Source organism: Actinoplanes xinjiangensis (genome assembly GCF_003148685.1).
Lineage (GTDB): Bacteria > Actinomycetota > Actinomycetes > Mycobacteriales > Micromonosporaceae > Actinoplanes > Actinoplanes xinjiangensis.
The window spans coordinates 57,672-171,335 of the sequence record NZ_QGGR01000008.1 but is presented as its reverse complement, the minus strand read 5'-3'; the positions used below and the strand labels follow the sequence as shown (position 1 = coordinate 171,335).

Below are 113,664 nucleotides of genomic sequence, written 5' to 3'. Positions count from 1 at the left end.
ACGCGGAACTCGAACAGCGAGTAGCCGTACGGCGTACCCCGGGAAGTGCCGTTGACCCTGAGGTGCCGCCCGCTCCCGGCGAGGGTGAGCGTGTCGGTGCCGCCGTCCCCGTTGGTCACCGTCGCGGCGGTGGTCCAGGTGCTGCCGTCGGTCGAGGTCTGGATGGTGTACGCGCTACCGAAGGCCGCCTCCCAGACCAGTTCCGCCCGGCTGAGCGTCTGTACGGAGCCGAGGTCCACCTGGAGCCACTGCGGGTCGGCGAACGCGCTCGACCAGCGGGTGGCCGCGTTGCCGTCGACCGCGTGGGACGCCGGGAAGTCGGCGCCCTCGGTGGTCGACGCGGTGGCGGTGCGGCCCTGGGAGAGCAGCGGCGCGGTGGTGCAGCCGGGGGAGGGCGACGTCGGGGTGCTGGGTGACGGGCTGACGACTCCGCCGCCGTTGGCGCTGCCGCCGCTCCATGTCAGGCCGCCGACGGTGGCGGTCCGGCCGGCGGCGACGCTCATCGTGCGCCCGTCGGAGAACGTCACGGTCAGCGTGCTGTTGGTGATGTTGGAGGCCACGTACGTCCTGACGCCGTTCTTGGTGAACACCTTGGCCAGCGGATGGTTCGCGGTGACGGTCCTGTCGACCGTGCCGAGTGCCGCGAGGTTGCGGATCCAGTGGAAGGTGTGCGCCTTGCTCTCACCTTCTTCGGAGGTGTAGTTGCCGCCGCCGGCCCGGAACTTCGACAGTGCCGCGTCGCCGTCGCCGAGGGCCAGGAACTGCCAGTGCATGTCGCGCCACTGCTGTGGTTCGCCGCCGTTGTTGCGTACCAGTTCGGCGTAGGTGTTGCGGACCGACTCCGGGTGGTCGCCGAGGTAGAGCTGTCCACCGGTCATCGGCAGCATGTTGATGCCCACGACCAGTGCGTGTTCACCGCTGAACCAGGTGGCGTACGCCCCGCCGGAACCCCAGACGATGGCCGCGTAGTTGTGTCCCCACTGGCTGGGGAAGTTCTCGCCGGTGACGTCGAACCAGTACTCGTTGATCGCCGCGGCCTGTGTGGTGTGCAGCCAGATCCCGGCGTCGCGGATCGTGCTGTTGCCGGTGGCCTGGCCCCACTGGATGAGCGCGTTGGAGAAGTTCTGCCCCTCCGACGACGACTCCTGGTTGTTGCCCGCGCCGAACGCGCCGTGCCCGGAGGCCCAGTCGTGACCGGCATAGATGTCGAAATCGCGGAGGTACGGGAACCGCGTGTCACCGCGATCGTAGTTGTTGGCGTCACGGATCAGCAGGTCGACCATGCCGCCGTACTGGCCGGTGGTGGCCCAGTTCGGGTCGAATTTGGCCAGGGTCGCCGCCGCGGCCACGAAGTAGCCGTAGTGGAAGTGGTGGTCGTTGAGGTCCTCGTCGGAGGCGTACGAGGCCGGGTAGCCGATCAGGGTGCCCCAGTTGCGGTCGTAGTAGAACAGGCGCGCGGCCTTGCCGGGCGACGCCGTGAACCAGTCGGTGATCCGCGTCTTGATGACGTTCAGGGCGGCGTTGCGCACGGTGGTGAGGCCGAGCTGGTCGGCGATCTCGGCGATCCGGGCGGCGCGGCCGAGGCCCTTGCCGGTCCAGTAGGTGTCGTCGCCGCGGAAGTCGGCCGGGTTGTTCAGTTCGGCGTTGAGGTAGCCGGTGATCGTGGTGAGGTCGGCGCCGCTGCTGTCGGCGACGGCCGGGATCTCCGGCAGCACACCGGTGTACTTCATCGACGTGCGGAACTGGGTGCCGGTCGTGATCTTCATGCGGCCGCGCGGGGAGACGTACGTCTGGGCCGCCGGGGTCGAGCCGGTGAGGTGGCGCCACTGGTGCGGGTAGAGCGCGATGACCGTGCCCGTGCCGCCGCCCTCACGTGCGGTGGTGGTGAACCCGTAGGTCGTGTCCACTGTGCCGGTCGCCTGGTTGTAGCTATAGGAGACCCGGGTGCCGGTGACGTGGTTGTGCGCGTACTGGTTCCACGAGTCGGCCAGCGCGACCTTCTCGGCGGTGCTGTTCGCGGTCGTGGTCGGCAGCACGCCGACGGTGAAGTAGCCCTTGCCGGCCAGCGTGGAGCGGAACGTGTTGCCGCTCGCCGTCCAGGTCGAGCCGGCCGGGCCCCATGCCACGTAGTCCTGGCCGGCGATCGAGAAGCCGAGCCGGTTGCCGCTGTTGGACCAGGCGGTCGGCGGGCCGGTCACGGTGATCAGCGCGTCGCCGCCGGTGGCCTGGAAGTAGGTCAGCGGCAGCCCGTGGCCGATGGTCGCCTTCAGCGTGCGGGTCCCGTCGCTCCACGACGGCGTCACGGTCCAGTCGGTCCAGCCGTCGACGAGCGCCTTCGGCGCGTTCAGGCCGGCGACCCCGACGACCAGCTTCTGCGCGTACGGGTAGTGGTACTCGCCCAGGCCGGTGGGGCTGCCGCTGATCGCGGGCGTCTGTTCGTAGGAGAACCCGAGCCCACCCGCCACCGGCCGGTAGGCCAGCGGGTGGGCGTAGAGCGGCTGGGAGAACGCGCAGTCGTCGCCCTTCTTGAACAGCAGCGACGACCACCAGTCGTTGGTCGGTACGGCGCCCTCGGGCGCGTTCGCGGTGACGTTCTCCCGCGGGTTGGTCGACACCGATCCGCAGCCGGCGGGCAGTTTCGCCCCGGCGGGGAGGGTCTCGGTGTAGCTGCCGGCCCCGATGGTGGCAGCGTCGGCGCTGCCGGACAGGGAGACGGCCAGGATGCCCGAACCGACCGCGACCACCAACGCGGCCGCCGAACGTGCCAATCGCATGGGAACAAGCCTCCGAGGGGGACGGGGATGTGTGAGAGCGCTCTCTCAGTGCTGACGCTAACTGTGAACAGTTGGTTCGGTCAATGTTTCCAAGTGGTTACCGACGCCGAAGGGCTTGGCTTGCGGATCAGCGCGCCGATAATGGGCAGGTGAGTGGATCGCTGAGCACCGGCTCGATCCCGTCGGCGGCCGACGTCGCCGCCGTACCACGGCCTGCCCGGTCCGCCGCCGCGATCGCCGCCGAGATCCAGTCCCTGGAGTTCCGCTTCGGCATCGACAGTGACCACGTGCGGATCCGTGCCGCCGAGCTGGCCGACGAGGCCCGCGCCGCCGGCGAACACCCGCTGTACCTGTGGGCACGTCTGCTGGAGGCCAACATGCGCCGCCGCTCCGGCGAGCTGGCGCCGGCCGCGGCGATCTGCTCGGAGGTCAACGCGTGGGCCCAGCAGCACCGGCACCGGCCGCTGCTGGCCCGCAGCCACCAGCAGCTGTCGATCGTCCACGACAACCTCGGTGACATCGCCGCCGGCCTGGAGCACGCGGTGCGGGCCGTGGAGGCGCTCGACGACGACACGTCGCCCCGGGCCCGCGGCGCCATCCTGCTGCGCCTGGCCGACGTTCTCGCCTCGGGCGGTTCCATCGAGGCCGCCCGCACCCGTTACGGCCACGCCGAGCAGGTCGGGATCACCGCCGCGGACGTCGACCTGCATCGGGTGGTGCTCAACAATCTGGCATACGCCGAGCACCTGGCCGGCGACCACGAGCGGGCCTGGACGGCGATCCAGCGCCTGCGCACGGTGACCGAGGCGGCCGGTGGCACGCTGTCCGCGGACGCCCTGGACACGATGGCGATGATCCAGATCGGTCGCGGCCGGTTCGCCGAGGCGGCCCGGATCGCCCTGACCAACGTCGAGGCCTACGAGATCTCCGGGGCGGACGACGCCGACGGCCTCGCCGAGTACCTGCTGACCCTGGCGATCGCCCAGCGGCACCTCGGCGACACCGGAGCCGCGCAGCGCAGTCTGGACCGCTGCACCGCCCTCTGCCGGGAGCGGGAACTCGCCGGCGTCGGCGTCCGGGGCCTCCAGGAGCAGGCCGAACTGCACGCGGCGTGCGGCGACACCGGCCGGGCGTTCACCGTCTACAAACAGTTCCACGAGGCCGAACGCACGCTGCACTCCCAGCAGCGCGACGCCCAGGCCCGAGCCCGGCACGCCGTCTTCGAGACCGCCGAGGCCCGCCGTGAGGCCGAGCGCTTCCGCGAACAGGCCCGCCGCGACCCGCTGACCGGCCTGCCGAACCGCCGCTACGTCGACGAGACCCTGCCCGGCCTGCTGGCCGCGGCCCCGGCGACCGTCGCGTTGCTCGACCTGGACCACTTCAAACGGGTCAACGACATCTGCTCCCACGAGATCGGCGACCGCGTCCTGGTCGTCCTGGCCGACCTGCTCACCGCGGCGGCCCGCTCGTGGCCGTCCGGCTTCGCCGCCCGGCTCGGTGGTGAGGAGTTCCTGCTCGTCCTGCCCGGCTGCGGCACCGCCGAGGCCCTACCGGTGCTGGAGCGCCTCCGGTTGTCCGTGCAGGACCATCCGTGGCAGCCGCTGACCGGCAACCTGCCGGTGACGGTCAGCGTCGGCGCCACCGGGTCCGGCCCCGGCGACACCCAGAGGCGCATCCTCGGCGCCGCCGACAAACTGCTCTACGAGGCGAAACGCTCCGGCCGCAACCGGTGCGCCGTCGATGCGCTTGTGCCGGGAGGGCATGATCGGCCGGGTGAGCCCTGATGGCGACGACTGGCAGCTTGCGCACCGCATCGAGGAACCGTGGGGTGACGCCCGGACGGTCTGGGAGCTGCAGCCGCTGACGGTGACACGGCCCGGCACGGGGGAGACCACCACCCGGTTCCTCTGCGCCACGTGCGACGAGCCGGTCGACTGCGTGGTCGTCAGCGCCGACACGCAGAGCCGGCTGGCCAGGCGACGCGGGCGCGCCCGGGTGACGACCGTCGTCGCGGTCACCACCGGGCTGGTGCTGGCCGTCAGTACGGTCGGCGCTCTGGTGGGCGTGGTGGTGATGGTGCGGAACGGGGCGTGGGCGGTGGCGGTGGCCGCTGCGGCGATGAGTGGCCTCTACGGGTGGCTGGCCGCCAAGTCGTTCTCCTACGCCCGTCCGTGGGCGACGATCCCGGCCGGTGACGCGGGCGTGCGCCTGGCGTCCCCGTCCCGGGCGCACGAACTCAGGCCGCCGGCGCCGCGGCCCGCGATCCCGGCGCCCGACCGGCCGGCCTGAGGTCCGTCACCCCGCCCCGAGGGCTACTCGGCGCGGACGTTGTCGATGTCGACGGTGCCCGGGTTGACGTAGATCCACAGGATCCGGACGTCGGCCAGGGCGGTGCTGTCGCAGGACATCGCCGACAGCAGGTCGATGGTGGCCGTGGTGGTGGTGTCCTGGTTGATCCAGGTGAAGTTGGACTGGCACCAGGCGAGGCCGGAACCGGTCTGCACCGCGATCGCCGCGTTGGTGCCGGCCGTCGCCGCGGTGCGCAGGTCGTACTTGAGGGCACTGCGGGTGGACAGGTCGATCGGCTCGGTGAAGGTGACACCGAACCAGCCGCCGTCCGCCGCGTCGACCCGCAGGCCGTGCGAGCCGTGCGTGGCGAATCCGGTGGTCTGTTCGACGGTGCCGCCGTTGGTCTGCCACGAGGCCGATGCCCAGCCCTCGGTGCCGGTCTCGAACGAGGCGAGCACCGCGACCGCCGCCGGGTCCGGTTTCACGGTGACCGTCACGGTCGCCGGGTTCGACAGTCGCCCGGCCTGGTCGCGGACCGTGTAGGAGAGGGTGGCGCGGCCGGTGGATCCGTTGGTGGGAGTGAAGGTCAGGGCTCCCGCGGCGGTCACCGTGAAGACGCCGCCGGCGACGGTTAGCGTGCGCTGCCGCCCCGCCGCGACCGGATCGAGGTCGACGGTGGCCGGCTGGATCCGGCTGCGGTAGCCGATGTCGTTGGCGGTCGGCTGCAGCGTCACGGCGGTGTCGAACGCGGTCACCGCGGTGTCGTGGTCGGCCACCGGCGGCAGGGACCGCTGTCCGGACGCGATCTCGTTGCTCGCGTTGGTGATGGTGGTGCACACCGGGCTCGGGCAGTAGACGGTGAAGCCGTCATAGTCCGGATACAGCGTCCCGTCGTCCTGGGATCCGGAGAGGATCCAATACAGGAAACCATTTCCTCCGGTACGGGTGAACGCGTTCAGCCATTGCTGGTAGACGGGGTTACGCGTGTTCTTGTTCCGCCACCCGAACTCACCCAGCATCACCGCCTTGCCCAGTCTCCTCGCCGCCTTGTTGTGCCGGGTGATGTAGTCGGCACCCCACTGGGCGGTGCGGTCACCCCAGCCGTCCGGGTAGAGGTGGTACGACATCACGTCGATGGCCGGCAGCCCGGCCAGGGCGATGCTGTCGACGCCCTCACCGCAGTTGTCGATCCAGTCCGGTGCGTCCGGCCCGTCACAGAAGAAGCCCTCGTCACCTACGCTGACCAGGTGTCTCGAGTCCACCGACTTGATGTGCCGGGACATCTCGTCGGCCCATCCGGTGAGCGTGGCGGTGGTGCAGGCGGAGCTCTGCGGGTAGACGCCCGAGCCCTTGCAGCGGGGCTCGTTGCCCAGCTCCCACGTCATGATCGTCGGGTCGTCCTTGTACTTGACCCCGGTGATCGTGTTGGTCCGGTTCAGCACGTGGTCGATCCAGTCCCGGTACCAGCCCCGGATCACCGGGTCGGTGTAGAACTCGTCGTGGTGTACGCCGCCGCGCCACCGTACGTATTGATCGATGCCGCCGAAGTCGGACCAGTTGTTGGTCAGCGGCAGCACCAGTTTCTGGCCGTGCCGCCGCGCCGAGTCGATGACGTAGTCGAGGCGTTCCAGGCCGTTCGGGCCGTCGTTGAAGGCGGGCTTCTCGCCGTCCCAGTACTGGAAGTACACCCCGTCGGGGGCGGGGGCCACCGAGTTGCTGCCGTCGGCGTTGCCGATCAGGCCGAACGCCCAGGTGCGCATCACCGTGAAGTCGGCGGCCCGCGCATCGGCGAACACGTCGTCGACCATCGCCCGGCTCTTGTAGAACAGGTAGTAGTTGTTGGTCCCGCCGAAGCGGAACGTACTGCCGTCCAGGGTCAGCCAGTGGCCGTCCCGGACGACGAACCCGTCCGGTGGTGGCGCCGCCGTGGCCGGTGCGATCGCGGCCAGGGCGGCGACCAGCGCGGCCAGCAGAACGACGATGCGGCTCCGCATGGGGGACTCCAACCTGTATCGACTGTGGCCGATGTCACGGTAAGGCCCTGTGGAGAGCCGGTCAACGCCCGTACGGGAAGAAATTCAAGGCATTTATGTAAGGGGTTGCGCGTGCTTGCCGAAAACGTTTTCGGCGCGCATCTTGATTGACATGCCTCGATCACATGCTCGACGGACCGGTAGCCTGCTGGCGGTTGCCGGCGTGGCCGTCCTCGCTGCCACGACGGTCGTCGCGGCACAGGAGGCCGGCGCGGCGGCGGCCGGCTGCCAGGTGTCCTACACGATCAGTTCACAGTGGCAGGGCGGTTTCGGCGCCGGTGTCGCCGTGACCAATCTCGGCGACCCGGTCAGCGGCTGGACCCTGCGCTGGTCCTACGGCGCCGGGCAGACCGTCACCCAGGCGTGGAGCGCCACCGTGACCCAGAGCGGCACGGCGGTGACCGCCGTCAACACCGCCTGGAACGGGACGCTCGCCACCGGTGGCAGCGTCTCGTTCGGCTTCAACGGCTCGTGGACCGGCGCCAACCCGGCGCCCACGGCGTTCACCCTCAACGGCGTCGCCTGCACCGGCGGCGTCACCCCGAGCAGTCCCACTCCGAGCAGTCCGGCGCCCAGCGGACCGGTCCCCAGTAGTCCCACGCCGGGCCCCTCCGGCAGTGCGGCCCCGAAGACCGTCCGGGTCTTCTGGCTCAAACCCACCGACGTCGCCCACGACCAGCGCTACCCCGACGGCATCGCCGCGGTCATGCGCGAGGCGCAGAGCTACTACCGGCAGGAACTCGGGCGGACGTTCACGCTCAACAACACCGTGGTCGAGGTGGTCGCCGGCGAGCACGACCGGAACTGGTACATCACCAACAACTGCACCGGCGACCGTTACTGGTGCGTGGTCAGCAACATGCATCAGGAGCTGATGCGCCGCTTCGGCATCCGCAACCCGGACAGTCGATGGCTGTGCGTGGGCCTGATCAGCGCCGAGGAGACGAATCAGTCCGGCGGCGGTGCCAGCCCCGGCTGGGTGGTGCTCAGTGGACACGACGCGGACGGTGCGGCCGGCGTCAACGGGCCGATGAACCGCTGGTACGGCGGCATGGTCCATGAACTCGGCCACGCCTTCGGACTGCCCGACTCCACGTCGACCGACGGCACCCCGATGTCCGCGTCGTTCTACTCCTATCCGAACACCCACTTCAGTCAGGCGCAGAAGAACGCGATCCTGGCCGGCCCGTACGGAAGCCTCCTCTCCTGACGTCGTCGCCCCTGCGGGCCGGGATCCGGCGGTCACCGGGGTGGCGGTGACGACCGGCGGGGCGGCACCCTGAATCCGGCGGCACCCGCCGGCGCGTGGTGCCGCCGGGCACGGCTCCGGCCGTGCGGGGGATCCGCCCTACGGGAGGAACTGATGAGCGGCAGTGGCGGTGGGGTGCGCCGATACGGGCGGCCTCTGGTGGCGGCGCTGGCCGTCCTCGCGGTCGGGCTCTACGTCTGGGGCCGCGACCATACGCCGGCGGCGTTCACCGGCCGGGCCGCACTGCCCGGCTGCGGCACGGTGGAGCAGGCCGCGATCGGCGCCGCCCCGGTCACCGCGGCGGAACAGTGCCTGGTCGCCGCGATGCGTAGCGGCGGCGGCGCGGAACTGGTCGTCGTCGGGATGACCGATGAGGGCGCCCGCGTGGTGACCTACCTGCGGGCCGTACCCGGGAAGCCCGGCCTGGAGATCTTCGATGACCGCACGCGGGACCGATTCAGCACCGAGGAGTGGGGCTACCGCACGTGCCCCGCCGCGACCGGGCCGGCCACGCTCGGCGACTGCGGAGGCGGCTGAATAGTCCTGGTTGTCCTTTCGGGCGAAGAATAGTGCTGATCATGCCGGATTACTGGTTAAGTGTCGCCCGGTAGCAGACAGTGAGGGAGTGAACCCGGCCGGCCTCCTGGGAGTGGTCAGATGACGCACGACCCTCCTCGGCGACGCCGCCCCGTCCGGGCCGTCAGGCGCATCTCACCGGTGAAGGTGTCGCTGGCGGTGCTGATCTCGGCCGGGGCGATGGTCGTCCTGTTCGCCGCGGGGATCGTCGCCGAACGGTACAGCCGTGGACTGCCGGCCGCGGGCACGACCGCCGTCGCCGGGCCGCCGGTGGCGGTCGTCCCGGCGGGCCCGGCCCCCGGTGAGGCGGTGCGCGACGGGAAGTTCGAGTTCGCCGTCACCCGGGTCGACTGCTCCCGCACGACCGTCGTCCTGGAACGCCTCAAGACCACCGCGGACGGGAAGTTCTGCGTGGTCGGCCTGACCGTGCGCAACGTCGGTGACGGCGCGAAGTACTTCGTCGGCCAGGCCCAGAAGGCGTACGACGCGGCCGGCGCCGAGTACGGCAGCGACGAACTGGCCGGCCTGTACGCCAACCGTGGCGTCGAGGCCTTCGTGCGCCGAATCGGCCCCGGCGAGACGGCCACCGGCAAGCTCGTCTTCGACGTCCCGAAGGAGGCCGTACTGGTCACCCTCGAACTGCACGACTCACCGCTGTCGGGCGGGGTGCGGGCCCCGCTCGGCTGAGCCCCGGGTCCGCCGGCGGAGTGGTTCCCATGGATTTCCGGGTCGGGGCCGGTACGGGCTGGCTAGGGTCACGGCGACCCCACCGGCGAGAGGACGTGCAACGGTGTCGTTCCCGGTCACGATCGTCACCCCAGCGGAGGGCCCGGCCGGAGCCCGCCGGCCACTGGAGATGCTCGAGGCCGCCCTCGTGCGGGCCGGGCTGGAGGTCAGACGGCTGGGCGACGGCGGCCGCGACACCGACCGCCGGGGGATGCTGGCGCAGGTGGCCCGGTCGAGTTCGGCCGTCGTCTACACGCTGCACCTGGAGGAACCCCACGATCCCGCGGCCGTCGCCGCGGCAGCCGGGTTCGTGCTGGCCGTCCGGGGCCACAACGACCGGGTCCCGATCCTGCTCTTCGGTGAGCAGCTGACGGCCCGGCTGATCCCGCAGCCGGTGCTGGCGCGGATCGACGGTGTCGTCAACGCGTACGAGGACACCCCCGACTTCCTGGCCCGCAAGATCCACCGGGAGGTGACCCACTACCTGAGCCGGCTGGCTCCGCCGTTCTTCGCCGCGCTGATGCGGTACGCGAACGACGGCGCCTACTCCTGGCACTGCCCCGGCCACTCCGGCGGCACCGCGTTCCTCAAGAGCCCGGTCGGCACCCAGTTCCACGAGTTCTTCGGCGAGAACCTGCTGCGCGCCGACGTGTGCAACGCCGTGGAGGACCTGGGGCAGCTGCTCGACCACACCGGCCCGATCGCCGACAGCGAACGGATCGCGGCCCGGACGTTCCGCGCCGACCACCTGTTCTTCGTCACCAACGGCACCTCCACCTCCAACAAGATCGTGTGGAACTCGCTGGTCGGGCCGGGCGACATCGTGGCGGTGGACCGCAACTGCCACAAGTCGGTCCTGCACGCGATCATCCTGACCGGGGCCGTACCGATCTATCTGATGCCGACCCGCAACAAGGCCGGTGTCATCGGGCCCATCCCGCGGAGCGAGTTCACCGCGGCGGCGTTGCAGGAGAAGATCGAGGCCAGCGCGCTGATCACCGACAAGAGCAGGCCGATCCGCCTGCTGACGCTCACCCAGTCGACCTACGACGGGATCATCTACCGCGCCGACGAGCTGAAGCAGAGCCTCGACGGGGTCGTCGACGCGGTCCACTTCGACGAGGCGTGGCTGCCGCACGCCGGCTTCCACCCGCTGTACGAGGGCATGCACGGCGTCGCCAACCACCGGGACCGCACCGCCCGGACCGTCGTCTACGCCACCCAGTCCACCCACAAGATGCTCGCCGGCCTGTCGCAGGCTTCGCAGATCCTGGTCCAGGACACCGCGACGGGTCACTTCGACGAGCGGGTGTTCGCCCAGGCGTACCGCATGCACACCTCCACCAGCCCCCAGTACGCGATCATCGCCAGCTGCGACGTGTCCGCCGAGATGATGGCCGGCAAGCGGGGTCCCGCCCTGGTGGAGGAGACCATCACCGAGGCGATGGAGTTCCGGCGCACCATCATCCGGGTCGGCGCGGAGTACGCCGGGTCGGGGGACTGGTGGTTCGGCGTGTGGGGCCCGGACACCCCGCCCCGGACCGGGCTGCCCGACCGCCCCGAGTGGGAGCTGACCGCCGGCGCCACCTGGCACGGTTTCGACCGGGTCGACGACGGGTTCACCATGCTCGACCCGATCAAGGTCACCCTCACCACACCCGGCCTGACCGTGCACGGCGAGTTCAGCGTGCCCGGCGCACCGAGCATCCCAGGGGTGGTGCTGGCCCGTTACCTCGCCGAGCACGGGGTGGTCGTGGAGAAGACCGGCCTGTACTCGCTGTTCGTGCTCTTCACCATCGGCATCACCAAGGGCCGGTGGAACTCGCTGGTCGCCGAACTGCACCGGTTCAAGAGCGCCTACGACGGCAACGCCGCGATCGAACGGCTGATGCCGGCGTTCGCCGCAGCCCACCCCGCCTACGCCGGGCTCGGCCTGCGGGATCTCTGCCAGGCCCTGCACACCACCTACCGCGACGCCGACCTCGCCGAGTTGACCACGGCGATCTACACCGAGCCGGTCGAGCAGGTGACGCTGCCCGCCGACGCGTGGACCGCCATGGCGGCCGGACGGGTCGAGCACGTGCCGGTGGAGAAGCTGGCCGGCCGCACCACGGCGGTGCTGCTCACGCCGTACCCGCCGGGGATTCCGCTGTTGGTCCCCGGCGAGCGCATCAGCGCGTCGATCGTGCGGTTCCTGCGGCACGAGCAGATCCTCGCGCACCGGTGGCCCGGCTTCACCGGCATCACCCACGGCGTGGTGGAGGAGGACGGCGGGCACCGTACGGTCGCCTGCCTGCCCTGATCGACACGTCGACGATAGACACGTGACGGGGTGCCGTCGTCCCTCCCGGGAGCTACTGATCGCGTAGTACTCGTGAGTGACGACACCCGGTCCGGCGCTTCCTACATTCGTCGCCATGGCCGAGGAACTGACCGCACGACACGTCTGCGATCTGTATGCCGAATATCAGGACGACCTCCGCACGGTACGGAAGGAACAGCGCGAACTACGCACCACGTCGCCCACGATGAGAACCCAGCTGGACGACCTCGAAGCCGAGATCACCTACCTGCTGATCCGCGCCGGGCGCCCGGCGACCGTCGTCGAGATCGGATCGCTGCACGGCTGGTCCACCACGTGGATCCTGCGGGCGCTGCGCGACAACGGGGCCGGCGCACTCGTCACCCACGACCTGATCGGTGACGCCCGCACCAACGTGCCCGCCGACCTCGCCGACGGGCGGTGGACGTTCATCCCCGGCGACGCCCGCCGCACGCTGCACGACCACCGGCACCACATCGATCACCTGTACATCGACGCCGCGCACACCGCGTCGTTCGCCCGCTGGTTCGTCCGCGATCTGTTCCCGACCGTCCGGCCCGGGACCACGGTCAGCGTCCACGACGTCTTCCACGGGCGCCGGCCGTGGCCGGTCAGCGAGGGCCGGGTGCTGCTGAACTGGCTGGCCGCCCACGGCACCGGGCACTTCACCGCGTCGCGCCGCGCCGCCCCGGCGGTCAACCGGCGGCTCAGGGACGTGAAGGAGCGGCTCGGTCTGCTGACCCCGGTCCACGACGGCCGTGACGACCCGATGCTGTTCTTCCGGATGCCGTGAGTTCGTGCCCGGGTGGTTACATGGGCGGGTGGCGCCCTCTCTCCACAGGCTCGTCGACCTGTCCGCGCGCCCGGTGCGCGTTGCCGCGGCCCGGCCCACATTGCGGCGGGGCCTGCGGCTGATCGGGGTGTCGCTGCTCGCTCTGTACACCGTGGCCGTCGGGATCGGGGTGCTCGTCGACACCCTGCCGCGGAGCCTGCCGGCCCTCGCCGCGGTGGCGGTGGTGCAGGCGGTCCCGGTGGTCCTGGTCATCCACCGGCCGATCGCCGCGTGGTGGCTGTCGCTGCTGACCGCCCTGCCGTACCTGATCCTGCTGGGCTCGTCGGCCGAACCCGGCGCCGGTGCGGCGTTCTGGCCGTGGAGCCCCGCCGGGATCGTCGCGCAGCTGTTCGTCGGGCTGGTCGTCGCCTACCAGGTGCCGCCACCGGTCTACCTGACCCAGTGGCTGCTCACCGGGGCGGTCGCCGTGATCGCGGAGGCGGTCTTCACCGGGCGGGCGCAGATCAACAACGGGCTGGTGCTCTCCGGCTTCCACGCCGCCGGGCTGGCCGGCGTCGCGATCGCCCGCTGGCTGCGCGACGTGCGCCGCGAACTGCGCCACCAGGTCGGCCTCACCGAGCAGGAACGCCTCCAGCGGACCGCCCTGGAGGAACGCACCCGGATCGCCCGGGAGCTGCACGACGTGGTCGCCCACCACATGTCGGTGATCGCGGTGCAGGCCGAGGCGGCGCCCTTCCGGGCACCCGGCCTCGACGCGGCCGCGACCGAGAGTTTCGCCTCGATCCGGACCAATGCGCTGGCCGCGATGACCGAGATGCGGCAGATTCTCGGCATGCTGAGGTCCGATCAGGACGCCATCCGGTACGAGCCACAACCGACCCTGGCCGATCTCGAGGCTCTTCTCGACAACTGCCGCAGCGCGGGGCTCACCCTGCACACCGAGGTCCGGGGCGACGTGCGGGTGCTGCCGGAGCAGGTCGAGCTGATCGCCTACCGGGTCCTCCAGGAGGCCCTGAGCAATGTGATCCGGCACGCGCCCGGCGCTGACGTCGAGGTCGTCGTGTCGTACGGCCGGGACGCTCTTGATCTGCGGGTCTCCAACAGCCCGCACGCCGGCCGTCCGGTCCTGGCGGGTGCCGGCCACGGGCTGACCGGCATGCGGGAACGCGCGGCGGTCCTCGGCGCGAGCTTGCGGGCCGGGCACCGGGCCGACGGCTGGTATGAGGTGACCATGTCGCTGGCCGTGGGGCCGGGGTGAGCGCGATCCGGGTGCTGGTCGTCGACGACCAGCGGATGCTGCGGGAGAGCTTCGCCGTCCTGCTCGGGGTGCAGCCCGACATCGACGTCGTCGGGGAGGCCGCCGACGGGGAACAGGCCGTCCGGCAGGCCCGCGACCTGCACCCGGACGTGGTCCTGATGGACGTGCGGATGCCGGTGCTCGACGGCCTGGAGGCGACCCGGCGGATCCTGGCACACGCGCCCGCCACCCGGGTGCTGGTGCTGACCACCTTCGACGAGGACGAGTACGTGCACGAGGCGATCCGTGCCGGGGCGAAGGGATTCCTGCTCAAGGACTCGTCGGCGCACCAGCTCGCGGACGCCGTCCGGACCACGATGTCCGGCGGCGCCGTGCTGGCCCCGTCGGTGACGAGCCGGCTGATGGCGGACCTGTCGCGCCGGGCGGTTCCGCTCGCGGCGCCGTCCGGTCGCCTGGCGGCACTGACCAATCAGGAGATCAGGGTTCTGGAGCTGGTCGCGCGGGGCATGTCGAACGCGGAGATCGCCGTGCACCTGGGCGTGGCCGAGCAGACCGTCAAGACCCACGTGAGCCGCATCCTGATGAAACTGAACCTCCGCGACCGTACCCAGGCCGCCGTCCTGGCCTACGAGACCGGCCTGGTCGTCCCGGGCCGATAGCCCGTCGGGGGCGTGTCACGCCCGTGGACTCGCTGAACCGTGTTTACGCTGCTGGTGGGCTTGATCAACTACCGACGGGGATGATGGCGATGCGGCGTCCGGCGAGTGTTCTGGCGGTGGCCGGCGTACTCCTGCTCACCGTCACCGGCCCGGTCCGGGCCGGTGACGTCCATCGCGGCGACCCGGTCTCGGCCGCCTTTCCCGACGTCGACGTGCCGGTGGGCGGCACCGCCATCGACCCGCTGGGCCCGAGCCTCTGGTCCACGATCGGCCCGACGACACTGACCGGCGTGCGGGTCGCCTATGCGCTCAGCGGCGTGGCCGGCGTCCGGATCACCCCGAGCGGTCAGGGCGGTGGCGACTGTACGACGCCGTCCGCGACCCGGGTCGTCTGCACCGATCCGCGCGGGTTGTCGTTCGAAGGCGAGACGGTCGAGATGTACCTGCCCGTGGTGGTACGGGCCACCGGATCCGCCGAACCCGGTACCACCGGGAAGGTGACCGTCACCGTCTCCGCCGACGGACTGGCCCCGATCACCGGCACCAGCCGGGTCCACGTCGTCGACCGCCGCGTCAACCTGCCGGTCACCGGTCCCTCCGCCGCGTGGATCGGCGGGCTCATGCTGGTCCTGGGCGTGATCACCGTGGTGGCCACCCGCCGCCGCCCGGTTCAGCCGCCGAAGGGCAGCCGCACCGCGGCCGACACCGGGGTGCCGGTCTCCTCGGGGAAGAAGTCCTCGCCGTTGCGTGTCTTCTGACGTTCCACCCGGTCCTTGGCGGCCGCGGTCTGCTGGGCGTCGAACGCGTACACCCGCCCCGCCCGGGTGGTCCCGACGGTGACGGCGTCCCCCGGGATCGTGACGAGGAACGGGTCGTCGCCGCCCTGCAGCGCGAACCGCGGGTAGTAGTCGGTGTTGCCGCCGTCCCAGGTCACCGCGAGGACGAACCAGTAGGTCAGCCCGTTGCGGGCCGCGCCGGTGGAGGTGGGGGTCACCTCGACGGTCCGGGCGTCGACCTTCTCGGCGGCGAGGGTGAACCGCAGCGGACCGGTGGAGACCGGCGGTGACGGCGACGGTGGCGGTGACGGCGACGGCGAGGATGGCGCGGATGACGGGGACGGGGACGGCGAGGAGGCCGGGGGCAGGGCGCCCCCCTTCCGTTCGATCTCGTCGCCGCGGAAGGAGGCGTAGGCGATGACCGCACCGACGATGGCGACCACGAGCCCGGCGATCCCGACCAGAGCCCCGACGTGGGGAGCACTTACCGACTTTCGCCAGCCCGACGGTTCGGGCGAAGTGGTGGTGGCGATGACGAACACCTCCGCACGTCAAGGTAGACGTTCTGCCTACCAGGGTCGTGCGGGTGCGAAAAGGGACGGCGAGCTCGTTCCGGTCGTCCGTTCAGGCAGCCGGCACGGTGACCCGGCGCGGCCGCGTCTCGGCGGGCGGCCTCGGCCCGCTACATCGCACCGTCCGCCCGTCCCCCGGAGCGGTGCGCGACAAGTGATCTGTCCCACTCGATGCCGTGTGGTTCGACGGCAATACACCTGCTACCTTGGTGGAGTTGCAGTTTTGATTTCCGTAGACGTTTTCTGGCGCCTGATGGGTTATCTAAAACCCAGTCAGGCGCTTTTCGTTTTTGTGTCGTTTCGACGCAGGTAATCAACGCGGCGGCGTAGGAGTCCGCGCAGTGCGGCCTCCAACAGCCTGCTTAGGAGCAGACATGGTTACAGGTACCGTGAAGTGGTTCAACGCTGACAAGGGCTTCGGCTTCATCGCCCCCGATGACGGCGGCGCCGACGTCTTCGCCCACTTCTCCGCCATCTCGACGAGCGGCTACCGCAGCCTCGACGAGAACCAGAAGGTGGAGTTCGACGTCACCCAGGGCCAGAAGGGCCCGCAGGCGGAGAACATCCGCCCGCTCTGATCCACACTCCGCGAACGGCGGCCCGACTGATTCAGCGGGCCGTCGTTCGGCGTTTCCCGCGCCATCGTGCGCTTGCCACGGCATCGTGAGGACCCCCTCCGACGTATACCCAGAGCACATCCGTGAGGTGTGGCCCTGTCGGCCATCACTGCCACGTCACCGCCATGGGTGCTGCTTTCGTCTGAGTTCGACTCCGGCCGCGGCCGCCTTTCACCGGTGACGGGCCGCAACTCCCGGCGCCGCCGCACCGCGCGCTGAGCATGTACGTGCGGTCGCGGTTCCAGGTCAAGCACGGCAGCACGCCCTCGCGCTCCGGCGAAGACCCCGCAGCCGGAACCCCCGCTACACCGCGCGCCACCCGAAAGGACTTGACTATGACGACAACCTACTCAGGCCCCGCGAAGCTGACCTTGGTCGACGGCGCATGCATCACCGGCATGGTCTCCCTCAGCACCAACCAGCGCGGAGGACTCAACGGCTGGAGCGGCACGTTCCGCCCGGACGAGATCACGACGGACCTGCGCAACGCCGGAGAAGGGCTGCAGTTGGAACTGCCCTACGACCGAGTGGGGACAGTGGACGTCACCGGCATGCGCAAGCTCCTCGCCACCCAGTTGCTGATCTCGTTGACCGGCCGCAGCCCCGCACCGTTCTGAGGCGTACTCATGCCGGGCCAGCGGCGTCCGCCGGCCCGACATGAGCGATCGTCACCCGGTGTGGGCGGCGAGGCTGCGGGTCAGCGCGGGGATCATCACCGCTGCGGGCACCAGGTGCAGCGCCAGCAGGGCTGTGGTGGTGCCGGTGTCGGCGCCGGCGAGCAGCACCGGGGCGAACGAGAGCACGGTCAGGGTCAGGGCGGTCCGGAGGAACACCGGGGCGGGCCGGGCGCTCCACCGCAGGAGTGCGGCGGCGATGACCACGCCGATGATCGAGAAGAAGCCGGTGACCACCGCGAAGCCGGGCAGCGGGATCGTCTCGCCGCCGTCCGGGATCGCGAAGTCGGCGCCGGCGGCCCCGGCGAGGGCGGCGGCGAGAGTGGTGGCGACCACCGCCGCGAGTGTGGCGAGCAGGCCGGTCCCGGCGAGCCCGCGGAAACGGTGGGTGCGGGTGAGCACGGCGGTGGCATGGGTGCTGGTCATGGTCGTTCCTCCAGTCGTCGGGGTGATGATGCGTATCCGTGCCGTGCGGCGGCCGGGATTGCGCAGGGCGCGGACACCGGTGCCACGCAGCCAGAAGCCGGCGTCGCGTCCGAGGACGGGGCCGGGTTCGCCGTCGCGCAGTTCCAGCTGCACGCGCCCGCGGGTGACGACGGCGAACGCGTCGCGCCACTGGGCGGCGACCACCGTCACCCGCGCGCCCCGGGGCAGCGCGAGCGTCCGCACCGTGACTACTCCGTGCCGTCCGCCGGCAGGCTGCCGGGCAGATCGAGCCCCTGGAAACGGTCGTCGTGGAACGTGAGGATCTCGGTGATCTTCCCGCCGGTGATGCGCAGGACGTCGAGGGTCAGCGGCAGATACGCGCCCTCCTGCCCGTTCCAGTGGTAGAAGGCGACGGCGGGCTGCCGGTTCACGGTGGTGGCGATGCCACGCAGCCCGGTCATCTGCTCGAAGCCGCTCTCCTTCCAGTACGTCACGACCGCGTCCCGGCCGACGAACAGGCCCGGGGTGGGCGGCATCGAGGAGCGGACGTCGTCGCGCAGCATGGCGGCGAGCGCCGGGATGTCGGTGACCACGCAGGCGTCGGTGAAGCGGCGGACCAGCTCCCGGGTGGCGGCGTCCTCCTCGCCGCCGGTCCAGTCCTGCCGCTCGGTAGGCAGGTGTTCGCGCATGCCGGCGCGGGCGCGCTGCAGGGCGCTGTTGACGGAGTTGACCGAGTCCCCGAGGAGCTCGGCGACCTCCTTGGCGGGCCAGCCGAGCACGTCGCGCAGGATCAGGACGGCCCGCGGGCGCGGCGCGAGGTGCTGGACCGCCGCGAGGTACGCCAGTTCGATCGTCTCGCGGGCGACGGCGAGTGTCTCCGGCTCGTCGGCGTCACCGGCGGGCAGTTCGTCGAGCAGCCGGTCCGGGTACGGCTGCAGCCACCGCACCTCGCCGCCGCTCGCCGGTTCCGGGCGGCACCTGGCGAGCAGGTCCAGGCAGGCGTTGGTGGCGATCCGGTACAGCCAGGCCCGGAACGTGGACCGTCCCTGGAAGGTCTCCCGCCGCCGCCAGGCCCGCAGGAACGTCTCCTGCACGGTGTCCTCGGCGTCCTCGAACGACCCGAGCATCCGGTAGCAGTGCACGTGCAGTTCCCGCCGGTGCCGTTCGGCCATCCCGGTGAACGCCGGCTCGTCGACCTCGCCCAGCCCGCTCACGTCCCGCTCCTCCAGCCGTGCGTCCGCACCCATCACGTCATCCTTCCGCGTCGTCGTGTTCCGTCGTAGGTGAGACCGGCGTGGCCGCGGAAACTCATCACCACGTGTCCCGCCGCCCCCACGGCCGGGGTGGTGTGGACGAAGCGGCGGGCCACCGATCCGGTCGGGCGGGCACGGTGACCGAACGCGCGAACCCGACCCGGTGGATGGTGGTCCACCCGGGTGAGTTCGCGGTCCGGCTCCGGCATCCGCGGACGTCCGGCTGGGAACCTTCTCCCGCTTGGCTGATGTGTCACCACTCGAGAAGGAGTCCCCATGCGTAGGACGTTGCGCCACCTCGCCGTCGTGCCGGTCGTCATCGCCGCGGTGGTCGCCGCCCTGCTTCCCGGCGCGCCGGCGTCGGCGGCGTTACCACCGGCGGTGGCGTCGTGGCGGGTCACGGTCAGCGGCACGGTGTCGGGCAGCCCGTTCACCGTCGGCGGCACGGTCACGCTGCACCGCACCGTCACCCGGGCCGGCACGGCCAACGGCCTCAACGCCGGCGACGTCTGCCTCAAGGCCGGCTTCCCGGCCGGGCTGCCGACGGCCGGTGCCATCTGGTACGGCACCAACAGCGCCTGCTTCGGAGTCGCGCGGGCGAACGTCGATCTGGCGTACGTCACCGTCACCAGGAATCAGATCACCGCCAAGCCGGACGGCCGTCTCCGGGCGCTCATGGCGAACACGTGGGCGAAGCGTTCCGCGGCGACCACGTGCCCGTACGCACCGGCCGGCGGCACCGCCGTCTACCGGGTCGACGACAACGGCAGCCTGTCCGGCACGCTGCGGTTGCAGGGCCAGGGCGGTGCCTATTGCGGTCCGAGCGGCTACCACGCCACGGTGACCGGCGTACGCGTCTCCTGACCGGTCAGGTGCGGGCCGCGTCGAGGCGGGCGGCGAGGGCGTTGACCGCGTCCCGCCCGGCGCGGTTGGCCCCGACGGTGGACTGGGACGGGCCGAAACCGATCAGGTGTACGCGTGGCTCGTCCGCCACCTGGGTGCCGTTCATCCGGATGCCGCCGAGTTCGTTGCGCAGCCCGAGCGGGTCGAGGTGGCCCAGTGCCGCCTTGAAGCCGGTCGCCCACAGGATCGCGTCGACCGATGTGAACGAGCCGTCGGCCTCGCGGACGCCGTACGGTTCGACGGCTGTGAACATCGGCCGCCGTTGCAGGACGCCGCGCTGCCGGGCGGCCAGCGCGTACGGCGTCCAGGCCAGCCCGGTGTAGGACACGACGCTGCCGGTGGGCCGGCCCGCCTCGACGTCCGCGACGACCCGGGCGATCGTCTCGCGCCCGGCGACCTCCGGCTCGAATCCGTCCTCGCGGAACACCGGTTCGCGCCGGGTGTACCAGAAGGTGGTCGCGACCCGGGAGATCTCCTCCAGCAGTTGCAGTGCCGAGATCCCGCCGCCGACCACGGCGACCCGCCGTCCCGCGAACTGCCGCGCCGACACGTAGTCGCGGGTGTGCACCTGGATCCCGGCGAACGTCTCCTGACCCGGATAGTGCGGCCGTACCGGGTTGTCCCAGGTCCCGGTGGCGTTGATGATCGCCCGGGCGGTCCACTGCCCGCGGTCGGTCTCGACCGCGAAGTCCAGATCATGGCGGCGTACGGCCGAAACCCGCACCGGCCGCAGGATGGGCAGGCCGGTCGCCCGCTCGAAGCCGGCGAAGTACCGGGGCACCGCCGTCCGGCTGGGCTCGGCCGGGTCGAGCGGCGGTTTCGGGAAGCGTGGCAGGTCGAAGATCCCGTTGACGGTGGCCATCCGCAGCGACTCCCACCGGTGGCTCCAGGCGCCGCCGGGGGAGTCGGCGCCGTCCAGGATCACGAAGGTCCGCAGCCCGTCCGGGTCGGTGAGGGCGCTGGTGAAGCCGCGCCGCTGCAGGTGATAGCCCGCTGAGAGCCCCGACTGTCCCGCTCCGATGACCACGACCGCTGCCATGTCCGAGTCGACGTCGCGGCGGGCGGTGGGTATTCCCGGACGTGACCGGAGCCACTTTCGATACGGAGCCGTTCCGTTATCGGGTTCCGTGCCGATAGGTTGCTTTGTGAAACGGAACGGTTCCGTTTCGAAAAGGTTTCGGGAGCACCCGCACATGGATTCCCACGTTCAACCCCAGACCGGGCATCCCCGGCGCTGGGCGATCCTCAGCGTGCTCGTCATCAGCCTGCTGGTGGTCGTGCTCGACAACACGGTGCTCAACGTCGCGATGAGCACCATCGCCGACCCCACCCGCGGCCTCGGCGCCACCCAGAGTGAACTCGAGTGGGCGATCAACTCGTACACCCTGGTCTTCGCGGGTCTGCTCTTCACCGCCGGCATCCTCGCCGACCGGCTCGGCCGCCGCCTCAGCCTGATCACCGGCCTGACCGTCTTCGGTATCGCCTCGCTGATCTCGGCATACGCGACGTCACCGGACCAGCTGATCGCGGCCCGCGCCCTGATGGGCCTGGGTGCCGCGGCCGTCATGCCGGCCACCCTCTCGATCATCGCGAACGTCTTCGACCCGCGGGAACGGCCGCGCGCCATCGGCGTCTGGGCCGGTGCGGTCGGCCTGGCCGTCGCGATCGGGCCGGTGCTCGGCGGCGTACTGCTGGAGCACTTCTGGTGGGGCTCGGTCTTCCTGATCAACGTGCCGATCGTGATCGCCGGCGTGACGCTGGTGGCGGTGCTCGTGCCGGAGTCGCGCGACCCGAAGCCGGGCCGCATCGACGTGATCGGCGTGCTGATGTCCATCATCGGGCTGACCCTGCTCACCTACGGCGTGATCAAGGGCGGCGAGGACGGCTTCGGCGAGACCGCGGCCTGGTCCACCCTCACCGTCGGCCTGCTGGTCCTGATCGGGTTCGTGCTCTACGAGCGCCGCGTCGAGTTCCCGTCCCTGGACGTGCGGCTCTTCACCAACCGGCAGTTCTCCGCCTCCACCGGCATCATCGGCCTGGTCTTCTTCGCGGCGATGGGCTCGATGTTCTTCGGCGCCTTCTACCTGCAGATGGTCCGCGGCTACGGGCCGCTGGCCTCCGGCGCGCTGTTCGTCCCGTTCGCCCTCGGCCAGATCATCTTCGCCCCGCTCAGCGCCTCGATGGTCAAGCGGTTCGGCCCGAAGGCGGTCAGCACCGTCGGCCTGCTGCTGGTCGCGGTGGCACTCGGCCTCTGGCTGTTCATCAGCGTCGACACCCCGATCGCGCTGGTCGCGGTGGCGTTCTTCATCCAGGGCGTGGGCATGGCCAACGTGATGCCGCCGGCCACCGAGGCGATCATGGCGGCACTGCCGCGGGAGAAGGCCGGCGTCGGCTCGGCCGTCAGCAACACCATCCGGCAGCTGGGTGGCGCGCTCGGCGTGGCGGTCCTCGGTGCGGTCGTCTCCTCGGTCTACCGCGGGCACCTGACCACCCCGGCCGGGCTCCCGGACGACGCCGCCGAGATGGCGCAGGAGTCGATCGCCGGCGCCTACGCGGTCGCCGGGCAGGCCGGCCCGGCCGCGCCCGCGCTGCTGGACGGTGCCAATGCGGCGTTCGTCACGGCGATGCACTACGCCGCCGTCGGTTCGACCGTTTTCGCCCTGCTCGGGGTCCTCGTGGCGGTGCTCTGGCTCCCCGGCCGCAGCGGTACCGCCGGCGCGGCGCCCACCACGGCGCCGGAGCCGGACCGCGCACTGGCCGACGCGTAACCCACCGGTGACAATGAACGACATGAGCAGCAGCACGACGGCCGGCCAGGAGCGCAAGGCTCCCGGCCGGCCCCGCAACGCCCAGGCCGACGAGACCATCCTCGACGCGGTGCTGGGGTTGCTGAGCGACGGGCAGAGCGCCGCCTCGATCTCGATCGAGGCGGTCGCCGCCAAAGCGGGCGTCGGCAAGGCCACCATCTACCGCCGCTGGCCCAACAAGGAGGCGCTGCTGATCGACGCGGTCCGGTCGATGAAGGGGCCACTGCCCGAGCCGGCCGGCCGTTCGGTCCGCGAGGACCTGATCGCCCTCATCAACGCGAACCGCACCCCGCGGGCCCAGCGCTACAGCACGGTCACCGCGTGCCTGCTGCCCGAGCTGTTCCGCGACACCGAGCTGGCCCGGATGTATCAGGACTTCGTCGAGCCCCGCCGCGAGGTGACCCGCCAGGTGCTGCGGCGCGGCATCGCCACCGGCGAACTGCGGGCCGACCTCGACATCGAGCTGACCCAGCTGATGCTCTCCGCCCCCGGCATGATCCAGTCGATGCTGCGACTATCGACATCGATGCCCGAGGAACGATTCGCCGAGACCCTCGTCGACGCGGTCCTGCGGGGCGCCGCCGCCTGATACCGGGGCCGGGTGGACGATTGCCCGCGCCCCGGCCGGCTCGTAACGTTCGATCACCGCAGCACCGGAGACGGAGGCCTTCGCCATGACCACCACCATCAGCTCCGCCGAGGCCGCCGCCCTCCAGGCGATCGACGAACGGGCCGTCGCCCGGGACCTGATCGAGATCCTCGCGGTCCCCAGCATCACCGGCAGCCCCGCCGAGAGCGAGCTGCAGTACCTGCTCGCGGCCCGCCTCGACCGGCTCGGCCTCGACACCGACCTGTGGTCCATGGACCTGCCCGCGCTGCGCGGCCACCCCGGCTTCCCCGGTACCGAGGCACCCCGCGAGGAGGCCTGGGGACTGGTCGCGACCACCCCGGCGGCCGGCGACGGGCCCACCGTGATCATGCAGGCGCACGTCGACGTCGTCCCTCCGGGCGACCACAGGCAGTGGGGGAGCGACCCCTTCATCCCGCGCGTCGACGGCGACGACATCCACGCCCGCGGCGCCTGCGACATGAAAGCCGGCCTCGTCGCCAACCTGGCCGCGCTGTCGGCGATCCGCGCCGCCGGTGTCCGGCTGCCCGGCCGCATCGCCGCCCACTTCGTCGTCAGCGAGGAGGACGGCGGGCTCGGTGCGTTCGGCACCCTCCAGCGCGGTCACACCGGTGACGCGTGCATCATCACCGAACCCACCGGCGGCACCGTCATCACCGCCAACGCCGGAGCGCTGACCTTCCGCATCGAGGTGCCCGGCAAGGCCACCCACGCCAGCACCCGGTACGCCGGGGTCAGTGCGATCGACGCCTACCTGCCGTTGCACGCGGCCCTGGCCCGGCTCGAAACCCGCCGCAACGTCGGCGCCGACCCGCTGATGGCCGGCTACCGGATCCCGTACCCGCTGGCCGTCGGCATCGTCCGTGCCGGTGACTGGGCCAGCACCGTACCGGACCTGCTCGTCGCCGAGGGCCGCCTCGGTGTGCGCCTCGGCGAGGATCCCGCCGCCGCCCGCGCCGAACTGGAACGCTGCATCGCCGACACGGCCGCCGCCGACCCGTGGCTGCGCGACCACCCGCCCACCGTCACCTGGCCGGGCGGCCAGTTCGCCAGCGGGCGCCTCGCAGCCGGGCACCCGCTGCACGACCTCGTCCGCGCCGCCCACGCCGACATCACCGGAGAATCCCGGCTGGAGAACCGGGGCGCGCCGTACGGCAGCGACCTGCGCCTGTACGCCGCCGCCGGGGTACCGACGCTGCAGTACGGCCCGGGTGACGTACGCCTGGCCCACAGCCCGTTCGAGAAGGTCTCGCTCGCCGAGACCGTCCGGGTGACCCGCACCCTGGTCCTCGCCGTGCTCCGCGCACTCGGCACCCGCTGACCGGTGCGCGCCGCACGGGCCTGGGCCACCGGCTCGTAGGGTCGAGGGGATGGGCCCGATCGCCGCGAGCCGTCTGCTGCGTGCCGCGCTGCGCCGGGCCCAGCGGCTTGAGCGCGCCCGCGGACGTCAATGGCGTTGCGGTGGCCACCAAGTGATGGCGCCCGATCCGACAGTCCTCTGACGACGCCCTCGCCTGGGTGACGGGCGAATCGGCACCACCGGCCCTCTCAGACGAGAGGCGCTCAACCGCAGTGCCGTTGGACCGGGGCCAGCCACTCGCTCAGGGTCGGGCCGATCGCCTTGCCGACATCCTCGGTCGTCTTGATGCCCGCGAAGAACTTCGTGTCCTTGGACCTGTCGTGCATCTGCTTCGCGGCCTGCTTGCCGGCGGCCTGCATCTGGGTGTCGACGCTCGTCTTGGTGGCGTCCTGCACGGCGGTGGCGAACGCGGCGAGCGTCTGCTGTGCCTGGGTGACCGTCCGGGGGTCGGCGGCCACGGCGGTGAGCGCTTTCGCGTACGGCGCCATGTTCTGGTCGTAGACCTGGGCGAGCGCCTCGCAGGCGGCACCCGCCGGGGGCGTGGTGGGTGCGGCGCCTCCCGCGCGGGGGCCGCCAGGCGTGGTGCCGCAGGCCGCGACGGTGAACAGGGCCCCGCCGGCGAGCAGGGCGGAGAGGACACGGCGCATGGGAGGACCCCCGGATCGCAGGACGAAGCGATGGGAGCGCTCCCATCGAACGTGCACACTACGTTGTCATGCTTATCACTGTCGATACCTCGGAGGATCGCCCGGCTGTTTCCCGTCCTTCCCGGTGCGGCCTCAGGAGGGCGGTGTCTCTGTCAGCCTCCGGCTCACCGCACTGCCGTCCTCGGCGGTGAAGGTGACTGTGAGGCCCGTGGCGGTCTCCGCCATCGACGGCGTGAAGGTCCACTCGCAGTAGAGCGCGGCGGCTCCGCTCAGATCTCCTCCGGTACTTCTGCCGATCAGCGTGAACCCGGTGCCCGCGTCGTCGGTGACGTCAACCGTCAGGGATTGGGCCAGGCGTTCCGCGACCGACTCGCTGGGCGGTTCCGTCGCCCCGGCCTCACTGCGTCGCAGCCACTCGGCCGAGCGTGCGATGTCAGCGGCCACGAGGGCTTTCGCCGCCTCGGTCGGCGCGCCGACGGTCCGTACCAGCACCAGATTGTTCCAGGATTCGACGGTGAGCAGGTAGATGTCCACGCCCGCGACCCTGGCCACGACCGTCATCGGACAGAAGACTCGAGGCAGCCATGTCATGCCGGCGAGGCTATCGGTTTCGCCTCGTCACCACCGCCCGGCGCCACCGCCTGATCACTCGCCCAATAGGCCGAGAAGGACCCGGGACACCGTGTCCTCGAAACTCGGCGCCGGCACCAGTGGGTCGCCTGTCAGCGCCGACGTCAGGTGAGGGTGGCGGCCCGCCGTGATCGCGTGGGCGAGATAAGCGCCCTGTCGCTGCCGGGTGCCGGAGGCGGCATTGAGTTCGTGGAGGGCGAGCGCCGCGGTGAGAGTGCTCATCACGGCGAAGGCCTCCAGCTTGCGACCGGTGTCGGCGGGGTGTTCGCTGAGGACTGCCAGCACGTGTTCGAGCAGGTCGGTGCCGTGCGGGCCGAGGGCCGAGCGGGTGAGCACCAGTTCCGGGAGCCAGCCGTGGCGCAGCATCAGGTCGCGGCCCTGTCGGCATACCTCCAGCAGTCCGGGAAGCCAGGCGCCGCCCGGTGCCGGCAGTCGATAGGCGCCCGCGACCTCGTCGGTCATCAGGTCGAGCAGATCGTCACGGCTGTCGACGTAGCGATAGAGCGAGGCCGCGCCGGTGCCCAGCTCGGCGGCGACCCGGCGCATCGAGACCGCGGGCAGGCCCTCCCGGTCGGCCAGCGCGATCGCCGCGGCGGTCACCTCCGCCCGGGACCGTTCGGCGGGCCGGCCCACGCCGCTACGCCGATCCCGTAGCCATACCGGCACCGTCTCCATGTCACTCCCTCTCGATTGCGCCCACCCTACCGTTCCGGATACGGTGTTCGCGAACGGCGTTCCCGAATGAGTGGGGTAAAGATGATCAGAGTCCCGCACACCGCGTGCAACGGGGACGTGCACCTCGCGGCCGACGACCTCGGCGGTGCCGGCGGTGACCCACTTCTGCTGATCATGGGGCTCGGGGTGTCCCGGTTCTGGTGGCCCGACGGCCTGGTCGCCGCGCTGATCGACGCCGGCTTCAGCGTGGCCTCGTTCGACGGCCGTGACGCCGGCGGCTCCACCCACTTCGACGGCACCCCGGCCGGCAACCCGGTGACCGGGCTGCTGCGCCGGCGGCCACCCGCCTACACCGCCGAGGACATGGCCGACGACACCGTCGCCGTCCTCGACGCGCTCGGCTGGCAGCGCGCCCACCTCTTCGGCATCTCCCAGGGCGGCCTGGTCGCCCAGCGCACCGCGCTACGCCACCCGGAGCGGGTGCACACCGTGACGTCGTACGCCGCCGTGCCCAGCGACGCCCGTGGCGCCGCCGTCCTGCGCTACGTACGCCTGCCGTTCCTGGCCCGCCTGACACGCATGCGCCACCCCGCCGGCCGCGACGGCGACCTGGCGGCGGGCCTGGACCTGTTACGGGCGGTCGCCTCACCCGGCTACCCGTTCGACGAGCAGGACGCCCGCCTCCGCGTGAAACGCGAACTCGACGCCGGACTGCCCAGCGGCGTCCGCGACAGCGGCGCCCAGGCCCGGCAGACCAGCGCCCCCTGGCACGGCCCGCGCCTGCACCGGCTCCGCGCACCCCTCCTGGTGCTGCACGGCGAACACGACCCGCTGATCCGCCCCGTCGCCGGTCGCCGCATCGCCGCCTCGGTGCCGGGCGCCCGCTACGTCGAGCTGCCCGGTACCGGTCACGACCTGCCCCGGGAGATCTGGCCGACGGTGGTCCGCGAGATCCGCTCCCGGGCCGGCTGAGACATCACCCGGCGCGGCGGGAGGCGGACGGACGCTGTGGGACGACCGGCTACCGTGCCGGGCCATGGGCATGTATGCGTCGATCCGTGGCTGGCTCGAGATCGATTTCGCGCAGCGCGCCGACGCCGAGCGGATCATCGAGCAGAACCGGCATGAGCTGTACTCGGGCGGGTGGGCCTTCCCGTCGAGACCGTTCAACTGGTCGCTCTATCTGTTCTACGGCGGTGACATCCGGCGCGGCGAACTGCCCTGGCTTCGTGAGCAGGTCGAACAACTCGCCGGCATGCCGCCGGTCGACGAGGACGACGACTGGCCGAGCGGCCTGTTCGTGGTCACCGCTGAAGATCAGGACGGTGCCCGGATGTGGCAGGTGCGTCAGGCCACCGTCACCGAACTGCCCGCCCCCGGCCTGTCCTGGCTCGACGAGTGATCCCGCGCGACCGCATGAGAGCATCGATGGATGCTGCGCGGACGACTGCTCACCGAGAGCCTGCGCGTCGGCGTCGACCTGCGGGTGCCTTCACTGCGCGTCGTACGGGTCGGCCGGCACGACGTCTCCGGCTCGTCCTCGACCGGCCAGCCCGGCATCTGGACCTTCCTCGACTTCGAGGCCCCCGACGAGACGGCTGACGACCTGGCACAGGCACTCACCGACACCATGACCGACGAACCCGGCTGGTATGCGGACTTCGAGGTCGGCGGAGACCACGTCGTCGTCTTCCCCGGCCGCGTATTCCGCTACGTCAAGGGCGACAACCCGGCAAGAAACAAAGCCGTGGAGTACGGCCGCAGCGTCGGCGTACCTGAACATCAGCTCGACTGGGGCGAATAGGACACGACTCGCGGCGAAGCCGGACCTCCCCGCCGGTCACGTCGTGACCTCACCCTCCCACGTGCGAAGCGTCAGCGCCCGGCCGTCGAAGTCCAATCCGAGGCCGGTCACCTCATCGACCTCATTGCGCAGCGGCTCCAGCGCACTGAGGCGCCTGTGGATGACCGGGGCGAAGGGCGATTCACCGGAGGCGTCCCGTAACGCCCAACGTGACCCGTTCCAGTCGTAGTCGTACCCGTCCCACCACGAACGATCACCCGGGTGGGTCTCCGTCAACTCCAGAGACCAGTCACTCCGGCCCTCGAGCAGAATGCCCCGTCCGCCCTCGAAGACGAGGTGCACCGGCCCGACGCCGAGATCGACGGACCCGCCGGCCTGGTGCCAGCCCAGCCGTTCCACCGTCACCAGCGCGCGGCCGATCAGTGCGTCCATCATCGCGACCTGTCACTTCTTCCGTCGTGCGCTGATCACCGCCATGCCGACGATCACCAACACGACGACGAGACAGGTCAGCAAGTGCCACGGTTTGATTGCGCCCATGACGACGGACCATACCGAGTACCGGCAAGGTCCGGCCGCCCGCTGATCGGTGTCCGCGTCAACTCTCGTCGTCGCCGATTTCGCGTGGCGTGCCGTCCGGCATGAAGCCGTATCGACGTGGCGGCTTCATGAGCTGAAGTGCCTGCTGCAATGTGGCCTCGCGGTCCGCCTGTTCACGCCCGTCGGGCCGGCGACCCGGGAGCCGTGCAGGTGAATGTCGAACGGATCGGCATCGTCCGGGTCGGGCAAGCCCTCGAGGATGAACCCGAACAGCGAGCGGACGAGTTCTCCGTCGTTCCACACCGCGAAGCGCAGCCGATCGGAGACCGAGTGCATTCCGTGCATGATGATCCGTCGGCCCGCCCCGACCCGGAGCAGTCGGGGCGGTTTCCGGGAGGGACAATCGCAGACGAGCCTGCGGTCGCAGAACAGTTCGGCGCCGGGCAGGACGGTGGCATAGCTGGTGTCGTCCGGTGGATAGCTGTGGTCCCCGACCGACCCGTTGCCGATCGGTGTCACTTCGGAGTCGGGATGCAGCTCACGCACAAGATCGAAGACCGCCTGCAGGTCATGAGGATGTGAGATCTCCGCGCGAAAGAATCGCCCACACCTCCACTGCGCCCTCAGCTCATCGCAGCGCCGCTGCGAGATCGGCAGCGATCTCGAAGGTCGGTGCCGCCCTTCCGGTCTCGTCTTCGGTCAGCGTGATGTGCTCGACGCGGGCGAGCATCGCCGTTGCGGTCTCCCGGTCATCCAGCGCCATCGCCAGTTCTGCGCGGTACACCAGAACCTCTACGTGCGTGACCGGGTCATCGTCGGCCTGCGGGCGAGCCAGCGCGCTGTCGAGAATGCGGACCGCCTGGCCGGCGTCACCCTTGGAGTCGGCCAGCACGACGGCGTTCGCCAGCACTTTGGCGAGTCGTCCGGCGGGCGCGGGCGCCGGCGTGGGCGCCGTGGCGGTGTTCTGGAAGACGCGGATCCAGTTGCCGCCCGGGTCGATGACACTGAACCCGCCGATCCCATCGGCGTTCTTTCGCGCCCGGGGCCGGGTCATCCGCGGCATTCCGGACACCAGAACCTTGCCGTAGGCGGCGCGCATGCCCGCGGCGAAAGCCCGGTGCAGTTCCGCGATGTCCGAGGTGAGCACGATGCAGGAGCCGTAGGACTGCTCCGGGTCGAACCCGGCGATCTCGAAGAACTGCAGGTTCAGGTCCTCACGTTGCAGTCCGATGCAGGCGTAGGGCTTGCGCTGTATGTACGTGGTGCGGAAGCCGAGAACCCGGTAGAAGGCCTCGATGTCGTCGATCGACGCGCAGGGCAGCAGGGGAACGGTCACCTCGTTGGTCATGGCTCCTTCCTAGGCGCCGCGCACGGTCCGGCGCCCATGGAAATAGCCGATCATCGTCCGGTTCCATCCGATCAGCCGAGGCGAACCGGCGGTGATGCCGGATCGTGTGGGGCCGTTCAGAGACCGCCACGGCTCACGGTTCCTGGACCGGCACAGCCATCGCAGGGCAACAGCCGCTGACGCCGGAGGCTCGGCGGCGTACTTCCCGATACTCGTCCTCGAACCTCTCCCGGAGAGGCAGACAAGATCGTCTCTATGATGCTCGCTTGGAAGACACGGGGCAGCTGACCTTTCAAGTCCGGACGGACCCGAAACTGACGAGAGCGCTGGTACGGCGTACTTTGCTCCCGATCGTGGTAGGGGCCGGGGCGGCCACGCCGGCCATCGCCGCGCTGTTGCACCTGGCGGGCAATCCGGGCGGCTGGGTGCGGCCCGTGCTCGTCGGCGGCGTTGTCGGTATGGCGTTCCTGCTGGTCGTGGTGCCGCGGCAGGCCGTGGCGCGGAATGCCCACACGATCGGAGGGCCGATCGCCTACCGGATCGACGCCGCGGGTGTGCACACCGTCCATGGCTTCGAGTCGAACACACTGCCCTGGTCGGCGATCAGAACGGTGCGTCGGGCGCGCGGCCAGATTCTGATTCCGCACCAGGGGCTCTCCGACAGCAAGCTTCGGATGTCCAGTATCCCGACCGCCGATCTGGCCGCGACCGAACAGGACCGGTTGTTGGCAGTCCTGCGTTCGCGCGGCGCTGCGCTCACGAACACGCCCACCGTCTGAGATGTCGGCCGGCGCCGCCACTGAGGCCGGTCACGCGCACCAGGGACTTCACGGGGTGAGGCGACATGCACAGCGGGCGCACGCCGGGACTTCCGGGCGCGGCGGCATCACCGATAAGGGCCCGGTGGGGCGGAGAGAACCGCTGATCTAGGGTCGCTGGCGTGGTCATGAGCGCATACGACATGGTGAACGTGATCGAGTCCGACCCGGGGGCTGTGCGGGTCCTCCGGGCTGCGGCCGGCCTCGGGTTGCCGGACTGGTGGATCGGGGCCGGGTTCGTCCGCAACCGGATCTGGGACGCGATCGGTGATCTCCCCGCCTTGCCGGAGCGGGACGTCGATGTCGTCTACTTCGACCCGGACAGGCTGGACCCGGGCGAGGACGTACGCGCCGAGGCCCGGGCCGCGGAGATCCTGCCGGACGTGCCGTGGGAGATCCGTAATCAGGCGCGAATGCATCTGCACAACGGCGATGAGCCCTATGCATCCACCCTGGACGCGATATCGCGCTGGCCCGAGACGGCGACCTGCGTGGCGGTCACTTTGCGGGGCGACTCTGTGCGCCTGGTCTGCGGCCATGGGCCGGCCGACCTTGTGGGAATGGTCGTCCGCCCGTCACCGGCCTTCAGGAACGAGGCGGGCCGGGCGACGATCCGGCGCCGTGTGGAGGCCAAGGGATGGCTCGACCGCTGGCCGGGACTGCGGCTGGAGATCTGAAGCCCGCGCCGCCGAAGAGCGCCCGCCGAAAACGCCGGTGAAGGGAGGCGAGGATGCGGCAGGAACCGGCCGGCGTCCATGACCGGGCGTACGAACTCCCGCGTGCTCTGGAATCGTGACGGGGATCTGTCCCGTGCGGGGCGGGGCGTCCTATTCTGGGCGGCGTCAAGTCCTCATGATCGGGGCGGGTGGGCCGATGCGTACCCATGCCTGATCGGTGGCCACGCGGTCCCGGGGTTGAGGGAGGACGGCTTGACCACGGTGAACGTCGCCGGCAGCGACTTCCAGCCGGTTCATGTCCTGTTGGAGCGCGCCGAGGAGAAGCGGTTGGCCGGTGACTACCGGGCCGGGTGCGAGCTGGCCCGGGCGGCCGCGGACCGGGCGGCCTCGGACGGTGACGGCGCGGGTGAGGCGGCGGCGCTGCGGTCGCTGGCCAACCAGCTCATGCGGGTGGGGCGGCAGGAGGAGGCGATCGCCGCCTGTCGTGAGGCGGCCGTGCTGCTGGACTCACTCGGCGACCGGGTCGGTCTGTGTGATGTGCTCACCCTTCAGGCGATGCCGCTGATGGAGCTGGGCATGCACGACGAGGCGCTGGGTGTGCTGGCCACCGCCCGGGACATCGCGCATGCTCTGGGCGACCGGGAGCTGCTGTACTGGGTGCACAACCGGACCGGTGTGGTGCACGGCAGCATGGGCGACCGCGAGCTGGGCACCGCCTGCCTGATGCTGGCGCTGGACATGGCCGACGGGATGAACGCCGAGGCCCGGTTCTGCATTCTCAACAACGTCAGCGACAACGCGGTGTACGAGGTGCCGCGTCTGCGGGGCCGGGGCGAGGCGGAGGCCGCCGAACGGGTGCTGACCGGTGCGCTGGGCTACGTGGCGGAGGCGCTGCGCCTGGCGCTGGAGGCCGACCATCCGTACCGGCAGGCGATGAGTCTGGACAACTACGGGATGCTGCTGGCGCTCGCCGGTGACCTCGACGGGGCGGCCCGGCTGATCGAGGATTCGCGGCTGATCGCGGTCCGGGCCGGCTACCGGTCGCTGGAGTCGGCGGCCCTGCAGCATCAGGCCCGGGTCCGGCTGATGCGCGGTGAGCACGCCGAGGCGATCGAGGGTTTGCGACTGGCGCTGGATCGCGCCCATCTGGCGGGCGAGAAGCCGATGGCGATGGAGATCTCGCGGGAGTTGTCCGAGGCCCATGAGCGGATCGGTGATTTCGTGGCGGCGCTGGCCTACTACCGCGACTTCCACGACCTGGAACGTGAGTTGCACAATCAGGTCGCCGCGGCGCGGGCGCGGATGGCGGCGCACCACTTCGAGCTGGACAACATGCGGCTGGAGGCGGAGAACGCGCGTCTGGAGACGGAACTGCACCGGGCCCGCAGCGCCGAGCTGGCCGCCGACAACGTGCTGTGGCAGCGGCAGGCGACCGAGGACGCGCTGACCGGTCTGCCGAACCGGCGGTCGGCCGACGACCGGCTGCCGAAGCTGGTCGCGGCCGGTGGCCCGGTCTGTGTGGCGGTCGCCGACGTCGACCTGTTCAAGCGGGTCAACGATCAGTTCGGCCACTTCATCGGGGACGAGGTGCTGCGGCGGATCGCGGTGATCCTGCTGGACGGGATCGGGGAGACCGATCTGGTGGCCCGGTTCGGCGGCGAGGAGTTCCTGATCGCGCTGCACGGTTCCGGGATCGAGGACGCGCGGGCGCGGTGCGAACTGTTGCGGGCGCGGGTGGCGGCGTACCCGTGGGATGCGATCGAGGCGGGTCTGACCGTGACCATCAGTCTCGGCCTCGCCGAGGTGGCCGGCCCGGCGGCGCTGCCGGATGCCCTGAGCTGTGCCGACCAGCGCCTCTATGAGGCGAAACGGGGCGGCCGCAATCGGGTGTACGCGGGCTGACCGTTCGGGTGACGGCGTCCCGTGCGTGTGGACGGTCATTGATGTGTCCATCAACACGTCTACGCCATTCGACCGTTAATTCCTGTTCCCACCTCGTAGTTTCGAAGGTTGCCGCGGACGCCGACGCGGAACCGGTGGTGGAAGTGGAGCGCGCTAGGTGACCGTGACGACCGATCTGCGACTGATCGAACTGCCCGAGCTGGAATTCGCGCCGGAGGCTCCGGCGGTGTTCCGGTCCCGTTCCGCCCCGATCCGCCGCACCCTGATCGACGTCCTCGACGCGACCGTGGAGACCCACGCGGGCGCCCCGGCGATCGACACCGGCGTGACGAGGCTGACGTATCGGCAGCTCGCCGTCGAGGTCGAGACGCTGCGGGCCACCCTGAGCGGCCACGGGATCGGGGTCGGTGACCGGGTGGGCATCCGGATCGCCTCCGGTACGGCCGACCTGTACCTGGCGATCCTCGGTGTGCTGGCGGCCGGCGCGGCGTACGTGCCGGTCGACGCCGACGACCCCGAGGAACGTGCCGAGCTGGTCTTCGCCGAGGCGGACGTGTGTGCGGTCCTCGGTGACGGGCTGAGCGTCTCGGTACGGCGTACCCCCGGGGGTGCGACCGGACGACCGGAACCGGCCGACGACGCCTGGATCATCTTCACCTCCGGATCCACCGGCACCCCGAAGGGGGTGGCGGTCTCGCACGGCGCCGCCGCCGCGTTCGTGGACGCCGAGGCGCAGCTGTTCCTCGCCGACGACGACGTGGAGCCGCTCGGCCCGGCCGACCGGGTGCTGGCCGGCCTGTCGGTGGCGTTCGACGCGTCCTGCGAGGAGATGTGGCTCGCCTGGCGGCACGGCGCCTGCCTGGTGCCGGCCGCGCGGTCGCTGGTGCGCAGCGGCGTCGACCTGGGCCCGTGGCTGGCCGAGCAGCGCATCACCGTGGTGTCGACGGTGCCGACGCTGGCGGCGCTGTGGCCGGCCGAGGCCCTGGAGGACGTCCGGCTGCTGATCTTCGGTGGTGAGGCGTGCCCGCCCGAGCTGGCCGAGCGGCTGGCCGTCGAGGGACGTGAAGTGTGGAACACGTACGGCCCGACCGAGGCGACCGTGGTGGCCTGCGCCGCCCGGCTCACCGGTACCGGTCCGGTCCGGATCGGCCTGCCGCTGGCCGGCTGGGAACTCGCCGTCGTCGACGCGTCCGGTGAGCCGGTCCCCATGGGTGAGACCGGGGAGCTGGTGATCGGCGGTGTCGGCCTGGCCCGCTACCTGGACGCGGCCAAGGACGCCGAGAAGTTCGCGGCGCTGCCCGCCCTGGACTGGGCGCGTGCCTACCGCAGCGGTGACATCGTCCGCGCCGAACCCGAGGGGCTGCTCTTCCTCGGCCGCGGCGACGAGCAGGTCAAACTCGGTGGCCGCCGGATCGAGCTGGGTGAGGTGGACGCCGCCCTCCAGGCGCTGCCCGGCGTGGCCGGGGCGGCCGCCGCGGTGAAACGCACCGCCGCCGGCAATCAGCTCCTGGTCGGCTACCTGGTGCCGCACGACGCCACCGCCTTCGACCTGGCGGGCGCCACCGCCCGCATCCGTGAACAGCTGCCGGCCGCGCTCGTCCCGCTGCTGGCGGTGGTCGACGCGCTGCCGACCCGCACCTCGGGCAAGGTGGACCGGGCCGCGCTGCCGTGGCCGCTCGCCGTCGGCACACCCGGAGCCGGGGAGCTGACCCCGGCGCAGGAGTGGCTGGCCGGCGGCTGGGAGGAGATCCTCGGGGTCCGCCCGGCCGAGGCCGGTGCCGACTTCTTCAGCAGCGGTGGCAGCAGTCTGAACGCGGCGCAGCTGGTGGGCTGGATCCGGCGGACCCATCCGCGGGTGTCGGTGGCCGACGTCTACCAGAACCCGCGGCTGGCCGAGATGGCCGCGATCCTCGACGGTCTCGACACCGAGACGACGGTCCGCCGCGACGTACGGCCCACGCCCCGCCGCGCCGGATTCCTGCAACTGTTGCTGATGCTGCCGATGCTGGCGCTCGTCGGGCTGCGCTGGCTCACCGTGCTGGCCGCGCTGGGCAAGGTCGTGTCGCTGGCGCCGGCGGTCTCCTGGTGGTGGATCGTGGCGGCGTGGCTGCCGTTGTTCAGCCCACCGGGACGGGTCGTCATGGCCGCCGGCGTGGCCCGGCTGCTGCTGCGCGGGGTCGGCCCGGGGGAGTACCCGCGGGGTGGCGGCGTGCACCTGCGGTTGTGGGCGGCCGAACGGTTCGCCGAGGTGACCGGTGCGACCGGCATCGGCGGGGCGGGCTGGATGACCACGTACGCGAAACTGCTCGGTGCCCGTATCGGCCGCGACGTCGACCTGCACTCGGCGCCGCCGGTCACCGGGCTGCTGCGCCTCGGCCGGGGTGCGGCCATCGAGCCGGAGGTCGACCTGTCCGGCTACTGGGTCGACGGCGACGTGGTGCGGGTCGGCGCGGTCCGGGTCGGTGCGGGCGGCCGGGTCGGTGCGCGCAGCACGCTGATGCCCGGTGCACGGGTCGGCAAGGGTGCGAAGATCGCCGCCGGGTCGACCGTCACCGGGGCCGTGCCGGCGAACCAGCGCTGGGCCGGTTCCCCGGCCGTCCCGGTCACCGGTAAGGGTGCCACGACGTGGCCGGCGCACCGTCCGGACCGGTCCCGGCTGGGCGCCCGCTCGTGGGTGGCCGCCTACAGCCTGACGGCGCAGCTGCTGGGCCTGCTTCCGGTCGCGTCCGCGCTGCCGGCGCTGGCGCTGCTCGGCTGGGCGTCCGTCCACCCGTCGACGACGGCGCTGCTGATCGCCGTTCCGGGCGCCGTGGTCGCGTACCTCCTCGGTTATGCCCTTCTTGTTCTGGTGTTCGTGCGGCTGCTCAGCATCGGCCTGCGCACCGGGTTCCACCCCGTCCAGGGGCGGGTGGCGTGGCAGGTGTGGACGACCGAGCACCTGATGGGCATGGCCCGGGTGGCGCTGTTCCCGATCTACTCCAGCCTGTTCACGCCGGTCTGGCTGCGGCTGCTCGGTGCCAGGGTCGGGCGCGGGGTGGAGATCTCCACGGTGCTCGCGGTCCCGGCGATGACGACCGTCGACGACCACGCGTTCCTGGCCGACGACACGATGGTCGCCACCTACGAACTCGACCACGGCTGGCTGCGGGTCGCTCCGGCCCGGATCGGCAAGCAGGCGTTCCTCGGTAACTCCGGGATGGCCGCGCCCGGCCGGTCGGTGCCCAAACGCGGCCTGGTCGGGGTGCTGTCGTCGGCGCCGCACAAGGCCAAGAAGGGTTCGTCGTGGCTGGGTGCCCCGCCGATGCCGCTGCGCCGGATCGTGGAGACCGCCGACGCCGGCCGTACCTTCGAACCGCCGCTGCGCCTGAAGGTGGCGCGGGCCGCCGTCGAGCTGTGCCGGATCGTGCCGGTGATCTGCGCCGGTGCGCTGGCGGTCCTGGTGCTGGCCGCCCTGACCTTCGTGTGGCGTACCGCCGGCGGGTGGGCGGCCGTGCTCGCCGCCGGGCCGGTGCTGTTCGCCGCCGGGATCACCGGGGCGCTGCTCGCCACCGCCGCGAAGTGGCTGCTGGTCGGCCGGTTCCGGGCCGGTGAGCGGGCGCTGTGGACGTCGTTCGTGTGGCGCAACGAGCTGGCCGACACGTTCGTGGAGGTGCTCGCCGCGCCGTGGCTGTTCCGGTTCGCGTCCGGTACCCCGCTGCTGACCTGGTGGCTGCGTACGCTCGGGGTGCGCATCGGCCGCGGTGTGTGGCTGGAGACGCTCTGGCTGCCCGAGTTCGATCTCGTCCGTCTCGGTGACGGCGCGACCGTCAACCGGGGGTGTGTTGTTCAGACCCATCTGTTCCATGATCGGATCATGAGCATGGATGAGGTCACCCTGGGCGCGGGCGCGACGCTCGGCCCGCACGGGATCGTGCTGCCCGGCGCCAGCATCGGCGCCCGTACCACCGTGGGCCCCGGCTCGCTCGTCACCCGCGGTGACGCGGTGCCCGACGACAGCCGCTGGCTGGGCAACCCGGTCGCGACCTGGCCGGCGACGGTCTCTCGCCGGGTATGACCCCACCGGGCATCCCGCTCGACGCCACCCCGGGCGCCGAGCGTTCCACCGATCCGTACCTGCCGGAACACGGCAACGGCGGCTACCGGGTGCTGCACTACGACCTCGACCTGGACTACCGGGTGGTGTCGAACCGGCTGACCGGCCGGGCGGTCGTCACCGCGCGGGCTGTCCAGCCGCTGTCGCGGTTCAGCCTCGACCTCGCCCGGCTCAGTGTCCGGGACGTGCGGGTGGACGGACGGCCGGCGAAGTTCGACCATCGGGCGGGCAAGCTGCGGATCAAACCGGAGCGGCCGATCGGCTACGGGGCGACGTTCAAGACCGAGATCCGGTACGCCGGCAAGCCCGGCCCGGTGTCCGGCCGGTGGGGTGAGATCGGCTGGGACGAACTGAGCGACGGGGTGCTGGTGGCCAGCCAGCCCAACGGGTCGCCGTCCTGGTTCCCGTGCAACGACCGGCCCGACGACAAGGCGTCCTTCCTGGTCACGTTGACCGTGGCATCGGCGTACACCGTGCTGGTCACCGGTGACCTGGTGTCCCGGCGGCGGGGGGCCGGCACCACCACCTGGGTGTACGAGCGTGAGGAGCCGACCTCCCCGTACCTGATGAGTGTCCAGATCGGCCGTTACGAGATGGTGGAGCTGGCGTCCGGGCCGGTGCCGCAGCGGGCCGCGATCACCCCCCGGCTGCGTGGTGTCCTCCGGCACGACTTCGGCCGGCACGGCGAGATCATGGCGGCCATGCAGCGGCTGTTCGGGCCGTACCCGTTCCGGGAGTACGTGGTGGTCGTGGCCGACGACGACCTGGACGACCCGGTCGAGGCGCAGGGCATGGCCGTGTTCGGCCGCAACCACCTCGACGGGCGGCGCACCCACGAGCGGCTGGCCGCGCACGAACTGGCCCATCAGTGGTTCGGCAACAGTCTCACGGTCGCCGACTGGCGCCACATCTGGCTCAACGAGGGCTTCGCCACGTACGCCGAATGGTTGTGGTCCGGTGCCTCCGGTGGCCCGTCCACCAACGCCCACGCCGCCCGATGGCACGCCTGGCTCTCCACCTACCCGGCCGACGTGGTGGTCGCCGACCCCGGCGTCGACCGGATGTTCGACCCGCTCGTCTACAAGCGTGGCGCGCTGACCCTGCACGCACTGCGCGCGAAGCTCGGTGAGCAGGTGTTCTTCTCGCTGCTGCGTTCGTGGGTCGCCGAACATCGGCACCGGACCGTGACGACGGCCCAGTTCCGCGAACATGCCGCCCGCTACACGACCGGTTCCCTGGACGAGTTGTTCTCGGAGTGGCTCGACCGTCCGGCGCTGCCCCCACTGCCCCGCATCCTCTGACGGCTGCGGGCTGCCGGGCCGGTCAGGTGGTGAGCCGCGGCATCGGGACGTCACCGGCCGGGTCGCCGCCGCCGAGTCGTGCGGCTTCCGTGCGCGCCCAGGTGCTCAACCGGCCCGCCGCGATGCCGTGGGGGGCCCGGTGTCCGTACGAACCGATCCGCTCCGCCGAGCGCAGCAGCAGCCGTTGGGCGCCGGTGGTGTTGCCCCGGTGCGCATGGGTGAGTCCGACGGCCAGTTGAGCAAGGCCGCGCCACAGTTCACGTTCGTCGGCGGGCGCTGCCTTCCAGGCCGCTTCGAGGACTTCGTGGGCGTGGAACGGCAGACCGTCGTCCAGCAGTCGTTGTGCCTGAAGGAGTGCGTCCGCGGGTGTGAGGTCGAGATCGTCCGGCATGGTGGGGATGCCCGGGGCTCCCGACGGCAGGGGACGGCCGAGGGCGTCGCGGGGCCGCGCGTTGCGGGGCCTGCCGGTGGTGTCGCGGTCCCGTACGACGGGCATCGGCCGCTGGACCGGGCTGGCCGCGGCCGGCAGGTCGTCCTCGCTGCTGTCGCGCTCGCCGAGGTACGCGAGCAGCGCCGGGCTGCCGCTCGACATGCGGTCGACCTCCTCGCCGGTGTCGCAGGTCAGCAGCGCGATCGTCACCGTGCCGGTGCCACGTGCCAGGACGCTCCATCGCCCGCCGGACTCCTGCCAACGGCGTAGCTGATCGAGCGCGGTGTCCTCGGGCATACCGGAATCCTCCTGCGGGCCGAAGTCGTGGTACCGGTCAGCCTGCTGCGGGCAGCGGCTGTTCGGGCCAGTCGAGGGCGCGGGCGCCGAGTACGGCTGCTTGCAGGGTGAACCGGTGAGCCGGGTCGGCCGGATCGTAACCGGTGAGGACGCGGATGCGTGCGAGCCGGTAGGTGACGGCTCGTACGGAGACGGGGATGCGTTTCGCGGTCTCGGTGGCGACGCCGCCGGTGTCGAAGTAGGCCTGGAGGGTGGCAAGGAGCGGTTCGGCACCACCGCGTGCCTGGGTCAGCGGGTGAAGCACGGCGTGCACGAGTTCGACGATGGCGGGCTGGTCGCGGAGCAGGACGCGGTAGATGAGCAGGTCGCGAGCGTTGACGACCGGCGTGGACACGCGCAGCCGGCTCGCCATGGTCAGCGCTTCGCGGGCTTCCTCGTACGAGCGGGCGATGCCGTACAGGCCCGGGTGCGGCCGGCCGACGGCGATGCGCCAGGGCCGCCCACGCGGTAGGCGCCGGAGCTGATCGTGCATCAGCCGGCCGAGGTCGTCGGGGGTGTCGTGACGGCCCGGTGTGCCGTCGGGGGCGGTCGCGTCGGCGGGGGCCAGGACGACCAGCAGTCCGTCCTTGGTGGCGACGAGCACGTCGCGGTCGCCGAGCCGGTCGAAGATGACCGCCTCCAGGGCGGTGATCGCGGCATCGGTGTCGGGCAGCCGCCGGCTCGGCGCGGCCAGCGCGACCTGGTGCACGCGGGCGAGGTCGAGACCGAACGGCTCCGCACGGCCGACCAGGGCACCGAGATCGGAGTCGCCGCGCAGCAGGTCGTCGATGAGTTCGCGGCGTAGCGTCTCTTCGCGGCGGACCAGGTCGCGGCGGGCGACGGCGTAGCCCTCGGCCAGGGTGGCGACCGCGTCGTCGACCACCTGCAACACCGCGGCCGCGGCGGCGCGGACCGCCTCACGGTCGCGGCTGCGCACCACCTCCGGCAGGTCCTGCCACAGTCGGCGGGCGGCGGACAGGTAGAGCTGCACCACCCGGCCGGCTGAGATGCCCTGTTCCGCCGCTCTGCGACCGAGTGCCTCGACGGCGTCGAGTTCGGCGCGCTCAGGTTTGCGGCCGGCGATGGCGGCGTCGGCCAGCAGCGGCAGATAGTCGCCGAGCAGCGCCACCGGCACGTTGCCCGCGTCCCGGGCCGCGCCGGCGGCGACGTCGGCGAGCCACTGCCCGTCGCCGTCGCCCGTCGTCCGTCGCCCGCCGCCTCTCGCCGGCCGCGGTGGTCGGCGTGCGCCGTCGTCGTTCACGTGTGCTCTCCCGTTCGCCCCACCGGATGGTTCATCCTCGCCGATCGTGGCCCGGTGACGGGACCACCATCACAGGGCAGGGCGCGTGTTCGATCAGGCTCCGGGACGTCGAGCCCATCACCAGTCCGCTGAAGCCGCCCAGGCCGCGGGAGCCGACGACCAGGAGATCGGCCGTGATGCGCCCGCTGAAGGCCATCAGCGCCGCGGCGGGTGACTCACCCGAGACGACCTCGGTACGGTATTCGACAGTCGGGTATCGCGCGCTGATGCCGTGCGTGCCCGCCGCAGAATCACCGACGGTGGTCCAGAACGGCAGGGTGCTGGTGGCGATCGCACCGGCGGAACTACGGCGTGCCGAGTGGTAGGCGAGGATCAACTCGGCGGCGCGGAGCCGGGCTTGCGTGAACGCGGCCTCCGCGGCGGCGCGGGACCCCGCGGAGCCATCGGTGCCGACCACGATCGGCCCGTCGTCGGACAGGTGGTCGTCGCCGCGCACGATGAGGACCGGGCAGTGGGCGTGACCCGCGACCTGGGTGGAGACCGATCCGGCCAGGAGCCCGGCGAACCCGCCTGCGCCGCGATGCCCGACGACGAGCAGCTGAGCGGAGCGGGAGGCGCCGAGCAGGATCGCGCTCGCCGCCCCGTCGAGCAGGTGAGTCGTCACCGACAGGTCGGCGTGCTCCTGTTGGACCTCGTGCGCCGCCTTTGCCAGCAGGTCCAGCATCGCCGCGCGTGGCCCCTGGTCGTGTAGATCGTAGGGTGCGTGAAACGGCGGCAGGATCACCGGCAGGCCGAGCGCATGCGTGATCTGTAGAGCACAGCCGCGGCGCTTCGCCTCGCGGGCGCCGTAGTGGACGGCGGAGCGGGCGGTTGCCGATCCGTCGAAGCCGACGACCACGGGAGCGTTCATCGGGGATCCTCCTCAGTGACGTAGGTGCCGAACTGTCGCCGCGGCGGGCGGTGCCGGGGTGCCCGGGCGTGCTCTCAGGGCAGCGGTCGGGCGCGGTCGCAGGGGACGCAGAACTCCGCCTCCGGCAACTCACGCAACCGCCCCCACGGAATGGCCCGGTGACAGCCCAGACAGAGGCCATAGGTTCCTTGCGACATGCGCTGCAACGCATGGGCGGTATCGGCGACCGCCTGCCGCGACGTCTCCGTCAGGGCAGCCAGTGTGCGCGGATCATGACCGCCATGGTGGGGCAACACCCCGCACACGACCAGTTCGGTCAGTTGACGGGTATGGATGGCGAACCGTTCTTCCAGCATGTCGCGCAGCAGCGGTAGGGAGACGACGGCACCGGCCTCGATCGAGTCATGCACGGTGGTGGTCACATGCCTGTCCCTTCTCTCGCGGGATGGTGGAACCGGGCCGTCGGCGGACCGCTCCAGGCCCGGGCGGATGCGGACCCGTCAGCTCTTGTGGCTGCTCTGACAGGGCATGCAGAACCGCGCGTGCGGCAGGATCTCCAGGGTGGCGCGCTGTGTGGTGAGCCATCGCTGGTCGGTGCCGCTGCTGTGGATGTCGGTGCTCATGGTGGGATGCGCTTCCTTCTCGAGAAACAAGAAAGGGCCGAAGCTGAATGAGCTTCGCCCTGGTGGCCGTCACGTTGTGTTTCCATGGTCGCCGTCGCGGACCGCCTCCGGCAGGGCCGCGGCTGGCATAGAAGAGCCGGGTTCGCTGCCGGTCGTCGGCAATCATCAAAGTCCGGGGCCCCTTCGGGCGGGTCCCGGCGGCACCGGTACTCGTTCCGGGCCACCACCACGACGCGGCCGGTACGGCCACCGGTCACAACAGGGCGTCGACGACCGTGACGGCGAGGTCCTCGTGTTTGGCGTAGGCGTCCGGCACGGCCGACCGCTGTACGGCCTGTGCCGCGTCACCGAGGCTGCGGGACTCCCAGTCGGCGACCTCGACCAGCCGCTCGTAGAAGGCGTTCGCGGCGTAACGCGGATTCATCAGCTGCGTCACGGTGCCCCAGCCCTGACTCGGGCGCTGCTGGAAGACGCCGAGGGAGTCGAAGTCGGCACCGTCGCCCTCGTTGGGCCGGTCGAGTGACGCCGGGACGGTCGTGTTGGCCAGGTTGCGCAGGCTGGACTCCTGCATCCCGGTCATCACGGCCACCAGCATCGCCCGGCGGGGCAGGCCCAGCTTCTGCGCCACCTGCACGATCACCGCGGCGTTGTTCATCTGCGTCTGGTCGAGCCCGGCCACCGGTCGTGGGGGCCGGGCCACCTTCGGCGCGGCGGAGCGTGCCGTGGCCGACGCGGAGGGCACCGGCGCGACGCGCACCCTGCCCCGCGTGGCGGGCGCCGGAGCGCTGGCTCTCGGCGGCAGTGCGGCGTCGACGGTGACGGGCGTGGTGGCCGACTGGCGGGTGAGGTCGACACCGGCGACCCCGGCCACGGCGGCGGCGGTGACCGCGCTCATCGCCATCAGGACCGACACGGTGCGACCCGGCCCCCGGGCCCGGCGGCGGCCCTTGCGGCGGCGGCGGCGCGGTGACCAGTCGGTGTCGTACATGTTCGGCCGGGCTCCCGGCCACGGCTGCGCCTCGTCGCCGCCGGGGGACTGGAGGCCGGCGGCACGGTGCCGTGGGATCCCGCTCCGCCGCTCCAGTGTTGCCGGATTGTTCGAGTACACCGGCGCCACGATCGGGACCGTCCTTCCGCACACCTGAGCTTCTTTCCGGTTCTACGGTTGCGCCCCGGCCTCCGGTTCAACGGGCCGGGAGGTCGTTCCCGCGGATCGCCGTGCCGGACGTGCCCACGCGCGGCCTCCGCTTCAGTGACCGTTTCGTTATCCGGATCGTGAAATCAGGTGTGCGGGTGGGACGTGTCCATGGCGATTTCCGGACACGCCCCACGTTCACAAGGAGTACCCCTATGCGTTCCCTCGTCTTCGGAGCCGTCGCGGTTCTGAGCGCCGCCACCCTCGCGGGCTGCGCCGGCAGCAACCCGGCACCCATGCGGCCGGCCGCCGCCACCGCTGCGCCCACCACGAAGCCTGCGGCCACCACGCCGCCTGCGACGACGACCACGGCCAAGGGCGCGAAACCGGCCGCCACCAAGGCGCCGGTCTCGGATCTGAGCCGGCTCAAAAGGCTCGGCATCGACGTACAGAAGAGCGTCCTGATCGACGTCGCCGACGACGGTGCCGACCGGTGGCTCGACGTCAGCGCGAGCGGTGTCGACTTCACCGGAACGGCACGCACCGACGGCACGATGATGTTCCTGGCCCCGGCCCCGGTCGCGGCCCGGAACAGCGTGCTCATCAAGCCGCCGTTCTACAACGAGGACCTCGGCCCCGGCTACTGCGTCGCCGACACCCGCGGCGCCCCGCTGAAGCTGGAGAACTGCCGGGCCGGCCGCAGGCAGCAGATCTTCACGATCGTCCCGGCCGGTGATTCCGGGCAATTCGAACTGCACGGGATGTACGGTGTGATCCGCGTCGACAATGGCAAGATCACCACCGGTGGTCGGGGCCGCACCGGACTCCAGACCATCCTGTACGCCGACTGAGCCGGAGCCACCCTTGCGCGACACGGAGGACTTCGACACCTTCTACGCGATGTCCTCCCGTCGTGTCCTCGCCCAGATCGCCATGATGGTCGGCAGCCGGGCCGAGGCCGAGGACGCCGTCTCCGAGGCGTACCTGCGCGCCTGGAACCGATGGCCGAAGATCAGCACCTACGAGAACCCGGAGGCCTGGGTACGCCAGGTCGCCTACCGCCAGGCCGTCAGCACCTGGCGCAAGGCCGTCAACCGGCTCCAGGCCCACCGCCGCGACACCCTCGACCACAATGCCGAGCCCCTCAACCCGGATCATGTGGCGATCGTCGCGGCGCTGCGCCGGATCCCCGCCGACCAGCGCCGGGTGATCGTCCTGCACCACATCGCCGGGCTGAGCGTGGCCGAGATCCACCAGGAGACCGGCATCCCGGCCGGTACGGTCACCACCTGGCTGGCCCGCGGCCGCCGGGCACTGGCCGCCCACCTCTCCGACAGTGACGCCCTCGAAACGGGCCGGGAGCACCGCGATGTCTGACGATCGCCTCCAGCAGGGCCTGGACTCGTACGCCGAACTCCTTCAGCACACCGCGGGCCTCGCACCCGCCGCGGAGATCCGCCGCCGCGGTGACCGCCGCCGCCGCAACCGGGCCGCCGGCGCCGCGTTCGCCGCCGTCCTGATCACCGCCGCGGGCCTCGGCACCGCCTTCACCCGAGGTGGGGAATCCGGCCCGCCGCTGCCACCGGCCGCGTCACCGACCCCGTCGGCATCGGTGCCGCGGCCGTCCGCCGCCCCGTCGCGCACCCGGACCGTGACGTCCGACGTCTCCCGGCTGCGTGAGCTCGGCGTCGACCTGGACACCGGCGTCCTGATCGACGTGGCCGACGACGCCGTCGACCGGTGGATGGCCGTGGGCCCCGGCGACGTCGTCGACTTCACCGGAGCGGCCCGGGACGCCTCCACCGGAATGTCGCTGGTCCCGGCCCCGGTCACCGCCCGCGACCGGGTGATCATCGTGCCGGTGGCCCGGCCGGGGTGGTGCGTGACCGACACCTCCGGCGTGCCGCTGGCCCTGCAACCGTGCCGCGACGGCGACCCCACCCAGACGTGGGAGGTCGTCCCGGCCGGCGACTCCGGCCAGATCAACCTCCGCGGCCCGGACGGCGACCTGCGCGTCGGCGACGACGGCCTGGTCCCGCCGGACGAGAGCGGCCGCTCCGGTCTGCAGACCATCCCGTTCGACCGCTGATGACGACCGCCCGGCGGTCCGGAGACGTCATCGGCGGCACCCGGTCAGTGCAGGGTCGGCACCGCCGCGCCGGGAACGTGGTCGGCGTGGACGCCGGGCAGGGTGGCGAGCCAGGCGGACAGCAGGGTGGCCAGGGTGGTGGCGCCGGGTGGGCGGCGGCCGAGACCGACGGCGTACTCACGGATCGCCGGGCCGGTGGTGAACGGGCGCGGCCACGCGTGCGCGTCGGTGACGCCGGCCTCGTCGAGGACGGTCAGCAGGGCCCGTACCCGGCCGCGGAACCGGCCGACGGTCTCCTCGAACGGCTCCCCGGCCACCGGCTCGACGGTCAGCACCGCCCAGGCCCGGTGCCGGCGGTGCGGCGGCATCGCCGGCCGGCCCTCCCACGACTGGTACAGCTCCTGAGTGACCAGATCGGCGAACCCCGCATCGACCTGCCCGGTACAGGTCCGGACCGGCGAGGAAGGGGTCAGGACCGCCATCGGGTACGCCTCCGTCAGCGCCGTGGCGGCGCCGGTGAGGGTGACCGGCCCGGTCCAGTCCCACGCCGCCCACGTGCCGAAGAAATGCCGCAGCAGCTCGGCCGGGGGCAGGCCGGCGGCGTCCCGGGCGGTCCGGGCGGCCAGCACCGTCCACGCCATCCCGGGGAGCCCGCCGAACGGCGCCGAGTCCAGTCCCCGCGCCCGTGCCCACGCCTTCACCGCACGGGCCAGCCCGGCGAACCCGGGAACATCGGCGGTCGCGGCGAGGACGGCTTCGGCATCGGACACCGCACTCAACGCGACGGCTGACGGTTCGCCGAGTTCCGCGCGCCGGGCCACGGCTTCGTCCACCGGCAGCCCGCCGGAGCCGACGGTGACCAGATCCACGGCCAGACCGTCACCGTGCAAGCGCAGGCCCGGCACGCGGGCGCCGCCCACGGGTCGCACCGACCACCCCGCACCGACCGCGCCGGTGACCCGCCGGCGCAGGTCGTCGAGGTCCGGCTCACCCGGGAACACCGCCACCAGGTCGAGGTCGGCACCGGGCAGATCGCAGCCGATCCGCCGCGACCCGGCGAGATGCACGATCCCCTCCGGCAGGGCCGCCCGCAGAATCCCGAGCACCCCGGTGGCCGGGTCGGGCGATCCGGCCGCGGTGGCCGGACCGGGCGCTGCGGCAGTGTCCGCCGGGGACGGATCGGGCAGCCAGCGCAGTTCACCGGTGCCCAGCAACACTTCCGCGCGGGGGTGCATCGGTTCGTCGGCGCGGCGTGACAGCAGCACCAGCCGGTCCACCCGGGCCGTCGCCGGTGGCAGCCGGGTGGTGACGGGTCCGGTGGTCCGGCCGAGCGTCAGGTGGGGCGTCCAGCCCTCGGCGCGGTCGCGGCACTGCGGGAACCGGCGTCGCAACGCCGCGTGCAGGCCTGCCCACGGTGCCGGATCCGCGGCGGCCGGGTCGAGCCAGACGGTGGTGTCGTCCTGGTGCGCGAACGTGCGTACCCCGGCAAGGGTCGCCTCGAACGGGGAGACCTCGGCGGCCGCGGCTGCCAGGTGTGGCGCGGCATCCTCGAACTCGGCTTCCGGCAGGAAGCCGAACAGCACGCTGACGTGCGGCGGCCATCTCTCGAACCGGGGATCCAGCACCCGGCGGACGTCCTGGACCGGCGGCCACAGACGCCGCGGCGGCAGCCACGCGACCGCCGTCCGGGCCGTCGGTTGCGCGCCGGTCGCCGCCGGGGCCGCACCGACCGCCAGGTCGACGAGCACCCCGAAGTGATCGGAGGCCAACAGCCCGTCGCGCGGCACGTCACCGGCCAGCCGCGCGGCACGCACCGTCAGGTCCACCCCGCGCAGCAGCACCCGGTCCAGGCGGGACGCCCGGCCGGTCGGCGAGCCGATCGCCGCGAGCGGATTGCGGGCCGGATCGAACGTGGCGGTCCGGTCCTCGCGCCCGTGCGCCTCGGTCCACGCGTCACGCAGCCCCAGCCGCCGGGCCGGGGTGTCGCCGCCGTCGTTGACGTCACCGGCCACCACGACCGGCACGTCCAGCCCGGCCAGGCCGCCGGTCAGTGCCGCGAGTTCGGTGGTGCGCCGGTGCGGGCCGTCGGCGGTGTGATCGCTGGTGAGATGGACGGCGGCGACCACCACCGGCCCGGCCACGGTGATCGCGGTGACCTGCTTGTACGGCCCCAGCACGTGCCGCGCCGACTCCAGCACCGGAACCCGGCTGAGCAGCAGCACACCGCTGTCGTCGACGTCCGTCCCGGCCGGATCGGTGCACAGGGTGTAACGCTCGCGCACCCAGGCCGCCGTGAGCAGCCGGTTCAGCAGGTCACGTTCGACCTCCTGGAGGGCGATCACGTCGGCGTCGGCGTGTTCCAGCTCGGCGAGCAGCAACGGCCGCCGCCGGGCGGTGTGGATCAGGTCGGCGTCGTAGCGGTCCCACAGGGTGTTCCAGGTGAGCACCCGCAGGATGGTGACCGGCGGTTCGGCCGGCTGCGGAACCGCCGGGACCCAGCCGTCCACGTCGTGCCAGGCGTGCGGGGTCCGGGCGGTGAAGAACGGGGCGCCCAGCAGGCGCGGGGCACGGACCCGGCCGGCCGTCGACGTGTCGAGGCGGTCCACACCGGTGGCACGGTCCCACACCCGTTCGCCGTCGGCCTCGATGAACAGCACCCGGTGCCACGGAATGTCACCGCCGGGAACGAACGCGGGCAGCGGCACCAGCTCCGCCTCGGCCCGGTGACGGTCGATGCCGAACACGAACCGGGCCGGGTCGAGGCGGGGGTCCCAGCGCACCCGGTGATAGATCTCCGCACTGGTACGCACCGGGGCACCGTAACGTGCCGCCGCGCCGGCCCGCACCCGGTTAATCCAGGCCGAACACCTCGGCCAGGCCGGTGACCTGGATCGCCTTGAGCACCGGGGGAGAAGGGTTGACCAGGGTCACCACGACCCCCGCCGCGGCGGAGGCGTTGCGGACGCTGACCAGGGCACCCAGGGCGTACGAGTCGATCAGGGTCACGTCGGAGACGTCGATCTGGAGGAACTGGTAGGTGGACGCCTGCGCGGCCGCCGCGAGGTTGTCGCGCACCTGGTCGGCGTCGGCGAGGTCGAGTTCCCCGGCCAACGCGGCACGCAGGGTGACGCCGTCGTTGCTGGCCTCGTACATGATCAAAGCGCTGCCGGACATGTCACGACCGTAACGGTGATCGACAAGTCCCGCCCGTCGGGGCCGGGGTCCTGCGCCGAGGACGGGCCGTGGCCCGTCGCCGGGGCCGGGGCGCACACTGGCAGGATGAGGCGGGTGGTGGTGCGCTGGGCTCTGGCCGTACTCGTCGCTCTGATCCTGATCCTGCTCGTCGCCTGGGCCGGACAGCGCCGACTGATCTACTTCCCGGACCGTGCGACGCCACCGGCCGCGGCCGGCGCCCGCGAGATCACCGTGACCGCCGCGGACGGGCTGCGGGTCGGCGCGTGGCTGTTCACACCTCCGGCCGGTACCCCCGACCGGCGCGTCTGCGTGCTGGTACTGCCCGGGAACGCGGGCAACCGGGCGGGCCGGGTGCCGCTGGCGACCGCCCTGACGTCGCTGGGCCTGACCGTGCTGCTGCTGGACTACCGGGGTTACGGCGGCAACCCGGGCAGCCCCTCGGAGGCGGGTCTGGCCGCCGACGCCGACGCCGCCCACGCCCACCTGGCCGAGCTGGGTCACCCGATCGTGTACTACGGCGAGAGCCTGGGCGCCGCCGTGGCCACCGCCCTGGCGGTCCGGCACCCACCGGCGGGGCTGCTGCTGCGCTCGCCGTTCACCGACCTGCCCGCCGCCGGTGGGACCCACTACCCGTACCTCCCGGTCGGTCTGCTGTTGCGCGACCGTTTCCCGGTGCGGTCGCTGATCTCGCGGGTCACGGCCCCGACGGCGGTCGTCTACGGCACGGCCGACCAGGTGGTTCCGCCCACCCTGAGCCGGTCGGTGGCCGACGCCGCCGCCAACCTGGTGCACCTGGCCGTGGTGGACGGCGCCGACCACAACGACCGCATCCTGCTGGACGGACCGCAGTTGATCGCCGCGGTGGCCGTTCTCGCCGACGAGGCGGGCAGGTGACGATCATCAAGGCCGCGGTACGGGCTGGTGGTGCCGGCCGGAGAGACCGGCACCACCAGCCGCGGACGCTGTCGGCGCAGCGGAACTGTCAGATCACCGGTTCGATCCAGATGTTGCGGTACTGGACCTTGTTGCCGTGATCCTGGAGCCGGATCGCGCCGGTGGACGGGCCCTCGGGGATGTTGCCGCCGGTCCCGGCCGGGATCTCCAGGTTCCGGTGGACGGTACGGCCGTTCCAGACGACCGTGATCCGCGCGTTCTCGGTCTTGGCGCCGTCGCTGCCGTAGCGGGCGGCGCGGAACGTGATGTCGTACGTCTGCCAGGTCTCCGGCGCGGTGGCGGCGTTGACGTCCGGTGCCTTGACCGTGTAGATCGCACCGGCCTCGTTGTTGTCCAGGGTGGTGTCCCCGAACGAGTCGAGGATCTGCAGCTCGTAGCGTTCCTGCTGGTAGACGCCGCTGTTGCCGCGGTTCTGCCCGGTCACGTCGGGCGGCAGCAGCGGCACCTTGAACTCGACGTGCAGTTGGTAGTCGCCGTACGCCTCCTTGGTGCGCAGGTCGCCGCAGCAGACCTCGGTCGCGCCGCCGGTGACCAGCGGCCACTCGGGCCGGCGCCCGTCGGTGTGCTGCCAGTTGTCGAGGTTCGCGCCGTTGAAGAGGGTGATCCGCCGGCCGGGTTCGCGGACGCTGATCAGGTCGAGGTTGACGTGGCCGGTGTCGAGGGCGTCGACGCGGTACTGGATGGTGTTGAGCCCCTTGCGCAGGCTGACGGTCTCGGTGGCGGTCGCCCATTCGTCCCAGGTGACCGTGGTCGGCAGCGCCACCTGTCTGATCTTGCGGTTGTTGACGTGCAGGCTGACCGTCTTGGTGCCGCTGAACGGGTTGGGGCCGTTGGAGTAGCGCAGCCCGACGGCGTAGTCGCCGGCCTTGTCCACGGTGACGTGCATGGTGGTGGAGGCGTTGAGCCCGCCGAAGCCGGCGGCGAAACCGATGCCCGAGTAGCCGCGGTGGTCGGTGGCCAGACCGGCGGCGCCCTCCCGGTTGCCCTCCTCGGCCTCGTAGAACACCTGCTGGACCTTCTTGCCGGGTAGCTCGTTCATCGTGTACCAGGCTTCGGTGCTCCACAGGGTCTCGCCGTCGCGGTTCGCGAACGGGCGCGGCGAGCGCAGGTGCACGACACGGTCACGGCGCAGGCCGGGGACGGTCAGCGTGACCGTCCTGCGGTCGGCGGAGACCTTCGCGGCGGTCACCGTCAGCTTCTCGGTGTCGACCTCCGGGCCGCCGTACTGGGCGGTCGCCGCATACCGCCACTGCTCCAGCTGGTACGCCGTGGGCAGCTTCGCGATCGTCGCGTCGGACAGCGGCTCGGTGTACTCGATCTTGAAGCCCTCCGGCGTGGCCCTCATCGCCTTCATGTCGAAGACGACGGTGCCGTTCGGGGTGAGCTTCTGCAGGCCGAACCGCAGCTTGCCCTCCTGGCCCCAGTTGCCGTCCGCGCCGAGCCCGCCGACGTAGATCGCCCCGTCCGGGCCGACCGACACCCGGTTGATGCCGGCCTCCAGGCCCTGCGTGTGCCGGAAGACCGCGCCCTGCTCGACGCCGTTGACCGTCTCCAGGGCGGCGCGCTGGAGACCGCCGTAGGTGACGTCACCGATCAGGAGTTGACCCCGGTACGGACCGGCGTCGAGCAGCACCGGCGTGCTGGGGGAGTTGCCGATCTGGTTCTGCGGCAGCCATAGCACCGGGCGGGTCACCGGCTGGGCGTCGAACGGACCGTCGGGGTTGGTGTAGTGGTTGTAGAAGGCCTTGTCCTGGATCTTGATCAGTTTCGACGAGGGCAGCCAGCCGCCCTGGTTGTCGGTGACGTAGATCGAGTTGTCCGGGCCCCAGCCGATGCCGTTCGGGGTACGCAGGCCACCGGCGACCGTGGTCACCTGGCCGCTCTTACGGTTGACCACGATGTGCGTGCCGCGCCCGCCGACCGGTTGCGGGTCGGTGGTGGCGCCGCCGTAGTCGATCGACACGGACAGGTTGAGGTGGAAGTTGCCGTTGCGGTAGAGCAGCCCGAACGCGAACTCGTGGAAGTTGCCGCCGAACGGCCAGACCGCGACCGTACGGCGGGTGTCGAGCACCTGGTCGCCGTTGGTGTCGCGCAGCTCGGTCAGCTCGTGTTTCTGGGACACGTAGACCATGCCGTCGACCACGGCCACGCCCATCGGTTCCTTGAGCCCGCCGGCGATCTCCTTGTACCTGACACTGGCCGGGCCGGTCTTCCCGGTCACGTTCTCGACGAGGTAGACCTTGCCCTCGACCTCGTCCGTGCCGCCCCAGGTGCTGATCACCATCTTCCGGTCCGGCCGCCAGGCGATGCCGGTGACCTGCGGTTCGAAGCCCGGCGGGCGCAGGTCGGTGAGGGTGTAGCCGGGGTTGACCGCGGTCAGCGGCAGCCCGTCGCCGGGGGTGTCGGTGCCGGCGACGCACTCCTTGCGGCCCGGTGCGGTCACCCGGACCACGCCCGCGTCGGTGCTCAGGGCGCTGGTCGGCACAATCGTGAAGTCGTCGGCGCCCGGCGGCCGCCAGGACAGGCGCAGCTCCTGGCCGCCGTCACGCTCGAAGTGTTCGACGCGCAGCGGGTGCAGGCCCGCGGCCAGGTCGACGGTGCCGTCCTTCGGCACGTTGCCGTGCAGTCCGTCGTGGTCGATGACCAGCTGGTCGCCGATCCACAGTTTCGAGCCGTCGTCACTGACGAGCCGGAACGTGTAGGAGCCGGCCGTGGTGGTGGTCAGGTTGGCGACCGCGTGCGTGACGAAGTTGGACTGGAGCCCGAACTGCTCGTCAGTGGACCAGTCGATCGTGGGCATCAGTTTGTCCACGTTGGGCGTCTGCCCCGGTTTGAGTTCGCAGACCCGGCTGAGCGGCACCCCGATGTCGTAGGTCCGGAGGGTCACCCCCGGCTCCTGGGGTGGTGGATCGACCGCGAACGCCGGCGTCGGCGTCGCGGTGATGGCGGCGGACATCAGAAGGACGACCACGGACAGACGTTTCATCTGCGCTCCCGGGTTACGGGTGTGATTCAAGGTTGTGAACATCCTGGAGCAGTTAGATCGAGACGTCCAGATCTTTCGATGACGCAATACAAAACTTCTTCATTGACAGACCAAAAGTCCGGCTGGGGTACGGCTACGTGAGACCCGGAACACCCTTGACCCTCCACCGCCCGCCGATATAGTTGGCACTGCCAATAAGTTCCCGCAAGTGAGGAAGTTCCGATGTCTCGTATCGCCACTGTCGACCCCGCCACCGCCGAGGGTCAGGCGCGCACCCTGCTCGGCCGGGTCGAGCGCGCCCTCGGCGTCACGCCCAACATGATGCGGGCCATGGCCAACTCGCCCGCCGTCCTCGACGCCTACCTCCAGTTCTCCGGCGCCCTGTCCAAGGGGCTGCTGCCGGCCGGGGTGCAGGAGCAGATCGCCCTGGTCGCCGCCGTGCAGAACGAGTGCGACTACTGCCTGGCCGCCCACACGGTGCTCGGCGCCAGGGCCGGTGTCTCCGACGACGACCTGGTCGCCGGCCGCGACGCCCGCGCCTCCGACCCCAAGGTCGAGGCCGCGCTGACCTTCGCCAGGCAGATCATCGCCACCAAGGGGTTCGTCTCCGACGAGGACCTCGCCGCGGTGCGCCGGGCCGGTTACGGCGACGGTGAGATCGGCGAGATCGTCGCCGCGGTCGCGCTCAACACCTTCACCAACTACTTCAACTCCGTCGGCCAGACGACGCTGGACTTCCCGGCCGTCTCCTCGTACGCGAAGTAGTTGGCACTGCCAACACCGTAGCGGTGGCGCGCCCCGGACCGGGGCGCGCCACGATTACTTGCCAGTGCCAAGGAACGTACGATGAACGGGGATGCCCTGATCAAGACCTGACGAAGGAGGGGACCCCGCGCATGGCCGAAGTGCCCGGAATGCCGCCGACCGGCCAGCTCCTGGTCGGTCTGGCCCGGCTCGGTCAGGCCGTGCGGATGGAGGCGTGGCGCAACGCCGGGCCGCACAACCTGTCCCCGCTCCAGGCCGACATCATCCTGCTGCTGCACGGCCGGGCCGGCCCGATCCGCCAGGGTGAGATCGTCACGGCACTGGCGTCCACGCCGCCCACCGTCTCCGACGCGGTGAAGGCACTGCGCAAGAAGGAACTACTGGAGGCCACCCGCGACCTCGGCGACGCACGGGTGATGCTGCTCGGTCTCACCCCGGCCGGCCACGACGAGGCCGGCCGCCTCAACATCCAGTCGGAGAGACTCGGCGACGCCGTGGCGGCGCTCGCCCCCGCCGACTTCGCCGCGATGCTGCGCGGCATGACCACCCTGATGCGCGAACTACAGGACCGCCGGGCCATCCCCGTCTCGCAGATGTGCCTGACCTGCCGGTTCTTCGTGCCCCGCGCCCACCCCGACCCCGAGCGCCCGCACCACTGCAACTTCGTCGACGCCCCCTTCGGCGACGCCGAGCTGCGGGTCACCTGCCCCGATCACGAGCCCGCACGGCCGTGACCGCGGCGCGCCGCAATCGTGGGCGAGCTCGCGCCGATCCTCAACGAGATGGAACGTCTCCGGTGAGGTGCGTGCCCAGCAGGGGCAGGCATTCGGCGGGGCTCTGCACGTGGGCGTTGTGGCCCAGGCCGGGCAGGGTGATCACCGGAACGCCGTACTGTTTCAGCTGGTCATCGGTGTTCATCGGATCCTGCTCACCGCGGGCCAGGCGCACCTCGGTGTTCGCGCGCGCCAGCAGGCCGGCCATGTCCGGGGCGCCGACTCCGAACGCGCCCGGGTCGAGCGCGAGACGCCAACGGCCGTCCTCCTCGCGTACTCCCCGGGTGGCCGCCGGGTCGTCGGCGGTGACCAGACCGCCCAGGCCGGACACCCGCAGATGCCGGTCGACAGCCTCGTCGCGCGAGCCGAACCAGGTCACCGGACGCTTCGCCAGCGCTGCCGTGCGGTCCAGCTCCTGCTCGGTCCAGGCGACCTTGACGCCCAGCCCGACCACCGCGGTCACCGGTGTGCGGGCGGCCAGGGCCAGCGCGACCACCCCGCCGAGCGAATGGCCCAGCACGACGGGGCGGTCGGCCGGTGCCAGGAGCGGGGTCAGCGCCTCGGCCAGGGAGTCGAAGGTGTACTCCGGCAGCGGTGGCGACCCGCCGTGGCCCGGCAGGTCCGGTGCGATCCAGCGGCCCGGCCAGCTGTGGTCCAGCAGCTGCGACCAGCCGGCCCAGACGTCGCCGGTCGCGCCCAGCCCGTGCAGCAACAGCAGCAGCGGCCCGCCCTCGCCACCGCGGTGAACCCGCAGACTCGTAGCCATGCCCGAAGTCTGCCATCCGGCCGGCGAGGCATACTTGTGCCATGACCATGCGGTCTCGTCCGGTTTCGATGCGACTACCAGGGGACGGCCCGCGGGTCACGTCCCGGTCGCCCGGCGAGTTCCTGCTGTCCTGGGCCGAGGACGCGCTGCGCGAGGACCTGCGCCGGTCGTCGCTGATCGACCCGGGGGCCTACGAGATCTTCGGTCAGGGGTCGCGGGTGAACGACACCCACCTCGACGACACCGCCGACATCGACCTGGTCCTGATGCTGACGATGCCGCTGCCGTACGGCTGGGAACGGTTCCGCGACGACGTGCTCGCCGCGCTGGGGGAGACGCGCACCGTCCGGATGGGACGCCGCTGCCTCAACGTCGACGATCCCGATTCGCTCTTCGGGGAGATGGTCGACGTGCTCGTCGCCACCGAGTACCGGTGGTATCCGGTGCCCGGCGCCGCGCATCACGAGCAGGGCGTCTTCTTCCGCGATCAGCAGGGCCGGCCGATCGTCAACTTCCCCCGGCAGCACCGGCGCAACGGTGACGTCAAGGACCTGCGCACCGGCGGTCGCTTCAAACAGGTGGTCCGGGCGGCCAAACGTGCCCGGCGGCTCGCCGAACAGCGGCGTCTGATCGACGACGGCGCCGCTCCGTCGTACCTCATCGAATGTCTGTTGTTCAACGTCCCCGACCGGGTCTATCTCGCCGGGGCCGATCACCGGGACGCCGTCGCGTGGCTGCGGCGCAGCAGCCAGGACGATCCGGCGGCGTTCGCCGCGCTGCCCTGCCAGAACCGCATCAACCGGATCTTCGGGCCGGGCCCGGATCAATGGGAGCCGGACGCTGCTGCGAGAATCATCGACGTTCTTCAGCGGATCTGACGTTCGAGGCGGTATTCGCAGTATGGGATGGACGGCCGTGCAGACCACCGCGGTGCTCGTGCCGGTCATCGCGATCGTCGGTGCGGCGCTCACCGCGCTGCTGACGTATGGGCTCAACCAGCGGTCGGCGCGGCGGGAACGCCGGGCCCGGGCGTTCGGTGAGGCGCTCAGCGTCATCGAGGACTACGCGGAGATGCCGTACCGGATCCGGCGCCGCAGCGGCACCGTGGAGGCGCGTCAGCAGCTCACCGAGGAGGTGAGCCGGATCTATTCACGGCTCGCGTTCCATCAGGCGCTGCTGGACATCGAGGCGCCCGCGGTCGCCGCCGCCTACCGGCTGCTCGCCAACGAGGCCAAGGCCGAGGTCGGCGAGCAGATGAAGGCGGCATGGCAGAAGCCGTTGCGCACGACCGACGCCGAGATGAATCTGGAACAGCACTACGACCGCAGCCGGGTGGACGCGGCCCGCGACCACTGTGTGGCGACCATGCGGGCGACCCTCGGTAAGGGGAACCTCCCGCCGTCGCCGAAGCGGCCCGGTCGTGCGTCAGTCGCGGGGGATCGCCTCGATCGTGGCCCTGTGCCGCTCCCCCCACTCGCCGAGCGGGATCAGAGCCGTGTTGAGCGAGACCCCGAACTCGGTCAGTGAGTACTCGACCTTCGGCGGGACCTGGTGGTAGACCTCGCGGTGCACCAGGCCGTAGGACTCCATCTCGCGCAACTGCTGGATCAGCATCTTCTCGCTGATGCCCTGCACGTTGCGGTGCAGATCACCGAAGCGCCGTGGTGCGGCGTGCAGCGCCCAGAGGATCAGGGCCTTCCACTTGCCGCCCACGACGTCGACGGCGGCGTCCAGGCCACAGTTGTACTCGCGCTTCTTCACCGTCGTACGCTCCGATACTGAGATTAAGGTAAGTACCTGACAAAATAGTAGGTACTTGTCCGATTCGCAGCGCCGGCGACACGATCGACGGCGTGACCACACATCATGACGACGTGACGGTGCTCGGTGCCGGCCCGATGGGTCAGGCGCTCGCCCGGACACTCCTGCGCCATCAGCACCGCACCACCGTCTGGAACCGCTCCCCGAGCCGCGCCGCCGCCCTGACCGCCGACCGGGCCCGGCTCGCGACCACGGTGCACGAGGCGGTCGCCGCGAGCCGCCTGGTGCTGCCGTGCGTGATCGACCACGCGGCACTGCGCGACATCATCACGCCGGTCGCGGCGGCGCTGCGCGGACGGACCCTCGTCAACCTCACCACCGGCACACCCGCCGAGGCCCGGGAGACCGCGGCCTGGGCGGCGGACCACGGCATCGGCTACCTGGACGGCGCGATCATGACGCCGGCGGGAACGATCGGCGGGCCCGGCGCGGTGATCCTCTACAGCGGTCCCGACGATCTGTACCGGGCACATCTGCCCACGCTGCGGGCGTTCGGCGGGACGGCGGTCCACCTCGGCACCGAACCGGGGCGGGCGGCGGCGTACGACGTCGCGCTGCTCGACCTGTTCTGGACGGCGATGAGCGGTCTCGTGCACGCGTTCGCCCTGGCCCGCGCCGAAGGGATCAGCGCGGCCGAACTGGCGCCCCATGCCCGCGGGATCAGTGATCTCCTGCCCGGCATCATCGACGACTTCGCCGCCCGGATCGACGCGGACCGCTACGACGGTGACGTCTCGGATCTGCGTTCGGCTACCGCCGGGATGACCAACGTGCTGCGTACGGCCCGGGCGCACCGCCTGGACACGCGCGTCCTGGACGCCGCCCTGGCGATGGCGCGCCGGCCGGTCGAGGACGGTCACGGTGCGGCGAGTTTCGCGCGCCTGGCCCGTACCGTGGCGGTGTCCGGTGAGTGACGTCGCGGTCCTCGGACTGGGAGCCATGGGATCCGCGCTCGCCGGGGCGCTGCTGGACGGCGGTCACACGGTCACGGTGTGGAACCGTACCGGCCACCGGGCGGCCGCCCTGGCCGAGCGCGGCGCGGAGGTCGCCACGACCGCTGCCGGGGCTCTGCGGGCGGCTCCGGTCGCCGTGGTGTGCCTGACCGACGACGCGGCCGTCCGCGAGACCCTGGTCGCAGTGCCCGGCCGCACCCTGGTCAATCTCACCAACAGCACGCCGGAGCAGGACCGCGGACTGGCCGACTGGGCGGCCCGTCGGCAGATGACCTACCTCGCCGGCGGCATCATGGCGGTTCCGTCGATGATCGGCACCCCCGCCGCGTTCGTCTTCTACAGCGGCGACGCCGGCGCCCTGCAACGGCACCGTGCACTGCTGGAACGGTTCGGTGGGGTCGAGTACACCGGTGCGGATCCCGGCCGGGCCGCCGTCCACGACCTGGCCCTGCTCACCGCGATGTACGGCATGTTCGGCGGTTTTCTGCACGCCGCCGCGCTGATCAGCGCCGAAGGCATCCCGGTCGCCGGCGTGGAGCCCCTGATCAGGGGCTGGCTGACCGCGATGACGGGCGCCCTGCCGGCGATGGCCTCGGCGATCGACTCCGGCGACCACACGGCGACCGGCTCGACGGTACGGATGCAGGCGCTCGCCTACCCCAACCTGCTCGACGCCGGCCGGGAACGTGGCCTGGACAACGGTCTGGTGCAACCGATGGGGGAGCTTCTCACCCGGGCCGTCTCGTCCGGGCACGGCGACGCCGACCTGTCGGTTCTGGCCACCATGCTGCACGGCGGTAGGGTTCGTCGGGAGAATGAACAGCAGATCGATCCGTGACGTTGCCGGCGATTTCGGCGGGTGCGGAGAATCGATCGGATATGGATGCCCGCAAGCCACCTTCCGCGCCGTATGGGGAGAAATCTTGAAGCTCTTGCTCACGTCCGGCGGCGTCACCAACCCCAACATCCAATCGGCGCTGGTGCGGCTTCTCGGTAAACCGATCGGCGAGGCCACCGCCCTCTGCATTCCCACGGCGGAGTACGGGCATCCCGCGTGCACCCCATTCTCGGCCTGGCGTTTCCTCGCCGGCCGGAGCTCGGCGTCCCTGTCCGGCCTGGGCTGGAAATCGGTGGGGCTGCTGGAACTGCTCGCGCTGCCCACCATCGGCGCGGAGCGGTGGGTGCCCTGGGTACGGGAGGCCGACGTGCTGCTGGTCGACGGCGGCGACGCCACGTACCTGTGTCACTGGATGCGCGAGTCGGGGCTCGCCGACCTGCTGCCTTCGCTGCCCGACATGGTGTGGGTGGGCGTGAGCGCGGGAAGCATGGTGATGACGCCCCGGGTCGGCGCGGCCTTCGTCGAGTGGGAGGCCGCACCGGACGACCGTACCCTCGGGGTCGTCGACTTCTCGATCTTCCCGCACCTCGACGCCTTTCCGGAGAACAGTCTCGCCGACGCGGAGCGGTGGGCCGCTGACCTCGGGGCCCCGGCCTATGCCATCGACGAACAGACGGCGCTCACGGTCGTCGACGGCGCCGTCGAGGTGGTCTCCGAAGGGCGGTGGACGAGGTTCGGGTGATGCCCCGGCGGGCTCAGCCGCAGTCGACGTCGTGCAGCGCGGGCCAGACCGGGTCGCCGTCCGTGCCGCTCACGATGAGGACGCCGCCGCCGAGCCCCCACCGCAGTTCATAGGTGCCGTCGGCGATCGGCCGGTAACCGTCGTCCGCGGTCCACGAGCTGCCGCGCCACGCGGCGCCGATCGGGCCGGCCACGTAACCGGTGTAGACGGCGCCGCTGCCGGCGAAGAGGAACGCGGTCTCCCGGACTACGGCCCGGCAGCCGCCCGGACCGGCGGGCGTCAGCAGATGGTACGAGGCGGAGACGTCCGCCGCCCCGCCCACCAGACAGCCCACGACCGTCAGCGACGTCAGCGCCCACATCCATCGGGGTGAACCGGTCGTCGCGGCGGTCCCGGCCGGGCCGGACGGGGGCCGGGTGGGTCCGGCGATCAGTGCGGCGACGAGCAGGGCGGCGCCCAGCGCCCAGCCGGGCACCACGTGCGCGCCGACGATCAGCAGCAGCCCGCAGCCGTGCGCGGCCACGGCCATCGCGGCGAGGACAATCAGGCCCGCCCGGCCGGGGACCATTCTGCGAATCGACGCCATGTCGCTGTTCTCTCCGTCAGGTGAATGCGCGGCCGATGACGGACCGAAGAGTAGGGGGACAATGCCGTGGACGGCGCGCTCCGCCCTTTTCCCCCTTCAGACCTTCACGAGTTCTTCACGAATACGCATCCGCCGGCTGAATGCGACGGTGCCGGCCCCGTCTCGTACGCGTGTGGCCGCCGTTCGCGTTTGCTTTCGCTCGGTAGATTGTCCGGCGTGATCATGGATGGGGAATGTCGATGCCGTCCGGCCCGATTCCAGCCGGTGATGCGCGCCGAGGGCCGAGGACGATGACGCGGGTCTCGCCGCCGATCACCCGGCGGGCCGTGATCGGGGCGGCGGCACTTCTGCTGGCCGGCTGCACCCGGGAGGACGAGAAGCCGCCGACGCCGGCACGTCAGCCGAGCCCGGGCACCTCCGGCCCGGCCCTCGCGCCGCCCTCGGCCACCGTGCCCGGCCCGGAGGAACGTCACAGTCGGCTCGCTGAACTCGAACGCCGGTTCGGTGCACGGCTCGGGGTGTATGCGGTGGCGACCGGCACCGGGGCCACCGTCGCGCACCGGGCGGATGAACGGTTCCCCTACTGTTCGGCGTTCAAGGGCCTGGCCGCCGCCGCGGTCCTGCACGGCACCCCCCTGTCGGGGCTGACCGAGCGCGTGCGATTCACCCGGGCCGACGTGGAACCGAACTGGCAGAACTCCCGCAAGACCCGGGAGCGGATCACCACCGGGATGACCCTGGGCGAGTTGTGTGACGCCGCGATCCGCTTCAGCGACGGTACGGCCGGCAATCTCCTGCTCCGCCGGCTCGGTGGTCCGGCCGAGCTGACGGCCTATCTGCGGACGCTCGACGACACCGTGACGCTCGCCGCCCGGACCGAACCGGCGCTCTGGCGCGACTGGACCCCCGGAGACCGGCGCGACACCACCTCCCCGCGCGCCATCGGCACGGATTACCAGAAGATCATGGTCGGCGACGCGCTCCCCGGCAATGCCCGCGCCTACCTGCGTGACCTGCTGGAACGTGCCGACGAGACGCCCAGCAGCAGGGAACGGATCCGGTCCGTCATACCGCGCGGGTGGACCGTGGCCAACAAGACCGGCACCGGCGGCGACTACGGCCCCGCGAACGACATCGCCCTCGTATGGCAGTCGGCGTCGGCGGATCCCCTTGTGCTGTCCATCATGTCGCGCCGAACCGGCCGCGAGGGCGAGGCGGACAACACGCTCGTCGCCGAGGCCGCCCGGTACGTACTGGACAGGATCACCTGAATGGGCGGTGCAGCGATGGTCCGGCCGGCAGCTCGTTCGGCGGTCGTGGCCCTGGGCATCCTGATGGTCGCCGACGTGTTCCGCACGTGCATGGCCATCGGTCACTACGAGTTCCGGATAACCGTCGTCACCCATGGCGAACCCGACGTGTGGGTGGCCGCGCTGGCGTACGAACTGTTCGACCGTGTCGTGGACGAGTTCGGGTGGGCGCTGGGATTCCGCGTGGCCGCGACCAGCGTCGCCACGTTCCTGTGGACCCTGGCGCTGCTCGTCACCGTCGTCACCGTCGTCCTGTGGCTCCGCCGGTCCCGGCTGATGCGGCCCCTGGACAGGGTCACCCTCGGCTGGCTCGGTGCGGCCGTCCTGCTGAAGGTGCTGTCGGCGATCTACGACACCGTGGCGGCGCCACCTTCTCCGGTCGTCGGAGGGGTGCTGACCACCCGGCCGGTCGCGTACCCGCTGTGGATCCTCTCCACCGTCGTCCTCGTGGTGGCCGCGGTGCGTGTCGTTCGCGCGATCCGGTCCACCGCCGCAGAACCCGGGTCCGTCGTTCCCGGCCCCGCTGTTCCCGGCTGAGCCAGAAACCGCGCCGCGCCCCGATCTTCGGGATCGTGGCGATGCGGAGGATCCTTGCGCGGGTCCTGAGAGCGGCTTGAGGTTGCGTTGAGGGTGCCGCCCGATCTGAGTGGGCATGAACGCCACCGCAGTCGCCCCCGCCCCCGCCGCCCGCCGTACCGGTGTCGAGTTGAGCGTCGTCGTGCCGTTCTACAACCCCGGTGCGGCGCTGCGCCGTACCGTCGACCGGCTGGTGGCGTGCCTGCGTGACGCCGGTGTCGCGTTCGAGGTGATCGCCGTGTCGGACGGCTCGACCGACGGCTCGGCGGCGACGCTCGCCGGACTGGCCGAGGTCACCGTCATCGACAACCCGGTCAACCAGGGCAAGGGCGCGGCCCTGCACCAGGGTTTCGCCGCCGCGAACGGCGCCTGGATCGGCTTCGTCGACGCCGACGGCGACATCGACCCGCGGCACCTGGTGGAATACCTGATGGTCGCCCGTGCCGGCGGGCACGCGGTGGTGTACGCCGACAAGCGTCACGCCGACTCGGTCAGCGCCGCCAGCGGCTTCCGCAAGCTCGTGTCGATCAGCTACTCGACGCTGGTGACGACCCTGTTCGGCCTGGACGTGCGGGACACCCAAACCGGCTGCAAGATCATCCGCCGGGATGTGCTCACCGGGATCCTGCCGCGGCTGCGCGAGCGCCGGTTCGCGTTCGACCTGGAGCTGTTCGTCGCGGCGAAGACCGCCGGCATCACCGACCTCAAGTCCGCGCCGGTCCGTCTCGAGGCCCGGGTGGCGGGTTCGACCGTCACCACGTCGAGCATCGTCCGGACGATCCGCGACACGTTCGTCATCTACGGCCGCCGCCGGGCCGACCACTACGCCGCCTTCGCGCTCGCGGCCTGAAGCCGCCAGGGGCCGGGAAGCGGACGTTCGCCAAAGTGATCAACGCGTCGAACGAGTTCCCGACGGCGAATACCGCACCAGGCACCCGACCCGGCCACGGCGCCAGCGGTCACGTTCGATCAGGTGGCGCGGGACGCTTCCGTCTGTGCGGCTAGGCCGCAGTGATGACGGTCGGGGCCGCCCAGGCGGACCCGATCTCGGCCAAGGAAGTGGTGGCGGCCGCGGAGCCGGGAGCCAGGCATTCCCTGGTCCATGACGCCGGCCGACGGCTGCGCCTCACGCCCTTCCTCCACGCGCAGTTGTTCGCGTAACTCCTCCACTGATGCGTTCGGTGACCTGGCGTTTCTCCCATTGCTGAAACGGCCAGTACACGGTCTGCCAGGGCGGGAAGTCGACCGGCAGTTGACGCCACGAGCAGCCATTGCGGACCACATACAGGACAGCGTTGACCATCGCTCGACATGGGTGCTTCGGGATCCGCCCGGGCGACTGGATCAACGGAAGCATCGACTCCACGATCTTGGGTGCGCCAGGCGATCACCTCGCGCTGGACGACGGCGGAGAGCCGGTCGTGGCCGTGGGCGGCGTGGAAGTGGTGCGCCCCGGCAGGCGGTTGATCAAGGTCTTTATGTTGGGGAGGTGACAACCACGAGAATGCTCGCCGTTGCCCTCGCCGCCGTACTCGGTGTGGGCGGCTGCGCGAAAGCCGGCACCAGCCCCGCCGAGACCGCACCGGCCGGTGACGCCAAGGAGGCGCTGCTGAAGTCGGCGGACGCGCTCAAGACGGGCAATTACTCGTTCAGCCGGACCGGGACGTACCTGCTCCAGGATCTGCAGCGCGGTGACGTCCACCTGCCGGACGGGGTGCTGCTGCAGCACGAGCAGCGCGCGGTGATGCGTGTCGGCGACGCCTTCTACCTGCGGTACTTCCTGTACGGCAACGCGGAGCTGCGCGACCAGTACATGACGTTGTACAAGCAGCACGGCGCCACGGCGGCCCAGCTCAAGGACTTCGAGAAAATGAACGCGCTGCTGGACGGCAAGCGGTGGGTGCGCGCCGACGAGAAGAAGCTGACGGCGGCGGCGGCGATCGACGAGCAGAGCGGCCTGGACGCCATGACGCCGCTGCCGAAGGCCGGGGAACACGACGTGCCGAAGGTGGGCGCGCTGCTCACGGCGGTGACGACGGCGGCGCGGTCCGGCGACACGATTACCGGGACGCTCGACGCCACCAAGGTCGACCCGGACGCGAACCTGCTGTTCAGCGAGCCCACCTACCTGTACGGCCCGGCGGCGAGGACCATGTCGTACCAGGCGGTGCTGGACGGGCAGGAGCGGCTCACCGAGTTCACCGTGACGATGCCGAGCCAGCTGGCGTCCGAGCCCGCCGAGGGCCACGAGCCGGAGCAGCCGCTGGTCATCAAGATCTCGGGGTACGGCGAGACGGCCGCTCCCACCGCTCCGAAGGACGCGCCGGAACTGCCGCAGTCCGCCTACGAGGTGCTGTCCCGCGACATCGACTGAGCTGATCGACCAGGGCTAGGTTGGTTCGCCTCGGCGGCGGGGGCGGGTATCTACGAGACCTGCCCCTTCCATGACTTGCGGGCCTTGCTGCCAGTCGCAGAGCTGAGCCGCGAGAAATTGGATAGTCCGATCCGCATGTCGTCGCTACGGTCGCGTGGTGGCATACCAGCACCCGCTCGCCTACACGCTGGGGCTGGAGGGCGTGGCGTTGCTGCGTGCCTTCGCCGGCGACTACGACCGGGACTTCATCGAAGCGCGTATCAGCGAGGTCCGGCGCCTCCTGGACAGCCCGTTGCTGAACGGTGACGGAGTCACCGCAGCGCAGGTCGACACCATGGACGGCTACAAGGTGTGGTCCGCGACCTACGATCAACCAGGTAACGGGCTGTTCGGCATCGAAGAACCCATCGTGCACGAGATCCTCGGCTCCCTGCCACCCGGCGTCGCCTTGGACGCGGCTTGCGGCACCGGCAGATACACCGAATACCTCGCCAGACAGGGCCACCGGGTCATCGGCGTCGACAGCTCCCCGGAAATGCTGGCTCACGCTCGTACGCGCGTTCCGAATGCCGAATTGCGGCAGGGCAACTTGCACGAGCTTCCCATACCCGACGACCACGTCGACGTCATCGTGTGTGCGTTGGCGCTGACCCACCTTCCCGATGTCGGCCCGGCGATCACCGAGTTCGCCCGGGTCCTGCGTCCTGGTGGGCATCTGGTGATCACGGACGTGCACCACGAGCTCGTGGCGTTGGGGTCGGTGCCGCGAGTACGTTCTGCCGAAGGCGATCCCGGGCTGCTGCCTGCGTTCCGCCATCGGGCCAGTGACTATCTCCACGTCGCCTTGCCGTTGGGCCTGCAACCACGGCGTTGCGAGGAGCCTCGGATGTCCGGCGACACCAGCGAGAGCATGCCCGGGGAGATAGCGACAGGACCGTGGGACGCCTGGCCTTGGTCGCTGCTGGGCATCGTCCCGGCGGCAGCCGGCGCCGCCTGGGACGGAACACCGAGCCAGATCATTTGGCACTTCCAACTGGCGCAGGGCGCAACCACAGCGGCAGCCCCTCCTTCCACTGCAAGCTGAGCCGGTCCTGACGTGGGCTCATTGGCTACTGAAAGTCACCAGAGACGGGCCGGAACCGGATTCGCGGGAGAACCCGTGACAGTTCAATAGGCGGTCTCCACATTCGCGGCAAGCGTCTTGACGCCACGCTCACCACATTCGTGACCGCGGTACGCTCCCTGGCGGCGACCGCCTTCCCATGGGCCGACCGGATCACCGTCACGTCGAACTGGTCCTACGTGTGGTGGGAGGACCAGTGTTCGGGCGTGGATGCTGCGCATTTGAATCCACCGAGCCCGACTTCGACGAGGCACTCAGGTGACTACGGAACTCATTGTTGACCTACGCGGCAAGCGGATAGAGACGCTCGACGACTTCTGGGACGCAGTGTCCGGCCCGTGCGAGATGCCCTCCTGGTTCGGACGTAACGTCGAGGCTTGGCGCGACACCATCCAGACGAGGGGCATCTCCAGTCTGATCGACCGCCATGACACCTGATTGTCCCCGTCGAAAGTCAAGCCCCCGCAGGCGGGCTCGTGGAGCAGTCCTGCAGCCGGTGGAGTCTCTCCAGCATGCGGCGTCAGCCCGTAGCTGGCTTTTCGCGACATGGTGTCGTAATGTTTGCGACAGGTAGTCGCATAAAGGAGCATGGCGTCGTGACGAAGCAGGCAACGAACCCGGGTACGGGCGGCGAAACGCAGAAGCTGGTCGTCGTGACCGGAGCATCCACGGGCATGGGCGCGGCAGCCGCCCACGAACTGGCTCGCCGGGGATTCCACGTCCTGGCCGGCGTGCGACGCGATCGTGATGGCGACGCCATCCGGGCGGCCGGCGTCGAACCGGTCATCCTCGACATCACCGAGTCCGCGCACGTGGACGCGCTCGCCGCCCGGGTCGCCGCGGATCCTCGCGAGTTGCATGCGGTTGTCAACAACGCCGGCATCCAGGTGAACGGGCCGGTCGAGGCTCTGCCCATGGAGCAGTGGCGGTGGGTGTTCGAGGTCAACCTGTTCGGCCACATCGCCGTCACCCAGGCGCTCCTGCCGGCCCTGTTGCGCAGCAGGGGCCGGGTGATCAATATCAGCTCGATCGGCGGCCGGGCCGCCATGGCGACCTACGGCGCGTACGCCGGTGCGAAGTTCGCGCTGGAGGCGGTCAGCGACTCCTTGCGCCGGGAGGTCGCGCCGCTGGGCGTACACGTGGTGGTGGTCGAGCCCGGTGGTGTCCGCACGCAGATGGCCACCCGCGGGGTCGCCACGGCGAACGACCTGGCCGCACGGATGACACCGGAGCAGGTCGAGCGCTACGGCAGTCTGGTCCGGGCGAACAACGCCCTGATGGCCTCGGGCACCGCATCGGGCCTGACCGCCGATGCCGCCGCCCGGATCATCGTGAAGGCCGTGACGACCCGTAGGCCGCGTGCTCGCTACACCGCCGGCCGGGATGCCGCCATGATCATCCCCCTGACCCGGATACTGTCCGACCGCACACTCGACCGCATCCTCGCCGCCAACCTGCGGCGCCATTACCCGAAGCACGCCACCGCGTAGTCACCGACCTTCCGTGCCCGCCAGGACGCGGCACGCCCCCGCGGCGGGCACGGGACCCCGTCGAAGGAGGATGATCGGATGCCACGTATCCGGGGAGCCAGCCTCGAGGAGCACCACGAACTGGTGTGGGCCGACCTCGCCGAGGCGATCCGGCAGTTGCTGCTCGAACGCGACTACGAGTCGATCAACATGGGTCACATCGCCGCCCGGGCCGGGCTCGCACGCAACACCCTGTACAACTATGCGACCGACAAGAGCGCCCTGATCCTGGCGTTGACCGAGCGCCGAGGCCGGCCCACGGTCGAGCGGGTGACCGCGATCGCCGCGCGTTCCGCGGAGCCGGCAGCGCAGCGCATGCTGGAGATCATCCAGGAGGTGCTCAAGGCCTTCACGGACCCGGCCATGCAATTGATGTTCCGGCCGGGTACCCGCATGCCGGCCGCCGGGGTGCCCAAGGGGTCGGACAACCCGTTCCACGCCATCGTGGTCGAGGTGGAGAACGTCGTCCGGGACGGGGTGGCGCGCGGCGAATTCCGCGACGTCGGCGATCCGCACCTCGCAGTGGAGTTGCTGTCGGGTGTCATGCGCGCCGGCGCGGAACGTATCGGCCGGGATCCGGCCGCCTTCGCGGCTACCGTCCGGGCGGCGCGGGAGATGATCCTCGCCTCCCTGGCGGCCCAGCAGTAGGACTACGAGACGCCGCGGCGCTCGAGTTGGTTCTTCACGTCCCGGGGCACCCGAACCCCGCGAGTACGCAGATCGGCGATGAAGCGGGCCGCGAGTGGGTCGGGCTCTCCCGGTGTCACCGCGAACAGTTGGCGGGCCCACCGGGGCGAGAAGGAGCGGACCACGCCGGGAAAGCCCGCACTGACGGCACTGACCGGACTTATCGCGATGCCCAGTCCGGCCGCCGCGAGCTGGGGTGCCGCGGAGGTGACCGACGTTGTCACCACCGGGTTCAGGTGGAGTCCGGCTGCGCTGAGCGATCGATCGAGCCAGCCGCTCAAGCTGTTGTCCGGCGCGTAGTGCACCAGATCCTCACCGTCGAGCTCGGAAAGCTCGACCGAGTTCCGCTGCAAATCCGCTCTCCTGGCCGGCGAGCCGCTCGTCGACGTCGACGAGAACGCGCCACTGCGACCGGACTCGGAAGCCGCGTTATGCGCGACGAAAGCGGAAGCCGAGGCGTTGGTCCTGGCCGCGAACGCACCGGGCTTCGTCACCGTGTCGATCCGGCCGCGGTTCGTCTGGGGACCCGACAGCTCGCTGGTCGAAGGTCTCGTGCACGCGGCCCGCAACGGCGGGTTCGCCTGGATCGAGGGTGGCCGGCACACCACCGACGTCACGTACGTCGACAACGCGGTCGAAGGTCTTGTCCGGGGATGGCTGCGCGGCCGCCCGGGTCAGGCGTACTTCGTCACCGATCAGCACCGCGTGACCCTCCGCGAGTTCCTCGAGGAGAACTTCGCGATCTACGGAGTCGACGCCACGATTCCCGACATCGATGCCGGTACCGCTGCCCGCGTGATCCCCGTTCCGGCGCGCTGAGGCCGGCGCCGACCGCGGAGACCCGAGGTTTGCCGAACGGTGTGTGAAGGAGGAGGGCAGGTAGCAGCATCAGGAACTGGCTCGAAGGATTCGGCCGGCAACAGCCGGCCTCTCCTCGGGCCGACGCTCGAAATCCAGCAGCGGGGGAGCCACGATGTCGCCATGTTCGCCGGGATCGTCCGGAGCGGCCCGGCCGGGCGCGTACCGGAGAATGGTCGCGATCATCGCCGCGGGAGTGGCATTGCTTCTGCCGACCGCCGGTGCGCCGGCGACCGCGCGTGCCGCCGAGCCTGCGAAAGGGTTGTCGGCTGCCGCGTCGCCGGGGGCCGGCGACGCCGGCGCTCAGATCCTGGAGACCAGCGTGCTGGCGGCGCCGCGGCCGGTGCCGGCGAGCGACGACCGGACACATCTGGTCTACGAGGTCCAGCTGCGCAACGTCTCCGCCGGGCCCGTGAACCTGGATCGGGTGGAGGTGCAGGAGCCGGACGGCACCGGCCCCGTCGCCGTCTACGACTCCCGCGCGATCGAACGAGTCATGCTGGATCCCAAGGCCCGCACGTTCAGCCGGACGCTGGCACCCGGCAAGTCCGCTTCGCTGCTGCTCGACGTCACGGTGGCGGCCGGTGCCCGGGTACCGGCCCGGCTGGTCCACCGCTTCGACGTGTCCGGAGCCGCCGACCGGACCCTGCGCGGCGCCGCGACGAAGGTCGACCGGCGTGCACCCCTGAACCTCAGCCCACCGCTGCGGGGCGACGGTTTCGCCGTGTACGGATGCTGCCGGCCGCCGTTCGTGCACCGCCTGGCCGTCATGGACCTCAACGGGGGCACGTTCGCGGCCCAGCGGTACGCGATCGACTTCGTCCAGACCACCGACGGTGTACACAGTTATGCCGGTGACCAGGCCCGCAACGAGAGCTACTTCATCTTCGGCGAAGGTGTCCGGGCGGTGGCCGACGGCAAGGTGCTGGCGGTCCGGGACGGCGTGGCCGCGAACACGCCGCAGAAATTACCGGCCAACCGGGCACCGGAGAACCTGACCGGCAACTTCGTGATCCAGGACCTCGGCGGCGGGGCCTACGCGCTGTACGCCCACATGCAGAAGGACAGCCTGCGGGTCCGGCCGGGGGACCGGCTCACCCGTGGCCAGGAACTCGGCCTGGCCGGTAACAGTGGCAACTCGACCGAAGCGCACCTGCACTTCCACGTGGTCGACAGCCCGGGCGTGCCGTTGGGCGTGGCCGGCGACAGTGTTCCGTACACCTTCGACCGCTTCCGGATCCGCAACCGGATCACCGGTCTGGACAGCGAACCGGAAGCGCCGGTACGGGCCGACGCCCCGCCCGCACCGGACCGGACCGGGCGGTACCCGCTCACCGGCGATGTCGTCGACTTCCCGTGAACCCGGCGGCCGGACGCGGTGAGGCCACGACCGATGTCCTCGTGGCCGGTGCCGGTCCGACCGGTCTCACGCTCGCCTGTGACCTCGCCCGTCGTGGCGTGGCGGTGCGCATCGTCGACCGGATGCCGGAGTTCCCCACCGGTTCCCGGGGCAAGGGGCTGAGCCCGCGCAGTCAGGAGGTGCTCGACGATCTGGGGGTCGCCGACCGGATCCTGGCGTCCGGTGTCAGCCACCTGCGGCACCGCAAATACCAGGGGACCGAGGTGATCGCCGAAGTTGACCCGCAGGCCGATCAGGTGCCCACGCCCGACGTCCCGTACCCCGCGGCCCTGATGATCCCGCAGTGGCGGGTGGAGCAGATCCTGCGCGAGCGGCTGGCCGAACTCGGCGTCACCGTCGAACGTGGCGCCGAACTGCGCGACTTCCAGCAGGACGCCGACGGGGTGACCGCGACGGTCGGTGAGGCGCGGATCCGGGCCCGGTACCTGGCCGGCTGCGACGGTGGCCGGAGCACCGTCCGCAAGGCGCTCGGCCTGCCGATGCGGGGCGAGACACCGGATATGCAGGTCATGGCGGTCGGTGACGTCCGGGTCGAAGGGCTCGGCCGCGACGCCTGGCATCAGTGGTTCACCGACGACGGTGTCGTCATGCTCTGCCCGTTGCCCGGCACCGACATGTTCCAGATACAGGCCTCTCCCGAGCCCGGCGCGGACGGTGCACCGCTCGAACCGACCCTGGAACGGTTCCGGCAGACCTTCGATCGGGTGGCCGGGCTGCCGGGTGTGCGATGGCGCGAGCTGGCGTGGCGCTCGACGTACCGCGTCAACGTCCGGATGGTCGACCGGCTCCGGGTGGACCGGGTGTTCCTCGCCGGGGACGCCGCCCACGTGCATCCGATCGCCGGTGGGCTCGGCATGAACAGCGGGATCCAGGACGCGTACAACCTGGGCTGGAAGCTCGGTCTGGTGGTTGCGGGCCGGGCCGCCCCGGCGCTGCTGGACACGTATGACGAGGAGCGGCTCCCGATCGCGAGCTGGCTGCTGGACATCACCTCGGAGCGGCTCGCCGCGGTCCTCGACGCCGTCAAGGAGAAGGGTGGCGGTCTCGACGCGGTGGCCTCGCCTGAGTTGACCCAGTTGGCGCTCGGGTATCCGTGGAGCCGGCTGTCCCGCCGGGCCGCCCGGTCCGCCCGGATTCAGCCGGGGGACCGGGCGCCGGACGCGCCGCTGTGTGACAGCGCCGGCGCGCCGATCCACCTCTTCGATCTGTTCCGCGGTCCGCGCTTCACCCTGCTCGCCATCGGGGAACACGGTGTCCCCTCACTCGACGGTGTGGATCCGGCGACCGTCGGCACATGGACGATCGGGCCGGGCGGCCTGCACGACCATGGCGGCCACGCCGCGAACGCCTACGGCGCAGACACCCTGATCCTGGTACGCCCGGACGGCTACGTCGGCCTGGTCGCCGAGCCGGGGGACGGCCGTGGCGTTCGCGACTACCTGCGCTCGCTGTGAACAGGATGACCGCGGCGCCCACGGATCCGGGCCGGCCTGTCAGCGCTTCGCGCCGGCGCGGCTCTCCAGGGCTTCGATGACGGTGGCGCACATGTCCGTCCCGTACATCCATTCCAGGCTCTGGAGGCCGCCCGGGCTCTCCGCGTTGATCTCCACGACCTTGCCGCCGATCACGTCGATGCCGACGAGGAACATGCCGTCGGCCAGGAGTTTCCCGGTCATCGCGGCGATGACACCGCGCTCCACGTCACCGATCTCCAACGGCGCCGGTTGGCCGCCCTTGCTGATGTTGGCGCGCGGGTCGGTGCCCGCGGGCACCCGCCGGAACGCGGCCGCCTTCCCGTCCTGTTCGAGCAGCTCGCCGTCGAGCAGGAAGATCCGGGCGTCGCCGTCCTCGCCTCCGGGGACGAACTCCTGCGCCAGAGCGTAGCCGTCCTGGAGTACGGCCTCGGTGATCTGCGTGAGGTTCTGTTCGGTCACATCACCCACCATGAACACGTTGCGGCCCTTCGCCCCGTACAGCGGCTTGATCACACAACGGCCGACCGCCGCGACGAACTTCTCGATCGCCTCGGGGTCCCGGGTCACGAGCGAACGGGGCCGGATCTGCTCGGGGAACTCCTCGAGGTAGAGCTTGCTCGTGGCGCGCAGCAGCGTCATCGGGTCGTTGACCACCGTGACGCCGCGGGCCTGGAGCATCTGGCCGAAGACGGCGCCGAACGGGCTCGCCCACGGCCGCTGCTGGAGGTCGTCGATCGATTCGTTGCGCAGGTACAGAACGTCGAGGTCGTCCATGACGATGCGTTCGGGGCGGCGTGCCTTGGTGGCCGTCAGGAAATCGTCGAGTGTGTCGCCTTCGTGGAACACCGCGGCGTGTGCCCGGGCCACGAGCCGGCCGTCGCTCTCGCCGAGTTCGACGTCGCCGACCCCGACGTACCAGACGTCGTGGCCCTTGCGGCCGGCCGCCCGCGCCAGCCGTGTGGTGGCGTACTCATCGATTTCGGTGGTCATGTCGTTGACAAAGAACGCAAGCCTCATGCCGGTGCTTCTCCTTCATAGAGGTCCATGACCGTCGTGCCTGCACGCAGTCTGTCGAGGCGTTCCTGAGCGCCGGGCGCGTCCAGCCAGCGTGGCCGGATCCAGGGCGCCCGCAGTACGCCGCGATCGAGCAGGTCCTGGATCAGCGGAAGATGGTCGAGGGCGAGTTTGCCGACCAGCAGCGCGTCGAGGCTGACACCCGCCGCGAACGCTTCCAGCAGGCGGCTGACGCCACGCAGGTAGATCGCGTCCTTGACCGACCCGCCCGCGACGACGACCCGGATCGCGATGATCCACGCGGTTCGGGCCGGGATCCGGTGCCGCTGCTGGAGTGCATGGAAGATGTCGAGGAACCCGGCGCCGTCGAGCATCATGCCGACGGCCACCACTCGTGCCGCGAGAACGCGGAGCCGCCGCGGGTCCAGGCCCCCGGTCAGATATTCGGCGAGGACCGCGAGGCCCTCCTGGGTTTCGTCATAGCCCGGCAATCCGATCGTCAACAACGTCAAAGGCTGACGGGCGCCGTTCTGGTACGTGACGACATGAGTGCCGACCTCGTGCTGCAGCAGCGGCTCGACACGGTCGGCCCGTAACGTCACGCTCTCGGGAATCAGCAGCCGGCCGAACGACACCATCAGCTCGGACACGTCGGCACGGACGTCGACGTGCACCGGGAACTCCGGATACACCTCGCGGTAACGGTTCATCTCCGCGCGGGCCGCGTCAGCGAACGCCCCGGCGGTGACGCTCGATGCGGGCGGTGACAGGGCCGGGATGGCCCCGAGCAGATCCTGTGCGGCGGAGGTGAGTGACGGGCTGACGCCGCCGTAGAGCTGAAGTGACGCGTACACGAATCGTGAGGTGTCCCGGTCCTCCAGCGCGGTGATCTGCCGGGCTATCTCCTCGCGTTTGGCCCGCAACAGCATGTGCAGCGCGGGGTCGGTGACGTTCTCGAGTTCCAGGTTGTACAGGTCACGGCGTAGCAGATCAGGCTCGAACCCCAGGGGGCGCAGGCGCAGGGTGGGCACGGCGCGGAAGTCACTGCGCTCGAAGTCGGCCCAGGCCTCGGCCCCGTTGACCGGCGTGAGGTTGAGCAGAAGGTCGACGCTGCGTTCGATCTCGGCGAGGCGCGCGTCGATGTCCAGGGTGGGCTTCAGCATCTGCGTCGCGGAGTTCACGGGAGGCCACATGCCCAACGGGGCCACCGGGCAACCTCGTGCCCGGTCCGGTTCACCGTCACGGTGGGTACGCAAGGCATCGAACCGGGCCGGAGCGGCTATCACGTTCAGCTGGACAGGCTCGGTCACTCAGCCCGATGCCATGCCGGGCGACCAGCACGCCGTTGACAAGTTGGCCGACATGATCAATGGCTGCGACGATGGCGGTCCGGCCACGACGAGGAGGATCCCTGACTTCGCCGGGACCGGGATCCCGATCCGTCAGGACCCGCGACTGCGCGAATGCAACTACGGAACATTCAACGGCACGCCGGTCGGCGAACTCGCACGTATCAGGTCCCAGCACATCCACCAGCCGTTCCCCGGAGGGCAGAGCTATCAGGAGGTGGTGGGCCAGACGCGCGACTTCCTCAGCGAAGTCGCACGGGACTGGGACGGCAAGAAGGTCCTCCTCATCTCCCATTCCGCCAACCGGTGGGCGCTGGACAATCTCCTCGCCGGAATCCCGCTGGAGGATCAGGTCGATGCACCGTTCGCCTGGCGGGAGGGCTGGCATTACACCCTCCCTACAGGTTGGCCCGGTCGATAGGCCGAGTTCCGCAGACACCGTCCATGACATGTGTCGGCCTCCACCGGAGGCGCGCTAACGACGCCGTGTGGGCCGGCTCTCGCCTCATCTGTCGGTGCGAGGTAGCCAGTAACGAACATGTTCGCTACGATCGCGTTATGAGCCCACGCCGTGTTCCGGTGAGTCGTCGTGACCGTCCTGCCAAACCGGCGATGAGCCGTGAGGGTGTGGTCGCCGTCGCGCTGAGGGTCATGCGGGAGGAAGGGCTGGAGCGGGTGACGATGCGGCGGCTGGCCGCGGAGCTCGACACCGGCCCCGCGTCCCTGTACGTCTACGTTCGCAACACCGCCGAACTGCACGGCGCAATGCTGGACGAGCTGGTTGCGGAGTTGGATCAGCCCGCCGTACAGCAGGGAGAAGACTGGCGTGAGCAACTGATCAGGCTGCTGTGCTCCTGCACCGAGTTGCTGTTCGCCTATCCCAGTCTGGCTCGTTCGGTGCTGGTGCTGCGGCCTTCCGGCCCCCACTATCTGCGGTTGATCGACACCATCCTCGGGCTACTGCTCGCCGGTGACGTCCCGATCCGGCAAGCGGCCTGGGGTGTCGACATGCTGTTGCAGCAGGCGATCTCCATGGCCGCCGAGCAGGGCAGCCGCGACGAGGCCGCCGACGCCGAGGGGGAGGAGCGCGCTCTGGCTGTCGCGGTCATCGAGGCCCCGTCGGGCACGTACCCGAACATCGCCCACGTTCGCGACGAGATCCTGTCCGGTGACCACGAGCAGCGCATGCGGTGGTGCTTCGCCACGATCATCGATGGGCTGTGCGCCACCCGCTGAACGACATCCGGCCACCGGCGGTTCATGGCCGACAACCTGCACCGCCGACCGCGACGCATGACTGTCACGAACATGTTCGTAACGAACTAGATCGTAAATAGCCGAAATCCTGCCGGGCCCGGCCGACGCCACCAACTACCACAAAGGACTACAAGACATGAGCACTACCATCGTCAATGCACGAATCTTCGACGGCCATGATGTGCTGGACGCAACCACCGTCGTCATCGACGGCCCCACGATCACCGCCGTGGGGGTGCAGCCGTCCTCCGGCACCCGGATCGTCGACGCCGCCGGGGCGACACTCCTGCCGGGCCTCATCGATGCGCACGTGCACACCAACACGCAGAGCCTGGCGCTGGCGCTTCGCTTCGGAGTCACCACCCACCTGGAGATGCAGGGCACCAACACCCGCCCCAACCGTAAGCACATCGAGGAGGACGACAACCTCGCCGACGTACGCTCGTCCGGCTTCGGTGTCACCCCGCCCGGAGGGCACCCCTCTGAGTTGTTCCCTGAGGGATTCCGGCCCGGTCCGCCGGCTGGTGCAACCGGACGCGGCGCTCCCGAATATGCGCCCGTGATGCCGTTCTCCACCACCCCGGAAGAGGCGGTCGCGTTCATCCCGAAACTGGTCGAGACGGGCTCCGACTACATCAAGTTCATGGTCGACGACGGTAGCGTGGAAGGCCATCCTGGCCTGCCCATGCTCGATCAGAGCACACTGAACGCCGGCGTGGCCGAGGCCGGGCGGCACGGCATGCTCACCGTCGCGCACGCTCTGACCATCGACGCGACCCGCATGTCGATCGAGGCCGGCATCAGCGGTCTGGCGCATCTGTTCATGGATCGACCCCACACCGCCGAGATCATCGAACAGATCGCCGCCTCAGGCGCCTTCGTCGTGCCCTGTGTCGTCCTGAACGCCTCGATGATGGGTATCACCGGTGCCGAGTTCGCCACCGATCCCCGGGTGTCGTCACGTCTCGACAAGCCGTGGTTGGAGACCCTGCGATCCAGCTTCAACCACTACCCGCAGGGCGACATCAACGACGTGCTCAACTCCGTCAAGGCACTGCATGACGCCGGGGTGGACCTCCTGGTCGGCACGGACGCCTCGGTCCCCCTGCCGTTCCTGGGCGGCCTTGCCCACGGAGCCAGCGTCCACCACGAACTGCAGTACCTGGTTCGAGCCGGCCTGAGCCCGATCGAGGCGCTGCGAGCCGCCACCGGCACTCCGGCACGCCGGTTCGGCCTCACCGACCGCGGCCGCATCGCCGAAGGACTTCGCGCTGACCTGCTCCTCGTCGGCGGCGACCCCACCACGACGATCAACGACACGCTCAACACCCTTGCCGTCTGGCGGCGCGGAAAGCGACTGGCCGGCCACACCGCCTGAAACGACTCGCGGCGTCAACCAGCCGAAGCCCGCCCGAATGCCACGGCGACGTCCGCGAGACCGGCTCGCCCCGGACTGTACGCCTCCAGAACGCCATGCAGACGCGTGCCGCGTTGGATACCGGCACCTGCCGTTGCGGAGCCGGCATGGTCCTTTATTTCGGCGTGGACCTGCGGCCGGACAGAAATGGCGGGTGATCACCCGCAGGGGTGGCCGCACGGCGATCCGATCAAGCGAAAAACCACGACCGAATAGCTTCACCTCACCCGACTCGTTCAAAAATCACGAGGAGAACAGATGAGTACGACAGGAATGTGGCGGTCGACGGTGGTCGCGGCGGTGACGGCGAGTTCTCTCGCTTTCGGTGGTTCGGCGGTGTCTGCTGCCCAGCAGGCCGACGTCGAATACCGGTGCTACGGATGTCACGTTGTCGCTGCCGGACCGGCAGCCGACGCCGGAAAGGTCCTCGTCCAGTTGGACGACCCGGAGGGGAAGCTCAAGACCACATGGTTCGAGGCCACGAAGGCCCCGGATCAAGTTCTGCAGACGGCTCTGGCTGCCTTGACCTCCGGTAAGACGGTCACCGCCTTCGTCGCGTCGCTGGATCCCAATAGCGCCATCAACCGTATTTATCTGGAGCGCTACCCTAAATCCGGGTCGAATTAGTCACGGTGTCCTGGCTTACGACCGGCAGCCAGCAACGGCTCCAGCGGGTGCCCACTGCGTCTCGGTCGACTCATGCCGCCGCGTCACGTGCCGGTGATCCTGCCGGAGGCCTTGAGCTGTCCGGACGATGGACGTTGCGTCAGCGGATGCGCTGGGCCAGTTTCGCCACGGCGCCACCGACGACGAGACTGACCACCGGAGTGGCGACGCGCGGCAAGCGGGTTCTGCGCATCACGTAGGCGGTGGCCGCGCTGGTCACCACCGGCAACGCGGTCTTCATGGCAGTGCTCACGGCGGAATTCATCGCGGATCATGTCCCTTCCGGGTCGTTGGCATCTGACCCCGAATGATCGGGTCAGTTGGACACACACAGCGATACCCGCCATCTCCGACGTTAAGCACGGCGGCGACGCTTCGCCGTTGGCTGGGTGGCTCGACGCGGACTCGAAACCGGAGGTGATCCGCAGATACCGCGCAAGTGCCTACGCCGAGGGAGCCCGTACAGGCGCGCCGGACGCGGTGCAGGTCGCCGACCGGTGGCAGAAACTCGCCGAGGCCGTCGAACGCTGCGTCGCCTGGTACCGGAGCTGCCTGCACGAGCCCGTCGTCGCGCCAATCGACAAGCAGCCCGCCGCAGCCGAGGTGCCCGAGCACGGCGGCGCGATGGCTCTACGCCGCCGTGAGCACCACAAGCTGGTGCACGACCCGCGACCCATGCGGATCTGGAACGACTCGAACGGCGGTGGCCTTCAGAGCGCGGGGTCTGATGCCGGCCGGTACGTTCGAGGCGGTTTTGTGGGTCGGTTGGAGAGTGTTGCCTCGTCGGCTTCGAGTAGGGCTCGTAGTCGGGTGCGGGCGCGTTCGAGGCGTTTGCGGGTGGCTGCGGGGGACAGGCGCAGGATGGTGGCGGCTTGTGCGGGGCTGACGTCTTCCCAGGCGATGAGGGTGAGTAGTTCCCGGTCGTCTGTGCTGAGCTGCTCCAGCGCCGAGCGTACGACTGTGCCGGTGTCGTGTGGGGTGTTGTCGGGTTGGATGTGCAGGTGCTGGCGGAGCCGGTCGGCGAGGTGGGAGCGTCGGGTGGCGCTGCGGCGGTGGTTGGCCAGGGTGCCGCGGGCGGTGCCCAGTAGCCAGGCGCGGGCCTGGCCGGGGTCGGTCGGTACGTCGTTCAGGCGTCGCCAGGCTACGACGAATACTTCGGCCATGAGGTCTGCGGCGTCCTGTGTCGGATCGGTGCGCCGGGTGAGGTAGCCGAGCACGGCAGGTCCGTGTTCGGTCATCAGGGCGGTGAAGACCGCTTCGGCGTCGGGGTGCGTCGATGTGGTCATCGGATACCGTCCAGGCCGGCTGCCGTGCAGTTGGCCTGCAGTTCCCGGGTGACCGGTCGGCGATCACCGCGAGCGGCGGCAGTTGCCACCTGTTGCAGGTTCGCGATGACGCCACCGCCGTCGGTGGCGGTCATAGCGGGCGCTTCGATCGCCCGGCGCAGCGCGGCGACAGCTTGCGCCTGCCCGGCGCTGTCTCCCGCGGCGTGCCGACGGTCCCACGCGGTCAGCCAGGCGCATACCGCATAGTGCTCGGCCATGCTCTGGGTGGCCAGGTCGGAGAGGGTGACCTGCTTGTCCTGTCCCTGCTGGCGCAGTTGGGCCGCGTAGGCGGCCCGGTCGGTGCCGGGCGGTAGCTCGAGCCGGGCGGTGTGGCCGTCCACCGCCTGTTCGAAGCCGGCAGAGCCCGAGTCGTGCCAGATCGCGTAGCCGGCGGCCGCTGTCACCGCCAGGACGCCGACGGCCACGGGCGCGATCAGCAGCTTCCGCCATCGGGTAAGGGTGCCGCGCAACCCGGTGTGGGCCTGCGGCTGGCTGGTGACTACATCTGCGGCCAGTTGACGCAGCAGGCCGGTGACCTCGTCATCGGTGCCGAGCCTCGGCGCGGGTGCCGCGTCGCGCACCAGCTGCTCGAGTCGGGTGTCGTTCCACGCCGCCATCATGATCCCTTCGTCTTGATCATTACAGACAAGAGATGTCCGGCACGACCGGCTGTGTGACACCGCCCTCTGCCTACCAGCGCGCTGCGGCTCCGGGCCGCGAACAGCGACATCATCCTTGCGCTCGATCGGGAAACGGCCGAGGGCCTGTACGTCACGCTGTACGAGGTTGGTGAGCACATCGCTGCCGGCGCTGCGATCACCCCGCACACCGCTGGGGAAGTCGAGCGTCTGGTGGAGGTCCTTATGGGCTATCCACGTGAAGTGGTGGGCGCCGGGATGCAGATGTTGTCCGGCCCCAGGATCCCGCCATCGATTTCGCCGGCTACTGATGCGGAAGCAGCTGGCCCGCAGGGAGGCTGAGGAGGCGAGGGCGACGCCGACACGCGACCTGGCGTCGAGGCTCCAGGCGTCACTTGAGGTCGGTCTGCATCTTTCAACTCACATGCTGATAGGCCCAAGGCTGCGAATAGCGCTAAGCAAAGAACGGCGATGAGACCGGAATGGTTCTTGTGATTCACGATGCCGCCATTGCTGCCGAGGATGGTCGCTGCAATCTCATCTTCAACCAGCTGAGTGTCCCATGCTACGAACCAGGAGGGGCGGTACTCAACAAGCTGACCGCGCTTCAGCGCCGCAGGCGGCGAGGACGCGCCTTGTCGGCGGCATGAGAGTAGGCGGCTCAACGCCCGTGGGATGAATTTCAGACCGATGACGGGCTGGATGATGGCAACGGGTGGTCGCAGGGCTGCGACGATACGGATGGACAGGTCGGCTCCGGTACGCTTAGATTCCGTTCGTCGATGGGTTGGCCCTATCTCCACAAGACGGACAGGATACTCGTTTGCGCACCATTCCGACCAAGGCCGCGTTGATTGTTCTGGCCGTTGCGGCCACGACACTGGCCGGTTGTCAGAGCGAAGATAAGACGGTGCCTACGCCGCCGCCCTCGGTCGCGCCGACCGCATCACCGGCTTCCAACGGGATCAAGGCGCTGAGCGCTACAGAGATCCTGAAACGGGCTAAGGCGGCGCTCAGGGAGGCGAAATCCTTCCGAGCTGAGGGGATGTTGCATCAGGACGGCGAGAAGGCCTTGATCGACCTCAAGGTCAGCGGGCTGAACTTCATCGCTTCCGTATCCTTTGGCAAGGCCACGGTAGAACTCCTTTCCATCGGCGGCAAGCGGTATCTGCGACCGAACAAGCAGTTCTGGATCATGTCGACCAATACTCGGCAGGGCACGATTCTGGCCCAGGCGATGGGCGACCGGTGGGTCGCGGGAGCCGACAAGGATCCGGCGTTCGTGGACCTGTTCGCCATCGGCTCCCTTGACGGGTTATTCCGGCCCACGAGGTTCGACATCGGCGCCGTCAAGGAAATCGCGGGCGTCGAAGCGGTCGGACTCATGGATTTCGACGATATCGAGAAGAAGCTGTTCGTTGCGGCGACCGGCAAGCCGTACCCTCTCCAGTTGACCGGCAAGAGTGGCGCCGAACTGGCATTCACTGACTTCGGTGCCACAATCACCGGCCTAGTGGCACCGCCTGGAAGTAGAGTCGTGAACATTGCCGAGCTGGCTGGTTGAGGCTAATTCCGGTAGCACTGGCACCGTCCATAACGCGCCGTGCGCGGTTGATGTGCCATCAACGACGTACTGACATCGGCTAAGTCGAGTGTCGGACCCGACCCCGGTGCCGTCACGGTGTGTGATGTGGGCGTCGGCGGATCGCGCGGGTTGGCGCTGGTCAATTAGCCTGCAGCCATGAATGTGATCAGCGAGTCCGCTCAGTGAGGAGCCGGCGGATCAGCTCCCGTCAGGTCGTGCTGACGGCCACGTTCCTGTCGCTGGCGGCCGGCGGGGCCGCGGCCTGCGACAGCTCCTCGCCGCAGGAGTGGGAGTCGGCCGATACCCCCGGTTACAGCTTCGACACCGCTGTCGAGGCGGAGGATGCTGAGCTGCCGGTGACAACGGCGCCTACGACGACGACTCCAGTCAAGCCGGCGACCAGACCGGTGACGACCGCGCCCACTGAGGAGCCCGTGGGCCAGGAGGTGTTCTACTGCGCCGACGAGGAGGGCATGGTCGTCGAGGAAGAGTCCTGCGCCGAGGAGGACAGCGGCCTCTACTTCATCTGGCACTCCGCCACGTACGCGCGCGGTTACCCGGTCGGCGCCTACCTCGATGGTGGCGAATACTTTGCGGCCGGTGACCAGGCGAGCCGGCGGGCGTTCCGGCTGCCTGCCACGGGCGCGGTGTCCAACGGCACGGTGAAGACCAACGTCGTCGGCCGTTCCAGCGGGGGGTCCACGACCGTCGGCGACGGCTCGTCCTCGGGAAGCTGAGCCGGGCACGCAGGGTCGGCGGCGAAGGAATATGTCGGCCGGGTGTCCGCTGCCCGCAATCCAGCCGCCATTCAGGACGTCTCCCTGGCGGCTCAGACGCAGTCATCGGGGCTGCGGGTCGTCGGGCTTCTCCAAGATGAGGACCGTCATAGTCAGCAAACGGCGGTAGTAGAACGCCTCGGCCTCGTCCAAGGCAGGAATCGCGCGGTTGAGCAGCTGCTCACACTCCGCAAGGGTGTCCCATCGCCGGTTGTCGACACGTCCTCGGTTCTCCAGCCACGTACCGACACAACCGGTCACCCTGCAATCCAGGCCGACCATCTCGACTCCATGGGCATCGTCGACTTTCAGCCGGGGCGGAAAGGCAGCTCGCCGGTGCTCCTCGTAAAGCTCGGCAACGGCACGCACGAGGTCCTCCGCCACGGAGCCCCCTGAATATCGACGCGGCGAGCGCCACCCTAGCGCATTGCGCATCGCTCACGAGCGCGCGTCAGTCGATGCGAGGCGACCGTGGAGGGGTTCCCGGCGAGCTACTCGCAGCATGATGATTATTCGCAACCAAAGCGGAGGGATCTCCCAGCGTCGTGACCCGCAACCCTTGTCGGCGGCATGTGAGGATGGGCGCGGGACAGCGGCGCATGTGAGTGCACTGGTCATCATTCTCGGCAGGGCGATCTGATGCTCACGACAGTGGCCGCCTGTGCTGCACAGTGGCGGGGCGGGCCGGGGGTAATCGCACGTGTGTTCGTGCCCCGAGCGGGTAGACGGCACCCATGCGCATCGGAAACACGGAAATCCGGTTCTTCGGCGGGCCGGCTGGCTGCCTCGGCATGATCGCAGTGTCGATCCTGTTGTCGGTCGGATTGACGATCCTGCTCAACCTCATCCTGCGGTAGCGCTGGCCCAGAGCATGCCCGACCAGCACAGGAACGCCGCGGTGTCATGACCCGGCGCTGCAGCCTGCCCACGCAATGCCAATTTTCGAGGTCAACCGCTGATAACGAGCGATTCGGCCCGGGCAGCCTGTCCCGGTCGCCAGGGCGACGACCAGGCCAGCGCCGTGGACAGGGTCTTCGAAGCCGAGCCGGCGAGCCCGGGTACGGCCGAAGCTCAATCTGTCGGTGGGGGGGTGTCAGTACCGTCCCAGATCAAGGCGCGATGCTGGAACCCGGTACGGATCGGCCAGCGTGGTGATCACGCCGGTCGAGGCGCCCCTGTCTCGACCGCCGGCCGGGCTCGATGTCGCTGACCGAGTCCGGCTCGTCGTCGTGCGCGACGACGACGCGTCCTGGCACCTGGCGCCGGTGTCAGCGTCCGGTGGGCGGGATGGTCGAGGCGCGTCCGGCCTGCTCATCACGTTTCAGGCGCTTCGCGGTCTGCTTTTCCTTGATCGACTTGCCCTTCTTCTTGACGTTCGCCTTGGCCGTCGAGTCCTTGGACATGATCGAACCTCCCTGGAACAGGTCGGTGAACGTGCGGGCGATGGAAGAACAAGGCCCGCCGGGCGGACGCGAGGTCCGTACAGCATCTCGACCCTACCCCCACCTGTGGCGACGGTCGGCAGTGCTGCAAAGACGGCCTTGCCGCCGCGGGGTGCGGGCCGAGTCCAGCGCGGAGTCGTGATAGACCGCCGGCGCGAGAACCGGCCCGAGATACGTGGTCAACCGCGGCGTCGCCGAAGAAGGCCATACGTGCCCGGCCGCAACGGCAGGGCACGCATGGCCTTCAGTGGTGTGCCGTGCGCCTCAGGCGCAGGGCACTCCGTTGAGGGTGATCGGGCTCGGAGTGTTCGGTGCGCCGCTGGCGGTGAATCCGAAGGTCACCGCCCCGCCGGCGGTGATGGTGGCGTTGTGTGCCGCATTGGTGGCCGTTACCGCGGTGCCGGTCTGGGTGACGTCGGCGTTCCATCGGCCCTGGATCTGGCCGCTGTCGGGCAGGTTCCAGCCGAGATGCCAGCCGTTGACGTCGGCACCGGAGTTGTAGACCGTGACGTTGACCGTGTATCCGGTCGACCACGCGTCGGTGACCTGGTACGAGACCCGGCAGCTGCCGGTCCCGTCCTCGGTGACCGGGACGATGTCGCCGAAGTCCTGACGGTAGGTCGCGAAGTCCTGGAAGCCGAAGCCGGCTCCCGCAGTCCGGGTGGTGGTGCCGGCGGCGAGCACGGTGCCCGCAGCGGTCACGGCGTACACCGGGCCGCCGCTGTCTCCGCCGCGGGCGGCTTCGAGCCCGTCGAGTTGGGTCGCCTCGACGAGTTCCTCGCGGTCGGTGTAGTGGAACTTGACTTCGAGATTGCAGACCGGGGCACCGGTGGCCTCGGCGCTGACCGTGCCGGACTGGCACAGCAGCTGTCCCGGGTAGACCTCCGTCCAGCCGGCCACACGGGCCTGTACGCCGTCCTCGACCCCACCCACGTAGATCTTGTTGCTGACGGAGGGGACGGCGATCATCTCGGCGTCGTGGTCGGCGTTGCGCTGCACGGTGGTGCCGACCGGTTCGCCGGACCAGTCCTTCCACTCGGTGCCGAGATCGCCGCAGTGCGCGGCGGTGATCAGGTACGGCGTGGCGGTGGACAGATCGCGCACCCCGAAACCAGAGGTGCAGATGTAGCCCGGATCGCGATAGAGGCGCATGCCCCCGCTCCACGGCGCTACGTCGTCGAGGCGGGTGGAGCGTTGCTCCAACCGCTTCTGCGGGACGGTGCGCACGGGAACCACACTCTTCGGCAGTGCCGGGATCTTGGCGCCGCGGGCCGTGTCGACGAGGACCTCGAGCCCGCTGCCGTCGGTCTTGATCCGAACACCGTGTGCGGCGTCGGCCGGATCGGCGTCCACCACCTCGGCGAGTCCGTCGGCTTGCGCCTTGAGCTGACTACCGGAGTAGGCGGCGTGCTGCACACTCACCGGGGCGATGTGCCGGGCGGCAGTGACGGCCGCGGCGATGTCGGCGGGTAGGGCGCCTTTCCACCAGAGGGTGACGTGGTCGCCGACCAGTCCGATGCCGGCATAACCGCGAGGGGCGCCGGCCGTGACGGCGGTACGGACCACGCTGGCGGTGTCCACCAGCTTCTCCTGCGCGATCATCCGGTCGCGGACCGACGGCGGAATCCGGTCGAGCACCGAGCCCGCCGGGAGGGCTGCGGCGGGCGCCGCGGCCGGTGCGCCGGCGGTGGCGTGACTGCCGCCGAACCCGGTCCCGATGACGACCCCGATGGTGAGCACGCCGGCGACCGCCGACCGCCTCGTCGTCCTGCTGAGCTGTCTCATGTGGACCATGCAACGCCTGCTCCACCCCGGTGCCCAGGAAGGACGACCGGCAGAAGCAGCTCCGCCGCTGGTTCTGCCGGGTGATCTGCCGGTCGCGGCCGGATCGGCTCGGAGCCGCCGCAGTATGGCGCGCCAGGCCGGTGCGAGAGCCACCTCATGGGCGGGTGGCCAGGGCGGTTAACAGTCGAGAAACCCTTCCTGTATGGCCCGGAAACCGCAATGCAAAAAGCGTGGCGGCAGAATGGCTGAACCGGTTCAGTCCACTGCGTCAACGTGTCTTTTCTCTCGTCCGAAAATTTCCTTGCTGAATCGCTTCGTGTAACGATCGGTACTCGTCCGGCTACGAAGCTCGTCAGGAGGTAACGGCCCTTGTCCGGCGTGGAATTCGGGGAAATGCTCCGCGACCTGCGACGCGGCGGCGGGCTGAGCCAGGAGGATCTCGCCGAGGCGTCCGGCTCCAGCGTCCGCACGATCCGTGAGCTGGAACGCGGCCGGGTGCGCACGCCGCACCGACGTACCGTGCAGGTCATGGCGGACGCGCTACAACTGTCCGACGCGCAACGCGGCCAGTTTCTGGCCCTTGCCCGGAAGGAACGATTCGCCGGCGCGGACATCAGAGCGGCCCGCACGCGGGCTCCGGCGACCGTCGCTCCCAGCGGCGCCGCCACCCGGCACCACGCCTCCACGACGGGGGAGCCGGAGTCCGGGCCGCGCCGGTCCACCGGCGACCAGGACGGGCAGGTGGATCAGCCGGTCCGCATCCCGCGGCAGCTACCGGCTGAAGTGCCCGTTCTGATCGGCCGGGAGAAGGAGTCGTCGGCGATCCACCGGCTCAGCGAGCAGATCACCGCGGGTCCTGGCCGCAGCACGTCGCTCGTCATCGTCCACGGGCCGCCCGGCGTCGGCAAGACCAGCCTCGTGATCGCCGTCGCCCATCAGATCAGTTCCCGCTTTCCCGACGGCCAGCTCTTCGCCGACCTGCGTGGTATGTCGGCGACCGGACCGACCCCGGTAGCGGACGTGCTCGCGGAACTGCTGCGCTCCCTGGCTGTTCCGGACGCGGCGATCCCACCGCCCGGAGCGGCCCGCGACGGCTTGTTGCGCACCCTTCTGCGCGACCGCCGGGTCCTCATCGTGCTGGACAACGCGTTCGACGAGGCGCAGGTACGGGCTCTGGTGCCGGCGAACGCCCGCAGCATGGTGCTGGTGACCTGCCGTCGACCGTTGAGCGGCCTGGACGCGACCGAGCGGCTCCGGCTGGACGTGCTCTCGCGGACCGATGCTCGACGGATGCTCGGCGCGCTCATCGGACGCCGGCGTGCCGACGCGGACCCGTCTGGGGTGGACCGCCTGGTACAACTCTGTGGACGGCTGCCCTTGGCGTTGCGGGTGGCAGGGAACCGGCTCGCCAGCAGGCGAGACTGGAGCGTTCGTCAGCTGGTGGACCGCCTGCATGGCCAGCCGCACCGACTGAGCCTGCTCACCGCGGGGGATCTCGACGTGCGAGCCGCCTTCACCGTTTCGTACCGGCAGCTGCGGCCACTGACCGCAGCAGTCTTCCGCAGCGCCGCGGTCATCGCCGGAGCGGACTTCGACGCCGCTCTGGCCGCGGCCGCAGCCGGCGTCCATGTGGACGAAGCCACCGTGGCCTGTGAGGAACTCCTCGATGCCGGACTCCTCCAGTCGGCGGCTGATCGATACTCCTTCCACGATCTCGTCCGGCTGTTCGCCGCGGAACGCCTCGACGACGAGGCGGCACCGGGCCGCGGCCCGGCACACGAACGGGCCGTCCGGTGGCTGCTCGCTCACACCCAACGTGCCGCACTGACCTTCCGGGCCGACGCGACGGCCGACTCGTACCGGCGGGACGCGCGAGCATGGCTGGAGCGCGAAGCGCCGAACCGGCCGATGGCCGTACGTGACGCGGCTCGGCACGGGTGGCATACCGACGTGGTTCAGGTCACGAAGACACGGGACCGGTACTTCGACGCCACCACCCAGCACCACCCTGCGGGCAGCCCACCAGCGGGTTCGGGCCCGGTCAGGGTCGGTGCGCAGGACCAGGGGGTGCCGCATCCCAGGCGGTGATGCCTCTTGCGGCCATCGAGGGATCTCCTTGCAGTGCTGTGCGGTGCAGCATGTCCACGACGGCGTCCGCTGCGGTGCCGGTGTCGAACGAGCGGTCGGTGAGGAACTCCGCGACGACCGCGTCGATGGCGCCGCCCAGCATGATCGCCGTGATACGGGCGTCGAGGTCCTGCCGGTATGCCTTGGCGCTCTTGGCGGCGTTGATGAGGTCGGCCAGGGGTCGCCATCGTTCGGGTGAGTGGGGCCGGTCGGCGATGCCGGTGTCGTGGTCGTCGTCGAGTGCCTCGACGATGACACGTACGTGATCGGGGTTGGCGCCCATGTACCCGATGAGTCCGCGCACATAGGCGTCGACCTGCCCTGCCGGTGTCGTCGCCTTTGTGATCAGTGCCCCGACGTGTTCGGTGAGTCCGGCGATCACCGTGTCGTAGGCGGCGCGGATGACGGCGCGTTTGGTGGCGAAGTGGTAGATGACAGCCGCTTTGGTGATGCCGGCTGCCTCGGCGATGCGCTGCAGGGAACAGCCCGCGTATCCGTACTCGGCGATCACCCGGATGGTGACGTCGACCAACTGGGCGCGGCGGGCCTGCTCGGTGAAGGTGAGCTGCCGGTCCGGCGATTGCCGGCCGGTGTTCACCGTTCCTCAGCTAGGAAGGACGCCACGTCGGTGGCGATCCGGTCGGGTTGTTCGCCGTTGACGGCGTGGCCGGCGTCCTCGTAGAACAGCACGGTCGCGTCGGGAAGAGTCGCCTCGGCATTGCGGCGGGCCTGCTGCGCGTCATGCATGACCGAATCCTCGGCGATGATCACCAGCACCGGCATTCTCAGGCTGAGGAGTTGCTCGTCGGTGAACCGGGTAGGGGCCGGTAGGTCCAGCGAGTAGTGCTGCATGCCCGAGCCGATCATCTCGGCGATGGGGTCGTTCTCGACCGGTGCGCCTCCGGCCGTCCAGCTGTTGAAGCTGTCACGCCACGACTGCGGCGTCCACCGTACGGACGCGGGTATCGACCGCAGGATCGTCTCGACCGGCAGGTCGGCGAAGGTCACCGCCGGGTCGATGAGGGTCACACCGGCGATCTTCTCAGGTTGTCGGATGGCCGTGTTGGCCGCGGTCCACCCGCCGATGGAGTAGCCCACGAGGTGGACCTGCGGTTCGGGGAGTTGAAGCAGCACCTGGTGCAACCAGCCGGCCTGGTCCTGGTGGTCGTCGATGGGGCGCGCCTGCACACTCATGCCCGGCTCACCGAGCAGATCCATGGTGTACACGGTACGCAGCCGCAGCAGGTCGGGCAGGTTGTCCGCCCACAGCGGCGAGGCCGCTGCCCGGCCCGGTATCAGGACGAGTGGGGCGCGGTCCGGCTCGGCGCCCGCGAACCGGTACAGGCGCACGATGCCGTACGTGGTCCGGACGTCGAGCGTCGCGGTGGGCGGTGGCAGCTCGGCCATGGCCTGGTCGTACGCGGCCACGAATCGGTCTCGCCCTTCGGCTGAGGTGAAGTAGCCGACGGGCGTGGTGTCACGCAGGGCCAGCCAGCCGATGAACATCAGCAGCAGGACGATGGTGGTCGCCTTGCGCCACCAGCGAGGCCGGCGCCACCACCGGGGTCTCCGGGGGCGGGTGGCAGGTGGCACCGCGATGTCTGGTGGGTTCGGACGCGCGGTGCCGACGGCGTGGTCATCGGTCATCGGTCTGCTCCTCCCGGCGGACCGCGGCGCGCGATCCATCATGGAAACTTACCACCTGGTTAGTGAACCGACCGCTCGGTTAGTACGGGTGCGGGCAAGTGCATGGAGAACCGCGAGACGACGTGGCCACGGCACTACGCAACTGAGATGCTCGGAAGCCCACCTTGATGTCGCCGCCCCGGCGTTCGAGGCGCCTCCGCCGCCGAGCGCGGCCGGGAAGAGGTGTGGCCCAGCGGCCGCGTCGGCGATCTTGTTGAAATCGTCTCCCAGCATGGCTGGCGCGCGGGCCACACTTCAGCTGGTACATATACCGGTCGCGATATGGTGGCGGGGTGTTGGCGTGGCGGGCAGGGGTGGTTCTCTGCGTCACCGGGGCCGTCCTGGCGCTGGTGGCGCTGGTGCTGCCCTGGTCGAACGCGATGCCGGAGGGGGAGTGGCCGCCGGTCCTGCGGCCCCGCTATCTCACCGAGTTGCCGCCGGCTCAGAGCTGGGGTGCGGTGGTGCTGCTGGCCGTCATCGGTGCCGGAGCCGCGTTCTGTCTCGCGTGGGGCCGGCGGATGCCGCCCGCGTCGCAACTCGCGTTTGTCCTGATCGCGGCGACGGCAGCGGCGGCCTGGCTTTTCCAGGCCCTGGAGGTCCTGCTGCGACAGGGCACCGTGCAACAACCGGACGTGGTGGTGGGCGCCGCCGAGGTGTCCACCGGTTACCTGCTCTACGTGACCGGCCTGGGGCTGGTCCTGATCGGCGTCGCCGTCTCGGGTGCCGCCCCGGTCCCGGTCCGGCCCGGCACCCGGCCGTGGCGGGTCGCCGGCTACCGGATCCTGCTGGCTGTCGCGGTGATCTGCGTGGTACCGGCGCTGGCGATGCCCTGGTACGGCAGCGAGGTCCGCTACCCGGACCCGGACGGGCCCACCGAGCTCGACGTCGAGGCGTGGCAGCACGTGTTCCTCGACGCCGTGCTGATCGGGCTGGCCATGGCGGGCGCGGCGGCGTGGCGGCCGGCCGTCGTCCGGGTGTTCCGGCTGATCGGTCTGATGGCCGCCGTCGCGGCCCTGGTCTTCCTGGTCATGGGCCACGAGTGGCTGCTGGCCCACGAACCCGCCACGCCCCGCTACGTCAAGTTGCCGCCCGACTCGGGTCTGCGCGGCGGCCTCGGCGCGTCCGCCGTGCTGTTCCTCGCCTTCCTGCTCCTGCCGCCCGGCCCGGCGCGGCGTCAGTCCGCCTCGGTCTCCTCGGGCTCCGCGGCGGCGCAGACGTAATGCGGCGCTGCTGCGCGGCGTTGCGCGTCTCGCCGGGCGGGTGGTCGCCGCGGCGGTGTCAGTGATCTCGCGCATCTGCCCGACCATCCGGAACGGCGCGGTCTCGTCGACTTGGCGCGGCCCTGCTCCCGCAGCCGGGCGACGGCGGCCAGCTGGCCCAGCCCACCACTGGATCGGCCCGGGATCAGGCCGGCGCCAGGTCGTCAGCGGGCCAGCATCGTGTACACCTGTCGCCGCGACATCCCAGCTCCGACACGACCGCGTCGACGGCTACATGCTCGACCGTAGCGCCGGTGGCGAGCCGACCGATCATGTCGGCGCGCCGCACCGCCAGGTCCCAGACGCCCGGAGACGAGGTCAGCTTTATTCTCTGAACCTGTCCCGGCCGGCGCGGTGGCCGCAGCGAACGCGTTCTCTGAACCCATGCGGCCGATGGTCTTTGAGACCGTACATTCTCTGAACCGACCGGCGAGGATCGACTGCCTAGATCGACTGGGCGACGGACCTGGCAATAGCGGCCCACCTCGATCGCGGCCGGCCCGGGCCTCCCTTGCCGGGCCGGTCGCGCAGCGCCGCGCGGGCCGTGTCGGCGTCGTAGAGCGGCGTCCGGTCGTCCAGGTGGGCGACGGGCTCGAGCCCGACACGCCGGACCGCGCTACGAGCAGACGCCGGATCCAGGCCGAACTCCTCGCCGAGCTGGCGCGTGGTGAGCGCCGCCCTGCCGTCCACTGTGATCTCGATCGATGACATATTGACACGCTAGCGAATCAAATCAACCCGCCGGAAGAGCGCGAGCGGGGCGTCCGGATGAATGCCGGTCCGGCCCTCGACAAGGCCCTCGCGCCGGATGATGCCCGCCGGTCGCAGCCCGAGCCGCTCCATGACCGCCCGCGACGCGCGGTCGTGCACCTCGGTGAATGCCACGATCAGCAGATCCGGATGGCGGCCCGGCCGAGCTCCGTACTTGTTGAGCGCCGGCGAACTGACCGCCGATGCGCCGGGTGAACGTCCGGGCAGCGCGGGTGCGTGGGGGTCGCCGCCGCCGGTTGCGCCGTCTGGGTCCTGTGCGCGCTGATGCGCATCAGGACGACACCGGCCGTCCCGTCCCGGATGGCCGGTACCTGCCAAGCGGCCGCTGACGCCCCGGACGCGGACCTACCGTCGGAACCTCACCGCAACCACAGGAGGCACCGATGGTCCACTCCACCCTGGCGCGGCGGGGCGCCGTACTGACGCTGCTGGCCACGCTCTTCTCCGGCGCGGCGGCCGTCACCGGAGTCACCGCGGCCGCCGCCGCGACCTGCACCGGCAAGATCGCCAACACCTCGTCCCGAAACGTGGGGATCGCCTACTACCGCAACAACGTCTCCTACGGCCTGCTCCGCGGCGCGACCAGGACGGGGAGCTACGCGAACCCCATCAACGCCTTCTGGATCCCGTCACCCGCCCGGGTCGAGTACTACAACCTCGCGGGTTCCGGCGAGTGGCTCGCCACCCACTACCCGGACAACCAGGGTTCGTACTGGGTCAACCCCTGCCACTACGCGAAGGTGTACGTCTACTGAGCGACGGATCCGCCGGGGACGGTGGGCAACCGGACGGTGAAGGGTGGCGCCGACGCCGGGCCGGAACGGTAAGAAAAACGGCTCTTGCCCATTTTGGTGGACTCACCACGCATGGTGACGATCTGCCGAGAGCGGACGCGGTGTCCGCGGCAGGGGAGGGCACTGGCCCAAGCTCAGGGCTTGTCTGGCACGCTGGGTTGGTGAGCGGCGAAGCCTTCGTATCTTTGGCGGACCTGCGGCGAGCCCTGGCTCGGTCTCTTGACGAGGTCGAAAGGCAGCGCGGGCCAGTTGTCGATTTCGGTGCTGACTCTTACTGGACGGTCGGTCCATGGGATGCGTTCCGCTTCGACACCGAAGTGCCGCAGCCCACCGTCGGACAACTCACCGACGATGTCCAGTCGATGCAGAACATGCTCGCCGATGACGCGGATCCATCGACCGCCGTTTGGCATGACCTGGCACATCTGATCGGCATCCTCAACAGGCTCGCCGCCCTTAACCAAGATTCATAAGTCAGTGTGGGATGAGGATGCGTTGGCGTAGCAGGGCGAGGTTGGCGCGGCCGTACATGGCGCGTTTGAGTGTGTTGATGCGGTCGACCTGGCCTTCGGCGGCGCCGGAACTGTAGGGCTGGGTTAGGCCGTGTTTCGTAGGGTCGTCGATGTTGCGGCGTGGCGGTGATCGATAACTGAAGAGGTCTCCGGTAGTTGGTTCAGCGACCAAGCTAGACCTTTGGGCGACGCGGGCACCGACGCCTTCGATGCTGCGGCCGCCGTGCAGTTCCAGGTCGAGTTGGCCTTTCAAGGTGTCGTTGACCGACTCGATCAGCTGGCGTACGGGTTTGAGTAGGTGCTCGCCGGCTCGCGGGGTGCGGTTGCGGTAGAAGCCAGCCGGTGCCCCCTCGATGGCGCAGTACGAGTGCTGTTGGGGTGCGGAGCCCGGAAGGTCGCGGAGCCATCGGAGTTTCCCCGACCTCGGCGCGCAGCCGCTCGGCCTCCTGGGCGTCGTCGACGCGGGCCAGGACCTGACGCTAGAGGTTGACCTCGAGGGGGTTGAGCCGATGCAGGCCGGGCCCGACGCGCGACCCGGCCGCCGAGGGCGGCGACCAGCTCGGCGTAGTCGGGTTTCAGGTCGCCCAGGATCAGCGGGGTGACGCCTTGGGCGACCAGTGACAGCAGCATCCGGCGGACCGCGGTGGACCTGCCCATCGCGGGTTCGGGCTGGATCCACACGCTGGGATTGTTGATCAGTTTTGCGCGTTCGTACCAGCGAGTGGAGGTGGTCCTTCACATCTCTGCGGCTGCAGTGCGCCGGCTCGCCGCGCGACACCAACACGCTCGGATAGCTCATCCGAACAAATGTGCTACCCGATGTGCTGACTTCGTCGGCTGGCCGACACCGCATCGGTTCCGCAGTCCGGTATCCGTTGGAGGTGACCGCCGACCAGCAACCCTCGCCAGGACCCACGCCCCTCAAGCGGACCCACCGGCAGGAGGAGACGCGCAGGTGAGCACCACAACGAACAGCCGCGACACCACCGGATCCATCCCAGCCCAGACCTCACCGGGCGATCCGCAGGAGGTGCTTCCGGAGTTCCGGCCGAGCTGGTGGGAGACCGGACTGCGGGCCCGGGCGAACGCCAGCGTGTTCGGCGTCTTCGCGGAACTGCCGGGCCTGACCCGGCGAGCCGTACGAGTGGCGTGGCGAGCCGACCGGCTGCGGACATCACTGGTGGCCGTGAGCACGGTGGGCGCCGGCACGATGGCGGCCTTCGGGCTGCTGGCGACCCAGCGCATCCTCGTCGAATTGTTCGCCGGCGGCCCGACCCCGGATCGGGTGCGGGCGGCGCTTCCCGCGCTGGCGTGGCTGGCCGCGGTCACCGCGATCCGCGGCGGACTCGGGATGCTGGTCGGGTACGCCCTCAACGGCCTGACACCGCGCGTACACATGCTCGTCGAACGCGAGTTGTTCGAGAACACGACCGCGGTCGAGCTCCGGGCGTTCGACGACGACCAGTTCGCCGAAGGCATGGAACGCGCCACCCGTGGCACCGAGGCCGCCATCGAACTGGTCCAGACCACCATGAACCTGTTCGCCGGCCTCGTCAGCCTGATCGCCGTCACCGTGGCCGTGGTCACCGTGCACCCGATGCTGCTGATCGCTCTGCTGGTCGCCACCGTCCCGGCCGGATACGCGGCCCTGCGCGCCGGTCACGTACGGTTCCAGAGCTTCCTGGCCAGCTCCACACGCCGGCGCCGGCAATGGGTGCTGCAGCGCCTGATGGCCGAACGTCAGTCGGCGGCCGAGCTGCGCTCGTACGGGCTGCGTCGTTTCCTGCTGCGTCTCTACGACAAGGTGATGGGCGCTCAGATCGCCGAAGAGCTGAAGGTGGCGCAACGGGTCACGACCACGACGAGCGTCGGCGCGATCGTCGGGGGGATCGCGCTCGCCGGTGTGTACGTGCTGCTCGGCGTGCTGTTGATGCGCGGGCAGATTCCGTTGGCGGCGGCGACCACGTGTGTCATCGCGGTGCAGGCCGCGCAGCGCGCGCTGGCGCAGGTGACATTTCAGATCGACCGCGTGTACTCCTCCGGGCAGTTCTTCAACGAGTACGTCCGCTTCCTCGCCACCGCGAAGGGCTATCTGCCCAACCGGGCTCCCGGCAGCGGCCGTGAGCCGGATCCGGTACCGGACGGGCTGGTCGAGCTCACGGTCGGCGACGTGAGTTTGCGATACCCGGACCGGGACCGGCCCGCAGTCGACCAGGTGTCGTTGACCATCCGGGCGGGCGAGACCATCGCGCTGGTCGGCGAGAACGGCTCCGGCAAGTCGACCCTGGCCGCGATGATCGCCGGCCTGCGCGAGCCCACCAGCGGGGCGATCCTGTGGAACGGACGCCGTTACGACGAATGGGACGCCGACGGCCTGCGCCGCCATGTCGCGGTCGCCATGCAGGACCATCACCATTGGCCGTTCAGCGCCTCGACGAACATCGCGATGGGCGACATCGACTCCGACGCCGACCCGGAACTGATCGAGGCGGCAGCCAGACGCGCCGCCGCGCACGACATGATCCTCGAACTGCCGCACGGCTACGACACCCTGCTCGACAAGACGTTCAAGGACGGCCAGGAGCTGTCCGGCGGCCAGTGGCAGCGCATCACCGCCAGCCGGGCCTTCCTTCGCGACGCGCCGCTGCTGATCATGGACGAGCCGTCGTCGGCGCTCGACCCTCGCGCTGAGGACGCCCTGTTCCAGGCACTGCGCAGCCGGCAGGGACGGCACACCACCATCCTGATCACCCACCGGCTGGCCAACGTCACCCACGCCGACCGCATCGTCGTGCTCGAGCACGGGCACGTGATCGAGTCCGGCACCCATCAGCAGTTGATGGCCACCGACGGCGTGTACACCCAGCTGTTCACGTTGCAGGCGGCCGGATATCAGAACCAGCCCACCGCTGATGCGCCCGGCGCCGATGCCGCATGAACAGGCGGCTCGGTAGGGCGGTGGGACGCACCACTCGACACGTGGCGCGTCCCACCGGCACCCGTCAGGCGGTCAGCAGTGGACCGATACGACCGGCCAAGGCCTTGGCCATGCTCACCCGGGTGCCGCCGTCGGCGCGCACCTGATCCCGCCATGCGGTCCATGTGAACGACCGGCCGCCGGTGAACTCCCCGGCACGTTCGGCGTTACGTTCCCTGTGTCTGCGTTCGGCGTCACGGGCGTCGACGGCGGTCTGCAGCCGCTGCCACGCGACCCGTCGGTTCTCGTGCTGACTACGGGAGTCCGCCGCGGTCACCACGATCCCGGTCGGAAGGTGTGTCAGCCGGACCGCGGTCTCCACCTTGTTGCGGTGCTGGCCACCCGGACCGGAGTCGCGGTACACATCGACGCGGACGTCGTTGCGGTCGACACGACCGGATCCCGTGGCCCCACCCGGCTGATCGGGGAGGGCGACGACGACTACTTCGCTGGTGTGCCGACGGCCGTTCTTCTCCGTGGCGGGGACACGCTGTACGCAGTGCCGGCCGGCGAGAGCACCGTATCGGGGGTCAAAGACGGTGGAGCACGAAGACGCGGCCCTCACGGGCGACGGTGACACCGGCGTGGCGGCTCACAGCGTCGGCGAGCTCACCCGCGAACGTCTCAGCGTCCGCGCCACCGGCGGTGGCGTGAATCTCGATTCGAATGGACATTCCCGGCACCTCCTCAGTGCTCGGTGCATCCCGATCCCATCGTGACGGAACCGGCGATCACCTATCGGCCCGTGTACGTCACGGACCGGACGGATCATACCGTGCCCGACCCGGCCGACCGGGTCCCGGCGGTCGAGCCACGCCCCTATCCCGCCGGGAGCGGTTGAAACCTGAGTTTTGTCATCAGAATCCGGACGGCTTCGCCGTGGACGAGATGACCGGCGGCACTTCAGGACGGCTCTGAGCAGGCGCAGTCTGGTTCCAGCAGCCGAACGGCTCGACCGGACGAGGAGGGGTGATGGACGAGCGTTACGACACGTACTGCGCGGTCGACCCGATCTTCTACGACTCGCTCACCAACACCAAGGCTCCGGCCCCGGAGTACCTCGGCCACCGGCGACTGCCCGACGGCTGGGTGCGCACGGCCAAGGACGACTGGCTGATCTGCTCGCCGGCCGATGACCCGCTGCCGCCGCAGGGCTGGAAGGTGCACGTCTCCGCCTGCCTGCACAACGCCGAGCGGGTGCTGGAGACGGTCTGGGACTACTGCGCCGTACGCGATCTGGGTTTCAAATTCCTGCGCGGGCCGCGGATGATGCTGATGCGCAATGCCAAGTACGCCGGTCGTGGAGCCAGTGGAAAGTTCATCACGGTGTACCCCCACGACGAGGACGAGCTGGCCGTGGTCTGCGCGGAGCTCGACAAGCTGCTCGACGGCGAGGCGGGCCCCACCATCCTCTCCGATCTGCGGTACGGCAGCGGCCCGGTGCACGTCCGCTACGGCGGCTTCGCGTCGCGCTACTGCCTCGACGACGACGGCCAGGTCGTGCCGGCCATCGCGAACGCGGAGGACACCCTCGTGCCGGACCGCCGCGACCCGGTCTTCCAGGTTCCCGACTGGATCGAGCTGCCCGCCTTCCTCACCGCGCATCTCGAGGCCCGCAACGCCGTCAGCACCACGCAGGTGCCGTACACCATCGACAGCGTCCTGCACTTCTCCAACGGCGGCGGCCTCTACCGCGGCCGGGACATCCGCAGCGGCGCGGCGATCGTGCTCAAGGAGGCCCGCCCGCACGCCGGCCTGGACGCCACCGGCGCCGACGCGATCACCCGGGTACGCCGCGAACATCAGATGCTGACGGCACTCTCCGGCGTACCCGGCGTGGTACGGGCACACGACATGTTCACGCTGGGCGACCACGAGTTCCTCGTCCTCGAGCACGTCGACGGCCGGCCGCTCAACCGGGAGCTGGTCCAGCGCTACCCGCTGACCCGCCCGGGCGCCGGCCCGGACACCCTCGCCGACTACACCGCGTGGGCCGTCGACATCCACCAGCAGGTCGAGACAGCGGTGCGCGAGATCCACCGCAACGGCATCGTCTACGGCGACCTGCACCTGTTCAACGTGCTCGTCGGCGACGACGGCCGGATCACCCTCATCGACTTCGAGGTGGCCCGGCCGGTCACCGAACCGGGCGCGCCGGCCCTGCGCAACCAGGCGTTCGCCGCACCGTCCGACCGGACCGGTTTCGCCGCCGACGAGTACGCGCTCGCCTGCCTGCGGCTCGCCCTGTTCCTGCCGCTGACCGCGATGCTGCGGCTCGCCCCCGGCAAAGCCGACCACTTCGCCCGGATCATCGCCGAGCGCTTCCCGGTCCCCGACGGCTACCTCACCGAGGCCGTCCGGGTGATCCGTGGCAGCGAAGCCACTGAGCCGCGGAACGCCCCGGCGGCTGCCCACGGCACCGGCAACCCCGAGCGGCTGGACTTCGACCGTGGCGACTGGCCGGCCCTGCGCCGGCGGCTGTCCACCGCGGTGCTTCACAGCGCCACACCACATCGCGACGACCGGCTGTTCCCCGGCGACATTCAGCAGTTCCGCAGCGGCGGCCTCAACCTGGCCCACGGTGCCGCGGGAGTCCTCTGGGCCCTGTCCGCCGCCGGTGCCGGCCGCTTTCCCGACCACGAGCAGTGGCTCGCCGACCAGGTACGTACCCCCGCGTCCGGCAGCCGCCTCGGATTCTGGGACGGGCTGACGGGTGTCGCGTACGCCCTGCACGGGTGCGGCCGCCGCGACGAGGCCGCCGCCCTGATGGAGCTCTGTCTCGCCGAGCCCTGGCGCGACCTGTCCACCGACCTGGCGAGCGGGCTCGCCGGCGTCGGGCTGGCCCTGACCTGGTTCGGGCACGCCACCGGGGAGCCGCGGGTGACCGAGGCCGCCGACGAGCTGACCGTCCTGCTCGCCGACCGGCTCACCACGCCGCCGGCCGCGACCGGCCTGACCCGGGGAGCCAGCGGCCCGGCACTGTTCTTCCTGCACCGGTACGAGCACACCGGTGACCCGGCGATGCTGACCGCCGCGGCCGGCGCCCTGCGCAGGGACCTGCGCGGCTGTGTCCTGCGCGATGACGGCGGAATGTACGTCGACGAAGGCTGGCGCACCATGCCCTACCTCGCCCAGGGCAGCATCGGCGTCGGTCTGGTCCTCGACCGGTACCTGCGGCACGCCGACGACGAGGAGTTCCGGGCCGCGTCCGCCGCGATCCGCCGGGTGGCCTCCTCACCGTTCTACGCCCAGTCCGGGCTCTTCGCCGGCCGCGCGGGCATCGTCGCCTACCTGGCGGCCCGGGTCACGGCCGGTGACACGGCCGCTGACGACGCCGCGGAACTGGCCCGGCAGGCCGACGCGCTGTCCTGGCACGCCCTACCGTACGGCGCCGGCCTCGCCTTTCCCGGCGAGCAGCTGCTGCGCCTGTCCATGGACCTGGCCACCGGAACCGCGGGCGTACTGCTCGCCCTGGCCATGGCCGAGAACCCGGCGATCAGCCTGCCGTTTCTCACCACAGACTTCCGGCGCGCGGAAGAAGGATCCATCCAGTCCCATCCATTCGCAAGGAGAGGTGTACCGACATGACTCTGCTCGACCTCCAGGGAATGCACGTGTCCGCATCCGAGCGCACCGGCGGCGGTGGCGGCGGTGGCAGCCAGGCGAGCCTGCTGCTCTGCGGCGACAGCTCGCTGAGCGTCACGACCTGTAACTGATCCCGCGTTCCACGCCCCCCGGCCCCACCCGGACGGCCCCGAGCCGTCCGGGTGGGGCCACGCCTTTGGGAGGACCGCATGCAACCGTCGAGCCGGGTCCTGATCCGCGCCACCGGTGACGCCGGTGGGCACGCCGTCGTGCTGGCCGCCGCGGGCGTGCTCGGCGCGGCCGCGGAACTGCTGCTGCCGGCCACGCTCGGCCGGGCCGTCGACGCGGTCCTCGGGATCCGCGGCTCGGCCACCGCCTGGATGACCGCCGCGGTCGCCCTGATCGTCGTGGCCGCGTCCGCCGAGATCCTCACCGGCTTCGTGTCCGCCGCCGGCACCGCCCGCGCGACCGCCGCGCTGCGGCACCGCCTGGCCCGGCGGATGTTCGCGCTGCCCCAGCCGGTGGTCACCCGCTACCCGGTCGGTGACCTGGTGACCCGGCTGTCCGGACAGTCCACCGACGCCGGCTCGGCCGCCGCCACCGTGGTCGGCGGCGTGCTCTCCGGGTTGCCGCCGCTGGGTGCCCTCGTGGCACTCGCCCTGCTCGACCCGTGGCTGGCCGGCACCTTCCTGCTCGGGCTGCTGCTGCTCGGGCTGCTGCTGCGCGGCTACGCGGCGGACGCCACCGCCGCCGCCCACGGCTACCAGACGGTGCAGAGCGAGATGGCCGGACGGCTGGCCGAGGCACTGGACGGCAGCCGCACCATCGCGGCGGCCGGCACCCTCGACCGGGAGACGGCACGGGTGCTACGACGGCTGCCCGATCTCAGCGCGTACGGCACCGGCACCTGGACCGCGCTCGCGGCGGCGGGCGGCCGGACCGCGCTGCTGTCGCCGCTCATCCTGATCGCGGTGATCACCTGTGGTGGCCTGCTGCTCGGCGCGGGCCGGCTCACCCCCGGCGAACTCCTGGCGGCCGTGCAGTACGCGCTGCTCGGCAGCGGGCTCGGCGCGGTGCTGACCACCGTGAACCGGCTGGTACGGGCGCGGACCAGCGCCGGCCGGGTCGCCGAGGTGCTGGCCGAGCCCACGGTGACCGAAGGGACCCGCCGTCTGCCCACCGGCCCCGGAGTCCTCCGGCTGGAACAGGTCACGGTGCTCCTGGACGGGCACACCGCCCTGGACTCGGTGGACCTCACGGTGCCCGGCGGCGCGGTCGTCGCGGTCGTCGGCCGGTCCGGTGCGGGCAAGTCGCTGCTGGCCGCGGTGGCCGGCGGTCTGCGCGAGCCCGACGGTGGGCGGGTTCTGCTCGACGGCGTACCCCTGATCGCATGTTCACCGGCCGAGTCGGCCACCGCCGTCGGATACGGCTTCGAACGGCCGGTCCTGGTCGGAGCCACCGTCGGCGAGGCCATCGCCATGGGCCGCCCGGGAGGCGGAGCCGCGACCCGCCGCGCGGCGGCGGTGGCCGCCATCGACGACTACGTCGCCCGGCTGCCCGAAGGCTACGACACCCCCCTCGCGGACAGCCCGATGTCCGGCGGCGAGCGCCAGCGACTGGGCCTGGCCCGGGCGCTGCGCGGCGAGCGGCTGCTCATCCTCGACGACGCGTCGTCCAGCCTGGACACCGTCACCGAAGCCCGGATCACCGACAGCCTCACCCGCCACACCGCCGGCCGGACCCGTCTGGTGGTGACCCATCGCCGGGCCACAGCGGCCCGGTCCGACCTGGTGGTGTGGCTGGACGACGGCCGGATCAGGGGGTACGCGCCACACGCCACGTTGTGGACCGACCCCGCGTACCGGGCGGTCTTCGCAGGTGAGGTGGTGCGGTGAACACCGTGGTCCGCCACACCTTCGATGAGCTGGGCCGGCAGCGGCGGGCGGTCACCCGGCTGGCCGGCTGGTCGGTGGTGGAGGCGCTGCCCGCGCTGGCATCCGGGTACGCGATCGCCCGGGCGGTCGACGACGGGTTCCTGGCCGGCCGTCCCACGGTCGGCCTGGCCTGGCTGGGCGGGTACGCGGTGGTGGCCGCGGCCGGCGCGGCCGGTGCCCGGCAGGCATACGCGGGACTGGCGGGCATCGTCGAACCGGTGCGCGACCGGCTGGCCGCCCGCGTCGTCACCGGCGAGCTGCGGCGCGCCACCGGCCCGGGCGGGCAGCCGGACGGGGCGGCCGTCGCCCGCCTCACCCACCAGGTGGAGATCGTCCGGGACACCCTGGCGGGGCTGCTCACCGTGGCCCGCGGATTCCTCTTCGGCGGCGTGGGCGTCCTCGCCGGCCTGACGCTGATCTCCGCGGAGATGGCCGGGCTCGTCGCCGTTCCGCTGATCGCCGGTCTCCTGCTCTTCCTGGTTCTGCTGCCGGCCATGGCGCGGCGGCAGCGTGACTACGTGTACGCCGTCGAGCGCCTCGGCCGTACCGCCGAATCCCTGCTGCGCGGCCATCGCGACATCGCCTCCGCCGGCACCCGCGACTGGGCGGTGCACACCGTCGGCGCACCGGTCGACGAACAGTGCCAGGCCGAGACGGCACTGGCCCGCATGGGTGCGCTGCGCCGGGCCAGCCTCGCGATCAGTGGATGGCTGCCTCTCGCGTTGCTGCTGATCACCGCACCGTGGGCGGTCCGCAACGGCGCCGGCGCCGGGACGGTCCTGGGCGCCATGGTCTACATCCGCCAAGGCCTGCAGCCCGCGCTGCACCTGCTGATCGAAGGCCTGGCCGGCGGCGGCCTGCGGTACGGGGTGACCCTCGCGCGGCTGCTGGCGGCCACCGGAGTCCCGTCCCCGGCCCCGGTCCAGGTGGGCACCCTCACCCCGCCGGACCTGCTGCGCATGCGGGACGTGACGTTCCGGTACGGGACAGCCGCCGCACCGGTGCTCGACGGCCTGGACCTGGACGTGGCCGCCGGAGCGCACCTCGCCGTGGTCGGTGCCAGTGGCATCGGCAAGTCCACCCTGTCCGCGCTGATGGCCGGACTCCTGCCCGCCCAGTCGGGCACGATCCGGTACGCCGGGCGGCCGGTGCTGGTCCCGCAGGAGGCGTACGTCTTCACCGGCACCGTGGGGGACAACCTGCGCTATCTGGCACCGGACACCACCGTGTCACAACTGGACGCGGCGGTCGGCACACTCGGCGCCGGCCCACTGGTCGGGCGGCTCGGCGGCTACGACGCCCCGCTCGAGCCGGCCGCACTGTCCGCCGGTGAGCGCCAGATGATCGCGCTGGTGCGGGCATACCTGGCGCCGGCACCGCTCGTCATCCTGGACGAGGCCACCTGCCACCTCGACCCGGAAGCCGAGGCGCGAGCCGAGCAGGCGTTCACCCACCGGCCCGGCGGCCTGATCGTCATCGCCCACCGGATGACCTCGGCCCGCCGGGCCCGGCACATCCTCATGTTCGACGGCGCCCGCCCCCACCTCGGCGACCACGAGACACTGCTGGCCACCTCGGCCGCCTACCGGGACCTGGTCGGCTGCTGGACGGGACCGGGATCAGATCCAGCCCGCCTCCCGGGCGATGGTGATGGCCTCGATCCGGTTGCGGGCGCCGGTCTTCGCCAGGATCCGGGACAGGTGGTTGCTCACGGTGCCGGGGGCGATCGCCAGCTCGACGGCGATCTCCTTGACCGAATGGCCGCGCGCCGCCACCACTAACACCCGCAACTCCCGCTCGGACAGCGGAGGCGGCCGGGTGAGCGCGGCCACCAGCAGATCACCGTCGACCACCGGCTCGTCCCGGGCCATCCGGCGCACCGCGTCCACCACCCGCTCCGGCGGCGCCGACTGGGCCAGGAAGCCGACGGTCGGCGGCACCGCCGCGATCTGGCTGGCGAACCCTGGCCGGCGTGGATCGACGAGCACGAGCACCCGGCTGTCCGGTAACTCGGCGTGCGCCTCCTGGGCGGCCTGCCGGGCGCCGATGCCGTTACCGTCACCGAGCAGATCCAGGTCGAGGACGGTGACGTCGGGACTGTGGGCCCGCAACGTCTGGATGGCACCGCCGACCGCGTCGTGCTCGGCGATCACGTCGATGTCCGGCTGAGCGGAGAGCACGAAGCTCAACGCTCCGCGTAGCAGGCCCCCCGGCATCGCCAACTGCACGCGTACCATCCCCTCATCTTTCATGATGGTCACGTCCACCGCTAAAGCCATCCGGCTTCCTCGGCGCGCCTTGCCGCCCTGAGGCGATTCGGACAGTCCAATTTGCGCATCGCGTCGGAGAGATAGTTGCGTACGGTGCCCTCGGCGAGGAACAACCGCTCGGCGATCTCCTTGGTGGGCATTCCGCGGCCCGCCAGTCGTAGCGCCTCCTGCTGGCGTTCGGACAGCGGGTTGTCCATCACCGCCAGGGTGGCCAGCGCCGTCGGCTGATGGAGGACCAGCTCCCCTCGGGCCACCCGCCGGATGATCTCGGCGAGCTCACCGGGAGCCTGGGCACGGCTGGCGAACCCGCGCACACCGGCGACGAGAGCACGTCGCAGCGCGCCCGGGGTGTGCTCCGCACTCAGCGCCACCACTGCCAGCTGGGGCAGGGACTTCACCAGCAGGCGTACGGTACGCAGCTCGTCGCGATGCGTCACGCCGAGATCGACGACCGCGACGTGCGCCGCCAGGTGTACGGCCCGGGACAGCACCTCGCGGTCGGTGCCGAATGCGCTCACAGCCTCCAGATCGTCTTCGATGGAAAGAACCAGACAGACCGCCTCACGTAAGAGACGAAGATTGGATACGACAAGGGTGCGTATCACCGCTGCTCCCATTCGCCGCCCGTCAGGGCATGCCGGGACCGCCACGCGCGGTGGCGTCCGCTGGACAGTGACGAGTGCTGCGAAGACCGGCCGCCCGGCGTGACGCCGGGCGGCCGGTGAGCGGTGTCTATCCGGGCAGTGCGGAGACGTCCGGCAGCCGGGTGGACCCGTTACGGGCACCGGCCGTCGTGACGAGAGCGGTCAGGGTGGGCCGGATGAGGCCCGCGACCGTGGTGACGGCCGGTGACGCCGGGTCGGCGCCTCCGGAGCGGGCGCTGGGTGCTGACGGAGCCCGGTCGGGGCCGGGACGCCCGGGCACCGGGGCGTCAACCGGGTCCGAGGATCGCTTGCTCCGCACGGATGCCGGGCGCTCGCCGGCGGTGGGGTCGGGGTGGATCCACGGGCCCGGTGCGCCGGTGTGCACCGGCATCCCACCGAGGGCCGGAATGCTGAGTGGCCGGATCTCGGGGGCCGCGCCGGCGGTCTCCGGCTCTGCCGGTGCGACGGCCGCGGTGTGCTCACTGGAGGCCGGGGCCGGGTTCGGGCCGGCGGCTGCCGGTGACGGGTCGGGGAGGGCCACGCCGGGGCCGGGCTCGATCGGCGTCAGCGCGCCGGTGACGGGCCGCAGAGTTCTCCGGACCGGGTCTACGACGGCCGGAACGACCACGCCCACCAGGTCGGTGACGGGCCGCAGGGTTCTCCCGACTGCGTCTACGACGGCCGGAGTGACCGCGCCCACCAGGTCGGTGACGGGCCGCAGGGCATGGAGGACCGGGTGCACCGCGCCTACCAGGTCGGTGACTGGCCGGAGGGTCTGCAGGACGGGGTCTACGAGGACCGGACGGATCGTGCCTACCAGGTCAATGGCGGGTTGCAGGGTTCTCCGGACCGGGTGTACGAGGACCGGAGTGACCCCGTCTGCCAGGTCGGTGACGGGCCGCAGGGTCTCAAGAGCCGGATCCACCATGCCGGTCAGGTCGGTGACGGGCCGCAGGGTTTCGAGAGCCGGATCCACCACGCCGGTGACGGTTTTCGAGGGCCCGAGGATCGGGTCCACCATGCCGGTCAGGTCGGTGGCGGGGGAGAGGTCCAGAATTTCGGTCACCGGCCGCAGACTCGCCACGGGGCGGGCGGCGTCCGAGACGACGGTGTCGGCCTGATGCGGCAGAGATGCCGCCGGTGGTGAGTTCGGCGGCGTGTGTCCGGGGAGAGCTTTCGCGGCCTGCTGAGGCTTGCCGGTCACCGGGGTGGCGGCCTTGGCGGCTCGCTCGCTGCTGCGGCTCGGCTGCTCCGCGACGGTGGTCACCGTCCGGGCCGTTTCCGCTGCGGCGCGGGCGGCCGACCGTGTGGCCTGACCGACCCGCCGCTCCACCGTGCCTTTCGCCGTGACACGGTCGCTGCGCTTCGTGAGAGAACGCTCATCCGGGCGACTCGCCTGATGCGCCGCCTCCCGCTGCACGGAGGTGCGACGGCCGGCGTCACGAGCCTTGCCGTCATCCCCGGACCCGGCCCCGCGGCCGGCTTGGGACCGGGGCTCGTGGCCGGGTTCGGATCGGGGCTTGCCGTCGGGTTCGGAGCCGGCCACGCGGCCGAGCCCGGACCGGGACTTCTGTGCCTGCTCCGGCCGGTCCGCGTCTTTCACCGGCGGGTTCCGGTCGCTACCCGTTTCCCGCGCGGTCGTCTCGACCGTTCCCCGCGCCGTCGTCTTGACCGTTTCTCGCGCGGTCGTCTTGACCGAGGTGACGGCGCTCGAGGTGGCGTTGAACAAGGGCCGCGCTGCCTCACCGGCGTCGGGCAGTGCCCCGGGTGTCCCCGGCTCGGCGCGGGCGGCGGGGGAGAGGAGAGCGAACAGCAGATATCCGGCCACCACCCCGGCGCTCACCAGCACGAGCCGCATCAGCATCCGGACGGCGGGCCCGGATGTGCGGCTGTTCGCGAGGCATGCGCTGCTCAAGGTCATCCCAACGACTTCCATCAATCTCTCAACCCGACCGTAACACCGCCGTAACTCGCTCGCCGGATGGAGCCACGACCGGATGAAGATCGCCCAGGGGGCCGACGACCTTGTACCGGTCCTCGACGTTTCTTGTGGATTCCGGTTGCCTCAGCGCCGGTGCCGTCGGCATCGCCGGTTGAACGGCTCGGCGCACGGCCGGGCGCGCCGGCACGTTGCAGACGCCGGAAGGGGGGCGCTCAGCGCGGGCCGGTGACCGCTTCGGGGCGGACGTGGATGATGTGGACCGGTTCGGTGGCCGGGCCCAGCCGGACGAAGGTGTGTTCCGTCCAGTTCCAGTTTTCGCCGGTGATCAGGTCGTGGGCCACGAACCGGTCGGGCCAGTCGAGACCGAGGTCCGGCATCCTCAGATGGATCCAGGTGTCGCGGGTGTGTTCCGGTTCCAGGTTGGCGACCACGAGGATGACGTCGTCGCGGTCGTAGATCCGGCGGGCCTTGCTGAAGACGAGGAAGTGTTCGTCGTCGGCGTGGTGGAAACGCAGGTTGCGCAGCCGGTGCAGCGCCGGGTGAGCGCGCCGGATCTGGTTGATCCTTCTCAGGTACGGCGCGAGGGTCGTCCCGGCCTCGTCGTGTTCGGCCCATCGCCGGTCCTTGTACTCGTACTTCTCGTTGTCGATCTGTTCCTCGGCGCCGGGCCGGGCCACGCGTTCCATCAGCTCGTAGCCGGCGTAGATGCCGTAGCTGGGCGAGAGCGTCGCGGCCAGCGCGGCCCGCATCTTCCAGGTGGCCGATCCGCCGCGCTGCAGGAACGGGGTCAGGATGTCGTGGGTGGTGGGCCAGAAGTTGGGCCGCATGTACGCGGCGGCGGGGCCGGCGAGCTCGGTGCAGTACTCGGTGAGTTCGTCGCGTGTGTTGCGCCAGGCGTAGTAGGTGTAGGACTGCTGGATGCCGATCCTGGCGAGAGTGTGCATCATGGGCGGGCGGGTGAACGCCTCGGCCAGCCAGATGACGCCGGGCTGCCCGGCAGCGACGTCGGCGATCAGCCGTTCCCACAGCCACAGCGGCTTGGTGTGCGGATTGTCGACCCGGAAGATCGTGACGCCGTGGTCGAGCCAGAACCGCACGACGCGGCGGATCTCGGCGTACAGGCCCTGCGGGTCGCCGTCGAAGTCGAGGGGGTAGATGTCCTGGTATTTCTTGGGCGGGTTCTCGGCGTACGCGATGGAGCCGTCGGCCCGTCTGGTGAACCACTCCGGATGGGCGGTGACCCACGGATGGTCGGGCGCGCAGTTGAGTGCGAGGTCGAGTGCCACTTCGAGCCCGAGCTCGTGCGCGTGCCCGACGAAGGCGTCGAAGTCGTCGATCGTGCCCAGATCGGGGTGGACGGTGTCATGGCCACCCTCGGAAGACCCGATCGCGTACGGGGAGCCCGGGTCGGACGGCTCGGCGCGCAGCGCATTGTTGCGGCCCTTGCGGTTGACCCGCCCGATCGGATGGATCGGCGGCAGATAGACCACGTCGAATCCCATGGCGGCAACGGCGTCGAGACGGTGGGCCGCGGTGGCGAGCGTCCCACCGCGCCATTGTCCGGTGCGATCGTCGAGCCGGGCGCCCTCGGACCGCGGAAAGAACTCGTACCAGGCGCCGTAGAGGGCCCGTTCACGTTCGACCAGCCAGGGAAGATCGGACGACGGCGTGACGTGGTCGCGAAGTGGCCGCTCCCGTAGCTCGGCCTGCACCTCCGCGGCCACGCCCGCGCTCAGCCTCGCCTCCGGTGTCTGTCCGGTGTCGCGCAGAGCAGCGATCGCGTCCGTCAGCGTGACGGCCTGCTCCTTGCTCCGGGGCACTTCGGTGACGGCACGCTCGAGGACCCGGGCGCCTTCCTCGAGCATCAGCGCGACATCGACACCCGCACCCACGTTGATGACGGCGCTGTGGTGCCACGTGCCGTACGGGTCGGACCAGCCCTCCACCCGATACGACCACGAGCCGGGCCGGTCGGCGCCGACCGTGGCCGACCAGGCGTCGAGCCCCGCGTTGACCCGGTGCATCGGGACACGGTGTTCGTGGCCGTCGGTGTCGGTGAGTACCACGGTGGCGCCCACCGCGTCGTGGCCCTCGCGGAACACGGTGGCGACGACCTCGAACTCCTCACCGATGACCGACTTCGCCGGTCGCTCACCGTGCTCGACGACCGGCCCGACCCCGGTCACCGCGATACGTCCGATCGGACGGCCCGTCATACCGTGGGCCCTTCAATCCGTGCCGTCGCCGCGGACGTGGACCGTCTCACCGGTGCGGCGCAGGTCCTCGGTGACCTGCTTCTCGGTCATGGCGACCAGATGAGAATCGACCGTTGCCTCCTGCTTGAGCCGCTCGTACGTCGCATGCACACGCTCGGAGAGGTCGGCCCGCTCCACGTCCGGGAAACGCTGGGAAAGCGTCTCGATCTGACGTTGCAGGGCGATCTCCGGGTCGACGAGTCCACCGGTGGCGGCGGGTTCGGTCATCACACACCTCAGAGGTCATCAGAAGGGCCGTAGCTGACTGAGGTGACTGGTGCCCCGCACGTACGCCGGGCATTCGGTCGTTCGCGCATTGTTCATCTCGGGCCGAGAGCCATCGGCTTTCCTCAGTGGACGTCGATGAAGATCGGGTTGGTGTAGAGCCAGATGTCCTGCCAGGGGTCGCCCTGGCCCGGCGGGTGGGCCAGCGGGCCGTGCGGGTCGACCGACCGGCCGCGCAGGCCAGGGCCGTTGCGGCGGCCGTCGCTGCCGCGCAGCCGGACGTAGCCGCTGTCGCGAGCCGGTCCCAGATCGATGCGTACGGTGTACGTGCCGCTCCGACGGCGGGTGTCCACGGTGTGCTCGACCCGGGTGCCGGGGGCAACGAACGTGTCCCGGTCGTCGGCGGCCGGGCCCGTGCGCCCGCGGATCACGTCCAGATGGGCCAGCCTGGGCAGGTCGCCGTGCATGTTGGGGCGCCGGGCCGAGGTGATCGTGACGGTCAGGGTGAGTCGCCGGCCCCGGCGCACCCGGACCCGGCCGCCGAGGGTGGCCCGGGCATGGCCGGCGTCGAGGCGGACGTCGACGGCGTCGACCAGGTGGCCGTGATCGACCCAGACCCGGCCGGCGCGCAGACCGGCCATCACCTCGCGATAGCCGTACCGGGTGACGCCGACGTGGGTGCGGCTGAACTGGCCGGGCCAGAAGTCACTGCCCGGCTGCGGGGTGCCCGTCTCCACCGGGTCGGGGAGGTGACCGTCGGTGTCGAAGGTGTGCCCGGGTGGGAAATCGCCGTTGCGGGTGGTGTCGTGGATCGTCCGGTGGTTGTCGGAGTTGCTGGTGATGGTGAACAGCCGACCTTCGGAGAGCAGCGCGTCCCAGAGCCCGCCGACCGTGGCGGTCATCCAGTCGAAGCCGCCGTAGGTGACGTACGCCTCAGGCGGGTAGCCGGGCCAGGACTGCGGGCCGGGGCGGTTCTCGTACTCACCGCGTACGCTCGCCGGGCCGCGCAGACCGGGGATCGCGGCGCCCTGCGCACCGGGCGCGCCTTCCATGCCGATCATGATCGCGGGGTCGGCGTCGCGCCAGGCACGAAGTTCGTGCGGTGAGTCGATGCCCAGCCGGGACGGGTGGTTGGCGAGTACCAGCACGTCTGGGACCCGGCCGGTCCGGCGTTGTTCTGCCAGCCAGCGGATCGCCGCGACCGCATGAGCCTCGTTGGCCGAGGTGCTGTCGGCCCGGTTGAGCAGTTTGCCGTCGTACGCCTTCTCGAACTCGCGCAGCACGGCGGCCTCGGCCGCGCCGGGCGCGGTGAAGACGGTGGCGTGCTCGGCGCCCGGGATGTACCACTCCAGGCCCTGGAAGATGAGTAGCCGGGGGTTCTCCCGACGGGCCAGGAGGATCTGCTCGCGTTCCTGGCCGGCACCGTCCGCGTCGGCGTGGCCGATGTTGCTGTGTTCGGTGAAGACCATCCAGTCCAGGCCGAACTGGGCGCCGCGCCGGGCCAGGTCGCTCGGCCGGTATTTGGCGTCGTGACTGTATTGGCTGTGTACGTGGTGGTCGCCGGTCAGGTAGATCAGATCGGGGCAGTCGTCACCGCCCGCCGCGGCGGGGGCGGGGGCGGTGACGGCACCGGCCGCGAACCCCGCGCCGACGCCGCCGGCTCCGCGTAGCACGCCACGACGGGACAGGCCTCGCCGGTTCCGTACGGAATCGGGCAGGTCCTTGTCCGGCCGAGTGGGCAGGGGCACGGTATCTCCTTCAGGGCGGTATGGCGGTCGGGTCGCGAGGGGGGTGATCAGGGCTTGCTGAGGAAGTCCTGCGGGCGCAGTGGCCGCGACACGATGCGTACGTCGCCGAGCCAGCCGTAGAAGGCCCGGTCGTAGTGTTCGGCGTACTGCGTGCCGCCGAGGACGAACGGCTTGCCGAGGGTGGTGATGCCGCGCGAGGAGCGACTGGGATTGCGGACGATCGGGGACCCGTCGACGTAGACGATGGTGTGGTGGGCGTCGTTGACGACGGCGACGTGGATCCACTGGCCGACCGGGACGGTGTGGCTCCACGAGGTCGGCGCGTCGTCGGTGCCGGTGGGGTAGACCACGTACTGCAGGAATCGTTCGGGGGACAGGTTGAGGCTGCAGGTCGGCTCGGCCGGGTCGCCGTTCGTCCGGCCGGCGTCGGCTGACCTGCCCTCCCAGCTGAAGATGCCCATCCAGGCGTGGTCGCCGACGAACGGGTCGGGCAGTTTGAGGAACAGTTCGATCGTGTACCCGTGCTGGAACGTCGCCCTGTTCAGCGGAGCGGCCGGCCCGGCGCGCAGAATCGTCCCGTTGTCGAACCGCAGGCTGGCGTGTGCCGGCTGATCCCGGTGGTGGTCATCGGTACGGGCCGCGGGGGCGCCGAACGGCAGCCGGGTCAGGGTCAGGTCGTTACCGCCGCCGGTCAGGTCGCGGGCCCGCGTGTCGTCGAATCCGGCGTCGTCGAAGCGCCAGTAGGCGACCGTGCCCCGTGGCATGACCGCCGGTGCCGGCCGGGGCGGCGGAGCGGACGACGGCGCGAAGGCGGCGAACCGGGCGGCGTAGTCGATGGCGAGACTGAACCGGTCGACGTCCGAGGTCAGCTCCCGGTTCTCGACGGCCAGCCGGTCGGCGCGACTGTCCAGATAGGGTGCGAACGTCTCCACGTCGATCACGTTGCGGGCCAGGTCGACGTGGTAGAGCCGGATCATCGCCGCGCCGCCGTAGTAGCGGTCCTGATAGTTGGTGACGTGCACATGCACGTCGTGTCCGGCGTCGTTGCGCAGCACGGTCCGCCCCGGCGGCCAGTAGTGCCCGTTGAGGGTCAGGAAGATCTGGTCGTTGCGCCGGATCAGCGCGTCCCAGAGCCGCTGACCGTACGCCGAGAGCCGCGCCACCCCGGCCTGGTCGGCCGCCGCCAGCTCGTGCGTGGTCAGGATCGCCGGCAGCCGCCGGTGCCGGTCCAGCACGCCTTGGACCCAGGCCAGGCCCTTGTCCGAGGCCCGCCAGTCCAACGCCAGGATCAGCCACTGCCGCCCGCCGGCGGTGATCACGTGGAAGCTGTTGTACCCGTCCGGCGACGCCCCACCGTAGGTCGGCACCGCAGCGAACCGATGCGGTCCGAACGTCCGCAGGTACGCCGAGTCGCCGCGCTGGTCGTCACTGGACGACCTGACGTCGTGGTTGCCGGCCAGCACGCTGTACGGCAGCCGCCCGTCGATGCGCCGGAACGTGGCGTCGGCCCGGGCGAGTTCGTCGGCCGTCCCGTGCTCGGTGATGTCGCCGAGGTGGGTCAGGAACGCGATGTTCGCGCTGCCGCGGTGCTCGGTGAGCCAGCGGAACGTGGCGCGCAGCGGTTCCGGGTCGGCGCTGTCGGCATCGAACAGATACTGAGTGTCCGGCAGTACGGCCAGCGTGAACCGGACAGCGTTCGGATCGAACCGGGTGGCCGCGGACGCCGGGGTCGCCGGCGACAGCGGGGCGGTCAGCGGCGCGGCGAGCGCGGTACCGAGCAGGTGGCGACGACGAAGGTTCACGACGGGTCAGGATCACGACCCGAAATGACGACCGCGTGGCGGCCGGGCGAACGTTCGCCGATGTGCCCGGGACACCGGGTCGCGGTTCCGCGGCGGACGACGGTTCTTCAACCGGAGCGGGACCCGGAGATGGAGAGCAAACGACGGGCATGAATGTTGCGTGAACGGCGGGAGCAGCCCGCGTCGCCGACCGGCTGCCGGGTAACGGCGGCACATGACGAATACGCCTGGCGGCCCGTCGAACACGCAAGGGAAACCGTGACCGGAGACGTCAGGCGTCGCCGATCCGCACGACTGCGACCCGATCGGAAGGCCGGACCGACATGATTCTGTTCGTAGTGATGATGGCCCTGCTCGGTGGCACCACATGGCTGGCGATGAACCAGTCCATCGCCCGCGATGCGGTCCTCAACCACCGCCTCACAGCGATAGGACTGACCCTGTGCCTCGCGTCCGGGCTCATCGCGGTGGTCGCATCGGCCGTGGCATCCCGATGAACGTACCGACCTCGAACCCTCGCTCTCGGGCGCGACGCCTCTGAACAGAGTAGACGGCGACGTTTCTGTGTGACCGTCCGTTCATCCAGGCCATCCTCGCACGTCAGATCCGCAGAGAAAGATGGACGGACTGGCGACCGGAAATCCATGGGATGACCGCCGATGTCGTGGTCTGCCGGGGTGTACCGAGGGCGAGGAGAGTGGTGGTGGTGGTTTCCGTCCTGGTGGACTGGCTCAGCGCCCAGCAGGGTGTCAGCAGCCTGGTCGCCGCGCTCGTGCTGGCGCTCGGGCTCACCGCGTTCAACCAGTTCCAGGCCCGGCGTAAGCGGGTGCTGTCGTTTCGGGTGCGGTTCAACTCGCCGCTGGGTTTCAGCCCCGTGTACGCCAGGCTCGTCGCGCGGGTCATGGACCAGGAGAACACCCACATCGCGGACCCGGCCCTGGTGGTGGCGCGAGTCAAGAACGTCGGCCGCACGGCGATCTCCCGGCACGACTACAAGACACTCGAGCTCGAGTTTCCGCAGCGTCGCACCATCGCCGCGGGCTTCACCGAGGAAAAACCCGAGGCGCTGGGCAAGGAGTTCAAGGATTTCCAGTGGCAACTCGGCCACTCGACTCTCGAACTGCCGCGTGTGGACCTCAACCCGAACGAGGAATACAAGGTTGTCGTCCTGCTCTCCAACGAGGGCGCCGGACCCAACCCGCCGGCGAAGGCGATCGGCCGGCTCTCCGAGGGGGGTCTGGTCACCGCGGCCGACACACCACGTACCCGGCGCACCACCATCGCCGGCGCCGCGGTGAGCACCCTGCTGGCCGGCGCCCTGGTCACCACGCTGCTGTTCGCCACGTCGGAGCAGAAGGCGGGCGCCACGGCCAGCGCACCGGTCTGCGCCTCCGGTGAACTGACCGTGGAGGGCTCCAGCGCGTTCGCCGGGATCGCGGCCCATCTCGCCGGGCAGTACATGACCTACTGCGACGACGCGAGAATCACCGTGGTCGCGGCCGGAAGCTTCGAGGGTCTCGATCATCTGCAGAACGCCGCTCCCGAGCAGCGGCCGCGGCGGCTCGCGCTGGCCGACGGCAAGTTCATCGGCTTCACCGACCTGGTGCCCAGCCGTGGCCTTGCCGTCGTGCCGTACAGCGTGGTGGTGAACAACGCCGTCGCCGTCACCGACGTCTCCGTCGACACCCTGCGCCGGGTCTTCCGGGGCGAGGTGGCGAACTGGCAGGACGTCGACGCGGCAGCGGACTCGGCCCCGATCCGGGTGGTGGCCCGCGACGACCGTTCGGGTAGCCGTCGGGCGCTGGAGACCTACGTCCTGGAAGGCCGGCAGGCCGGCGCCACCAGCGACTCCTGCGACGTCCTGCGGGAGGGGGTGGCCAGATCACAGCCGATGATCTGCGAGCAGACCACGACCAGCGACGTTCTGGTGAAGGTACGGTCCCGGGCCGGCGCCGTGGGATACGTGGACACCCCCAACGCGCTGCGGACCCCCGGGGTGAAACAGGTCAGACTCGACGGGCAGGCCGCCACCATCGACGACATCCGGGCCGGCTACCCGTTCTGGACCGTGGAATATCTCTACAGCTGGGGCGACCTGGACAAGACCGACCCACTGACCCGGTCGTTCGCCGACTATCTGGTCGGCGCCGAGGCCCGCTCCATGATCGCGGCGCAACAGTATGCGCCGTGCGTGCGCGCCGACGGCACACCCGAGCCGCTGTGCACGACACCG

At 70.6% G+C, this 113,664-nt stretch carries 110 protein-coding genes and 2 pseudogenes (2 of these 112 running past the window's edge); 64 read left to right on the top strand and 48 right to left on the bottom strand.

The genetic code is table 11. The features are described from left to right. On the bottom strand, positions 1 to 2,774 hold the 5' portion of the coding sequence (locus BC793_RS19705) for a glycosyl hydrolase (protein WP_109594300.1). 190 nt of this gene lie to the left of the window's left edge; only the first 2,774 of its 2,964 coding nucleotides appear in the window; its start codon is at positions 2,772 to 2,774; its stop codon lies beyond the left edge, outside the window. A gap of 149 nt (positions 2,775 to 2,923) precedes the next feature. Here BC793_RS19705 and BC793_RS19700 point away from each other — a divergent pair, with 149 nt between their 5' ends. Beyond that, entirely contained in the window at positions 2,924 to 4,558 is a 1,635-nt protein-coding gene (locus BC793_RS19700) for a tetratricopeptide repeat-containing diguanylate cyclase (protein ID WP_146246357.1), read from the top strand. After that, a complete protein-coding gene (locus BC793_RS19695; protein WP_146246356.1) occupies positions 4,548 to 5,063 on the top strand; it encodes a hypothetical protein in 516 nt (171 codons plus the stop codon). Before BC793_RS19700 ends, BC793_RS19695 begins: the two co-directional genes overlap by 11 nt. 23 nt (positions 5,064 to 5,086) lie before the next feature. Here BC793_RS19695 and BC793_RS19690 read toward each other — a convergent pair whose 3' ends face one another. Beyond that, positions 5,087 to 7,057 carry a cellulase family glycosylhydrolase gene (locus BC793_RS19690; RefSeq protein WP_109594294.1) on the bottom strand — a complete coding sequence of 657 codons (1,971 nt, stop codon included), beginning with the start codon at positions 7,055 to 7,057 and terminating at the stop codon, positions 5,087 to 5,089. A gap of 151 nt (positions 7,058 to 7,208) precedes the next feature. Here BC793_RS19690 and BC793_RS52680 point away from each other — a divergent pair, with 151 nt between their 5' ends. From BC793_RS52680 to BC793_RS19650, 8 genes are all read left to right on the top strand, one after another. After that, positions 7,209 to 8,306 (top strand): cellulose binding domain-containing protein, encoded by a 1,098-nt coding sequence (locus tag BC793_RS52680; RefSeq protein WP_109594292.1) that lies wholly within the window; start codon positions 7,209 to 7,211, stop codon positions 8,304 to 8,306. 153 nt (positions 8,307 to 8,459) lie between these two features. Next, positions 8,460 to 8,882: a hypothetical protein gene (locus tag BC793_RS19680; RefSeq protein ID WP_146246355.1), complete on the top strand. Its 423-nt coding sequence runs from the start codon at positions 8,460 to 8,462 to the stop codon at positions 8,880 to 8,882. 180 nt (positions 8,883 to 9,062) lie between these two features. After that, positions 9,063 to 9,608 carry a DUF4352 domain-containing protein gene (locus tag BC793_RS19675; RefSeq protein WP_239170170.1) on the top strand — a complete coding sequence of 182 codons (546 nt, stop codon included), beginning with the start codon at positions 9,063 to 9,065 and terminating at the stop codon, positions 9,606 to 9,608. A 103-nt stretch (positions 9,609 to 9,711) separates the two neighbouring features. After that, positions 9,712 to 11,949, top strand: coding sequence for an Orn/Lys/Arg family decarboxylase (locus BC793_RS19670; RefSeq protein ID WP_203896297.1), 2,238 nt, complete (start codon positions 9,712 to 9,714; stop codon positions 11,947 to 11,949). A gap of 115 nt (positions 11,950 to 12,064) precedes the next feature. Next, complete coding sequence (locus BC793_RS19665; protein ID WP_109594288.1) at positions 12,065 to 12,763, top strand: class I SAM-dependent methyltransferase; 699 nt, start codon at positions 12,065 to 12,067, stop codon at positions 12,761 to 12,763. 28 nt (positions 12,764 to 12,791) lie between these two features. Continuing rightward, complete coding sequence (locus BC793_RS19660) at positions 12,792 to 14,021, top strand: sensor histidine kinase (protein ID WP_146246354.1); 1,230 nt, start codon at positions 12,792 to 12,794, stop codon at positions 14,019 to 14,021. Then, positions 14,018 to 14,680 (top strand): response regulator, encoded by a 663-nt coding sequence (locus tag BC793_RS19655; protein WP_109594284.1) that lies wholly within the window; start codon positions 14,018 to 14,020, stop codon positions 14,678 to 14,680. Before BC793_RS19660 ends, BC793_RS19655 begins: the two co-directional genes overlap by 4 nt. Positions 14,681 to 14,769: 89 nt before the next feature. Then, positions 14,770 to 15,438 (top strand): hypothetical protein, encoded by a 669-nt coding sequence (locus BC793_RS19650; protein WP_146246353.1) that lies wholly within the window; start codon positions 14,770 to 14,772, stop codon positions 15,436 to 15,438. Here the strand turns inward: BC793_RS19650 and BC793_RS50635 are convergent. After that, positions 15,351 to 15,998 (bottom strand): hypothetical protein, encoded by a 648-nt coding sequence (locus BC793_RS50635; RefSeq protein WP_158319319.1) that lies wholly within the window; start codon positions 15,996 to 15,998, stop codon positions 15,351 to 15,353. The genes BC793_RS19650 and BC793_RS50635 overlap by 88 nt on opposite strands. A 404-nt stretch (positions 15,999 to 16,402) precedes the next feature. On the opposite strand from BC793_RS50635, the gene cspE reads away from it, so the two are divergent. Next, entirely contained in the window at positions 16,403 to 16,606 is a 204-nt protein-coding gene (gene cspE / locus BC793_RS19635) for a transcription antiterminator/RNA stability regulator CspE (protein ID WP_109594278.1), read from the top strand. A gap of 374 nt (positions 16,607 to 16,980) precedes the next feature. Further along, positions 16,981 to 17,262: a hypothetical protein gene (locus BC793_RS19630; RefSeq protein ID WP_109594276.1), complete on the top strand. Its 282-nt coding sequence runs from the start codon at positions 16,981 to 16,983 to the stop codon at positions 17,260 to 17,262. Positions 17,263 to 17,313: 51 nt separating this feature from the next. On the opposite strand, the gene BC793_RS51430 is transcribed toward BC793_RS19630, so the two are convergent. After that, positions 17,314 to 17,988 carry a DUF6069 family protein gene (locus BC793_RS51430; protein ID WP_109594274.1) on the bottom strand — a complete coding sequence of 225 codons (675 nt, stop codon included), beginning with the start codon at positions 17,986 to 17,988 and terminating at the stop codon, positions 17,314 to 17,316. 5 nt (positions 17,989 to 17,993) lie between these two features. Continuing rightward, entirely contained in the window at positions 17,994 to 18,995 is a 1,002-nt protein-coding gene (locus BC793_RS19620) for an RNA polymerase subunit sigma-70 (protein WP_373871236.1), read from the bottom strand. A gap of 279 nt (positions 18,996 to 19,274) precedes the next feature. On the opposite strand from BC793_RS19620, the gene BC793_RS19610 reads away from it, so the two are divergent. After that, the gene (locus BC793_RS19610; protein ID WP_146246352.1) at positions 19,275 to 19,862 is read left to right on the top strand and encodes a hypothetical protein; all 588 of its coding nucleotides are present in this window, start codon (positions 19,275 to 19,277) and stop codon (positions 19,860 to 19,862) included. Between the two features lie 4 nt (positions 19,863 to 19,866). Here BC793_RS19610 and BC793_RS19605 read toward each other — a convergent pair whose 3' ends face one another. Beyond that, entirely contained in the window at positions 19,867 to 20,940 is a 1,074-nt protein-coding gene (locus BC793_RS19605; protein WP_109594266.1) for a flavin-containing monooxygenase, read from the bottom strand. Positions 20,941 to 21,094: 154 nt separating this feature from the next. Here BC793_RS19605 and BC793_RS19600 point away from each other — a divergent pair, with 154 nt between their 5' ends. The 3 genes from BC793_RS19600 (at position 21,095) to BC793_RS19590 (ending at position 24,657) form a co-directional block, all read left to right on the top strand. Continuing rightward, positions 21,095 to 22,669 (top strand): MFS transporter, encoded by a 1,575-nt coding sequence (locus BC793_RS19600; protein WP_109594264.1) that lies wholly within the window; start codon positions 21,095 to 21,097, stop codon positions 22,667 to 22,669. 13 nt (positions 22,670 to 22,682) lie between these two features. After that, positions 22,683 to 23,297 (top strand): TetR/AcrR family transcriptional regulator, encoded by a 615-nt coding sequence (locus BC793_RS19595; protein WP_109594262.1) that lies wholly within the window; start codon positions 22,683 to 22,685, stop codon positions 23,295 to 23,297. Between the two features lie 85 nt (positions 23,298 to 23,382). Beyond that, positions 23,383 to 24,657, top strand: coding sequence for an ArgE/DapE family deacylase (locus BC793_RS19590; RefSeq protein ID WP_109594260.1), 1,275 nt, complete (start codon positions 23,383 to 23,385; stop codon positions 24,655 to 24,657). Positions 24,658 to 24,899: 242 nt separating this feature from the next. Here BC793_RS19590 and BC793_RS19585 read toward each other — a convergent pair whose 3' ends face one another. The 3 genes from BC793_RS19585 to BC793_RS19575 all read right to left on the bottom strand — a co-directional run bounded on the left by BC793_RS19585 (position 24,900) and on the right by BC793_RS19575 (position 26,648). Beyond that, positions 24,900 to 25,343 carry a hypothetical protein gene (locus BC793_RS19585; RefSeq protein ID WP_109594258.1) on the bottom strand — a complete coding sequence of 148 codons (444 nt, stop codon included), beginning with the start codon at positions 25,341 to 25,343 and terminating at the stop codon, positions 24,900 to 24,902. A gap of 132 nt (positions 25,344 to 25,475) precedes the next feature. Further along, entirely contained in the window at positions 25,476 to 25,934 is a 459-nt protein-coding gene (locus BC793_RS19580; RefSeq protein ID WP_146246351.1) for a hypothetical protein, read from the bottom strand. 54 nt (positions 25,935 to 25,988) lie between these two features. Continuing rightward, complete coding sequence (locus BC793_RS19575) at positions 25,989 to 26,648, bottom strand: TetR/AcrR family transcriptional regulator (RefSeq protein ID WP_109594254.1); 660 nt, start codon at positions 26,646 to 26,648, stop codon at positions 25,989 to 25,991. 81 nt (positions 26,649 to 26,729) lie between these two features. On the opposite strand from BC793_RS19575, the gene BC793_RS19570 reads away from it, so the two are divergent. The 3 genes from BC793_RS19570 to BC793_RS19560 all read left to right on the top strand — a co-directional run bounded on the left by BC793_RS19570 (position 26,730) and on the right by BC793_RS19560 (position 28,452). Next, positions 26,730 to 27,620, top strand: coding sequence for an alpha/beta fold hydrolase (locus tag BC793_RS19570; protein ID WP_109594252.1), 891 nt, complete (start codon positions 26,730 to 26,732; stop codon positions 27,618 to 27,620). Between the two features lie 64 nt (positions 27,621 to 27,684). Continuing rightward, entirely contained in the window at positions 27,685 to 28,050 is a 366-nt protein-coding gene (locus BC793_RS19565; RefSeq protein ID WP_109594250.1) for a hypothetical protein, read from the top strand. Positions 28,051 to 28,080: 30 nt separating this feature from the next. Further along, positions 28,081 to 28,452, top strand: a complete 372-nt coding sequence (locus BC793_RS19560) for a hypothetical protein (protein WP_109594248.1) — start codon at positions 28,081 to 28,083, stop codon at positions 28,450 to 28,452. Between the two features lie 36 nt (positions 28,453 to 28,488). Here the strand turns inward: BC793_RS19560 and BC793_RS19555 are convergent, their stop codons facing one another. The 3 genes from BC793_RS19555 to BC793_RS19545 all read right to left on the bottom strand — a co-directional run bounded on the left by BC793_RS19555 (position 28,489) and on the right by BC793_RS19545 (position 30,340). Continuing rightward, a complete protein-coding gene (locus tag BC793_RS19555; RefSeq protein WP_109594246.1) occupies positions 28,489 to 28,887 on the bottom strand; it encodes a hypothetical protein in 399 nt (132 codons plus the stop codon). 231 nt (positions 28,888 to 29,118) lie between these two features. Next, positions 29,119 to 29,538 carry a DUF6928 family protein gene (locus BC793_RS19550; RefSeq protein WP_239170169.1) on the bottom strand — a complete coding sequence of 140 codons (420 nt, stop codon included), beginning with the start codon at positions 29,536 to 29,538 and terminating at the stop codon, positions 29,119 to 29,121. Between the two features lie 82 nt (positions 29,539 to 29,620). Continuing rightward, on the bottom strand, positions 29,621 to 30,340 hold the full coding sequence (locus tag BC793_RS19545; RefSeq protein ID WP_109594244.1) for a VOC family protein: 720 nt from the start codon (positions 30,338 to 30,340) through the stop codon (positions 29,621 to 29,623). A 266-nt stretch (positions 30,341 to 30,606) separates the two neighbouring features. On the opposite strand from BC793_RS19545, the gene BC793_RS19540 reads away from it, so the two are divergent. From BC793_RS19540 to BC793_RS19520, 5 genes are all read left to right on the top strand, one after another. Further along, entirely contained in the window at positions 30,607 to 31,119 is a 513-nt protein-coding gene (locus BC793_RS19540) for a YcxB family protein (protein ID WP_146246350.1), read from the top strand. 167 nt (positions 31,120 to 31,286) lie between these two features. Beyond that, on the top strand, positions 31,287 to 31,835 hold the full coding sequence (locus tag BC793_RS19535) for a nucleotidyltransferase family protein (protein WP_239170168.1): 549 nt from the start codon (positions 31,287 to 31,289) through the stop codon (positions 31,833 to 31,835). Positions 31,836 to 32,096: 261 nt separating this feature from the next. Beyond that, positions 32,097 to 33,737 carry a GGDEF domain-containing protein gene (locus tag BC793_RS19530; protein ID WP_239170195.1) on the top strand — a complete coding sequence of 547 codons (1,641 nt, stop codon included), beginning with the start codon at positions 32,097 to 32,099 and terminating at the stop codon, positions 33,735 to 33,737. A gap of 157 nt (positions 33,738 to 33,894) precedes the next feature. Then, positions 33,895 to 37,791 carry a Pls/PosA family non-ribosomal peptide synthetase gene (locus tag BC793_RS19525; protein ID WP_109594235.1) on the top strand — a complete coding sequence of 1,299 codons (3,897 nt, stop codon included), beginning with the start codon at positions 33,895 to 33,897 and terminating at the stop codon, positions 37,789 to 37,791. Beyond that, a complete protein-coding gene (locus tag BC793_RS19520; RefSeq protein ID WP_109594233.1) occupies positions 37,788 to 39,131 on the top strand; it encodes a M1 family metallopeptidase in 1,344 nt (447 codons plus the stop codon). Before BC793_RS19525 ends, BC793_RS19520 begins: the two co-directional genes overlap by 4 nt. Positions 39,132 to 39,153: 22 nt before the next feature. Here the strand turns inward: BC793_RS19520 and BC793_RS19515 are convergent, their stop codons facing one another. The 6 genes from BC793_RS19515 to BC793_RS19495 form a co-directional block, all read right to left on the bottom strand. Then, on the bottom strand, positions 39,154 to 39,858 hold the full coding sequence (locus tag BC793_RS19515; protein ID WP_239170167.1) for a DUF309 domain-containing protein: 705 nt from the start codon (positions 39,856 to 39,858) through the stop codon (positions 39,154 to 39,156). A 37-nt stretch (positions 39,859 to 39,895) separates the two neighbouring features. Then, entirely contained in the window at positions 39,896 to 41,158 is a 1,263-nt protein-coding gene (locus BC793_RS19510; RefSeq protein WP_109594231.1) for a PucR family transcriptional regulator, read from the bottom strand. Between the two features lie 31 nt (positions 41,159 to 41,189). Then, positions 41,190 to 42,068: a universal stress protein gene (locus tag BC793_RS19505; RefSeq protein WP_109594229.1), complete on the bottom strand. Its 879-nt coding sequence runs from the start codon at positions 42,066 to 42,068 to the stop codon at positions 41,190 to 41,192. A gap of 74 nt (positions 42,069 to 42,142) precedes the next feature. After that, positions 42,143 to 42,490 (bottom strand): TraR/DksA family transcriptional regulator, encoded by a 348-nt coding sequence (locus BC793_RS19500; RefSeq protein WP_239170166.1) that lies wholly within the window; start codon positions 42,488 to 42,490, stop codon positions 42,143 to 42,145. Positions 42,491 to 42,568: 78 nt separating this feature from the next. Then, entirely contained in the window at positions 42,569 to 42,691 is a 123-nt protein-coding gene (locus tag BC793_RS52335; RefSeq protein ID WP_275416209.1) for a hypothetical protein, read from the bottom strand. 253 nt (positions 42,692 to 42,944) lie between these two features. Then, positions 42,945 to 43,832 carry a hypothetical protein gene (locus tag BC793_RS19495; protein WP_146246349.1) on the bottom strand — a complete coding sequence of 296 codons (888 nt, stop codon included), beginning with the start codon at positions 43,830 to 43,832 and terminating at the stop codon, positions 42,945 to 42,947. A 209-nt stretch (positions 43,833 to 44,041) separates the two neighbouring features. Here BC793_RS19495 and BC793_RS19490 point away from each other — a divergent pair, with 209 nt between their 5' ends. Genes BC793_RS19490 through BC793_RS19480 form a run of 3 tightly spaced genes read left to right on the top strand, consistent with a single transcriptional unit; the run spans position 44,042 to position 45,915 of the window. Then, a complete protein-coding gene (locus tag BC793_RS19490; RefSeq protein ID WP_109594225.1) occupies positions 44,042 to 44,677 on the top strand; it encodes a hypothetical protein in 636 nt (211 codons plus the stop codon). A gap of 13 nt (positions 44,678 to 44,690) precedes the next feature. Continuing rightward, positions 44,691 to 45,203, top strand: coding sequence for an RNA polymerase sigma factor (locus BC793_RS19485; protein WP_109594223.1), 513 nt, complete (start codon positions 44,691 to 44,693; stop codon positions 45,201 to 45,203). Continuing rightward, entirely contained in the window at positions 45,196 to 45,915 is a 720-nt protein-coding gene (locus BC793_RS19480; protein WP_109594221.1) for a hypothetical protein, read from the top strand. Before BC793_RS19485 ends, BC793_RS19480 begins: the two co-directional genes overlap by 8 nt. A gap of 44 nt (positions 45,916 to 45,959) precedes the next feature. Here the strand turns inward: BC793_RS19480 and BC793_RS19475 are convergent, their stop codons facing one another. Both BC793_RS19475 and BC793_RS19470 read right to left on the bottom strand, forming a co-directional pair. After that, on the bottom strand, positions 45,960 to 48,725 hold the full coding sequence (locus BC793_RS19475; RefSeq protein WP_109594637.1) for a poly(A) polymerase: 2,766 nt from the start codon (positions 48,723 to 48,725) through the stop codon (positions 45,960 to 45,962). 40 nt (positions 48,726 to 48,765) lie between these two features. Further along, positions 48,766 to 49,089: an STAS domain-containing protein gene (locus tag BC793_RS19470; protein WP_109594220.1), complete on the bottom strand. Its 324-nt coding sequence runs from the start codon at positions 49,087 to 49,089 to the stop codon at positions 48,766 to 48,768. 105 nt (positions 49,090 to 49,194) lie between these two features. On the opposite strand from BC793_RS19470, the gene BC793_RS19465 reads away from it, so the two are divergent. After that, positions 49,195 to 50,004, top strand: a complete 810-nt coding sequence (locus tag BC793_RS19465) for an alpha/beta hydrolase (RefSeq protein WP_109594218.1) — start codon at positions 49,195 to 49,197, stop codon at positions 50,002 to 50,004. Positions 50,005 to 50,092: 88 nt separating this feature from the next. Here BC793_RS19465 and BC793_RS19460 read toward each other — a convergent pair whose 3' ends face one another. After that, the gene (locus BC793_RS19460) at positions 50,093 to 53,050 is read right to left on the bottom strand and encodes a 3-keto-alpha-glucoside-1,2-lyase-like domain-containing protein (RefSeq protein ID WP_109594216.1); all 2,958 of its coding nucleotides are present in this window, start codon (positions 53,048 to 53,050) and stop codon (positions 50,093 to 50,095) included. Positions 53,051 to 53,272: 222 nt separating this feature from the next. Between BC793_RS19460 and BC793_RS19455 the strand changes: the two genes are divergently transcribed. Together BC793_RS19455 and BC793_RS19450 are read left to right on the top strand one after the other, a co-directional pair. Then, positions 53,273 to 53,815 carry a carboxymuconolactone decarboxylase family protein gene (locus BC793_RS19455; protein ID WP_109594214.1) on the top strand — a complete coding sequence of 181 codons (543 nt, stop codon included), beginning with the start codon at positions 53,273 to 53,275 and terminating at the stop codon, positions 53,813 to 53,815. A gap of 131 nt (positions 53,816 to 53,946) precedes the next feature. Beyond that, positions 53,947 to 54,549: a MarR family winged helix-turn-helix transcriptional regulator gene (locus tag BC793_RS19450; protein WP_109594212.1), complete on the top strand. Its 603-nt coding sequence runs from the start codon at positions 53,947 to 53,949 to the stop codon at positions 54,547 to 54,549. 40 nt (positions 54,550 to 54,589) lie between these two features. Here the strand turns inward: BC793_RS19450 and BC793_RS19445 are convergent, their stop codons facing one another. Further along, entirely contained in the window at positions 54,590 to 55,354 is a 765-nt protein-coding gene (locus BC793_RS19445) for an alpha/beta fold hydrolase (protein ID WP_109594210.1), read from the bottom strand. 41 nt (positions 55,355 to 55,395) lie between these two features. Here BC793_RS19445 and BC793_RS19440 point away from each other — a divergent pair, with 41 nt between their 5' ends. Continuing rightward, a complete protein-coding gene (locus tag BC793_RS19440; protein ID WP_146246348.1) occupies positions 55,396 to 56,232 on the top strand; it encodes a nucleotidyltransferase-like protein in 837 nt (278 codons plus the stop codon). A 37-nt stretch (positions 56,233 to 56,269) separates the two neighbouring features. After that, positions 56,270 to 56,881: a hypothetical protein gene (locus BC793_RS19435; protein WP_203896296.1), complete on the top strand. Its 612-nt coding sequence runs from the start codon at positions 56,270 to 56,272 to the stop codon at positions 56,879 to 56,881. Here BC793_RS19435 and BC793_RS19430 read toward each other — a convergent pair. Beyond that, positions 56,780 to 57,115, bottom strand: a complete 336-nt coding sequence (locus BC793_RS19430) for a winged helix-turn-helix transcriptional regulator (protein ID WP_109594207.1) — start codon at positions 57,113 to 57,115, stop codon at positions 56,780 to 56,782. The genes BC793_RS19435 and BC793_RS19430 overlap by 102 nt on opposite strands. A 92-nt stretch (positions 57,116 to 57,207) precedes the next feature. Between BC793_RS19430 and BC793_RS19425 the strand changes: the two genes are divergently transcribed. From BC793_RS19425 to BC793_RS19415, 3 genes are all read left to right on the top strand, one after another. Further along, positions 57,208 to 58,089: an NAD(P)-dependent oxidoreductase gene (locus BC793_RS19425; RefSeq protein ID WP_203896295.1), complete on the top strand. Its 882-nt coding sequence runs from the start codon at positions 57,208 to 57,210 to the stop codon at positions 58,087 to 58,089. Further along, positions 58,082 to 58,966, top strand: a complete 885-nt coding sequence (locus tag BC793_RS19420) for an NAD(P)-dependent oxidoreductase (RefSeq protein ID WP_109594205.1) — start codon at positions 58,082 to 58,084, stop codon at positions 58,964 to 58,966. Before BC793_RS19425 ends, BC793_RS19420 begins: the two co-directional genes overlap by 8 nt. Positions 58,967 to 59,051: 85 nt before the next feature. Then, positions 59,052 to 59,708: a Type 1 glutamine amidotransferase-like domain-containing protein gene (locus tag BC793_RS19415; RefSeq protein WP_109594203.1), complete on the top strand. Its 657-nt coding sequence runs from the start codon at positions 59,052 to 59,054 to the stop codon at positions 59,706 to 59,708. Positions 59,709 to 59,721: 13 nt separating this feature from the next. On the opposite strand, the gene BC793_RS19410 is transcribed toward BC793_RS19415, so the two are convergent. Continuing rightward, a complete protein-coding gene (locus BC793_RS19410; protein WP_146246347.1) occupies positions 59,722 to 60,294 on the bottom strand; it encodes a hypothetical protein in 573 nt (190 codons plus the stop codon). A 290-nt stretch (positions 60,295 to 60,584) separates the two neighbouring features. Between BC793_RS19410 and bla the strand changes: the two genes are divergently transcribed. The 3 genes from bla to BC793_RS19395 all read left to right on the top strand — a co-directional run bounded on the left by bla (position 60,585) and on the right by BC793_RS19395 (position 63,030). Then, the gene (gene bla, locus BC793_RS19405; protein WP_109594199.1) at positions 60,585 to 61,565 is read left to right on the top strand and encodes a class A beta-lactamase; all 981 of its coding nucleotides are present in this window, start codon (positions 60,585 to 60,587) and stop codon (positions 61,563 to 61,565) included. Next, a complete protein-coding gene (locus BC793_RS19400; RefSeq protein WP_109594197.1) occupies positions 61,566 to 62,141 on the top strand; it encodes a hypothetical protein in 576 nt (191 codons plus the stop codon). 115 nt (positions 62,142 to 62,256) lie between these two features. Continuing rightward, a complete protein-coding gene (locus BC793_RS19395; protein ID WP_109594195.1) occupies positions 62,257 to 63,030 on the top strand; it encodes a glycosyltransferase family 2 protein in 774 nt (257 codons plus the stop codon). Positions 63,031 to 63,306: 276 nt separating this feature from the next. Here the strand turns inward: BC793_RS19395 and BC793_RS52330 are convergent, their stop codons facing one another. Further along, positions 63,307 to 63,537, bottom strand: coding sequence for a transposase (locus tag BC793_RS52330; protein WP_146246346.1), 231 nt, complete (start codon positions 63,535 to 63,537; stop codon positions 63,307 to 63,309). 132 nt (positions 63,538 to 63,669) lie between these two features. On the opposite strand from BC793_RS52330, the gene BC793_RS19385 reads away from it, so the two are divergent. From BC793_RS19385 to BC793_RS19365, 5 genes are all read left to right on the top strand, one after another. Further along, positions 63,670 to 64,554 carry a hypothetical protein gene (locus tag BC793_RS19385; RefSeq protein WP_146246345.1) on the top strand — a complete coding sequence of 295 codons (885 nt, stop codon included), beginning with the start codon at positions 63,670 to 63,672 and terminating at the stop codon, positions 64,552 to 64,554. A gap of 157 nt (positions 64,555 to 64,711) precedes the next feature. Next, the gene (locus BC793_RS19380; protein WP_109594633.1) at positions 64,712 to 65,638 is read left to right on the top strand and encodes a class I SAM-dependent methyltransferase; all 927 of its coding nucleotides are present in this window, start codon (positions 64,712 to 64,714) and stop codon (positions 65,636 to 65,638) included. 297 nt (positions 65,639 to 65,935) lie between these two features. Continuing rightward, positions 65,936 to 66,115, top strand: coding sequence for a barstar family protein (locus BC793_RS19375; RefSeq protein WP_109594190.1), 180 nt, complete (start codon positions 65,936 to 65,938; stop codon positions 66,113 to 66,115). 158 nt (positions 66,116 to 66,273) lie between these two features. Further along, entirely contained in the window at positions 66,274 to 67,167 is an 894-nt protein-coding gene (locus BC793_RS19370; protein WP_203896294.1) for an SDR family oxidoreductase, read from the top strand. A 78-nt stretch (positions 67,168 to 67,245) separates the two neighbouring features. After that, positions 67,246 to 67,854, top strand: coding sequence for a TetR/AcrR family transcriptional regulator (locus BC793_RS19365; protein ID WP_109594186.1), 609 nt, complete (start codon positions 67,246 to 67,248; stop codon positions 67,852 to 67,854). Between the two features lie 2 nt (positions 67,855 to 67,856). On the opposite strand, the gene BC793_RS19360 is transcribed toward BC793_RS19365, so the two are convergent. Next, on the bottom strand, positions 67,857 to 68,387 hold the full coding sequence (locus BC793_RS19360; protein ID WP_239170165.1) for a LysR family transcriptional regulator substrate-binding protein: 531 nt from the start codon (positions 68,385 to 68,387) through the stop codon (positions 67,857 to 67,859). On the opposite strand from BC793_RS19360, the gene BC793_RS51420 reads away from it, so the two are divergent. The 3 genes from BC793_RS51420 (at position 68,299) to BC793_RS19350 (ending at position 71,625) form a co-directional block, all read left to right on the top strand. Next, on the top strand, positions 68,299 to 68,712 hold the full coding sequence (locus BC793_RS51420) for an NAD-dependent epimerase/dehydratase family protein (protein WP_239170194.1): 414 nt from the start codon (positions 68,299 to 68,301) through the stop codon (positions 68,710 to 68,712). The two genes, BC793_RS19360 and BC793_RS51420, sit on opposite strands and share 89 nt — an antisense overlap. A 235-nt stretch (positions 68,713 to 68,947) precedes the next feature. Next, positions 68,948 to 70,111, top strand: coding sequence for a M23 family metallopeptidase (locus BC793_RS19355; RefSeq protein ID WP_146246344.1), 1,164 nt, complete (start codon positions 68,948 to 68,950; stop codon positions 70,109 to 70,111). Further along, positions 70,108 to 71,625 (top strand): FAD-dependent monooxygenase, encoded by a 1,518-nt coding sequence (locus BC793_RS19350; RefSeq protein ID WP_109594181.1) that lies wholly within the window; start codon positions 70,108 to 70,110, stop codon positions 71,623 to 71,625. Before BC793_RS19355 ends, BC793_RS19350 begins: the two co-directional genes overlap by 4 nt. 39 nt (positions 71,626 to 71,664) lie before the next feature. On the opposite strand, the gene BC793_RS19345 is transcribed toward BC793_RS19350, so the two are convergent. Both BC793_RS19345 and BC793_RS19340 read right to left on the bottom strand, forming a co-directional pair. Beyond that, entirely contained in the window at positions 71,665 to 72,663 is a 999-nt protein-coding gene (locus tag BC793_RS19345) for an ATP-grasp domain-containing protein (RefSeq protein ID WP_109594179.1), read from the bottom strand. Further along, the gene (locus BC793_RS19340; RefSeq protein ID WP_203896293.1) at positions 72,660 to 73,841 is read right to left on the bottom strand and encodes a peptidase MATCAP family protein; all 1,182 of its coding nucleotides are present in this window, start codon (positions 73,839 to 73,841) and stop codon (positions 72,660 to 72,662) included. Before BC793_RS19340 ends, BC793_RS19345 begins: the two co-directional genes overlap by 4 nt. Before the next feature lie 142 nt (positions 73,842 to 73,983). On the opposite strand from BC793_RS19340, the gene BC793_RS48905 reads away from it, so the two are divergent. The 4 genes from BC793_RS48905 to BC793_RS19320 all read left to right on the top strand — a co-directional run bounded on the left by BC793_RS48905 (position 73,984) and on the right by BC793_RS19320 (position 77,310). Continuing rightward, complete coding sequence (locus BC793_RS48905; protein WP_158319317.1) at positions 73,984 to 74,430, top strand: histidine phosphatase family protein; 447 nt, start codon at positions 73,984 to 73,986, stop codon at positions 74,428 to 74,430. A gap of 137 nt (positions 74,431 to 74,567) precedes the next feature. Beyond that, positions 74,568 to 75,245 (top strand): TetR/AcrR family transcriptional regulator, encoded by a 678-nt coding sequence (locus BC793_RS19330; protein ID WP_109594175.1) that lies wholly within the window; start codon positions 74,568 to 74,570, stop codon positions 75,243 to 75,245. A gap of 157 nt (positions 75,246 to 75,402) precedes the next feature. After that, a complete protein-coding gene (locus BC793_RS19325; RefSeq protein WP_109594173.1) occupies positions 75,403 to 76,644 on the top strand; it encodes an amidohydrolase family protein in 1,242 nt (413 codons plus the stop codon). 297 nt (positions 76,645 to 76,941) lie between these two features. Beyond that, complete coding sequence (locus tag BC793_RS19320) at positions 76,942 to 77,310, top strand: hypothetical protein (RefSeq protein WP_146246342.1); 369 nt, start codon at positions 76,942 to 76,944, stop codon at positions 77,308 to 77,310. Positions 77,311 to 77,449: 139 nt separating this feature from the next. On the opposite strand, the gene BC793_RS49670 is transcribed toward BC793_RS19320, so the two are convergent. From BC793_RS49670 to BC793_RS19310, 3 genes are all read right to left on the bottom strand, one after another. Further along, positions 77,450 to 77,602 (bottom strand): hypothetical protein, encoded by a 153-nt coding sequence (locus BC793_RS49670; RefSeq protein ID WP_158319316.1) that lies wholly within the window; start codon positions 77,600 to 77,602, stop codon positions 77,450 to 77,452. 457 nt (positions 77,603 to 78,059) lie between these two features. Continuing rightward, positions 78,060 to 78,635: an RNA polymerase sigma factor gene (locus BC793_RS19315; protein WP_109594169.1), complete on the bottom strand. Its 576-nt coding sequence runs from the start codon at positions 78,633 to 78,635 to the stop codon at positions 78,060 to 78,062. Continuing rightward, entirely contained in the window at positions 78,632 to 79,294 is a 663-nt protein-coding gene (locus tag BC793_RS19310; RefSeq protein WP_109594167.1) for a hypothetical protein, read from the bottom strand. The genes BC793_RS19315 and BC793_RS19310 overlap by 4 nt, the downstream gene beginning before the upstream one ends. An 841-nt stretch (positions 79,295 to 80,135) precedes the next feature. Here BC793_RS19310 and BC793_RS19305 point away from each other — a divergent pair. Next, positions 80,136 to 80,876 (top strand): hypothetical protein, encoded by a 741-nt coding sequence (locus tag BC793_RS19305; RefSeq protein ID WP_146246341.1) that lies wholly within the window; start codon positions 80,136 to 80,138, stop codon positions 80,874 to 80,876. A gap of 236 nt (positions 80,877 to 81,112) precedes the next feature. Then, on the top strand, positions 81,113 to 81,634 hold the full coding sequence (locus tag BC793_RS19300; RefSeq protein ID WP_170167252.1) for a hypothetical protein: 522 nt from the start codon (positions 81,113 to 81,115) through the stop codon (positions 81,632 to 81,634). Positions 81,635 to 81,736: 102 nt separating this feature from the next. Here BC793_RS19300 and BC793_RS19295 read toward each other — a convergent pair whose 3' ends face one another. Next, positions 81,737 to 82,057, bottom strand: a complete 321-nt coding sequence (locus tag BC793_RS19295; protein WP_109594161.1) for a hypothetical protein — start codon at positions 82,055 to 82,057, stop codon at positions 81,737 to 81,739. Positions 82,058 to 82,407: 350 nt separating this feature from the next. Between BC793_RS19295 and BC793_RS52325 the strand changes: the two genes are divergently transcribed. Continuing rightward, on the top strand, positions 82,408 to 82,530 hold the full coding sequence (locus BC793_RS52325) for a hypothetical protein (protein WP_275416207.1): 123 nt from the start codon (positions 82,408 to 82,410) through the stop codon (positions 82,528 to 82,530). A 411-nt stretch (positions 82,531 to 82,941) separates the two neighbouring features. Here the strand turns inward: BC793_RS52325 and BC793_RS52320 are convergent, their stop codons facing one another. Further along, a complete protein-coding gene (locus tag BC793_RS52320) occupies positions 82,942 to 83,076 on the bottom strand; it encodes a hypothetical protein (RefSeq protein ID WP_275416206.1) in 135 nt (44 codons plus the stop codon). 303 nt (positions 83,077 to 83,379) lie between these two features. Then, a complete protein-coding gene (locus BC793_RS19290) occupies positions 83,380 to 84,900 on the bottom strand; it encodes a cellulose binding domain-containing protein (RefSeq protein WP_109594629.1) in 1,521 nt (506 codons plus the stop codon). Between the two features lie 378 nt (positions 84,901 to 85,278). On the opposite strand from BC793_RS19290, the gene BC793_RS19285 reads away from it, so the two are divergent. Beyond that, complete coding sequence (locus BC793_RS19285) at positions 85,279 to 86,988, top strand: helix-turn-helix domain-containing protein (protein WP_146246340.1); 1,710 nt, start codon at positions 85,279 to 85,281, stop codon at positions 86,986 to 86,988. Here BC793_RS19285 and BC793_RS19280 read toward each other — a convergent pair. Both BC793_RS19280 and BC793_RS19275 read right to left on the bottom strand, forming a co-directional pair. After that, positions 86,942 to 87,625: a TetR/AcrR family transcriptional regulator gene (locus BC793_RS19280; protein ID WP_109594157.1), complete on the bottom strand. Its 684-nt coding sequence runs from the start codon at positions 87,623 to 87,625 to the stop codon at positions 86,942 to 86,944. The two genes, BC793_RS19285 and BC793_RS19280, sit on opposite strands and share 47 nt — an antisense overlap. Beyond that, positions 87,622 to 88,674, bottom strand: coding sequence for an alpha/beta fold hydrolase (locus BC793_RS19275; protein ID WP_203896292.1), 1,053 nt, complete (start codon positions 88,672 to 88,674; stop codon positions 87,622 to 87,624). Before BC793_RS19275 ends, BC793_RS19280 begins: the two co-directional genes overlap by 4 nt. Positions 88,675 to 89,006: 332 nt before the next feature. Here BC793_RS19275 and BC793_RS19270 point away from each other — a divergent pair, with 332 nt between their 5' ends. Continuing rightward, a complete protein-coding gene (locus BC793_RS19270; RefSeq protein WP_146246339.1) occupies positions 89,007 to 89,933 on the top strand; it encodes a hypothetical protein in 927 nt (308 codons plus the stop codon). A 483-nt stretch (positions 89,934 to 90,416) separates the two neighbouring features. Here BC793_RS19270 and BC793_RS19265 read toward each other — a convergent pair whose 3' ends face one another. Further along, on the bottom strand, positions 90,417 to 90,683 hold the full coding sequence (locus BC793_RS19265) for a hypothetical protein (RefSeq protein WP_109594154.1): 267 nt from the start codon (positions 90,681 to 90,683) through the stop codon (positions 90,417 to 90,419). 9 nt (positions 90,684 to 90,692) lie between these two features. After that, entirely contained in the window at positions 90,693 to 90,857 is a 165-nt protein-coding gene (locus BC793_RS49665) for a hypothetical protein (protein ID WP_158319315.1), read from the bottom strand. 269 nt (positions 90,858 to 91,126) lie between these two features. On the opposite strand from BC793_RS49665, the gene BC793_RS19260 reads away from it, so the two are divergent. Then, positions 91,127 to 91,498 (top strand): hypothetical protein, encoded by a 372-nt coding sequence (locus BC793_RS19260; protein WP_109594151.1) that lies wholly within the window; start codon positions 91,127 to 91,129, stop codon positions 91,496 to 91,498. Between the two features lie 200 nt (positions 91,499 to 91,698). Next, positions 91,699 to 92,010: a hypothetical protein gene (locus tag BC793_RS48900; RefSeq protein WP_146246338.1), complete on the top strand. Its 312-nt coding sequence runs from the start codon at positions 91,699 to 91,701 to the stop codon at positions 92,008 to 92,010. A 217-nt stretch (positions 92,011 to 92,227) separates the two neighbouring features. Here the strand turns inward: BC793_RS48900 and BC793_RS51415 are convergent. Continuing rightward, positions 92,228 to 92,368 (bottom strand): annotated as a pseudogene (locus BC793_RS51415) (IS982 family transposase); the annotation flags it as partial. 636 nt (positions 92,369 to 93,004) lie between these two features. Here BC793_RS51415 and BC793_RS19245 point away from each other — a divergent pair. Continuing rightward, positions 93,005 to 94,987: an ABC transporter ATP-binding protein gene (locus tag BC793_RS19245; RefSeq protein WP_109594149.1), complete on the top strand. Its 1,983-nt coding sequence runs from the start codon at positions 93,005 to 93,007 to the stop codon at positions 94,985 to 94,987. 64 nt (positions 94,988 to 95,051) lie between these two features. On the opposite strand, the gene BC793_RS52315 is transcribed toward BC793_RS19245, so the two are convergent. Next, a complete protein-coding gene (locus BC793_RS52315; protein WP_158319314.1) occupies positions 95,052 to 95,591 on the bottom strand; it encodes a peptide chain release factor-like protein in 540 nt (179 codons plus the stop codon). Further along, positions 95,557 to 95,700, bottom strand: coding sequence for a hypothetical protein (locus BC793_RS49660; protein ID WP_158319313.1), 144 nt, complete (start codon positions 95,698 to 95,700; stop codon positions 95,557 to 95,559). Before BC793_RS49660 ends, BC793_RS52315 begins: the two co-directional genes overlap by 35 nt. A 298-nt stretch (positions 95,701 to 95,998) precedes the next feature. Between BC793_RS49660 and lanKC the strand changes: the two genes are divergently transcribed. The 4 genes from lanKC (at position 95,999) to BC793_RS19220 (ending at position 102,326) form a co-directional block, all read left to right on the top strand. Then, complete coding sequence (gene lanKC / locus BC793_RS19235; protein WP_109594146.1) at positions 95,999 to 98,614, top strand: class III lanthionine synthetase LanKC; 2,616 nt, start codon at positions 95,999 to 96,001, stop codon at positions 98,612 to 98,614. After that, positions 98,611 to 98,742: a SapB/AmfS family lanthipeptide gene (locus BC793_RS19230; RefSeq protein ID WP_109594144.1), complete on the top strand. Its 132-nt coding sequence runs from the start codon at positions 98,611 to 98,613 to the stop codon at positions 98,740 to 98,742. Before lanKC ends, BC793_RS19230 begins: the two co-directional genes overlap by 4 nt. 78 nt (positions 98,743 to 98,820) lie before the next feature. Further along, the gene (locus BC793_RS19225) at positions 98,821 to 100,506 is read left to right on the top strand and encodes an ATP-binding cassette domain-containing protein (RefSeq protein ID WP_109594141.1); all 1,686 of its coding nucleotides are present in this window, start codon (positions 98,821 to 98,823) and stop codon (positions 100,504 to 100,506) included. Further along, complete coding sequence (locus tag BC793_RS19220; RefSeq protein ID WP_239170162.1) at positions 100,503 to 102,326, top strand: ATP-binding cassette domain-containing protein; 1,824 nt, start codon at positions 100,503 to 100,505, stop codon at positions 102,324 to 102,326. Before BC793_RS19225 ends, BC793_RS19220 begins: the two co-directional genes overlap by 4 nt. Here BC793_RS19220 and BC793_RS51405 read toward each other — a convergent pair. The 7 genes and pseudogenes from BC793_RS51405 to BC793_RS19190 form a co-directional block, all read right to left on the bottom strand. Beyond that, positions 102,246 to 102,416 (bottom strand): annotated as a pseudogene (locus BC793_RS51405) (helix-turn-helix domain-containing protein); the annotation flags it as partial. The gene BC793_RS19220 and the pseudogene BC793_RS51405 overlap by 81 nt on opposite strands. A gap of 398 nt (positions 102,417 to 102,814) precedes the next feature. Next, complete coding sequence (locus tag BC793_RS19215; protein ID WP_158319312.1) at positions 102,815 to 103,333, bottom strand: response regulator transcription factor; 519 nt, start codon at positions 103,331 to 103,333, stop codon at positions 102,815 to 102,817. Positions 103,334 to 103,547: 214 nt separating this feature from the next. Continuing rightward, positions 103,548 to 105,380, bottom strand: a complete 1,833-nt coding sequence (locus BC793_RS19210) for a hypothetical protein (RefSeq protein WP_109594137.1) — start codon at positions 105,378 to 105,380, stop codon at positions 103,548 to 103,550. A gap of 233 nt (positions 105,381 to 105,613) precedes the next feature. Continuing rightward, positions 105,614 to 107,617 (bottom strand): alpha-1,4-glucan--maltose-1-phosphate maltosyltransferase, encoded by a 2,004-nt coding sequence (locus BC793_RS19205; RefSeq protein WP_109594136.1) that lies wholly within the window; start codon positions 107,615 to 107,617, stop codon positions 105,614 to 105,616. A 12-nt stretch (positions 107,618 to 107,629) separates the two neighbouring features. Next, entirely contained in the window at positions 107,630 to 107,884 is a 255-nt protein-coding gene (locus tag BC793_RS19200) for a three-helix bundle dimerization domain-containing protein (RefSeq protein ID WP_109594134.1), read from the bottom strand. A gap of 122 nt (positions 107,885 to 108,006) precedes the next feature. Then, entirely contained in the window at positions 108,007 to 109,629 is a 1,623-nt protein-coding gene (locus BC793_RS52310) for a PHP domain-containing protein (RefSeq protein ID WP_109594132.1), read from the bottom strand. Positions 109,630 to 109,676: 47 nt separating this feature from the next. Continuing rightward, positions 109,677 to 111,431: a LamG-like jellyroll fold domain-containing protein gene (locus BC793_RS19190; protein WP_109594130.1), complete on the bottom strand. Its 1,755-nt coding sequence runs from the start codon at positions 111,429 to 111,431 to the stop codon at positions 109,677 to 109,679. Positions 111,432 to 111,754: 323 nt separating this feature from the next. Here BC793_RS19190 and BC793_RS49655 point away from each other — a divergent pair, with 323 nt between their 5' ends. Next, a complete protein-coding gene (locus BC793_RS49655; protein ID WP_158319311.1) occupies positions 111,755 to 111,928 on the top strand; it encodes a hypothetical protein in 174 nt (57 codons plus the stop codon). A 206-nt stretch (positions 111,929 to 112,134) separates the two neighbouring features. Beyond that, on the top strand, positions 112,135 to 113,664 hold the 5' portion of the coding sequence (locus tag BC793_RS19185; RefSeq protein WP_158319310.1) for a PstS family phosphate ABC transporter substrate-binding protein. Its footprint extends 9 nt past the window's final position; 1,530 of the gene's 1,539 nt are visible here — the first part of the coding sequence; it begins with the start codon at positions 112,135 to 112,137; its stop codon lies off the right edge, out of view.

Excerpts from the sequence above, each read along its gene's own strand:
- BC793_RS19490 (WP_109594225.1), top strand. The coding sequence starts at position 44,042 with ATGCGTTCCCTCGTCTTCGGAGCCGTCGCGGTTCTGAGCGCCGCCACC.
- BC793_RS19365 (WP_109594186.1), top strand. The coding sequence starts at position 67,246 with ATGCCACGTATCCGGGGAGCCAGCCTCGAGGAGCACCACGAACTGGTG.
- BC793_RS19630 (WP_109594276.1), top strand. The coding sequence starts at position 16,981 with ATGACGACAACCTACTCAGGCCCCGCGAAGCTGACCTTGGTCGACGGC.
- BC793_RS19590 (WP_109594260.1), top strand. The coding sequence starts at position 23,383 with ATGACCACCACCATCAGCTCCGCCGAGGCCGCCGCCCTCCAGGCGATC.
- BC793_RS19275 (WP_203896292.1), bottom strand. The coding sequence starts at position 88,674 with ATGACCGATGACCACGCCGTCGGCACCGCGCGTCCGAACCCACCAGAC.
- BC793_RS19315 (WP_109594169.1), bottom strand. The coding sequence starts at position 78,635 with ATGACCACATCGACGCACCCCGACGCCGAAGCGGTCTTCACCGCCCTG.
- BC793_RS19555 (WP_109594246.1), bottom strand. The coding sequence starts at position 28,887 with ATGATGGACGCACTGATCGGCCGCGCGCTGGTGACGGTGGAACGGCTG.
- BC793_RS19210 (WP_109594137.1), bottom strand. The coding sequence starts at position 105,380 with ATGACCTTGAGCAGCGCATGCCTCGCGAACAGCCGCACATCCGGGCCC.
- BC793_RS19205 (WP_109594136.1), bottom strand. The coding sequence starts at position 107,617 with ATGACGGGCCGTCCGATCGGACGTATCGCGGTGACCGGGGTCGGGCCG.
- BC793_RS19515 (WP_239170167.1), bottom strand. The coding sequence starts at position 39,858 with ATGCCCGAGGACACCGCGCTCGATCAGCTACGCCGTTGGCAGGAGTCC.
- BC793_RS52680 (WP_109594292.1), top strand. The coding sequence starts at position 7,209 with ATGCCTCGATCACATGCTCGACGGACCGGTAGCCTGCTGGCGGTTGCC.
- bla (WP_109594199.1), top strand. The coding sequence starts at position 60,585 with ATGACGCGGGTCTCGCCGCCGATCACCCGGCGGGCCGTGATCGGGGCG.
- BC793_RS48905 (WP_158319317.1), top strand. The coding sequence starts at position 73,984 with ATGCCGGGCGACCAGCACGCCGTTGACAAGTTGGCCGACATGATCAAT.
- BC793_RS19290 (WP_109594629.1), bottom strand. The coding sequence starts at position 84,900 with ATGAGACAGCTCAGCAGGACGACGAGGCGGTCGGCGGTCGCCGGCGTG.
- BC793_RS19260 (WP_109594151.1), top strand. The coding sequence starts at position 91,127 with ATGGTCCACTCCACCCTGGCGCGGCGGGGCGCCGTACTGACGCTGCTG.
- BC793_RS19535 (WP_239170168.1), top strand. The coding sequence starts at position 31,287 with ATGAGCGCATACGACATGGTGAACGTGATCGAGTCCGACCCGGGGGCT.
- BC793_RS19230 (WP_109594144.1), top strand. The coding sequence starts at position 98,611 with ATGACTCTGCTCGACCTCCAGGGAATGCACGTGTCCGCATCCGAGCGC.
- BC793_RS19520 (WP_109594233.1), top strand. The coding sequence starts at position 37,788 with ATGACCCCACCGGGCATCCCGCTCGACGCCACCCCGGGCGCCGAGCGT.
- BC793_RS19330 (WP_109594175.1), top strand. The coding sequence starts at position 74,568 with ATGAGCCCACGCCGTGTTCCGGTGAGTCGTCGTGACCGTCCTGCCAAA.
- BC793_RS19325 (WP_109594173.1), top strand. The coding sequence starts at position 75,403 with ATGAGCACTACCATCGTCAATGCACGAATCTTCGACGGCCATGATGTG.
- cspE (WP_109594278.1), top strand. The coding sequence starts at position 16,403 with ATGGTTACAGGTACCGTGAAGTGGTTCAACGCTGACAAGGGCTTCGGC.
- BC793_RS19320 (WP_146246342.1), top strand. The coding sequence starts at position 76,942 with ATGAGTACGACAGGAATGTGGCGGTCGACGGTGGTCGCGGCGGTGACG.
- BC793_RS19410 (WP_146246347.1), bottom strand. The coding sequence starts at position 60,294 with ATGGCGTCGATTCGCAGAATGGTCCCCGGCCGGGCGGGCCTGATTGTC.
- BC793_RS19650 (WP_146246353.1), top strand. The coding sequence starts at position 14,770 with ATGCGGCGTCCGGCGAGTGTTCTGGCGGTGGCCGGCGTACTCCTGCTC.
- BC793_RS19580 (WP_146246351.1), bottom strand. The coding sequence starts at position 25,934 with ATGACATGGCTGCCTCGAGTCTTCTGTCCGATGACGGTCGTGGCCAGG.
- BC793_RS52330 (WP_146246346.1), bottom strand. The coding sequence starts at position 63,537 with ATGCTTCCGTTGATCCAGTCGCCCGGGCGGATCCCGAAGCACCCATGT.
- BC793_RS49660 (WP_158319313.1), bottom strand. The coding sequence starts at position 95,700 with ATGTCCATTCGAATCGAGATTCACGCCACCGCCGGTGGCGCGGACGCT.
- BC793_RS19470 (WP_109594220.1), bottom strand. The coding sequence starts at position 49,089 with ATGTCCGGCAGCGCTTTGATCATGTACGAGGCCAGCAACGACGGCGTC.
- BC793_RS52325 (WP_275416207.1), top strand. The coding sequence starts at position 82,408 with ATGCGCATCGGAAACACGGAAATCCGGTTCTTCGGCGGGCCGGCTGGC.
- BC793_RS19560 (WP_109594248.1), top strand. The coding sequence starts at position 28,081 with ATGCTGCGCGGACGACTGCTCACCGAGAGCCTGCGCGTCGGCGTCGAC.
- BC793_RS19690 (WP_109594294.1), bottom strand. The coding sequence starts at position 7,057 with ATGCGGAGCCGCATCGTCGTTCTGCTGGCCGCGCTGGTCGCCGCCCTG.
- BC793_RS19680 (WP_146246355.1), top strand. The coding sequence starts at position 8,460 with ATGAGCGGCAGTGGCGGTGGGGTGCGCCGATACGGGCGGCCTCTGGTG.
- BC793_RS19610 (WP_146246352.1), top strand. The coding sequence starts at position 19,275 with ATGCGTAGGACGTTGCGCCACCTCGCCGTCGTGCCGGTCGTCATCGCC.
- BC793_RS19585 (WP_109594258.1), bottom strand. The coding sequence starts at position 25,343 with ATGCGCCGTGTCCTCTCCGCCCTGCTCGCCGGCGGGGCCCTGTTCACC.
- BC793_RS49655 (WP_158319311.1), top strand. The coding sequence starts at position 111,755 with ATGATTCTGTTCGTAGTGATGATGGCCCTGCTCGGTGGCACCACATGG.
- BC793_RS19265 (WP_109594154.1), bottom strand. The coding sequence starts at position 90,683 with ATGTCATCGATCGAGATCACAGTGGACGGCAGGGCGGCGCTCACCACG.
- BC793_RS19575 (WP_109594254.1), bottom strand. The coding sequence starts at position 26,648 with ATGGAGACGGTGCCGGTATGGCTACGGGATCGGCGTAGCGGCGTGGGC.
- BC793_RS19440 (WP_146246348.1), top strand. The coding sequence starts at position 55,396 with ATGACCATGCGGTCTCGTCCGGTTTCGATGCGACTACCAGGGGACGGC.
- lanKC (WP_109594146.1), top strand. The coding sequence starts at position 95,999 with ATGGACGAGCGTTACGACACGTACTGCGCGGTCGACCCGATCTTCTAC.
- BC793_RS19225 (WP_109594141.1), top strand. The coding sequence starts at position 98,821 with ATGCAACCGTCGAGCCGGGTCCTGATCCGCGCCACCGGTGACGCCGGT.
- BC793_RS19455 (WP_109594214.1), top strand. The coding sequence starts at position 53,273 with ATGTCTCGTATCGCCACTGTCGACCCCGCCACCGCCGAGGGTCAGGCG.
- BC793_RS19605 (WP_109594266.1), bottom strand. The coding sequence starts at position 20,940 with ATGGCAGCGGTCGTGGTCATCGGAGCGGGACAGTCGGGGCTCTCAGCG.
- BC793_RS52320 (WP_275416206.1), bottom strand. The coding sequence starts at position 83,076 with ATGTCCAAGGACTCGACGGCCAAGGCGAACGTCAAGAAGAAGGGCAAG.
- BC793_RS19480 (WP_109594221.1), top strand. The coding sequence starts at position 45,196 with ATGTCTGACGATCGCCTCCAGCAGGGCCTGGACTCGTACGCCGAACTC.
- BC793_RS19400 (WP_109594197.1), top strand. The coding sequence starts at position 61,566 with ATGGGCGGTGCAGCGATGGTCCGGCCGGCAGCTCGTTCGGCGGTCGTG.
- BC793_RS19565 (WP_109594250.1), top strand. The coding sequence starts at position 27,685 with ATGGGCATGTATGCGTCGATCCGTGGCTGGCTCGAGATCGATTTCGCG.
- BC793_RS19665 (WP_109594288.1), top strand. The coding sequence starts at position 12,065 with ATGGCCGAGGAACTGACCGCACGACACGTCTGCGATCTGTATGCCGAA.
- BC793_RS19570 (WP_109594252.1), top strand. The coding sequence starts at position 26,730 with ATGATCAGAGTCCCGCACACCGCGTGCAACGGGGACGTGCACCTCGCG.
- BC793_RS19465 (WP_109594218.1), top strand. The coding sequence starts at position 49,195 with ATGAGGCGGGTGGTGGTGCGCTGGGCTCTGGCCGTACTCGTCGCTCTG.
- BC793_RS19595 (WP_109594262.1), top strand. The coding sequence starts at position 22,683 with ATGAACGACATGAGCAGCAGCACGACGGCCGGCCAGGAGCGCAAGGCT.
- BC793_RS19505 (WP_109594229.1), bottom strand. The coding sequence starts at position 42,068 with ATGAACGCTCCCGTGGTCGTCGGCTTCGACGGATCGGCAACCGCCCGC.
- BC793_RS19310 (WP_109594167.1), bottom strand. The coding sequence starts at position 79,294 with ATGATGGCGGCGTGGAACGACACCCGACTCGAGCAGCTGGTGCGCGAC.
- BC793_RS19460 (WP_109594216.1), bottom strand. The coding sequence starts at position 53,050 with ATGAAACGTCTGTCCGTGGTCGTCCTTCTGATGTCCGCCGCCATCACC.
- BC793_RS19545 (WP_109594244.1), bottom strand. The coding sequence starts at position 30,340 with ATGACCAACGAGGTGACCGTTCCCCTGCTGCCCTGCGCGTCGATCGAC.
- BC793_RS52335 (WP_275416209.1), bottom strand. The coding sequence starts at position 42,691 with ATGAGCACCGACATCCACAGCAGCGGCACCGACCAGCGATGGCTCACC.
- BC793_RS19200 (WP_109594134.1), bottom strand. The coding sequence starts at position 107,884 with ATGACCGAACCCGCCGCCACCGGTGGACTCGTCGACCCGGAGATCGCC.
- BC793_RS19345 (WP_109594179.1), bottom strand. The coding sequence starts at position 72,663 with ATGAGGCTTGCGTTCTTTGTCAACGACATGACCACCGAAATCGATGAG.
- BC793_RS19450 (WP_109594212.1), top strand. The coding sequence starts at position 53,947 with ATGGCCGAAGTGCCCGGAATGCCGCCGACCGGCCAGCTCCTGGTCGGT.
- BC793_RS19600 (WP_109594264.1), top strand. The coding sequence starts at position 21,095 with ATGGATTCCCACGTTCAACCCCAGACCGGGCATCCCCGGCGCTGGGCG.
- BC793_RS19445 (WP_109594210.1), bottom strand. The coding sequence starts at position 55,354 with ATGGCTACGAGTCTGCGGGTTCACCGCGGTGGCGAGGGCGGGCCGCTG.
- BC793_RS19395 (WP_109594195.1), top strand. The coding sequence starts at position 62,257 with ATGAACGCCACCGCAGTCGCCCCCGCCCCCGCCGCCCGCCGTACCGGT.